This window comes from Gulosibacter sp. (genome assembly GCF_052090685.1).
Taxonomy (GTDB): Bacteria; Actinomycetota; Actinomycetes; order Actinomycetales; family Microbacteriaceae; genus Gulosibacter.
The window spans coordinates 57,672-149,369 of the sequence record NZ_JBQDBE010000009.1; the positions used below are offsets into that span (position 1 = coordinate 57,672).

The 91,698-nt window shown below is 61.1% G+C and carries 79 protein-coding genes, 1 tRNA gene and 1 pseudogene (1 of these 81 cut by a window edge); 28 read left to right on the plus strand and 53 right to left on the minus strand.

Features of this window, described 5'->3' with window-relative positions:
- On the minus strand, positions 1 to 535 hold the 5' portion of the coding sequence (locus tag ACTHXA_RS07605) for a lysophospholipid acyltransferase family protein (protein WP_441670987.1). It extends 161 nt beyond the left edge of the window; 535 of the gene's 696 nt are visible here — the first part of the coding sequence; it begins with the start codon at positions 533 to 535; its stop codon lies beyond the left edge, outside the window.
- Between the two features lie 222 nt (positions 536 to 757).
- Between ACTHXA_RS07605 and ACTHXA_RS07610 the strand changes: the two genes are divergently transcribed.
- Positions 758 to 2,614, plus strand: a complete 1,857-nt coding sequence (locus ACTHXA_RS07610) for an AMP-dependent synthetase/ligase (RefSeq protein ID WP_441670989.1) — start codon at positions 758 to 760, stop codon at positions 2,612 to 2,614.
- A gap of 97 nt (positions 2,615 to 2,711) precedes the next feature.
- On the opposite strand, the gene def is transcribed toward ACTHXA_RS07610, so the two are convergent.
- The 6 genes from def to ACTHXA_RS07640 form a co-directional block, all read right to left on the minus strand.
- Complete coding sequence (gene def, locus ACTHXA_RS07615; RefSeq protein WP_441670991.1) at positions 2,712 to 3,203, minus strand: peptide deformylase; 492 nt, start codon at positions 3,201 to 3,203, stop codon at positions 2,712 to 2,714.
- Positions 3,200 to 4,624 (minus strand): mycothione reductase, encoded by a 1,425-nt coding sequence (locus tag ACTHXA_RS07620; RefSeq protein ID WP_441670993.1) that lies wholly within the window; start codon positions 4,622 to 4,624, stop codon positions 3,200 to 3,202. Before ACTHXA_RS07620 ends, def begins: the two co-directional genes overlap by 4 nt.
- A gap of 42 nt (positions 4,625 to 4,666) precedes the next feature.
- Positions 4,667 to 8,095, minus strand: a complete 3,429-nt coding sequence (locus ACTHXA_RS07625) for a pyruvate carboxylase (protein WP_441670995.1) — start codon at positions 8,093 to 8,095, stop codon at positions 4,667 to 4,669.
- 109 nt (positions 8,096 to 8,204) lie between these two features.
- Positions 8,205 to 8,750 carry a MerR family transcriptional regulator gene (locus ACTHXA_RS07630; protein ID WP_441670996.1) on the minus strand — a complete coding sequence of 182 codons (546 nt, stop codon included), beginning with the start codon at positions 8,748 to 8,750 and terminating at the stop codon, positions 8,205 to 8,207.
- Between the two features lie 331 nt (positions 8,751 to 9,081).
- Positions 9,082 to 9,801, minus strand: coding sequence for a transcriptional regulator FtsR (gene ftsR / locus ACTHXA_RS07635; RefSeq protein ID WP_441670998.1), 720 nt, complete (start codon positions 9,799 to 9,801; stop codon positions 9,082 to 9,084).
- 5 nt (positions 9,802 to 9,806) lie between these two features.
- Positions 9,807 to 10,310, minus strand: coding sequence for an FHA domain-containing protein (locus tag ACTHXA_RS07640; RefSeq protein WP_441671145.1), 504 nt, complete (start codon positions 10,308 to 10,310; stop codon positions 9,807 to 9,809).
- 124 nt (positions 10,311 to 10,434) lie between these two features.
- On the opposite strand from ACTHXA_RS07640, the gene ACTHXA_RS07645 reads away from it, so the two are divergent.
- Genes ACTHXA_RS07645 through ACTHXA_RS07660 form a run of 4 tightly spaced genes read left to right on the plus strand, consistent with a single transcriptional unit; the run spans position 10,435 to position 16,098 of the window.
- Positions 10,435 to 11,280: a DUF3097 family protein gene (locus ACTHXA_RS07645; protein WP_441671000.1), complete on the plus strand. Its 846-nt coding sequence runs from the start codon at positions 10,435 to 10,437 to the stop codon at positions 11,278 to 11,280.
- A gap of 51 nt (positions 11,281 to 11,331) precedes the next feature.
- Positions 11,332 to 11,799, plus strand: a complete 468-nt coding sequence (locus tag ACTHXA_RS07650) for a hypothetical protein (protein ID WP_441671002.1) — start codon at positions 11,332 to 11,334, stop codon at positions 11,797 to 11,799.
- 28 nt (positions 11,800 to 11,827) lie between these two features.
- The gene (locus ACTHXA_RS07655) at positions 11,828 to 12,994 is read left to right on the plus strand and encodes an exonuclease SbcCD subunit D (protein WP_441671004.1); all 1,167 of its coding nucleotides are present in this window, start codon (positions 11,828 to 11,830) and stop codon (positions 12,992 to 12,994) included.
- Positions 12,991 to 16,098: an AAA family ATPase gene (locus ACTHXA_RS07660; RefSeq protein ID WP_441671006.1), complete on the plus strand. Its 3,108-nt coding sequence runs from the start codon at positions 12,991 to 12,993 to the stop codon at positions 16,096 to 16,098. The genes ACTHXA_RS07655 and ACTHXA_RS07660 overlap by 4 nt, the downstream gene beginning before the upstream one ends.
- Positions 16,099 to 16,115: 17 nt before the next feature.
- On the opposite strand, the gene ACTHXA_RS07665 is transcribed toward ACTHXA_RS07660, so the two are convergent.
- Complete coding sequence (locus tag ACTHXA_RS07665) at positions 16,116 to 16,757, minus strand: alpha/beta hydrolase (RefSeq protein ID WP_441671008.1); 642 nt, start codon at positions 16,755 to 16,757, stop codon at positions 16,116 to 16,118.
- Positions 16,758 to 16,865: 108 nt separating this feature from the next.
- Complete coding sequence (locus ACTHXA_RS07670) at positions 16,866 to 18,347, minus strand: SPFH domain-containing protein (protein ID WP_441671010.1); 1,482 nt, start codon at positions 18,345 to 18,347, stop codon at positions 16,866 to 16,868.
- Positions 18,348 to 18,466: 119 nt separating this feature from the next.
- Here ACTHXA_RS07670 and hrpB point away from each other — a divergent pair, with 119 nt between their 5' ends.
- From hrpB to ACTHXA_RS07685, 3 genes are all read left to right on the plus strand, one after another.
- Entirely contained in the window at positions 18,467 to 20,974 is a 2,508-nt protein-coding gene (gene hrpB, locus ACTHXA_RS07675; protein WP_441671012.1) for an ATP-dependent helicase HrpB, read from the plus strand.
- 89 nt (positions 20,975 to 21,063) lie between these two features.
- Positions 21,064 to 22,212, plus strand: a complete 1,149-nt coding sequence (locus ACTHXA_RS07680; protein ID WP_441671014.1) for a baeRF11 domain-containing protein — start codon at positions 21,064 to 21,066, stop codon at positions 22,210 to 22,212.
- A gap of 38 nt (positions 22,213 to 22,250) precedes the next feature.
- Positions 22,251 to 24,062, plus strand: coding sequence for a DEAD/DEAH box helicase (locus tag ACTHXA_RS07685; protein WP_441671016.1), 1,812 nt, complete (start codon positions 22,251 to 22,253; stop codon positions 24,060 to 24,062).
- Positions 24,063 to 24,269: 207 nt separating this feature from the next.
- Here the strand turns inward: ACTHXA_RS07685 and ACTHXA_RS07690 are convergent, their stop codons facing one another.
- From ACTHXA_RS07690 to ACTHXA_RS07700, 3 genes are all read right to left on the minus strand, one after another.
- A complete protein-coding gene (locus ACTHXA_RS07690; RefSeq protein WP_441671018.1) occupies positions 24,270 to 25,211 on the minus strand; it encodes a VOC family protein in 942 nt (313 codons plus the stop codon).
- A 112-nt stretch (positions 25,212 to 25,323) separates the two neighbouring features.
- Entirely contained in the window at positions 25,324 to 26,505 is a 1,182-nt protein-coding gene (locus ACTHXA_RS07695) for a heparan-alpha-glucosaminide N-acetyltransferase domain-containing protein (RefSeq protein WP_441671020.1), read from the minus strand.
- A 6-nt stretch (positions 26,506 to 26,511) separates the two neighbouring features.
- Positions 26,512 to 27,543, minus strand: coding sequence for a pirin family protein (locus tag ACTHXA_RS07700; protein WP_441671022.1), 1,032 nt, complete (start codon positions 27,541 to 27,543; stop codon positions 26,512 to 26,514).
- Between the two features lie 59 nt (positions 27,544 to 27,602).
- Here ACTHXA_RS07700 and ACTHXA_RS07705 point away from each other — a divergent pair, with 59 nt between their 5' ends.
- The 3 genes and pseudogenes from ACTHXA_RS07705 (at position 27,603) to ACTHXA_RS07715 (ending at position 32,396) form a co-directional block, all read left to right on the plus strand.
- Positions 27,603 to 28,790, plus strand: coding sequence for an MFS transporter (locus ACTHXA_RS07705; RefSeq protein ID WP_441671024.1), 1,188 nt, complete (start codon positions 27,603 to 27,605; stop codon positions 28,788 to 28,790).
- A 62-nt stretch (positions 28,791 to 28,852) separates the two neighbouring features.
- Positions 28,853 to 29,965 carry a hypothetical protein gene (locus ACTHXA_RS07710; RefSeq protein WP_441671026.1) on the plus strand — a complete coding sequence of 371 codons (1,113 nt, stop codon included), beginning with the start codon at positions 28,853 to 28,855 and terminating at the stop codon, positions 29,963 to 29,965.
- A 53-nt stretch (positions 29,966 to 30,018) separates the two neighbouring features.
- A pseudogene (locus ACTHXA_RS07715) lies at positions 30,019 to 32,396 on the plus strand (ATP-binding cassette domain-containing protein).
- Positions 32,397 to 32,422: 26 nt separating this feature from the next.
- On the opposite strand, the gene ACTHXA_RS07720 reads toward ACTHXA_RS07715, so the two are convergent.
- Together ACTHXA_RS07720 and ACTHXA_RS07725 are read right to left on the minus strand one after the other, a co-directional pair.
- On the minus strand, positions 32,423 to 32,830 hold the full coding sequence (locus ACTHXA_RS07720; protein WP_441671028.1) for a RidA family protein: 408 nt from the start codon (positions 32,828 to 32,830) through the stop codon (positions 32,423 to 32,425).
- 41 nt (positions 32,831 to 32,871) lie between these two features.
- Positions 32,872 to 33,798: a LysR family transcriptional regulator gene (locus ACTHXA_RS07725; RefSeq protein ID WP_441671030.1), complete on the minus strand. Its 927-nt coding sequence runs from the start codon at positions 33,796 to 33,798 to the stop codon at positions 32,872 to 32,874.
- Positions 33,799 to 33,931: 133 nt separating this feature from the next.
- Here ACTHXA_RS07725 and hpaD point away from each other — a divergent pair, with 133 nt between their 5' ends.
- Positions 33,932 to 34,927: a 3,4-dihydroxyphenylacetate 2,3-dioxygenase gene (gene hpaD / locus ACTHXA_RS07730; RefSeq protein ID WP_441671032.1), complete on the plus strand. Its 996-nt coding sequence runs from the start codon at positions 33,932 to 33,934 to the stop codon at positions 34,925 to 34,927.
- A 39-nt stretch (positions 34,928 to 34,966) separates the two neighbouring features.
- Here the strand turns inward: hpaD and ACTHXA_RS07735 are convergent, their stop codons facing one another.
- Positions 34,967 to 35,593, minus strand: coding sequence for a TetR/AcrR family transcriptional regulator (locus ACTHXA_RS07735; RefSeq protein WP_441671034.1), 627 nt, complete (start codon positions 35,591 to 35,593; stop codon positions 34,967 to 34,969).
- A 155-nt stretch (positions 35,594 to 35,748) separates the two neighbouring features.
- On the opposite strand from ACTHXA_RS07735, the gene ACTHXA_RS07740 reads away from it, so the two are divergent.
- From ACTHXA_RS07740 to ACTHXA_RS07750, 3 genes are read left to right on the plus strand one after another with little or no spacing between them, the layout of a single operon-like run.
- Positions 35,749 to 36,657, plus strand: coding sequence for a VOC family protein (locus tag ACTHXA_RS07740; RefSeq protein WP_441671036.1), 909 nt, complete (start codon positions 35,749 to 35,751; stop codon positions 36,655 to 36,657).
- Positions 36,654 to 37,268 carry a DNA-3-methyladenine glycosylase I gene (locus ACTHXA_RS07745; RefSeq protein ID WP_441671038.1) on the plus strand — a complete coding sequence of 205 codons (615 nt, stop codon included), beginning with the start codon at positions 36,654 to 36,656 and terminating at the stop codon, positions 37,266 to 37,268. The genes ACTHXA_RS07740 and ACTHXA_RS07745 overlap by 4 nt, the downstream gene beginning before the upstream one ends.
- A gap of 9 nt (positions 37,269 to 37,277) precedes the next feature.
- Entirely contained in the window at positions 37,278 to 38,042 is a 765-nt protein-coding gene (locus ACTHXA_RS07750; RefSeq protein WP_441671040.1) for an alpha/beta fold hydrolase, read from the plus strand.
- Positions 38,043 to 38,085: 43 nt separating this feature from the next.
- Here the strand turns inward: ACTHXA_RS07750 and ACTHXA_RS07755 are convergent, their stop codons facing one another.
- Positions 38,086 to 38,649: a dihydrofolate reductase family protein gene (locus ACTHXA_RS07755; RefSeq protein WP_441671042.1), complete on the minus strand. Its 564-nt coding sequence runs from the start codon at positions 38,647 to 38,649 to the stop codon at positions 38,086 to 38,088.
- A 150-nt stretch (positions 38,650 to 38,799) separates the two neighbouring features.
- On the opposite strand from ACTHXA_RS07755, the gene ACTHXA_RS07760 reads away from it, so the two are divergent.
- On the plus strand, positions 38,800 to 39,444 hold the full coding sequence (locus ACTHXA_RS07760) for an NAD(P)-dependent oxidoreductase (RefSeq protein WP_441671044.1): 645 nt from the start codon (positions 38,800 to 38,802) through the stop codon (positions 39,442 to 39,444).
- A gap of 61 nt (positions 39,445 to 39,505) precedes the next feature.
- Here ACTHXA_RS07760 and ACTHXA_RS07765 read toward each other — a convergent pair whose 3' ends face one another.
- The 5 genes from ACTHXA_RS07765 to ACTHXA_RS07785 form a co-directional block, all read right to left on the minus strand.
- Positions 39,506 to 40,075, minus strand: coding sequence for a CDP-alcohol phosphatidyltransferase family protein (locus tag ACTHXA_RS07765; RefSeq protein WP_441671046.1), 570 nt, complete (start codon positions 40,073 to 40,075; stop codon positions 39,506 to 39,508).
- 82 nt (positions 40,076 to 40,157) lie between these two features.
- Positions 40,158 to 41,138 (minus strand): SRPBCC family protein, encoded by a 981-nt coding sequence (locus ACTHXA_RS07770; protein WP_441671048.1) that lies wholly within the window; start codon positions 41,136 to 41,138, stop codon positions 40,158 to 40,160.
- 23 nt (positions 41,139 to 41,161) lie between these two features.
- Positions 41,162 to 41,530 (minus strand): ArsR/SmtB family transcription factor, encoded by a 369-nt coding sequence (locus ACTHXA_RS07775; RefSeq protein WP_441671147.1) that lies wholly within the window; start codon positions 41,528 to 41,530, stop codon positions 41,162 to 41,164.
- A gap of 136 nt (positions 41,531 to 41,666) precedes the next feature.
- Positions 41,667 to 43,190 carry a CYTH and CHAD domain-containing protein gene (locus tag ACTHXA_RS07780; protein WP_441671050.1) on the minus strand — a complete coding sequence of 508 codons (1,524 nt, stop codon included), beginning with the start codon at positions 43,188 to 43,190 and terminating at the stop codon, positions 41,667 to 41,669.
- 81 nt (positions 43,191 to 43,271) lie between these two features.
- Complete coding sequence (locus ACTHXA_RS07785; protein WP_441671052.1) at positions 43,272 to 43,697, minus strand: RNA-binding S4 domain-containing protein; 426 nt, start codon at positions 43,695 to 43,697, stop codon at positions 43,272 to 43,274.
- Between the two features lie 160 nt (positions 43,698 to 43,857).
- On the opposite strand from ACTHXA_RS07785, the gene ACTHXA_RS07790 reads away from it, so the two are divergent.
- Entirely contained in the window at positions 43,858 to 45,195 is a 1,338-nt protein-coding gene (locus ACTHXA_RS07790; protein ID WP_441671054.1) for an ammonium transporter, read from the plus strand.
- The gene (locus ACTHXA_RS07795; RefSeq protein ID WP_441671056.1) at positions 45,192 to 45,530 is read left to right on the plus strand and encodes a P-II family nitrogen regulator; all 339 of its coding nucleotides are present in this window, start codon (positions 45,192 to 45,194) and stop codon (positions 45,528 to 45,530) included. Before ACTHXA_RS07790 ends, ACTHXA_RS07795 begins: the two co-directional genes overlap by 4 nt.
- Positions 45,531 to 45,551: 21 nt before the next feature.
- On the opposite strand, the gene ACTHXA_RS07800 is transcribed toward ACTHXA_RS07795, so the two are convergent.
- The gene (locus tag ACTHXA_RS07800) at positions 45,552 to 46,235 is read right to left on the minus strand and encodes a helix-turn-helix domain-containing protein (protein ID WP_441671058.1); all 684 of its coding nucleotides are present in this window, start codon (positions 46,233 to 46,235) and stop codon (positions 45,552 to 45,554) included.
- Between the two features lie 209 nt (positions 46,236 to 46,444).
- Between ACTHXA_RS07800 and ACTHXA_RS07805 the strand changes: the two genes are divergently transcribed.
- Positions 46,445 to 46,951, plus strand: a complete 507-nt coding sequence (locus ACTHXA_RS07805; protein WP_441671060.1) for a bifunctional nuclease family protein — start codon at positions 46,445 to 46,447, stop codon at positions 46,949 to 46,951.
- A 48-nt stretch (positions 46,952 to 46,999) separates the two neighbouring features.
- Here the strand turns inward: ACTHXA_RS07805 and ACTHXA_RS07810 are convergent, their stop codons facing one another.
- Positions 47,000 to 48,379 (minus strand): RNA polymerase sigma factor, encoded by a 1,380-nt coding sequence (locus ACTHXA_RS07810; RefSeq protein WP_441671062.1) that lies wholly within the window; start codon positions 48,377 to 48,379, stop codon positions 47,000 to 47,002.
- A 34-nt stretch (positions 48,380 to 48,413) separates the two neighbouring features.
- Complete coding sequence (locus ACTHXA_RS07815) at positions 48,414 to 48,761, minus strand: YciI family protein (protein ID WP_441671064.1); 348 nt, start codon at positions 48,759 to 48,761, stop codon at positions 48,414 to 48,416.
- 115 nt (positions 48,762 to 48,876) lie between these two features.
- Here ACTHXA_RS07815 and ACTHXA_RS07820 point away from each other — a divergent pair, with 115 nt between their 5' ends.
- Positions 48,877 to 49,518 carry an FMN-dependent NADH-azoreductase gene (locus ACTHXA_RS07820; protein WP_441671066.1) on the plus strand — a complete coding sequence of 214 codons (642 nt, stop codon included), beginning with the start codon at positions 48,877 to 48,879 and terminating at the stop codon, positions 49,516 to 49,518.
- A 227-nt stretch (positions 49,519 to 49,745) separates the two neighbouring features.
- Here ACTHXA_RS07820 and argG read toward each other — a convergent pair whose 3' ends face one another.
- The 4 genes from argG to ACTHXA_RS07840 all read right to left on the minus strand — a co-directional run bounded on the left by argG (position 49,746) and on the right by ACTHXA_RS07840 (position 56,209).
- Positions 49,746 to 51,167: an argininosuccinate synthase gene (gene argG / locus ACTHXA_RS07825; protein ID WP_441671068.1), complete on the minus strand. Its 1,422-nt coding sequence runs from the start codon at positions 51,165 to 51,167 to the stop codon at positions 49,746 to 49,748.
- Between the two features lie 57 nt (positions 51,168 to 51,224).
- The gene (locus ACTHXA_RS07830; protein WP_441671070.1) at positions 51,225 to 53,447 is read right to left on the minus strand and encodes a hypothetical protein; all 2,223 of its coding nucleotides are present in this window, start codon (positions 53,445 to 53,447) and stop codon (positions 51,225 to 51,227) included.
- 37 nt (positions 53,448 to 53,484) lie between these two features.
- On the minus strand, positions 53,485 to 55,356 hold the full coding sequence (locus ACTHXA_RS07835; protein ID WP_441671072.1) for an HSP90 family protein: 1,872 nt from the start codon (positions 55,354 to 55,356) through the stop codon (positions 53,485 to 53,487).
- Between the two features lie 73 nt (positions 55,357 to 55,429).
- Positions 55,430 to 56,209 carry a helix-turn-helix domain-containing protein gene (locus tag ACTHXA_RS07840; RefSeq protein WP_441671074.1) on the minus strand — a complete coding sequence of 260 codons (780 nt, stop codon included), beginning with the start codon at positions 56,207 to 56,209 and terminating at the stop codon, positions 55,430 to 55,432.
- A 64-nt stretch (positions 56,210 to 56,273) separates the two neighbouring features.
- Between ACTHXA_RS07840 and ACTHXA_RS07845 the strand changes: the two genes are divergently transcribed.
- Positions 56,274 to 56,798, plus strand: a complete 525-nt coding sequence (locus ACTHXA_RS07845; RefSeq protein ID WP_441671076.1) for a VOC family protein — start codon at positions 56,274 to 56,276, stop codon at positions 56,796 to 56,798.
- A 49-nt stretch (positions 56,799 to 56,847) separates the two neighbouring features.
- On the opposite strand, the gene ACTHXA_RS07850 is transcribed toward ACTHXA_RS07845, so the two are convergent.
- The 5 genes from ACTHXA_RS07850 to ppk2 all read right to left on the minus strand — a co-directional run bounded on the left by ACTHXA_RS07850 (position 56,848) and on the right by ppk2 (position 63,575).
- A complete protein-coding gene (locus tag ACTHXA_RS07850; protein ID WP_441671078.1) occupies positions 56,848 to 58,323 on the minus strand; it encodes a peptide MFS transporter in 1,476 nt (491 codons plus the stop codon).
- Between the two features lie 5 nt (positions 58,324 to 58,328).
- Entirely contained in the window at positions 58,329 to 59,735 is a 1,407-nt protein-coding gene (locus tag ACTHXA_RS07855) for an NAD(P)/FAD-dependent oxidoreductase (RefSeq protein WP_441671080.1), read from the minus strand.
- A gap of 142 nt (positions 59,736 to 59,877) precedes the next feature.
- A complete protein-coding gene (locus ACTHXA_RS07860) occupies positions 59,878 to 60,291 on the minus strand; it encodes a DUF1622 domain-containing protein (RefSeq protein ID WP_441671082.1) in 414 nt (137 codons plus the stop codon).
- A 110-nt stretch (positions 60,292 to 60,401) separates the two neighbouring features.
- On the minus strand, positions 60,402 to 62,474 hold the full coding sequence (locus ACTHXA_RS07865) for a M28 family peptidase (RefSeq protein WP_441671084.1): 2,073 nt from the start codon (positions 62,472 to 62,474) through the stop codon (positions 60,402 to 60,404).
- A gap of 264 nt (positions 62,475 to 62,738) precedes the next feature.
- Positions 62,739 to 63,575 (minus strand): polyphosphate kinase 2, encoded by an 837-nt coding sequence (gene ppk2, locus ACTHXA_RS07870; RefSeq protein ID WP_441671086.1) that lies wholly within the window; start codon positions 63,573 to 63,575, stop codon positions 62,739 to 62,741.
- Positions 63,576 to 63,880: 305 nt separating this feature from the next.
- Here ppk2 and ACTHXA_RS07875 point away from each other — a divergent pair, with 305 nt between their 5' ends.
- Positions 63,881 to 65,185 (plus strand): MFS transporter, encoded by a 1,305-nt coding sequence (locus tag ACTHXA_RS07875; RefSeq protein ID WP_441671088.1) that lies wholly within the window; start codon positions 63,881 to 63,883, stop codon positions 65,183 to 65,185.
- Between the two features lie 196 nt (positions 65,186 to 65,381).
- Positions 65,382 to 65,660, plus strand: coding sequence for a hypothetical protein (locus ACTHXA_RS07880; protein WP_441671090.1), 279 nt, complete (start codon positions 65,382 to 65,384; stop codon positions 65,658 to 65,660).
- A 27-nt stretch (positions 65,661 to 65,687) separates the two neighbouring features.
- Here the strand turns inward: ACTHXA_RS07880 and ACTHXA_RS07885 are convergent.
- Positions 65,688 to 65,764: transfer RNA gene (locus ACTHXA_RS07885), tRNA-Pro, on the minus strand.
- A 182-nt stretch (positions 65,765 to 65,946) separates the two neighbouring features.
- Here ACTHXA_RS07885 and ACTHXA_RS07890 point away from each other — a divergent pair.
- Entirely contained in the window at positions 65,947 to 66,453 is a 507-nt protein-coding gene (locus ACTHXA_RS07890) for a SixA phosphatase family protein (RefSeq protein WP_441671092.1), read from the plus strand.
- 24 nt (positions 66,454 to 66,477) lie between these two features.
- Here the strand turns inward: ACTHXA_RS07890 and ACTHXA_RS07895 are convergent, their stop codons facing one another.
- Positions 66,478 to 67,023, minus strand: coding sequence for an NUDIX hydrolase (locus tag ACTHXA_RS07895; RefSeq protein ID WP_441671094.1), 546 nt, complete (start codon positions 67,021 to 67,023; stop codon positions 66,478 to 66,480).
- Positions 67,024 to 67,076: 53 nt separating this feature from the next.
- Here ACTHXA_RS07895 and ACTHXA_RS07900 point away from each other — a divergent pair, with 53 nt between their 5' ends.
- Both ACTHXA_RS07900 and ACTHXA_RS07905 read left to right on the plus strand, forming a co-directional pair.
- Positions 67,077 to 67,994: a 3-methyladenine DNA glycosylase gene (locus tag ACTHXA_RS07900; RefSeq protein WP_441671096.1), complete on the plus strand. Its 918-nt coding sequence runs from the start codon at positions 67,077 to 67,079 to the stop codon at positions 67,992 to 67,994.
- Positions 67,994 to 68,296, plus strand: coding sequence for a hypothetical protein (locus ACTHXA_RS07905; protein ID WP_441671098.1), 303 nt, complete (start codon positions 67,994 to 67,996; stop codon positions 68,294 to 68,296). Before ACTHXA_RS07900 ends, ACTHXA_RS07905 begins: the two co-directional genes overlap by 1 nt.
- A gap of 89 nt (positions 68,297 to 68,385) precedes the next feature.
- On the opposite strand, the gene ACTHXA_RS07910 is transcribed toward ACTHXA_RS07905, so the two are convergent.
- The 9 genes from ACTHXA_RS07910 to ACTHXA_RS07950 form a co-directional block, all read right to left on the minus strand.
- Complete coding sequence (locus ACTHXA_RS07910) at positions 68,386 to 70,398, minus strand: SulP family inorganic anion transporter (RefSeq protein ID WP_441671100.1); 2,013 nt, start codon at positions 70,396 to 70,398, stop codon at positions 68,386 to 68,388.
- Between the two features lie 430 nt (positions 70,399 to 70,828).
- Positions 70,829 to 72,286, minus strand: a complete 1,458-nt coding sequence (locus ACTHXA_RS07915) for a glyceraldehyde-3-phosphate dehydrogenase (RefSeq protein ID WP_441671102.1) — start codon at positions 72,284 to 72,286, stop codon at positions 70,829 to 70,831.
- A 96-nt stretch (positions 72,287 to 72,382) separates the two neighbouring features.
- A complete protein-coding gene (gene der, locus ACTHXA_RS07920; protein ID WP_441671104.1) occupies positions 72,383 to 73,942 on the minus strand; it encodes a ribosome biogenesis GTPase Der in 1,560 nt (519 codons plus the stop codon).
- On the minus strand, positions 73,939 to 74,649 hold the full coding sequence (gene cmk / locus ACTHXA_RS07925) for a (d)CMP kinase (RefSeq protein ID WP_441671106.1): 711 nt from the start codon (positions 74,647 to 74,649) through the stop codon (positions 73,939 to 73,941). The genes der and cmk overlap by 4 nt, the downstream gene beginning before the upstream one ends.
- On the minus strand, positions 74,646 to 75,752 hold the full coding sequence (locus ACTHXA_RS07930; RefSeq protein ID WP_441671108.1) for a prephenate dehydrogenase: 1,107 nt from the start codon (positions 75,750 to 75,752) through the stop codon (positions 74,646 to 74,648). Before ACTHXA_RS07930 ends, cmk begins: the two co-directional genes overlap by 4 nt.
- Positions 75,749 to 76,618 (minus strand): pseudouridine synthase, encoded by an 870-nt coding sequence (locus ACTHXA_RS07935; protein WP_441671149.1) that lies wholly within the window; start codon positions 76,616 to 76,618, stop codon positions 75,749 to 75,751. The genes ACTHXA_RS07930 and ACTHXA_RS07935 overlap by 4 nt, the downstream gene beginning before the upstream one ends.
- A gap of 721 nt (positions 76,619 to 77,339) precedes the next feature.
- A complete protein-coding gene (scpB, locus tag ACTHXA_RS07940; protein ID WP_441671110.1) occupies positions 77,340 to 77,897 on the minus strand; it encodes an SMC-Scp complex subunit ScpB in 558 nt (185 codons plus the stop codon).
- The gene (locus tag ACTHXA_RS07945) at positions 77,887 to 78,705 is read right to left on the minus strand and encodes a segregation and condensation protein A (protein WP_441671112.1); all 819 of its coding nucleotides are present in this window, start codon (positions 78,703 to 78,705) and stop codon (positions 77,887 to 77,889) included. Before ACTHXA_RS07945 ends, scpB begins: the two co-directional genes overlap by 11 nt.
- Positions 78,692 to 79,678: a ParA family protein gene (locus ACTHXA_RS07950; RefSeq protein ID WP_441671114.1), complete on the minus strand. Its 987-nt coding sequence runs from the start codon at positions 79,676 to 79,678 to the stop codon at positions 78,692 to 78,694. Before ACTHXA_RS07950 ends, ACTHXA_RS07945 begins: the two co-directional genes overlap by 14 nt.
- 196 nt (positions 79,679 to 79,874) lie before the next feature.
- Between ACTHXA_RS07950 and ACTHXA_RS07955 the strand changes: the two genes are divergently transcribed.
- Positions 79,875 to 81,170, plus strand: a complete 1,296-nt coding sequence (locus ACTHXA_RS07955; protein ID WP_441671116.1) for a hypothetical protein — start codon at positions 79,875 to 79,877, stop codon at positions 81,168 to 81,170.
- A gap of 33 nt (positions 81,171 to 81,203) precedes the next feature.
- On the opposite strand, the gene xerD is transcribed toward ACTHXA_RS07955, so the two are convergent.
- Genes xerD through ACTHXA_RS08000 form a run of 9 tightly spaced genes read right to left on the minus strand, consistent with a single transcriptional unit; the run spans position 81,204 to position 90,545 of the window.
- Positions 81,204 to 82,130, minus strand: coding sequence for a site-specific tyrosine recombinase XerD (gene xerD, locus ACTHXA_RS07960; RefSeq protein WP_441671118.1), 927 nt, complete (start codon positions 82,128 to 82,130; stop codon positions 81,204 to 81,206).
- A complete protein-coding gene (locus tag ACTHXA_RS07965; protein ID WP_441671120.1) occupies positions 82,127 to 82,792 on the minus strand; it encodes an NUDIX domain-containing protein in 666 nt (221 codons plus the stop codon). Before ACTHXA_RS07965 ends, xerD begins: the two co-directional genes overlap by 4 nt.
- 2 nt (positions 82,793 to 82,794) lie before the next feature.
- Entirely contained in the window at positions 82,795 to 84,507 is a 1,713-nt protein-coding gene (locus tag ACTHXA_RS07970) for a CTP synthase (protein WP_441671122.1), read from the minus strand.
- 16 nt (positions 84,508 to 84,523) lie between these two features.
- Complete coding sequence (recN, locus tag ACTHXA_RS07975) at positions 84,524 to 86,254, minus strand: DNA repair protein RecN (protein ID WP_441671123.1); 1,731 nt, start codon at positions 86,252 to 86,254, stop codon at positions 84,524 to 84,526.
- Complete coding sequence (locus ACTHXA_RS07980) at positions 86,254 to 87,183, minus strand: NAD kinase (protein ID WP_441671125.1); 930 nt, start codon at positions 87,181 to 87,183, stop codon at positions 86,254 to 86,256. Before ACTHXA_RS07980 ends, recN begins: the two co-directional genes overlap by 1 nt.
- Positions 87,180 to 88,010 carry a TlyA family RNA methyltransferase gene (locus ACTHXA_RS07985; RefSeq protein ID WP_441671127.1) on the minus strand — a complete coding sequence of 277 codons (831 nt, stop codon included), beginning with the start codon at positions 88,008 to 88,010 and terminating at the stop codon, positions 87,180 to 87,182. The genes ACTHXA_RS07980 and ACTHXA_RS07985 overlap by 4 nt, the downstream gene beginning before the upstream one ends.
- Positions 88,011 to 88,014: 4 nt before the next feature.
- Positions 88,015 to 88,158 carry a hypothetical protein gene (locus ACTHXA_RS07990; RefSeq protein WP_441671129.1) on the minus strand — a complete coding sequence of 48 codons (144 nt, stop codon included), beginning with the start codon at positions 88,156 to 88,158 and terminating at the stop codon, positions 88,015 to 88,017.
- Positions 88,155 to 89,198 (minus strand): HAD-IIA family hydrolase, encoded by a 1,044-nt coding sequence (locus ACTHXA_RS07995; RefSeq protein WP_441671131.1) that lies wholly within the window; start codon positions 89,196 to 89,198, stop codon positions 88,155 to 88,157. The genes ACTHXA_RS07990 and ACTHXA_RS07995 overlap by 4 nt, the downstream gene beginning before the upstream one ends.
- 9 nt (positions 89,199 to 89,207) lie before the next feature.
- A complete protein-coding gene (locus ACTHXA_RS08000; protein ID WP_441671133.1) occupies positions 89,208 to 90,545 on the minus strand; it encodes a hypothetical protein in 1,338 nt (445 codons plus the stop codon).
- Between the two features lie 93 nt (positions 90,546 to 90,638).
- Between ACTHXA_RS08000 and ACTHXA_RS08005 the strand changes: the two genes are divergently transcribed.
- Positions 90,639 to 91,295 (plus strand): hypothetical protein, encoded by a 657-nt coding sequence (locus tag ACTHXA_RS08005; protein ID WP_441671135.1) that lies wholly within the window; start codon positions 90,639 to 90,641, stop codon positions 91,293 to 91,295.
- The last annotated feature ends 403 nt before the right edge of the window (positions 91,296 to 91,698 follow it).

Sequence of the window (91,698 nt, forward strand, 5' to 3'; positions counted from 1 at the left end):
GTTCACCGAGTTTGATGCCGATCCGTCCAGCTTTGGGGCGCTTGGCACCAATTGGCATGATCTTTTCGGTGTCGACCATGACCACAGGAACCACAACCACGTTGGTGTCGGCTTCCAGAATCATTCGGGCAATACCGGTGCGACCGCGGTAGAGGCGGGCATCGGGGCTTCGGGTTCCTTCTGGATAGATTCCGAGGCATCCCTGTCGTTCGAGCACTTCAAGACCGGTTCGAAGTGAACTTTCGGAGGCCTTTCCGCCCGATCGGTCCATTGGGATCATCCCGGTGGAGGTAAAAAACCAGCGACTCAATAGCCCCTTGACACCCTTGCCGGTGAAATACTCGGACTTCGCGAGAAAGTTCACGCGGCGCTTGATGACGAGCGGCAGGATGAAGGAGTCAATCACCGAGAGGTGGTTAGAAGCGAGAATCACGGCGCCTTCATCCGGAATATTCTCAGCGCCCTCAACCACGGGGCGAAAAAGGCGTCGCGCAACCGGGCCAGCAACGAGGTGCTTTAGCAACCAATAAAACATGCGGTGACCCTCCAGTCGGACGACTCACATCATACCCACCGATTTCATCTGGACAGAACTGAAGAGGGGCGTGTGACACACTGCGTCGTTATCTGCGTGTAACCCTTCACTTTGACTAGCCTGACTAAGATAGAAAGATGGCGCGCCAACGTTGCCGCGATCGAACTCAGATGAGCAACGAAGCCGTCAGAGTGAGCCCACCGATGGAAGGTTTGAATTCCAATGACTGAATCGTCAACCCCCACAGTCGTATCTGGGAAGGTACGCGAATGGTCTACCCCCGCCGTAACCGAACCAACGCCCACCCTCAACGTCACGGACCTCCTCGAGTCGCGTGTCGAACGCACTCCCGAACGGGCGCTCTTTGCGGTGCCAGAGGGTGACGGCTGGCGCGATGTCTCGGTTCGATCATTCACGAATGATGTCCGCGCGATCGCGAAGGGATTCATCCAGGCCGGCGTCACCCCGGGCACCCGACTCGCATTCATTTGTTACACGAGCTATGAGTGGACCCTCGTGGACTTTGCACTTTGGTACGCGGGAGCGGTCATGGTGCCCGTGTATGAAACAAACTCTTCCTCGCAGTTGGAATGGATCCTCAATGATTCGGGTGCTGAGGGGCTCATCACACAATCAAACGAGTTCGCGGCCAAATACGAAGATATTGAAGGTGATAAACCACCCCTTCGCTGGCAGTGGACCCTGGAGCGCGGTGCGCTCGATGAACTGCGGCAAAAGGGTCAGGAAATCTCTGACGAACAGCTCGAACAGGCACGATCGCGAGCAAACGGAGATGACATCGCGACCCTGATCTACACCGCTGGAACAACCGGTCGACCAAAAGGGACGGTGCTCACGCACGCCAACTTCGTCGAACTCGCAAACAACATCGAAAAACCGCTCGCCAAGGTAGTTTCGAGTGAGGGCGCTTCGACACTCCTCTTTGTCACCCTCGCGCACGTCTTCGCCCGACTGATCTCCGTTATCGGTGTAGCCTACGGAATACGAGTTGGACACCAACACGACACAACCCAGCTCGTGCCTTCCCTGGGGTCATTCAAACCCTCGTTCCTGCTGGCAGTTCCCCGGGTGTTCGAAAAGGTCTACAACTCTGCCCTCCAGAAAGCCTCCGGAGACGGGAAGGAAAAAATCTTCCGACGCGCGGTACGGGTTGGCGTCGCACACTCACGGGCCGCCGAAAAGGGCAAGGTTCCGTTCGGACTCAAACTGCAATACAAGCTCTTTGATCGACTCGTGTTTGCCAAGCTCCGCACGACTTTGGGTGGACGTGTCCAGTATGCGATCTCCGGATCCGCACCGCTGGGACTATTCCTCGGTCACTTCTATAACGCAATCGGTGTGAAAGTGCTCGAGGGCTACGGGCTGACGGAAACCACCGCCCCGATCTCGGTGAATCTGCCCGACAACTTCAAGATCGGTACAGTCGGTCCGCCGCTACCCGGCTGTGCTGTTCGAATTGACGATGATGGCGAAATCCTCACCAAAGGCATCAATGTTTTCCGTGAATACTGGAACAACCCCGAAGCCACCGGCGAGTCATTCACCGACGATGGCTGGTTCCACACCGGTGACATCGGTGAGCTGGATCACGAGGGCTACATCAAGATCACGGGCCGAAAGAAGGACATTATTGTCACTGCCGGCGGCAAGAATATCGCGCCAGCAGCCTTCGAAGACCAAGTCCGCGCCGACGGCATCGTTGGTGAATGCCTCGTCGTTGGTGATCAGCGTCCGTTTATCTCCGCATTGATCACGCTCGACCCGGAAATGCTCCCGAAGTGGCTGGAACTCCAGGGTATTGATCAGTCACTTTCGATTCCCGACGCGGCAAAACACCCGCGCGTTCGTGAACACATCCAGAGCCTCATCGACCGGGCAAACAAGACCGTCTCACGTGCGGAATCGATCCGTAAATTTGAGATTCTCGACACCGTCTTTTCTATCGAAGATGGCACACTCACGCCGAAGCTTTCGCTCAAACGACATGTTGCGCTCGAACGCATGGCCCCCGTGATTGAGAAAATGTACGAGGGAACCAGTAGTACTCCGAAGGAGTAGCGCGGACGGTCGGCGACGACTCCTCACCGAGATGACAGAGTAATGGCCTGCGCCGTCAGTGTGACGGCGCAGGCCATTACTCTGTGTCGGAGTCTCCCTAGAACCAGTCCGACTCGCGGATCTGCCGCATGGCGTCACGACGCTGTTCCTTGGCAAGCGTGTCCACGTAGACGGTGCCCTTGAGGTGGTCGGTTTCGTGCTGCAGCATCTGTGCCATGAGCCCTTCGCCCTCGAGGACCACCTCTTCGCCGTCAAGGTCGGTCCCCCGCACGCGCGCGTAGGGGTAGCGCTTCGTTTTAAACCAGAGCCCGGGAACTGAGAGGCAGCCTTCGTCAATCTCCTGCGGTTCGCCGGAGACTTCTTCGAGTACCGGGTTGAGGATATAGCCGATCTTGCCGTCAATGTTCCAGCTAAATGCTTGCAGGCCGACGCCGATTTGCGGTGCCGCTACGCCGGCTCGCCCTTCCAGGGCCGTACTGTCGAGGAGGTCACGCACAAGTGCGCGAACGTGCTCATCGACCTTCGTAATCGGTTCTGCCGGAGTGCGCAAAACCGGGTCACCGTAATAGCGAATATCTCGAACGGTCACTTCTGGATTTCCTCCTCCGCCTGCAGGAGGGCGTTCTCAATGATTTCGGTTGCTGCCGGGTGAGGCCAGTACTGGCCTCGCGCGAGGCCGTGCACGGTCTGGCCAAAGCTTGCGGCCTGCACGAGCGGCTGCAGCAGAATCGGTGCATCCGGACCGATGATGTGCGCGCCGAGCAGCTTTCCAGTGTCGCGTTCGACGACGAGTTTGCAGAAGCTTTCTTCGTCTTCCAGCGCCCACCCCCATGCGGTACCGCCGTAGTCCTGACGCACTTCAAAAGCGTCGTGGCCGTCACGCTGCGCTTCCTCGAGGGTGCTGCCAAACACGCCAATTTCAGGCGCGCTGAAGACCGTGTACGGAACTGGACCGAGGGTATTTTCCGTGAGCGGCGCATCCTGCTCGAGCGCAAGCAGGTTACTTGCGACCACCCGCGCGTCCTGGTTGGCGACGTGCTTGAGCTGGTGCGGGGAGGAAATATCGCCGAGTGCAAAAACCCCTTCGACGGGCTCACCGTTCCGCAAGACTTGCTGATACGCGTCCACCTGGATGCGACCGTCGTCGTGGTGGTCGAATCCCGCTGCAGGTGTGTCGAGTCGATCCGAGTTGGGTTGGCGGCCAACCGCGACCAGCACGGCATCCACGTCGATGGTGGATGCGTCGCTCAGCGACAGCGTCCAGCCCGATTCACCGTGGCTTGCTTCGGTCACTTCGACGCCGGTGTGGATGCGCCAGTTGCGCGACCCGGCGCTGGTGAAGGTCGCGGCGATGTCATCGTCGAGGCCTCGGAACAGTGGCGAGCGGTTGAGCTGCGTCACTTCCGCACCAAAGCCGGAGTAGATTGCCGCAAACTCCGCTGCCACCACGCCACCGCCAATTACGGCGATGCGGTTCGGCAACGATTCGAGACGCATGGCATCGTCACTCGAAAAGACGGTGTCGCCGAAGGGCAACACCTCGAGTTCCCGAGCCCGGGAGCCACCGCCAATGACGATCTTGGCTGCGCGAAGCACCCGTCCCGATGCCGTTGTCAATTCGTGCGTGTCGGTGAAACGTACGGTCTCGCGCACGAGTGAGATATTCGGCTCACCGGATTCTCGGTACGCTTCGCCACTTGCTGAGATCGGGTCGATGCGACCGAATACCCGGTCCCGAACTGCTTCCCAGCTCACGTCGAGATCTCCGCTCGATACCCCGAGTCGCTGCGCTTCGCGAACGTTACGCACGACATCGGCGGGGCGAACGAACATCTTGGTGGGGATGCATCCCGCATTCAGGCACGTGCCACCAAACCAACGGCCGTCGTCGACGATCGCAATCTTAAGACCGCTCAGCGCGGGCGAGGGAATGGAGTTCCCCGAGCCCGCGCCGATGATGATGAGGTCGAATGTTTCGGCAGACTGTGTCTGCGTGGTGTTGCCGGTCATGGCCCTCGCATTCCTGTCGAAGGGCCATGACCGGCACGGAGACTACTCGGTGCCGGTGACCCCGCTGGTGTCATCGGGATGAATCACCACGAGCAGATCGCCGTGGTCGACTTCTTCGGGTGCGCTGAGCACCACTCGCTCAATAGTACCCGCGCAGGTAGCGGTGATAGATGCTTCCATCTTCATCGCTTCGATGGTTGCGACCTGGTCGCCCTGGGCCACACGCGCACCCTGTTCGGCTCGAACTGTGACGACGCCGGAGAACGGAGCTGCCACGTGACCGAGATTGCTCGAGTCGGCCTTTTCGCGGGAGACGGTGTCCACCTTCACGCTGCGGTCGCGAACCAGCACCGGACGCAGCTGGCCGTTGAGCGTGGACATGACCGTGCGCTTGCCCTCGTCATCGGGTTCGCCGATGGCTTCGAGCTGGACGAAAATATCGACACCCTTGCTGAGCCGAACTCGCTTCTCCTTGCCCGGTTCGAGACCGTAGAGGTACTCGATCGAGTCGAGGACCGACAGGTCGCCAAACAGCTCGCGCGTATCTTCGAAAATTGCGCTCGGCTGGGGAAAGAGGAACCGGTTGAGCGTTGATCGACGCGTTGCCGAATCGCCGTTCAGTCCCTCCTGTTCGGCCTCGGTGAGCGGCTTGATATCGACCGAGGTCTTCTTGCCCGCAAGTGCCTTGCTACGGAAGGGCTCCGGCCAACCACCGGGGATGTTTCCGAGTTCGCCGGCAAGGAAGCCAATGACCGAGTCGGGTACGTCGTAGCGATCGGGGTTTGCCTCAAAATCGGCGGGGTCGGCATCCACGGCAACCAGGTGGAGTGCCAAGTCGCCGACGACCTTCGAGGAGGGGGTCACCTTGGGGATACGGCCGAGGATGCTGTCCGCGGCGGCGTACATGTCTTCGATTTTCTCGAAGTGATCCGCAAGGCCCAGGGCGATGGCTTGCTGGCGCAGGTTGGACAGTTGGCCGCCTGGAATCTCGTGGCGGTAGACGCGACCGGTCGGACCGGGAAGACCCGACTCGAATGGGCGGTAGATATTGCGCACAGCCTCCCAGTAGGGCTCGAAATCGGTGACGTCATCGAGGTTGAGGCCCGTGTCACGATCGGTGCCCTCTAGCGCCGCCACGAGTGCACTCATCGACACTTGGCTGGTGGTGCCCGATACCGGTGCGGATGCGACATCAACCGCGTCGGCACCGGCGTGGCTGGCAGCAAGGAGGGTACCAAGCTGACCGCCTGCGGTGTCGTGGGTGTGCACGTGGATTGGCACGTCAAAGCGTTCACGCAGAGCCGTGACGAGCTTGGATGCCGCAGCCGGGCGTAGCAGTCCGGCCATGTCCTTGATGGCGAGTACGTGCGTACCGGCCTCGACGATTTCTTCCGCCAAGCGGAGGTAGTAGTCAAGCGTGTAGAGATCCTCGGCGGGATCCAGCAGATTGCCCGTGTAGCACATGGCGGTTTCAGCCACCGCGGTTCCGGTCTCGAGCACGGCTTCAATTGCCGGGCGCATCTGTTCGACGTCGTTGAGCGCGTCGAAAATGCGGAAGATGTCCACACCGGTCGAGGTTGCTTCACGCACGAACGCCTGGGTCACTTCGGTTGGCGAAGGCGTGTAGCCGACGGTGTTGCGGCCGCGGAGCAACATTTGAATCGGCACGTTTGGCATGGCTTCGCGAAGCTGCTCGAGTCGCCGCCACGGGTCCTCACCGAGGAATCGAAGGGCAACGTCATAGGTTGCGCCGCCCCAGGCTTCGACCGAGAGCAGCTGTGGCAGCCGCTTCGAAACATAGGGTGAGGCCAACAGCAAGTCCTTGGTCCGTACGCGCGTCGCCAAAAGCGACTGGTGCGCATCGCGGAAGGTGGTGTCGGTGACTCGCAGGCGGCTATCTGCACGCAGCTGATTCGCCCACTCTTTCGGTCCGAGTTCGCGCAGCAGATCGCGTTCGCCCTTGGGGGTTTCGATCTTGCTGAGGTCTGGCAGCTTGGTACGTGCCCGCACCGAGGTGGGGCGAGTACCGTTGGGCTGGTTTACCGTCACGTCGGCGAGCCAGTTGAGCATCTTCGTGGCGCTGTCGCCGGGCTTGCGGTAGTGGAAGAGCTCCGGGCGTTCCTCGATAAAGCCGGTCGAGACATCACCACGAAGGAAGTCTTCGTCGTTGAGTACCGCTTGCAGGAATGGGATGTTGGTGGCGATTCCGCGCACGCGGAACTCCGCGAGGGCGCGACGACCGCGCTGGACTGCCGTGGCGAAGTCCTTACCGTGTGAGATGAGCTTCAACAGCAGGGAGTCAAAGTACGGCAGCACTTCGGCACCGGTCGCGATCGTTCCACCGTCGATGCGGATGCCCGAACCACCGGCAGAGCGGTAGGTCGTGATGGTGCCGGAGTCCGGTCGGAAGTCCTGTGACGGATCTTCGGTGGTGATTCGGCACTGAATCGCCGAACCACGCATCTCAATCTTGTCCTGCGTCAACTCGAGCGCTTCGAGCGACTCCCCCGCGGCGACTCGCATTTGTGATTGCACGAGGTCGATCGCGGTAATCTCTTCCGTGATCGTGTGCTCGACCTGGATGCGCGGGTTCATCTCGATAAAGACGTGCTCGCCAGCGCGTTCTCCCGCAGTATCGATGAGGAATTCGACCGTACCGGCATTGACATAGTCAATTGACTTCGCGAAGGCAACGGCATCTCGATAGAGCTTTTGGGCGAGTTCCGGATCAAGATTCGGTGCTGGCGCGATTTCAACAACCTTCTGGTGACGACGCTGCACGGAACAGTCGCGCTCGAAGAGGTGCACGACCTCACCCTGGGTGTCAGCGAGAACCTGCACTTCGATGTGTCGAGGGCGAAGCACGCACTGTTCGATGAACATCGTGGCATCGCCAAAGGCCGCGGCAGCTTCCTTCATCGCTGATTCGAGTGCACCGCGAAGGTCTTCGGGGCGTTCAACTCGACGCATCCCGCGGCCGCCACCACCGGCAACTGCCTTCGCGAACACCGGAAAGCCGATCTCTTCAGCCGCAGCTGCAAGCGCGTCAATATCCGTCGATGGCTCAGAGGATTTGAGGACGGGAACACCGGCCTTCATCGCCTGTTCCTTGGCATGTACCTTGTTGCCAGCGTTCGCGAGCACCTCGGCAGACGGACCGATGAAGGCAATTCCGTTCTCGGCACATGCTCGTGCGAGGTCTGCGTTCTCGGAGAGGAAGCCGTAGCCCGGGTAAATCGCGTCGGCACCGCTCTCGCGTGCAACACGAATAATCTCCGCAATATTGAGATACGCCTGGACCGGCGAGCCCTCCGAACCAATCTCGTAGGCTTCATCAGCCTTTAAACGGTGCAGCGAGTTTCGATCTTCGAAGGGATACACCGCGACCGTGCGGGCACCCAACTCCACTGCAGCTCGGAATCCACGAATCGCAATTTCTCCACGATTCGCTACCAGGATCTTCCGGAACAAACCTGCCCCCTTTGGCCTTAATCACATTGTCGGAGTCGAATATATCCGAGAATGTGACAAGGTGCGAGGTTCAGATTTGTTTAAGACCAACAAATCTGTTGACTTGTACCTAGCTTGCGCGGTTTTTACGGCGAGCGGCAAGCTCATCCATGGGATCCACGGCGTCGGTTTCAATATCGACGAGGTTGTCTTCCACCTCGCGGAGCACCTGACCGACAAAGATCCCGAACACACCTTGGCCGCGCTGGACAAGGTCAATAACCTCATCATTCGAGGTGCACAGGTACACACTTGCACCGTCCGACATCAGTGTCGTCTGGGCGAGATCGGTGATGCCAGCATCGTGCAGTTGCTCAACTGCGATGCGAATCTGCTGCAGTGAAATACCCGTTTCAAGCAGTCGTTTGACAAGCTTGAGCACCAGAATGTCGCGGAAGGAATAGAGGCGCTTTGAACCCGAACCAGTGGCGTCCTGGATGCTCGGCTCCACGAGGTCCGTCCGTGCCCAGTAATCAAGCTGGCGGTAAGTGATGCCCGCGACTCGAGCCGCTACCGCGCCGCGATACCCAATATTGGGGTCGAGGTCAGGCAGACCGTCGGTAAACAGCAGCTCTTGCCGAAGCCCCTGCGAGCCTCCATCGTCTTGCGCGCTCATGACGTCACCTTTCTTGCCCGTCGCATTACCTGTTATTCACGCTAAACCCCGCCAGGGACACCCCCGGTTAGGCGCGCCCGCGGAAATTTCCGCATCCAGGCGAATTAATAGGCCACACACAGTCTAGGCGAGGCCACGTTATACCTCGAGTGTCGAAATACAACGATGTGATCGTGTCATCACTGTGGCGCTCACACGAGTGCCACGCCGCAATCTTAAGGTTCAACTTGAGCTTGAGACCAAACCGTAATCTGAGGATCGCGGATCATTCGCACTGGAGATCGCGATTCCCACGTGCCGAAGACCTCGAATCGTGGTCGGCGTCGGATGCTCAGCGTCCGCTATAGCGGTCGCGTAGTGACTGCCGCACGAGACCCCGACGGACCCGCTCGAGTGCTTCCGCGAGTTCCTCCGCCTTAGCCTCAGTCCGCGATCGAACCGTGGCCTCGGGCTTGCGCGACACCGCACCGAGAGCCTGCTCGATGAGCCCAACCTCATGCTGTGCGGCGGTGCGAAATGGCCGCAAGTGTCGTGGACCGATACCGCATTGTTCAAGTTCAACAAGTGCGGTGAGCATGAGGAGTTCTTCCTCATGAAAACTACTGGCACGTGGAATCAATCCGGCTGCCTGCGCTTGTTCCAGAAGTTCCTTCGACGCCGTGGAGCGTCGAAGGAGCTCATCGCGGCTGAGCTCCGCATCGTTGGTCAGGATGCTGCTGCCGGATGCAGACTTGTGTGTCGATGCCGTTCCTGGAACGTCGAGACGCTCCCCGCGGTCAAGCGCCTCGAGCTGTTCGGCTATTACCTTGAGCGGCAAGTAGTGATCCCGCTGGAGCGCAAGAATGGTCCGAATCCGTTCGACATCCGCATCCGAAAACTTTCGGTAGCCCGAGGAAGTACGCGCAGGATGCACAAGCCCCTGCTCTTCGAGAAAGCGGATCTTGGACGGTGTGAGTTCGGGGTGCTCTTTCCCTAACCGCTGTAAGACCTGTCCGATGGACAGCTTTGGAAGCGCCCCGGAACCTCGAGACGCTGCAGAACCTAACCCCATCAGGCTTACTCGGTTGCCAACGTCGGGGTGGCACCAGCATCAAGTGGCGAGGGGTAGAACGTCAGTCGGTACTTACCGATCTGCACTTCTCCACCATTGGTGAGCTGAACCTGATCGATGCGTTCGCCGTTGTAGTACGTCCCATTGAGCGAGCCCAAGTCTCGGACCTGGAAGTTTCGCCCCTGGCGCGTGAACTCAGCATGGCGACGCGACACGGTGACATCGTCCAAGAAGATCTCGGCGTTGGGGTGACGGCCGGCGATTTGGAGGTCAGTATCAAGCAAGAATCGGGCGCCGACGTTGTTCCCCCGGCGAACGATCAATAGTGCTGAACCTGAGGGTAATGCCCCGATCGAGTCCATTTCTTCTTTTGAGACACCGCCAGCGATTAGCGCGGCTAGCTGCGCGCTGAAATCCCCCGTGAACGACATCGTCGACGATGTGTCTGGCTCCGGGTTGGCGCCGGCGGTGGAGCCCTGCTCGGAGTCTCGCTCGTCGAACTGCGCCATGTATTCCTCCTGCTTGGTCAAGGTTCACCAGCCTAGCGCACAAGTGCGCAGGCAATCTCTCCAATACTGCCCTGACTTCCTGTGACAACTCTAAGTCATCCTGGCTCGCGCTACACTGCACGGCGTGAGTTTCGATGACCGTTACGACAGCGACCCCCTAGCGACCTTTCGCGAGAGCAAGAAACCTCGCAAGCCACGGGAAGTCACCGCGAAGCGCGGAATGTGGCTCGAGGACGCCAATACGCAGTTCTTCGGTCAGCTCGTCGCTGCGGATCGCGACACCGTCACCCTCGCTGACGCAGACGGGGCAAAGCGCTCATTTCCCCGTCACGCGGTCTTCCTCGATGACGACGGCGCAGTCACACTGGTGTTTCGGAAGCCCGCTTCGAAATCACGAGCCCGCAGCGCATCCGGTTCTTTTCTCGTCAAGGATGCACCGGCTCGAGTCGCGCGGGCCGGGCGCATTTTTGTTGAGGGTCGCCACGATGCTGAACTTGTCGAGCGCGTGTGGGGTCACGATCTGCGCGTCGAAGGTGTCGTCGTCGAGTATCTCGAGGGCGCGGATCATCTCGACAAGGTACTCGGTGACTTCGGTCCGACCCCCACGCGTCGCGTCGGGGTCTTGCTTGACCACCTCGTGCAGGGGTCAAAAGAGACACGGATTGCGCAGGGAATTACCCAGCAATTCGGCGCAGATTCCGTGCTCGTGGTTGGTCACCCCTATGTTGACGTGTGGCAAGCGGTCAAGCCACTGCGGCTTGGTCGGCAGTCTTGGCCGGTGATTCCACGAGGGCAGTCTTGGAAGCACGGCATTTGCGAAGCCCTCGGACTCCCCCACGAAGACCAAGCGGACATTGCCAACGCGTGGCGGCTTATCCTCGACCGCGTGCGCGACTGGGGCGATCTCGAACCGTCGGTAATCGGAAGAGTCGAGGAACTCATCGACTTCGTCACCGCTCCTGGCGAATAAACCCGGTCAAAACGATCGCACGACAACTCGCCGAGTCCTAAAGTGAGTGGCATGTCTACTCGCCTCTCACTTGCGCTTCGAATCATCCTGCCGGCGATCTGGATCGGTCTGATCATTGCGATCGACCTGATCGAAGCACCCCTCAAATTCCAAGCCCCGGGAATCACGATTCCGCTCGGGCTCGGAATCGGTCGACTCGTATTCCTCGCCATGAACATCACCGAGATCATCCTCGCGATTGTGCTCGCGATTGCCTTGTGGAAGCCACGCGCCGACCGCCGCACTTGGACGCTCTATTTTGGCCTCGCGTTGTTCCTTGCGATCAAGGTCCTCGTAATTCGTCCACTCCTCGCACAGCACACCAATGCGGTGCTCGACGGCACTTCTGATGGTGGCTCAACAACCCACTATTTCTATATTGCGGCTGACATGGTGATTGCGGTGCTGCTCGTGTGGTTCGTCATTGCTCAGGTTAGGCGGATCGTCCCCAACACTGTGGATGTGCTCGCCGCAAAGTGATGTCGGTGGGTGCGGATAGCCTTCGGGCATGAGGATTTTGCACACATCAGACTGGCATATCGGTCGCACCTTTTTCGGCGAACAGGTGGGCGAGCACCTGCGTACGGTGCTCGCCGCGCTCGTCGCCGCCGTTCGCGAAAATGACGTGGATGTGGTGGTCGTCGCGGGTGATGTCTTCGATACGACGATGCCCGCCGCGGCAGCCTACGATTTTTTGACCGAGACCCTGATCGCGCTGCACGATGCCGGTGCGACGGTGATCCTCACCAGCGGTAATCACGATTCTGCTGCGCGACTTCGTTTCCAGTCCAGCTGGGCTCGGCAATCGGGGATCCATGTCATTGCCAGACCCGAACAGGGTTTTGAACCGGTCGAAGTGGCCGATGAGCACGGCGACATTACGTTCTACGGCGTGCCGTACTTGGAACCGGCCTTGCTGCGACACGTCGAAGGCGCCCCAGAGACGCGCGCCCAAGCTGCCGTGATGCAGTGGGCAACGGACCTCGTTCGGAGGCACCAAGCCGAGAACCCGGGGCGTTCCATGCTGATCGCACACTGTTTCGCCGCGGGAGTCCCCGAGTCAGCCAATGCTGAAGACATCGAGCGCGATCTCACCGCTGGCGGTCTTGATGTGGTGCCGCTCACGACCTTTGCTGGGTTTGACTATGTCGCGCTTGGTCACATCCATGGCCGCGCCGAGTTGCAACCACATATTCGCTATTCGGGAGCACCGCTCCACTACTCATTTTCAGAGGCCAACTCGCCGCGTGGCGCGTGGCTGGTGGACTTCGATGCTTCGGGTTTTGCCGGAGCGCAATGGCTCTCACTCCCCGTGCCACGTCCACTTCGACGGCTGCGTGGCACCTTGGAGTCGCTCCTCCATGATGATGCACACGAAGGCGCGCAATCGGCATGGGTGGCGGCCTCGCTCACGGACCAGGCTCGACCAATCGATGCGATGGCGCGGTTGCGCACGCGTTACCCTCACGCCGTTCACGTGGAACACTCGCCAGAGACACGCTTGGAAAAACAGCAGGAGGGCTACGCGAGAAAACTTGCTGCAGCGCCCACCGATGAAGAGCGGATCGAGAGCTTTCTGGAGCACACGAGAAATGGGGTGGGTGCAAGTGAGGTTGAGCGAGAGATCCTCGCCGAAGTACTTGACCACCTGCGCATCGAGGAGGCCGCGCGATGAAACTCCTGACACTCACAGTTGAGGGCTTCGGGCCCTTCCGCCGCAAGCAGTGCATTGATTTCACGGACTTTGAAGAGGAGGGGCTCTTCCTCATCGGCGGGAAGACCGGTGCCGGCAAGTCCACCGTCCTCGACGCCATTATGTTCGCGCTGTACGGTTCCACGCCACGATACGAGGGCACGCCTCGTGGGGTGCGGAGCAACTTCTCGGGGCCCGACGAAGTGAGCGAAGTTCAACTCGAATTTGAACACGGCGGTGAACAGTATCGGGTCACCCGCTCACCCGAGTACGAGGCGCTGAAAAAGCGCGGCGAGGGCACCACAACGCGCCCGGGTAAGCAAGAAATTGCCCGACTTGAGGGCGACACCTGGGTGAGCCTCTTCACGCTCGGACGAAATGTCGCTGCGGAAATCAGTCGCATTTTCCCGCTGCAGGCCGAGGAGTTTCTCCAGGTCGTGATGCTTGCGCAGAATGAATTTCAGAAATTCTTGCACGCCGATTCTGCCGACCGCCAAAAGCTCTTACGCAAGCTCTTCCACACGGAGCGCTACCACGCAATCACCGAGCTGCTCGGTGACCGTGCCAGGGAATCCGGTCAGCGATACGAGCAGCTCAACGCCGAGGTCAATCAACTCGCCGACAGCTTGGCGAGGCGGCGTTCCGATCTCTCTTCCGCAAGTGACGAGGCTGCTGAGTCGGACCGCGAACGTACCGGCACTGCGGCGGCTGCCACCGACCAACCAGATAAGCCAACTTCCGAATCGAAGCCTCCGGAGGTATCCGCCGAGTGGATCGACGAGATCGTGGCACTGGCTGAACGCATCCGTGAAGAACGAGTCGCGACGCAGCGAGAACGAAGTGATGCAAGCACGCTGACGGCCAAGCGGCTCACTGACGCCCTGCGGATTCAGGGTCTGCAGCAACGACGGGCCAAAGCGATCGGTGACCGTACCGAATTGCTCGCCGACCAAGAACGGATCGACACGGAAGTCATTGCCCGTCTCGAGACTGACGACCGTGCCATCCCGTTAGTTCCAGCGGTGGAATCCTTTCGGAAAACGGAGTCCGCATTACAGAGCGCGGTCAAGGTGTTGAAGCAGGCGGGTGATTCACTGGCACAGGAGCTGCAAGCGGAGGTCGATGCCGAGCGCACTCCCCCGGCCTCGCCAACAGAGCGAGATATCGAGTCGATTCGTGCCGTCCAGCGCGAACTCACCGAACAGCTCGGGAGTTTGCGCGAGAACGCGAATATCGACTCGGCCGTGGTCGCCAAACAGAAATCACTTGAGAGCGCAAAATCTGAAGCCCGCGAACAGGAAGATCACCTGCAGGCAGTGCAGCAACGCGCTGAGGCGCGTCCCGCAGCGAGAACCGAACTGGCCTCGAACCTTGCGTCCTCCCGAGAACGGTCGCAGGGTCGCAAAGTAGCGGCAGACGCCCTGACGGAAGCCACCAACAAGCGAAAAGCCGCGCAGGAATTGCCAGCGCTGGAGGCCGAGAGGCTCGAGGCCGCAACTGAGCTTGATCAGGCCCTGACGGATTCCAATGCCAGACAGGAGAAGGAGCGTGCGCTGAATGCCCAGCGCTGGCTGGGCGCGGCCGCATCGTTGGCCGCAGATCTGGTCCCGGGTGCACCTTGCCAGGTATGTGGTTCGCTCGAGCATCCTGCCCCCGCAACCAGTGAGGTCGCCACGGTGACCGATGCCGACCTGAAGAGGGCAGAGCAAGCCACGACGCAGGCAGCGCAGCGAGTCGAGAAAGCACGCTCGAAGAAGGATGCTGCGGTCACCGCTGCGGAACAAACAAGGGCAGCAACCGCAGGGTTGAACCGAGAAGAAGCCGAGACACGAGAGGCTGAGGCGAAGGCAGCGTTGCGGCGCATCAAGGAAGCGGAGTCAGCGATCTCCCGGCTCGAAACAGAGCTGCAAGAACTCGACGAGGCTGCTGAGCGCGACTCGAAACTTACCGCCGAGCTGACCGCAGCACGCGATCATGCGCGCACCCTGGTGACCACAACAGAGACTGAACTCAATGAGCTCCTGCAGCGTCAAGCCAGTCTGCGCGGCCAGCACGAATCGGTGCGCGACAGGCTGAATCGCAGCAGCGCAATCGAACAGGTCTGTGGCAGGTTTGTCATCGCATTCGAAGCGCAAGCACGCGCCGAGGCGGAGGCAAAAGAAGCCAAAGCGCACCTGGCGGCGGCACTCGATCCCAGCCCCTTCGATTCTGCAACGGCAGTGCTCGAAGCGCGCCTCGACGCATCCACTCGGAAAACACTCGTACAAGAGCAAGACACCCACGCGAAGAAGCTGCACGCAGCCACGGAACTCCTCAACGATCCGGAACTTGCGCAACTGCCAGAGGCACCTGTGGATGTGGAACAGCCCACTGCCCTCGACGAGGAGGCTCGCGTCGCGCTGGAAACTGCGAACCGTGCCCTCGGGGAGGCAGACAGCATCCTCAAGGAAATTCGGACCACCTCGGTATCGGCGAAGTCTGCGCTCGACCGCCGCGCGGCCATCGGCGAACGAGCGCGAGCAGAAAAACAACTCGCCGCAGATCTCAGCGGCAAGAATGAACGGATGCAAAACCTCGAGGCATTCGTGCTCGCCGCGCACCTCGAACAGATTCTGGACGCCGCGAACTCGCGGCTGAAGGACATCACCGCAAACCGCTACGAGCTAGAACTCGATGACGAACTCGCCGGTCGCGGCCGACAATCCGGACTCGGATTGAAAATATTTGACGTCTACAACGGCAAGTCCCGAGCCCCTAAGTCGCTCTCGGGCGGCGAGACCTTCTTGGTATCCCTCGCACTCGCGCTCGGACTCGCCGACGTGGTCTCTTCGCAAGCGGGCGGCATCACCCTTGACACCCTGTTCATCGACGAGGGATTCGGCTCGCTAGACAGCGACACCCTCGAAATCGCGATGCGCACGCTCGATCAGTTACGTGAAGGCGGGCGCACCATCGGTGTGATCAGCCACGTCGGTACGATGCAGGAGCGCATCCCAGCACACCTCAATGTGATCGTGAGCCCCGACGGCTCGAGCGATATCAGCACCGACGTATTTGCCACGGATCCGGTGCCCGCCCCGCAGTAGTTCCGAGCGGCGGGCTGCTAGACGAGGCCCAACCCGGCAAGGAATTCGCGCAGGTCCTCGATTTCTTGCTGGTCGACCGCGTGTCCGAGTCCCTCATAGACCTTGATGCTCGCATCCGCGTGCTCGCGCAACCAAGTCTCGGTGTTGCCAAATATCGATTCCGAAAGCACCGCATCTTCGGTTCCGCGGCCGAAGAACACTCGAGGAGGCGCTTGTTTGAGCGCCGCGTCAGTGTCGCGAGGTGCGGGGTCAACGAAACCAGACAGTAGCGCTCCGGAGGTCACCGTTTCGGGACGGCTTCGGAACAACTCGGACACCATCAGTCCGCCCTGCGAAAAACCGATCGGTACGATCGGCTGGCCTGAGGTGTGCTCGTCCACAAATTCCCACAGTCCCGCGGTCGCCGCGTCAATCGCGCTGCGGTCGACGGGGCCGCCGTTCGCGAGTGGGAACCACGCGGCACCGCCGGTCTCGAGTGCGTACGGTGCCCGCACTGACAGCCAGTCCCAGCCCTCGCCGAGTCGCGTGACGAGTCCCGGCAAATCCCGTTCATGCGAGCCAAAACCGTGCAGCAACAGCAGCAGCGGTCGGCCGTCGGGGCCCGAATCACGAGGTCCAACAGCCGCGGGGATTGGTGCCGGAGTAATCGCTGCAGTCATACACAGTAGTGTCACACACCGCGGCAGTTCGTTCCCCGGAAACGAGAAACGGTCCCGGCACACCTGCCAAGACCGTCTCGTCGTATTCGTGGCGACTACCGCAACGGGTTATTCACCCGATTCCTGCGAGTCTCGCGTTTGGCTCGAGCGGAGCGCCTCGCCCAGTGCAGCACCGGTGCGGTCACCCTGGACACTGGACTGAATGATTGCGCCAAGATCGATTCCCGTTGCCGCCTGCACGGCATCGAAGGGAGCCTTGAGCGTTGCGGCGGACTGCGCGGCTGAGTGCTCCGCGGCGCCGTCGGTCGAGATTACGGTGTAGCCGCCGATCGCAGCCTGCGCGTTCGCGAACTCGGCAACCATCGGCACAAGCTGGTCGATGAGCTTCTGGGTCACGAGCACCTGCTCGTGCTTCTCGATCGCCTCACCCATTGCAAGCTGTGCGGAAGCCTCTGCCTCACCAGCTTGACGGATTGCTTCGGCCTCAGCTTCGGCCTGAACGCGACGTGCGTGTGCCTCGGCGTCGGCTTCGGCACGGCGGGCAGCCGCCTCAGCGTCGGCGTGCGTGGTGCGGGCGGTAGCGTCGGCGCGGGCAGCGGTGGTCCGTGCGTGAGCGTCAGCCTCAGCGACCTGCTTGCGCGTCTCGGCTTCCTTGGCCTCTTGGTAGGCGCGGGCATCGGCCTTACGCGACTCGTCGTAGAGGTTCGCATCCGCGACCTTCTTGACTTCTGCATCCAGCTGCGACTGCTTGTTGCTTGCTTCCTGGTCAAGCACGGCTTGCTGGAGCTCTGCGCGGCGCAGTGCTTCGGCCTGCTCGGCTTCGGCATTGGCGCGACCGACCTTGGCCTTGGCGTCGGCTTCCGATTCCTGGAATGCGGTGCGCTCGACAAGTGTTTCGGCGTTCGTTTCGATCTGACGCTTCGCAACGGCACGTTCGGCATCGATGCGAGCGGTGTCCGCCTCGCGGTGCACGCGCTGCAGTTCCTGCGCACCGAGTGCCTCGATGTAGCCGCCCTGGTCGGTAATTCCCAAGATCTGGAAGGAGTCGAGTTCGAGACCCTGTCGTTCGAGGTCGCCCTCAATACCCTCGGCAATTTGGGCCGCAAGCGCCTTGCGGTCCTTCATCAGGGTCTCAACGGTGAGTGTCGCGACCACACCGCGGAGTGCACCCTCAAGTACCTCGGTCGTGAAGGCTTCAATTGCGCGGTCCTGCGAAAGGAATCGCTCCGCCGCACGACGGATGAAGTGGGGGTTGGAACCGATTTTGACGAGCGCAATACCCTCAACGTCCACCGTCACACCGTTCGCTGCCTGAGCGGTTGGTTTAATCTCAATCGACCGCGAGCGCAGCGAGAGCTTCGAAGAGCGCTGCGTGAACGGGTTAACGAAGAGGCCCCCACCGGATACAACGTCAATCTTTGATGACTCAGCGCCGCGTTTCGCCTTACCGGTGATGACGAGCGCTTCGTCAGCTGCAGCGGTGCGATACCAAGTTCGCGTGATGATCGCGAACACAATCGCGAGCACCACCACCACAACGAGAACAATGATCCCGCCAACTATCAGTAGCGGCGTGGCAAAGAAATCCATAAAGCGATGACCTTTCATCAACTGTCGGCAGTTCCGACTTGAGAGCTCCACATCAGTATTCACTGAACGTGAGGTTCATCACATCCGACACTGGTCGCATCCCGTACCATCCTGTGCACATGTTCTCTCTTGATTCCATCGCACGGGGATTACCTGCCGCGGCGCTTATTCCGCAGCTGCAGGATGCGCTGGCTCAGCACGGTCGCGCGGTGGTCGAGGCACCGCCGGGGTCGGGAAAGACGACAATCGTTCCTCCGGTGGTCGCGAATACCTTCGGTCGAGTGATCGTGACGCAGCCGCGTCGGATCGCGGCCCGAGCCGCGGCAGCGCGCCTCGCATCCCTCACCGGCACCGCGCTCGGCAACGAGATCGGCTATTCCGTCCGAGGCGATTCGCGCACGAGCAAGCACACGAAGATTGAGTTTGTAACTGCGGGACTGTTGCTCCGTCGGCTCCTGACGAGTCCGGATCTGCCCGGAGTCGACGCGGTCGTGCTTGATGAGGTGCATGAGCGGGATCTCGATGCGGATCTCACCTTCGCAATGCTGTGTGAAATTGCCGAACTGCGCGAAGACCTCACGCTCGTCGCTATGTCGGCAACGATCGATGCGGAGCGTTGGGCCCAGTTGCTTGGTGATGCCACGCCCGTGGTCCGCGCTCCCGCCGTGCCGCATCCGCTCGAGATTCGCTGGGCGCCGGCTTCAGTGCCGAGGCTCGATCAGCGCGGTGTGAGTCGTGAGTTTCTTGCCCATATCGCGAGCACAACCGCCTCGGCTCTAGGCGATCTCACTGACGGCTCCGCGCTGGTATTCCTGCCCGGTGCCTGGGAAGTGGCTACGGTGGTGCGGCAACTCACCGATCTCGGGGTGACTGCCCTCCCGCTCACCGGGTCGCTCAGCTCTGCGGCACAGGATGCGGCGCTCTCCCCCGGTCCGCGGCGGGCGATTGTCGCGACCGCGGTGGCCGAGTCGTCGTTGACGGTGCCGGATGTGCGGCTCGTGATTGATTCGGGTCTTGCCCGCGTGCCACGGCTGGATGTGGAGCGCGGGATCTCGGGGCTCGTCACCGTGCCGGTCTCGCGGGCTTCGGGGGATCAACGCGCGGGGCGTGCGGCACGCACCGGACCGGGCCTTGCGATTCGCTGCGTGGCCGAGCACGAGTGGGCGGGGTTCCCGGCCCACACGCGCCCAGAAATTCTCAGCGCGGATCTCACCAGCGCTGCGCTCACCCTCGCGGTTTGGGGCGCTCCGGGCGGTGTGGGAATGTCGCTTCCAGATGCACCCGATCCCGCCGCACTCTCGCAGGCGCACTCGACACTCGCCGCGCTCGGCGCAATTACGGAGCAACGTGGCGGTCCGAATGATGCGAGGATCACGGTCACGGAGCGCGGGCACCGGATCGCAAGGATTCCCACGCACCCCCGGCTTGCCCGAGCGCTCCTTGACGGTGCGGCACTGCTCGGCAGTGAACGAGCTGCACAGTTGGTCGCTGCCGTGGATTCCGATGCCCGAGCACCCGGTGGTGATCTCGCGGCACTCTTGCGTGCGCTACGACAGGGTAACTCGCCCGATTCGAAGCGGTGGCGACAGGACGCGCAGCGGTTTGCCCGGCTCATCGACGTGGCACAGCCTCCAGCACACCGTATGAGCGATGACGAGGTACTCAGCACTGTGGTTGGCCTCGCCTATCCCGAACGACTCGCCCGTCAGCGCGGTCCCGGCGGCGACTATCTCATTGCCGGTGGTACCGGAGCATCACTGCCAAGAGACTCTCGACTCCGGGGAGAGCCCTGGCTGGCGGTTGCCGAGTTGCATCGCACGACGCGGGACACGCTGATTCGCAGCGCAGTGCCGATCAGCGCGGAGACCGCCGTCGAGGTTGCCGGTTCACTCGTGCAGGAACAGACTGAAACTCGCTGGCACAAGGATCGCATCACCGCGCGGAAGATCCGCTCGATCGGTGCGATTGCACTCCAAAGCGTGCCGGTTCCGGTGGCGCCCCAAGCCGCGCGAGCAGCCGTCATCGACATGCTTTACCGCGAGGGACTCAATGCACTCTCGTGGTCCGAGGAAGCGATTCAATTGCGGAATCGGCTGGCATTGCTTTCCCACACGCTTGGGGAACCATGGCCCGCAGTGACCGATGAGCGCTTACTTGCGCGCGTTGATGAGTGGTTCGCCCCCGAGCTGGACTTGATCACGGCCGGTACGAGACTGCCACGCATCCATTTGCTTGAGCCCATGAAGCGGCTCTTCCCCTGGCCCGAAGCAGCTCGCCTCGATGAGCTCGCGCCCGAACGACTCGAAGTGCCCAGCGGTTCGAAGATCCGCATCGACTATCCGAATTTTGATGAGCCGGATTCCCCACCGCTCTTGCGCGTCAAGCTGCAAGAGGTGTTCGGCTGGCTTGAGACCCCTCGGCTCGTTGACGGGCGCGTCCCGGTGCTGCTGCATCTGCTGTCGCCTGCCCAGCGACCACTCGCCGTCACCGAAGACCTCGCATCCTTTTGGAACAACGCCTACGGGCAAGTACGTGCGGAAATGCGCGGCCGCTACCCGAAGCATCCCTGGCCCGAAGACCCGTTGACCGCACCCGCGAAGCGAGGCACAAAGAAATCCGGACGGTAGCGAAGCACCGTCGCGAATCGCGAACCAAGCCGGCTTCGGGCACCACCCGCGTTGAGTGAGTTCCAATGGTCGGTGCGTAACATGCCCAGATGAGCATTGATATTCCTTCCGCAGAAGATTTTGCCGATCTCACGAAGCACCGCAACGTCGCGAGTGTCTCGATCTATGTGAGCGCCGCGGCAAATGGCAACGGGGGCGACCGACCGGCAATAGCCCACGACACCGAGGCCGCACGCCTCGCACTTCGCACATCCACGAGTCAGGCGCTGAGTGACCTGGCACAAATCGATGTGTCAAAGACCGATCAGGATGCGATCGCCGCGCACGTACGTGAGCTCGAGAATGACCGCGACTTCTGGGCGACTTCCGCTCGCAGTGTTGCGGTATTCGTGTCGCCCGAGGGCATCCAGTCATTCCGTCTCATGAACAAGCTGTCACCGCTGACCGCCGTTGGTGACCGCTTCGATGTCGGCCCACTCGTACGTGCCATCAGTTTCCGCCACATTGGCTACGTCTTGGCACTTACCGAGGGCGAGGTGCGGCTCCTCTTCCTCGATTCCACCGCCACCACGCGACAAATTGAACTCACGACCCTGCCCGATGACGCCGCCGACGTGCTCGGTCAGTCGACCTCGGGCGGACGGCTGGACCGGCACAAGGCGGATGGCACGCTCGGGCCAAAAGTCGAACTTCGCCGGTATTGCTCCATCGTGCAGGATGCGGTGCTTCATGAAATCGGTGACGATTCAGTTCCGCTTGTCCTCGCCGCGGCAGCGGACCTGGACCCGGCGTATCGACAGGTGAATACCTACTCTTCGCTCGTCGAAGAGTCCATCGACGCCAACCCGGCGTCGCTCTCGGTGAGCGACCTCGAAACGCGAGGCCGTGTCATCCTCGACAAAATGTATGCCGCCGCGGTCGCTGACTGGTGTGAGAACTTCGGGAATCGAAAGCCGCAAAAGCGGGCGAGTTCCAATCTCGAAGTCGTCGCCCAAGCCGCAACCGCGGGCCAAGTCGAATCCTTCCTTTTCGACATTGAGTCGAATGACGAGGGCATCATCAACGACTTTGGTGAGGTCATTCCCGTGCCGGAACCGGGACCAACGACTTACCGACTGGTGGATGAGGTTGCGGCGCGAGTATTGCGTACCGGTGGCCGGGTCTTTGCCGTGCGACGTGATGATCTTCCCGATGATTCGCCGCTGGCCGCGGTTTTCCGTGGCGCTCTGAGCGACTAGGGACACATCTGGCCATTTGAGCGAGTAGCCTTAAGCCTATGACGCCTCAATCGAATGGCCCAGAATCAGAGGCGCAAGACGCCACCCCCACGTTCGACGAACTCGGACTCAGCGCACCGGTACTCGATGCAATCACCTCGATCGGTTACGAGCGCCCTTCCCCCATCCAGGCCGCCACCATCCCGATCCTCCTCGAGGGTCGGGATGTGGTGGGCCTCGCACAAACCGGTACCGGTAAGACGGCAGCCTTCGCGCTGCCGATTTTGTCGCGCATCGAACCCGGAGCACGCACGCCACAGGCGCTCGTGCTCTCCCCCACGCGCGAGCTCGCGCTGCAGGTCGCGGAAGCCTTCGAGAGTTTCGCTTCCAAGCTGCCGGAGCTGCGCATGCTGCCGATCTACGGTGGTCAGGCCTACGGCGGACAACTCTCGGCGCTGCGCCGCGGTGTTGATGTCGTGGTGGGTACCCCCGGCCGCATCATGGATCACCTCAAGCGCGGCACGCTGGATCTCACCGAGCTGAAGTACCTCGTGCTCGATGAGGCCGACGAAATGCTCAAGATGGGTTTTGCGGAAGATGTGGAAACCATCCTCGCCGACACCCCGAGCGACAAGCAGGTGGCCCTGTTCTCGGCCACGATGCCGCCGCAGATTCGCCGCATTTCGCAGAAGTACCTCAACGACGCTGCCGAAATCACGGTGAAGTCGAAGACCACCACTTCTGCGAATATTTCGCAGCGCTACCTCGTGGTTTCGTACCCGCAGAAGGTGGATGCGCTGACGCGCATCTTCGAGGTCGAAGAGTTCGAGGGCATGATCGTCTTCGTTCGCACGAAGAGTGAGACTGATCAGCTCGCCGAGAAACTGCGCGCGCGTGGCTTCTCGGCTGGCTCGCTCAATGGCGATGTGCCGCAGACACAGCGTGAGCGACTCGTGGACAACCTGAAGTCCGGCAAACTCGACATCCTCGTCGCTACCGATGTTGCCGCTCGCGGCCTCGACGTGGATCGCATCACCCACGTCGTGAACTTCGATATCCCAACCGACCCGGAGTCCTACGTGCACCGGATTGGTCGCACGGGTCGCGCGGGCCGAACCGGTGCCGCGATCAGCTTTGTTACCCCGCGTGAACGCCGCCTGCTCAACCACATCGAGCGCACGACGCGCCAGCCGATGGAAGAAATGCAGTTGCCCAGCGCCGCCGATGTGAACGAGACCCGTCTCGCGCGCTTCGATGATGAGATCACCAAGGCGCTACAGCAGACCGAACGCATCACTGCTTTCCGCGACATCATTGATCACTATGTTCGCCACCACGATGTGCCGGAATCCGATGTTGCTGCGGCCCTTGCCGTCGTGCAGCAGGGTGACACGCCACTGCTACTCGACCCCAATGACGACGCGCTGCTGAAGCGTTCACACAGTGACCGCGATCGCGGGCGGGATGATCGTGGGCGCGACCGCGAAGACCGTGGGCCCCGACGACGCTCGTCAGAAGGGCTCTCGGCGTATCGCATTGAGGTAGGTAAGCGCGATGGCGCACTGCCCGGACGCATCGTCGGCGCGATCGCGAACGAGGGTGGCCTCTCACGCGATGAGATTGGCGCGATCAACATCTTCCCGAGCTTCTCGATTGTGGAGCTGCCGGAGAACCTCGACCCCGGGGTACTTGAGAAGCTCAAGAACACCCGAGTCGGTGGTCGACCCATCGATATCAAGCCCGACCGCGGCGGCAAGCGCAGCGGTGGCGGCGACCGCGGCGGATTCCGTGGCGACCGCGGAGGTCGCGGCCACGGCGGCGGCTGGAACAACTCAGACCGCGGCTCGCGGAAGCCCTTCAAGCGCTACTAGCGGCCTCCCCACCGCAACATAGAGTGGTCACTGCTTGTTGGTATTTCCGTTCTTTCCAACAAGCAGTGACCACTCTTTAGGCGGCGGCGCCTGCAGAGTGACCACTCTGCGGGGGTGGCGCTTGCCGAGTGACCACTCTGCGTGAAGAATGCGCGAACTCCAGGCAACAGCGGACAAAAGTAATCGAGCGAGCGCCGCGGAAACGCGCTAGCGGGCGAGGAGGGTCTCAGCGGTCGCGTTCGGCAGTGCGAGCGTGACCTCGGTCCCCCAAGGGTCGTTCGTGACGACTTCGTTGCCCTTATCGGCAAACTGAATCTTCTGTTCGGTCAGGCGCGCGACCAGTGCATCCAGGTCTTCACGACCGGGGACAGTGACTGCCACGTTTCCGAGTCCCAACGTGGCTGCGCGCGGTCCGGCTCCGGCACTGTTCCAAATGTTCATCGCCACGTGGTGGTGGTAGCCACCGGCGGAGGCGAAGAGCGCGCCGGAGTAGCTGGCGAGCGTTGCTTCGAAACCAAGCGCATCCACGTAGAACTTGCGCGCGGTTGCGACGTCGCCAACCTGCAGGTGTACGTGTCCGACCTTGCCCGCGAGCTTCGGGGCGTTCTCGAGCACGTCTTCCTGCAGGTGGTCACGCAGGAACTGGTTTGGGTCGAGGAAAGTGGTGTCCATCAGAATCTCGCCAGCGGCATTCTTGACCCACTGGTCACGGGGACGGTCAATGTAGAGCTCGATGCCGTTGTTCTCAGGGTCAGAGAAGTAGAACGCCTCGCTCACCATGTGATCGCTCGAACCCGCGAAGCGGCTGCGCGTGTCTTGAGCTGCGCGGTACACCGTCGCGGCGAGCGAAGCCTGGTCCTCAAAAAGAAATGCAGTGTGGAAGAGTCCAGCTGCCCGCGGGCTTGCTGCTGGCAGATCCGTGGTCTCGACGAGGCGGACCAGCGGAACATTGCCACGACCGAGCACGCGCTGCACTCCCTCACGGTCGGCTCGTTCCTCGATTGGCTCGAGCGCGAGGGCATTCGCGTAGTAGCTGGACATGTTCTCCAGGTCACCGACGTGCAGGGTCACGGCGTCCATTCCGGTCGCGGCGCTGAGGATGCGGTCGGTCACCGAAGCCTGGTCCTGGACGATAGTTGATTCAGACATGGTGCCTCCAAAGCTTCACGTACAACCCGATCAGATTCTTAGTTTAGTTGTACCTACAAGTAAAAGTGTAGATGGAAGTGTCTGAGGACGCAATACCCTACGGCGCGGACCCCTAAGTGCGGTCTGGTGTGGACTCTTCAGCGCGATCCTTCGCCGCCGCATCCGACACCCATTTCAACCCGCGCTCAAGCGGCCCTCGCCCAAAGAACACCATGTAGAGGGTGCAGCCAACAACGAGACCGAGACTCGTCCACCCCCATGCGGCATAGCTATCAGGCAGCGCACCCGGCCCCCAACCGATTACGATAACGACGAGGTGCGCGCTGTACGCAGTCAGCGGCATTGACCCAAGTGCTGCAAGCGGAATCAGCGGCCACCGCAGGGGTTTCGCGATGAGGAGGCACAACCCGATCACCGCAACGGCAAATCCTCCCGAGCCAAAGAATTCGAGCATCCCGCCCGAATGCGGGTAGCTCGCAACCAGACTCCCCCAGATCCAGGGCCAGAAGACGCCCCGATCATCACCGTCGTAATAGGCCTCGATCGCCAGGGGCCCGTCGTGACCTTCGGCGCCGCCCGCCGCGGCCGAGAGGCTATAAGCAATCACCGACACACCCGCACCAATCGCGAACAAGGCGCCTGAGACCCGGTTGTCGAGGAGCGGTAACCGGCCGATTGCGAGCCCCACCAGCATCAGCGGTACCCAGATGCTCAGTGGATAGGCATCGGTGGATAAGAACTCCGCGCTGAACGCCCACACGTCGTAAAACACCAGGGCGAATGCCATGGTGACCATTGAACCGACCACGGCAATCACACACGCCACGAGTAGCAGCGTGCCCACGCGCATCCGCAAGAACGGCATCACGATGATGTACAACAGTCCGTAGAGCATCAAAATAATCGCTACCGGTACGCCGAGTTGTTCGAGCAGCAGACCGATGATGAAAATGAGGATGCCCCGCACGAACAGTTTGGAGCGCAGGTAGCCGAGCTCCGCTCGCTCCGGAATGCGTTGGCGCCCCGTCATGATGGCGACCGAAATCCCCGCAAGCACCGCAAAAAGGATCGATGACCGACCGTGGACCACACCAAAATAGGTCTCCGGATACCAAATGTTGATCTCGCCGATTCCGCCCATGTGGGCACCGGCCATCCCGATGACCGCGAGCGCTCGCGCCAGATCGAGGCCCATCACCCGCGGCGGCAAACCGAAGTCGCGCAGTCGTTGCCAGGGCGATGGCCCGGGGTTCCGTTGCCCGGATAATTCACGGGTCTGAGTATTTGCTCCCATACGCGGCTATGACTTCGAGGGCTGCGTGCGAGGTTTCATTCTGGTGATCGGCAGCTCCGGAGCTGGCAGCGGATCGGGTTGCCGGGGCGGGAATGTTCCGAATCGAAGTGAGTCCACATCCTCGTCCTCGAAGCCCATCTCGGTCTGATATTCAGCTCGATAGCGCACGATCTCATCGTGATCGCGGCCGACAAAGTTCCACCACATCACAATGGGTTCGTTCAGTGGTTCACCTCCGATGAGCAGCGCTAGGACCTGTTCATCCCCCGCTGCAATGCGCAGCTGCGTTGCCCCCATATCGAGCACGGCGAGGTGGTCAGCCGGAACCGCTTCGCCTTCGAAACGCACGGCTCCGTGCACCGGAAGCAGCGCATGCTCATGCCCGGCCGGGACAGTGACTTCCAGCACGGTGCCCGGTTCCAGGCGGATCTCCGCACCGGATATCGGAGCGTACGTGCGAAGCGGAGAAGTCACGCCCAGCAGATCACCGGCGAAGACCCGAGCCTCCCAGCCGTCGCCCGATACGGGCACCGGACGATGCGTGTCCAGGGACGGTTCGACGAAACGATGCGCTTCCGGGAAGGCGTACCAGAGCTGTGCGCCGTGCAACACGGTTGTCTCATCGGTCGAGAATTCAGAATGAGTAATGCCGTTGCCCGCGTTCATAAACACGGCGTCGCCGGGAGCCACCGTGGCCCAATTCCCAGCTGAATCGATGTGGTCAACAGCACCATCGAACAACCACGAGACCGTAGCAAGCCCGGTGTGCGGATGTCGCGGGACGCGCATCCCGCCGGTACTCCCAACATCATCCGGCCCGTAAAAGTCAAGGAAGCACCAGGCGCCCACGAGCGATCGCGCCCGTTGCGGCAGCAATCGCTTAACCGTCATCGCACGCGGCCCGCCCAGCGGTACCAGCCTGGGTTCGAGGAATGACACACCCGAGCTAGCCTCGATTACGCCGGTGCTGAGGCCCGCGGTCGAGTAAGTGCGGTTCTCGCACACCTGCTCCTCAGGATTATGCTCCGTATTGCTCATCGAAACTCACTTCCTTCGGTGTTCGCCGGGGCGCCACGCGTTCATGATTACATTCAACCGTGTTTTCTTCTTCCCAGCGTGCACGGCTGCTTCGAGCGCGCGCCGCAGTCATGGTTGCGTTTGCGGTGAACGGTGCGATGCCCGCGACCCTGCTCGCGCGCTATGCCGAGGTGAAGGAGTCCCTCGAGTTGATCACGGGGATCTTCGGCATCGTGGTCGCCGCCATCACGGTCGGGGCGGCCACCACCTTCCACGTGCCGGGCATCCTCTTGCGAAGATTTGGTACACGCACGGTTGCGGTCTTGGGGACCGTCGGCGTCACCCTCGCCTTTACCCTGGCCGGAGTTGCGGTGTTGAGCGGTCATGCGTGGCTCTTTGCGCTGGCACTCTTTGCCGCTGGATATTGTGATTCCACGGTCGACGTCGCCCAAAACGCGCAGGGTCTCAGAGTTCAGGATGCGCTGGGCAAGTCGGCTTTAACGTCAATGCATGCGGGGTGGAGCGTGGGGGCCGCACTCGGCGGCGGTGTTGGCACCCTCGCGGCTTCGGTGGGTGTGCCCCTTGTGGTGCACCTCAGCTCCTGGGCGGTGGTGTGCACGGCCGCGATGGCGATCGCGGGCTCGCAGTTTCTGCGCGTGGATCGCGTGGATCGCGTGGAGGAGGAAGAGGCACCCGGGCGTATCCCCCGCTCCGCATGGAAAATTCTGATCCCGGTCGCACTCGTAGCGATCGCGGGCGTGGCGGTCGAGGACATCGGTAATAACTGGTCGGCCGTGCTGCTCAATACGGAACGCGGCGTGGACGCCGCGGCGGCAGGCGCCGCGCTCACGACGCTTCTTGCCGCGCAGTTCCTCGGCAGACTGATGGGTGACCGGATTATCGATCACTTTGGGCGGCGACCAACCCTGATCGTGAGCCTCATCGGTATCGTCCTGAGTCTCAATCTCATTGCCTGGACACCAAATGCGTGGGTCACTCTCGCCGGGTTCGCGTTAGCCGGTTTATTTTGCGCGGTGACGGTTCCGATTGCGTTCACCCAGGCGGATGCGGTCCCCGGCTTGCGTGCGCATGCGGGCGTTACGCTTCTCGCCTGGATTCTTCGTGCCGCAACGGTCGGACTGACACCGACGATTGGCGGGCTGAGCTCCCTGTCCTCACTGCCGATCGCGATCTCAGTGATTTCGCTGATCGCGGTGGCCGCGCTGTCAACGCAGCTGCGTGTACCCCGCGCGATTGCCGGAGACTGACGGCGACGAACTCGATTAGCACCCCGACAAGGTCGGCTACCTGTGTTCACTACGATGCCGCCATGCATCGCATTTTGACCATCAGCGGCGCCGCGCTTGCACTCGGCGGAATCCTGAGCTTTGTCGCGGAGGCGATCGGCGCCGTCCAGGTCGAAATATGGCCGGGTCTGCGCATCCCGCTTTGGATTTTTATTGCGGTGCTCGGCATTGTGATGTTCACGATCGGCACCCGTATGCGGCATCGTCGGGCAGTGCTCCTTGATCCGTCGCTGAGCGCGCCAGCGACGGTGATCGGCGTCACACTCGCACGTAAGGGTGATGAAGATAGTAATGACTCGTACAACATTGATCTTGTGGTGCAGCCTGAGAACGAACCGAGCTTCCCCTATCGCCACCATCGAGGGCTCAATAAGGCCGAGGTCAATGACTGGTATGTGGGAAAGGTCGTCGCCGTTCGACGTCGCCACCACGGCGCCTACGAAGTGCAAATTGACCGGCACCCGAGCGAAGAAACCAAGCAGCGCATCCTGCTCGAGAAGTCGCTCGCGAGCGTCCGTGAGGCGGACCTAGGCTACGACCAACTCCGAGTCACCCCGTCGCCACCGAAGCGGTCGGGCGCGAGTCGGCTCGACGGAACCGTTTCCTTGCTCGGTGGACTCCTCATATTCGTGCTCGCATTTCCCACCTTTATTCCGATGCTCGCCAACTCATCGATCGCTGCCTTCGACGCGTCAACGCGGAATCATCACGGGCTGCTCGCCCCGGGCGCACTTGATGCTGCCGTCGAGCGGCTCGACGGGATCGTTGCAGACGAGGTCATTCGCGTCTCGCTGGAGAGCAATTACACGCTCGAAGTGCTGGATGTGGCTGATCCGGGCACCTCCAAGATCGACCGCAGCGCCGTCCGCGGTGATCGCGTCTATGGCACGGCCCCCTTGGCCTATCGAATGGAAGTGGATGAGGACACCGATCTTTTCTCGCTGGCGGATGTGAATTGGGCGGTGCTTCCCGAATCACTCGACGCCTGCGAGGCATACTACGAGGACCCGAGCGCCGAACGCATCAGCGTCACCGGCGAGAAGTCACTCGGTACCTTCAGGTGGACCGCCACGTACTACGGCGACTACGGCTCATTTAGCTGCATATTCGATGCCGCCGGAACAATGCTCGAGTAGTTTCAAGTTCCACATCGTTGCCGCACTGAACAATGTCAATTCACGCATAGACTATGCCGTCTGACCTACCCGAGGAGCACGCCGTGAACGCACATCTCGCCGATAGCCACAACGTCATCCAAGTCCAGGGTGCCAACGAAAATAACCTCAAGAACATCAGTGTCTCGATTCCCAAACGTCGACTCACGGTGTTTACCGGTGTCTCTGGTTCCGGGAAGAGCTCGCTCGTATTCGGCACCATCGCGGCGGAATCGCAGCGGATGATTAATGAGACCTATAGCGCGTTTCTGCAGGGCTTCATGCCCTCGCTCGCCCGCCCCGAGGTGGATCGCCTCGAAGGCCTCACCACCGCAGTCATTGTCGATCAGGAACGTCTCGGTGCGAACCCCCGGTCGACACTCGGCACCGCGACCGACGCAAATGCGCTGTTGCGCATTCTCTTTAGCCGTCTCGGGGACCCCCACATCGGCGGGCCGCAGGCCTTTGCCTTCAACGTTCCCTCGGCGAGCGGCAGCGGCGCGCTCACCGTGAAGAAGGGCAATAAAATTGCCGAGAAGGCAACGTTCAACATCACCGGCGGGATGTGCCCAAAGTGCGAGGGAATGGGCGTAGTCAACGACATTGACCTCAGTGAGATATACGACGAAAACCTCGCGATTACCGAGGGCGCGATCAAGGTTCCCGGCTACACGGCCGACGGCTGGTACGTGAAGCTCTTTGCGAATGCCGGCTTCTTTGACCCCAATAAGCCCGTCAAGAAATTCAATAAGCGCGAACTTCACGACTTCCTCTATAAGGACCCGGTCAAGGTCAAGATGGAGGGCGCGAATATGACTTATGAGGGGCTCATCCCCAAGATTCAAAAGTCGATGCTTTCCAAAGACAAGGATGCGATGCAGTCGCATATCCGTGCGTTCGTCGATCGCGCGGTGACCTTCCAAACTTGCCCCGACTGCGAGGGTACCCGACTCGCAGAAGGCGCCCGCAGCTCCAAGATCAACGGAATCAGCATTGCCGACGCCTGCGCCATGCAGATCTCTGACCTCGCGGCATGGGTGCGCAGCATCCAGGATTCCGGTTACGCACCGCTGCTCAATACCCTTTCCGATACGCTCGATTCGTTCGTGGACATTGGCCTCGGCTACCTCTCACTTGATCGCCCCGCGGGCACGCTTTCGGGCGGTGAGGCGCAGCGCACCAAGCTCATCCGGCACCTCGGTTCGGCACTCACCGATGTGACCTACGTCTTCGACGAACCAACCATTGGCCTGCATCCGCATGACATCCAGCGGATGAATGAGCTCCTGCTGCAGCTTCGCGACAAGGGCAATACCGTGCTTGTGGTTGAGCACAAGCCCGAGACCATTGCGATCGCGGATCACGTGGTCGACCTTGGCCCGCTTGCGGGATCCAAGGGTGGCGAAATCACGTTCGAGGGCACGGTGGCGCAGCTTCGCAAGAGCGCTACCCTCACCGGCAAGCACCTCGACTATCGTGCCCGTCTCAAAGGCTCGGTTCGAGAACCCTCCGGCCAGATCGAAATCCGCGACGCCCACACGCACAACCTCCAACACGTCGATGTGGCGGTGCCGCTCGGCGTCCTCTGTGTCGTCACCGGTGTTGCCGGGTCGGGTAAGAGTTCCCTGATCGAGGGATCCATGCCCAAAGACGGTGTTGTTCACATTGACCAGAGTGCAATTCGAGGGTCCCGTCGCAGCAACCCCGCCACGTACACGGGTGTGCTCGAGCCAATACGGAAGGCGTTTGCGAAGGCGAACGGAGTGAAACCAGCGCTGTTCAGTTCGAACTCCGAGGGCGCCTGCCCGACCTGCAAGGGCATCGGGCTCGTGTTCACGGAACTCGGGTTTATGGCGACGGTGTCAAGCGTCTGCGAAGACTGTGAGGGCAAGCGTTTCTTGGCAGAAGTCCTTGAGTACAAGCTCGGTGGCCGCGATATTAGCGAGGTGCTCGCCATGCCGGTCGCGGAAGCACGCGAGTTTTCGCCGAGGGTGCGGCGAAAACCCCGGCAGCAGCGAAAACGCTCGGGCACCTCGAGGATGTTGGGCTCGGCTACCTGACGCTCGGACAGCCCCTCTCGACTCTCTCGGGTGGCGAGCGACAGCGCATCAAGCTTGCGACCCGGCTCGGCGAAAAGGGTGGCATTTATGTGCTGGACGAACCCACCACCGGACTTCACCTCGCCGATGTCGAGAACCTGCTGGGCTTACTTGATCGACTCGTGGATGCTGGGAAATCGGTAATTGTGATCGAGCATCACCAGGCAGTTATGGCACACGCGGACTGGATCATTGACCTCGGACCGGGTGCCGGATCCGACGGTGGTCGGGTGGTCTTCGAAGGAACTCCCGAAGCACTCGTGAAGGATGCCACCACACTCACTGGCCGGCACCTCGCCGAATACGTTTCGTAGTTTCCAGCTCGCCGCCTCACTCCGGCCTAGTTCGAATCCGCGGGTGGGGCGTCCTCAAGCACCGCGACGATATCGATTTGGATGAGCGCGCCACCATCTAACTGCGCTGCCATGACCTGCCGGGCGGGCCGGCTTGCCGGATCGGGAAACATTTCGAGCCATTGCTCGTTCAGTGCGGCACGATCTCGATAGTCAATGAGTGACACATTCATCTTGACGATGCGATCGACGGAGCTTCCCGCTGCGGCCATGAGAGTACGCACGTGGGTGAAAGCGTTCTCGCACTGGGTAGCGAGATCCTCCCCCATCTCGCGGGTATCGGGGTCACGTCCGGTGAGCACGCCGGAAAACATGAACGGACCGATTCTGCTCGCTCCAGGAATCGGATTCTGGTGGTCGAATCCCGGTGCGTTGATACTGATTCTTGTGGTCAAGATAACTGCTTTCTCTGGTCAGGTGGTCGGGTGGTATGAGATCACGACCATTCGCTGATGGCCTGGAGGAACCGGTCGCGAGCCGGATTTTCGCCCGCATCTCGACGAGTCAACACGAGTGCCTTGAGCGGCGGTGGTGACGGCTCAAGTGGCCGGACGTCCACGTCGAACTTCGCGAGGCTCGCTCGGTCGGGATCCGGCAAGATCGCTGCGGCAATTCCCGCTTCGATCAGCGGCAATATGGTCTGAATCGTATCCACCGTGCGCAGTGTTCGCGGCCGAATCTCGTGTGTTCGCAGCGTCTCTTCGACGGCTTCGGGGAGGCTCGGGACCGCGGCCGTACGCCGCGGCAGTAAGAGGTCAGCATCGTTAAGCGCTGAGAGGGGCAGGGATGCATCCTCATGTGGCTCGATGCCTTCCCACGCCTCTTCTCCGCGAGGACGGACCGCCACCAGCGGGATCTCGCCCCAGTCCAGAATCTCGTGGCTAGCGCGATGTCGATTGATGAAGTGTTCGGGTTCGGTCACCATGACCGCTGCGAGGTCAACGGTGCCTCGCTCGAGCATCTCCAGTGCGGTCCACGGTGGCGGATCCACCAGCGAGACTTCGACTTCGGGCACCGCTTCTGAAAATGTCCGCAAGAGCACCGGCAAGCGGTGCCACATGAGTACCGGCACCGCGGCAACGCGGAGTGAACCAGCCACCCCGGAGCCGAATCGCCCCAGGGTCTCGAGCACTTCATCCACCTCGCCCAGCACTCGCGAGGCCGCATCAAGCAGGTATCGTCCGGCGCTGGTCGGCGCCACCCCGCGATGTGTGCGGGCAAGCAATGGCACACCAACTTCGTGTTCGAGCTTACCGATGGCAACGCTGAGCGGCGGTTGAGAAATATGCAATTGGGCCGCCGCCGCGGTGAATGATCCCGCTTCCACCACGGCAGTGAAGTAACGCAGGTGTCGAAGCTCCATACGGTCAAACATATCGGATTCGGAGTGATATAGCTTTGAGATATGGCAGTGCAAGCAAGTTAATAGTTCTCAGGCAGTCGATCCACTGCGAAGCTGAAGGCATTCATCGCTTCTATTCGACTTGGAGTCCTCAATGTTGCCGACAACCAATCACAATCCCGCCTTCAACCTGACTCGCGCAAGCCACGTCTCCCTCTCCGTCACCGATCTCGAGCGAAGTCGCGATTTCTATCGCGACGTTGCAGGCCTCGTTGTCACGCGGGAAACCGACAACGCCATTTACCTCCGAGGCCTTGAGGAGGCATCCCACCACAGCCTCGTGCTCGAACTCGCGAAAGAAGCCAAAGCCCTGTACATCGGGCTGCGCGTCCGCACCGATGACGACATCACGGCCGCTGAAAAGTTCTTCAAAGAGAACAATATTGAGCACCGTCGTGTTGAGAAGGATTATCAGGGTCCGACGCTGCAGTTCCGTGATCCGGTCGGCACCTGGATGGAGCTCACCTCCTCGATGGACGTGGTTGACCGCAAAATGCAGCAGTTCAATGAGTTTGTCGCCGGTGCTCCCCAGCGCCTCGACCACTACCAGGTGGTCACCTACGACGTGCAAACCGCCACAGACTTCTGGACCGGGCTCGGGATGCGGATGTCGGAGTACACCGCCAAGGACGGTACCGATGAGTTGTGGGGCACGTGGATGGAGGTCAAGGGAAACACCCACGACCTCGTGTTCACGAATGGTCGCGGGCCTCGACTTCACCACTTTGCCTATGCGGTCCCGGATGGCGCCTCGCTAATCCACGCAGCAGACGTGGCCGGAGCGCTCGGATTCGGTGATGAGATTGACCGTGGCCCGGGTCGCCACGGGATTAGCAACGCGCTGTTCCTCTATCTCCGCGACCCAGATCAGCACCGCATTGAACTGTTCAATACGCACTACCAGTTCATTGACCTTGAGACCCCACCGATCCGCTGGGATGTGAGCAACCCCCGTCGCGCGCAGCTCTGGGGAATGCCCGCGTCACGCCGCTGGTTCTTCGAAGCGAGCGAATTTCCAGGCGAAGAAGTCCACGAGCCACTGTTGCAAGCGAACCCGGATACCCTCGAGGACTATCTCGGTATTCACTAAGCCGCTGAGTTGTGACTAAACCGCTGAGTTGTGTTCGGGCTAGGTGTCTTCCACCCTTGGAATGCGATTGACGTGTTCGTTCAGTCCCGTGAACACGGGCGTCAGACTTTTCTCTAGCTCGGGCATAACTTGGTCTGCAGTAAAATCCTGCCCAATAACACGCTTGCGAATGAACGCCATGAATGCGCCACGGACGGTTCCTGCGATCGATTCTGGAATCAGGCTGTCGTTCGGTGCGCCGGTGCGGTCCCGAACGAATCGCGCGACGAGCGCTTCCCACTCGGCCCAGTGCACTGAGCCGAGTGGGCGCTGCTCTTCGGTGTTCTGAAACTTGAAGCGTCGAAGCCACGCTTCCGCCTGCTCAACCTCAACCTGCACTGCTTCGAAGAGCGACTCCTGAATTGCCGTCATTACACGCTTGTCCGGCGCCTGGTTGTACAGGGTTTCTTCGAATCGAGCAATGTGCGCTTCAAACGGTCCCCAAAGGATTTCGTTCTTTGATGAGAAATAGCGAAAGAAGCTCGTCTTACTCATTTCGCACGCTTCAGCAATATCAACAACAGTCGTGTTCTCAATTCCACGCTGCTCAAATAACGTCATAGCGACGTCTTCAACCGCTTCACGCGTCGTAACGGGTGGCCGTCCGCGACCTCTAGGCTTTTCCATGCCCTGATCATAGTCAGGCTAAACCTGTATAGATGCCAAATCTGGCACATTCTGACAACGTCTCCCAGGGTTCTCGACCTGTTCACACATGCGCGGTTCCTACACTGGCGCCAGTCCTGCGCAATGAACAAACTTCAATCCGGGAGCACCCACTCATGCAATTCATCACTCCGAGCCTTTGGTTTAATGGCGATGCGGAAGAGGCAGTTCAGTTTTATCTCAATGCATTCCCAGAATCCCTGGTCACCGCGACACACTATTACCCCTCGGAAGGACTACCTGAATTTCAGCTGGAAATGGCAGGGAAAGTTCTCACCATTGAATTCCAACTTGCCGATCTCGAGTTTATTGCGATAAATGCTGGCGGTGAATTTCGTCCCAATCCAGCAATCTCGTTCATGGTTAATTTTGATCCCACGATCAAAGCAAATGCTGCCGATCAACTCGATTCGCTTTGGAACAAACTGATCGATGGCGGCAGTATTCTGATGCCCCTCGATGCCTACCCGTTTAGTGAACGCTATGGCTGGGTCGAAGATCGATTTGGTGTCAATTGGCAACTCATTCTCACCAACCCCGAAGGCGAGCCGCGGCCCCAGATCATGCCGAGTTTCATGTTCGGTGGTCCAGTTGTCAATCAAGCTCGCACTGCGATCGATCGCTGGACGACGACATTCCCCAACTCCGAACTCGCTAATGTTGCCGAATACCCCGAACCCACCGGGCCAGCACAGACTGGCTCGATTATGTTTAGCGACTTTACCCTGGGAGGCCAGTGGTTCGTCGCCATGGATAGCGGCACCGAGCAGGACTTCACCTTCACGGAGGGCGTCTCGCTACAGGTGAATTGCGGTGACCAGCAACAAATCGATGACTACTGGACGACACTTTCCCGTGTCCCCGAGTCGGAGGTATGCGGCTGGTGCAAGGATGAGTTTGGGGTGAGTTGGCAAATCGTGCCAGCATCAATGAATGAGCTCCTGACTAAGCCGCGGTCCTATGAACGCTTAATGGCGATGAAAAAGATCGAAATTGCCAAGTTTGACGATCCGGAGTCGGTGTGACAGCGAGTGAAAATCGCGAAGCTGCGCCTAATTCTGAAGCGCCCGACCTGGTGCGCTGCGGCTGGACCGGCAATTCCACCGAATACATGCGTTATCACGATGAAGAGTGGGGCCTCCCACTCCACGGCGACCGCGAACTCTTCGAAAAGCTGTCACTTGAGGGATTTCAAGCGGGTTTATCCTGGTTGACCATCCTGCTTAAGCGTCCTCGATTTCGAGAAGTATTCGCCAATTTTGAGCCAGCAACTGTCGCGTCATTTACCGAGACTGACGTGGAGCGATTACTCACCGATACCGGAATCATTCGCAATCGACAGAAAATCCTTGCAACGATTGCCAATGCCACAATTGTCAGGGATATGCACGATGGCGAATTTGACACCCTGATGTGGTCATTTGCACCGAAGACACACACTCGACCCGAGAGTTTGGCAGACATACCGGCCACGTCAACCGAATCAATCGCGCTCAGTAAAGAACTACGCCGCCGCGGATTCAAGTTCGTTGGACCTACCACAATGTATGCACTCATGCAATCCGCGGGTATGGTTGACGACCATGTGCCGGAATGCTGGCGTGCGCAAGAAGCCACCAACGCAATAATGTCCTAGCGTATTGCTGTGGGCAATAATGAAACACATCGATTCCGGTACGCGGGCGCTGAGGTCGCCTACTGGATATCCGGTACGCCCAGTGATGTCGAATTCGTGCTCGTTCACGGCATCGGGATGGGCCGACGCGTATTTGACCAGATCGCCGAGGCTCTTGAACCGCACGGTGTAGTGTTTGCTCTCGATTTGCCAGGGTTCGGCGAATCGCCGGAGCCCGAGACCGCGCTCAGCATGGAGGCAAGTGGTGATTTTCTCGCGGCCTTTGTCCGATCGGTGTCCGCGAGTAATCCGGTACTCGTGGGCCACTCGATGGGAACACAAGTTGTCGCAGAAGCGATCGCGCAGCAGCCGGACATCTCGACACGTGCGGTATTGATTGCTCCGGTGGTCAACCCCGCCGAAAAAACCGCGATTCGCCAGGGGCTTCGACTCGTGCAGGATCTCGCGGATGAACGCCTGCGAGTACTCGTCATTGGGCTCTATTACTACCTCAAAGCAGGACCGCGATGGTTCGTGAAGAAGCTTCGTCAAATGCTCGATCATGACATCGAAGCGGTGCTGCCGAATATCAATGCCCATACGCTGGTGCTTCGCGGCGTTGTCGACAAGGTCTGCCCGCATTATTGGGTGCAACAAGTTGCCGACCTCATTCCCCATTCCCGATTCGAAGAAATCGAAGGATGCGGTCATGAAGCGATGCTGCGACGACCCGATCCGATCACGGCGCTCATCCTCGAGCATGCGGCGCAACAGCCTGGTGAGGCTTCCCCTTAGTAATGTCGAAAGTGCTGCCGAGGCTGTATCGAATTCTCGCGCGTCACTGCCGTGGAATGACCTGGTAGACAAGCCGAGCGAATTGTCCCACCGCTCGCGCTTCCACGAGTCGCAGCCGGTCAGATTCGATCCGCCGGGGCAATACGGGTGCACCGCCGTCCAAAAATACCGGTGCGGCCGAGAGCGCAATAACATCGAGCGCGTCCGCGTCATAGAACTGGCCCACGAGCTCTCCCCCGCCCATCAGCCAAATGTCGCCACCGCGAGCCGCGCTGCGGATGCTGGGAAGCGCATCCTGGACGGGCCCCGAAACCATCCGCACCTCGGCACCTTCCGGCACTGGTAATTGGCGTGTCGTGAAGACGAACACAATCTTGTCGCCATAGGCATCGCGCCAGCGCTCGGGATGCTCGAGCAGATTCTCCTGCGCGAGCACCCACTCATAGGTGGTCGAACCTTCAACGATCACGGCCGCGTCTTCGGGTAACCCAAAATCATCCGATGGTTCCGAACCGCCCGCCACCTCAAACAGCCACTGCAGCGAGTTCTCGGAATCCGCGATCCAACCGTTGATGGTCACCGCGCTGTCGTAGATTATCTGACCCATGCCAGGACACTAACGGTGCCGACTGGTATTCGGCCGCGTGCACCGCTGCCCGCTCCCTGCCACCCGCCGCACTCCAACTCTTTGAATATTCGGCGCATACGGTGTTGGTCATCGGTGCCGATCGGTACCGGAGTAGAGGAGGAACGACACATGGCACGAATCACCGTCGTCGGTGGCAGCGGCTACGCGGGCAGCAATATTGTGAAAGAGGCAGCTTCACGTGGCCACCAAGTCACCGCCATTTCACGCAACCTTCCCCAATCGAAGGTGAGCGGGGTGACCTATATCGCAGGCGACATCTTGGAGCGATCCATCATCAACCAGGCAGTGTCGGGCAGCGACGTGGTCGTGAGCGCGCTCTCGCCGCGGGAGGATATGGCGGGCAAGGTCGTCGATGTCGTTCGTGACCTCGCCAATGCCGCTAAGGATGCTGGTGTCCGGCTCGGGGTTGTGGGTGGCGCAGGTTCATTGCTGGTCAGCCCAGACGGACCAAAACTCCTCGATACCCCTGATTTCCCCGAGGAATTCAAGACGGAACCCGCTGAAATGGGGCGTGTGCTCGACAATCTCCACACTGCCGATGAAACGCTCGACTGGTTCTTCTTGAGCCCAGCAGGCGGCTTCGGTGCCTTCGCACCCGGGGAACGGACCGGTGAGTACCGTCTCGGCGGCGATGTGTTGCTCACCGACGAGGAAGGCAACTCAAATCTCTCCGGCGAAGACCTCGGCGTTGTCATCGTGGACGAAATCGAAACGCCGGCGCACCGACGTCAACGATTTACCGCGGCATACTAGCCAATGCGAAGAATGCGGTGCCGGGTCATTGCAACCTGGCACCGCATTCTTTGTTCTGCCCTCAGCCCCGGCGTGCGCGCTTCCGGCGCCGCGGTCGCGTTCGAAATGCCTCAATGAGGTACTGGGCGCCCGAGAACACGTGCATCCCGAGACCGATCGCGGTCGCTGCTCGACCAAAGGTCCCGAACCGCGCGTAGCCGCTGCGTTCGGCAACCAGTGCGGTCATCCCCACAAACATCACGAGGCTACGGAGTTTGCCGATTCTGCTGACGTGGATCCGTCCCTCCAGGGCGGCTTTCCCGGCACCGAGTGCGACCACGGCATCGGTCCCCGCAATCGTGGCCAACGCCACCGCGGGCAGTGATCCCGAGGCGGTGAGGCTCGCGGCCACCGCGGTAATGCCGGTTCGATCTGCAATCGGGTCGATAATTTCACCGACACGAGATTGCTGATCGAATTTGCGCGCGAACCAGCCATCAATCCAGTCGGTTGATGCCCAGAGCGCCGTCAGTGCGAATGTCTCCCGTTGGGGTCTGGGCGAGAGTATTCCTCGGCAGACCGGGACAAGCAGCGCCATACGTGACACCGTGATCAGATTTGGGATGGTCACGACACGGTTGCGCTTGCTCATTCGGCTCCTCCAGGTTAAGTTCCGAGCATCCTAATACCGGTAATACCGCATCGTATCGGTCACACCCGCCGCGCAATTCAGGTTAGGCGGCCTTCAGCACTTGCTGTTCGAGTCTCGCATAGCTCGCTTCCATGCCCTCGGTCATTCCGGTATTGATCACCATCTCGCGCACTTCTGCACTCGGATACTCAATGACAAGAGTCAGGAGGGTCCCGCCCGCTGCAGGAATCAGCGTGAGTTCATTTCGTGCCGGTGGGCCGTCCATCCCGATCATCTGTTCCGTGGTGACTTCACGAAATGGTGCGTGAGATTCGAGCACTTCGCCCGTAAAGCCAAAGGCCTCACCTTCGGCGGTGGTGGGTGCCCATTCATAGCGGTATGACTCCCCCACTTCCGTAGCTACCTCGCATTCGACGAGCGCCCACCCGTCTGGACCGAGTTGCCATTGCTTGAGCAATTCCGGCTCATGGTGTGCGGCCCACACCTGCTCGACCGAGCCTCGGATCAAGCGACTCACCCGCAGCTTGGTGTCGCCAAGCGGTTCAGCCGCCACCGGTAGGTCTGCCGAGTAAGCACGCAGGTCGGCAAGGACGCCGTCGATCTGGCTCATCGCGGAGAGCGTGCCTTCTTCCATACCCATCTCGAACAGTGACTCAAATTCAGCCAGCGAGTTGAAGTACGTGGTCATATCGAGACGAGAGCCCTCAGCCGTTTCGAGGAAGTTGAAGACCATCCGCATCGAGGGCATGTCGCGATTCGGTTCACCGTCCTCCCTCGCAAATCCATCGAGCACTTCGAAAGAGTGCGGTGCATCCACGTTGAGAAACTCCCAGTAGCCACGGGATACGTCGCCTCCTGGGCCGTACATCGCATATCTGGAGATCCCACCGGGATACATATCGTGTCGTGTGAAACGAGCGGGGTACTCAACGGGTCCCCAGAATTTTTCGATCTGTCGAGGATCGGCGTAGGCATCCCAGAGGCGGGCTACCGGCACCGGGAAGTCGGCGACGATTTGCATCGTGAGTGCTTGAGTGTCTTTATTGACGTGTGTGACGGGCATGATGTATCCAATCGGAATCTCGCTCAGTCGTCAGCGAACAGCGCATCGAGCCGATCGATTCGGCCGCGCCAGAGTTGCTCGTATTGATCCAGGAGCGACTGCGCTTGTTGAATGGTCTCTGGATTACCGCGAACCAAGCGTTCGCGGCCCTGCTGTTGTTTGGTCACGAGCCCCGCAGTAGCGAGCACCGCAACGTGTTTCTGGACCGCCGCAAACGACATCTCGTAATCAGCGGCGAGGGTGGAGACCGTGATGGCCTCTGTCAAAGTTCGACGCACAATATCGCGTCGAGTCGCGTCGGCCAGCGCCCGGAAAATCCGGTCAACCTCGGCATCGCTCAACGCACTCGCGGCATCACGAGGAGTGTCGAACCCTGAAGAATATGCAACCATTTGGTTGTACATTACTCCGGTCAATCTGCCGAGTCAACGCATGAGTGACTGCGATTGCCCGATCACAGCAATCGATCAGTTTTGGGCGACTTTGGCCTGCGGCCACCCCAGAAGTGACCGCAGGCCGCGTCAGCCTTTACTTCGAGGCCGCTATCGAATCCTTGACGAGATCGCGTGCTCGCTGCAGGGCAGCCTCGCGGGATTCGGCGAGCCTTGTCCGCAGCAGAACGTAGGTGTCGGTCGGTTCGCCGGCGGCACTCGCATCTGCTTCGAATGCGCTGAGCTGCTCTTCAAGAATCACGCTGTCCTGCACCTCGCCGAAGGCGGTCGCGACCTTTTTCCAACCCGATCGCTCGCGTTCGGCATCCTTCGAGCCAAGTCTGGCGAGTACTTCGTGGGCGTAGCGGGCACCCTTTGCCCCTTTTCGCACTTCGTGCCAGCCTTCAAGATCCTCGGGCCGCTTTCTTGCGACCTTGTCACGCTCCGCGACCCGCTCGACCGATTCGCCAGCCAGTCGACCGAGCGTTTTCCCCGCCGGACGACGTCCGCGGTTCGAGGCCGGCGATTCAGTGATGAACTCGGTGGCTTGCGCATACACCGAGTCCCAACGCGGCGAGGCCATCGCCAACGTGAGCTTGGCGAACTCGCGTTCGTGGCGCGCCTCGAGCGTGGATTCGATTCGCTCCCGAACCGGCCCGACAATTTCGCTCGGATCGAGCTTGTCGAGCACCTCGGTGAACTCTTCCCGGATCACCTCGCTATCGCGAGGGCCGCCGAGCTTTTCGCCAGCCCAGCGCAGCTCGTCACGAAGCCGTTTGGCATCACCGCGGTCAAACACCTTCTTATAAATCTGCAGGATGCTCCGCATCCGGCGTAGCGAGATTCTCGCCTGGTGCACCGCGTCGGGCGCATCAACGGCCACTTCACCTTCGAGTGCCTGGAATCGGCCAAAGTGATCCGCGAGCGCCGCGACCGCGACTTCGATCGCGGTGTCATGCTCGCCCGGTTGTCGAAGTGGCGGCACATCAGTAAGGATGTGGGCGAGTTTCGAAGGCGAGTCCGACCTGCTGATCCCAGCCTCGCTCAACATCACTTCGATCTCTTCGAAGGTCGCTTCAGTCTCTTTCGACGCGAGCTCCACTTCAATCTCAGCCCACCGCTCGTGCACACTCACGTCGTCACGGAGCACCGTCGCATCCACCACATCCGACACGATCTCGGCGCGCGAGGCACCATCCTCACCAAATAGGTCAGTGGTCGTTCGCTCAGTCCGGATGCGCACGACCGGCAACAGCGGACGATCCTCGACAATATGCGCGATTTCCGCCCGAAGCGCCGAGGGGATGCGTCGGCCACGTTTCAGCGGCATGCGCACTTCGTTGCGAAGATCACCAATACCGGGAGTCTTGAGGTGCCAGCCCGCGTCATCACCGCCGGTGCGTCGGCGTAACGTGATTTGTGAGTTGAGGAGCGCAAAATCGGGGGTGTCGTAGTAGTCGGCGACGAGAATGTCGAGCCGCTCGGGCGATATCGACCCAAGGGTGCTGAAATCGGGAATTGCCGTCCCCTCAGGCACGGCGTACTTGCGCTCGACCTCGATCTCGCGATCGATATCCTCGTCGAGCAAGTGGTCACCAGCAGGTTCGTGTTGCGCCATCATGCTCTCAAGCTACGCGTTCACTCTGCGGGATCGCTCAAGCCGGAAGCGGGCGATCATCGACCCGGCCGGCTGCTGAAGTCGCTACTTGTCGCGATCCTCGAGCTGCTCGAGGCCCGGCCAATCGTCGCGGCCATCACGCTCTTTGCGGCCGAGGAGTCGATCGATTTCCCGCCGGTCACGCTTGGTGGGTCTACCCAGACCCCGCTCACGCCGGACGATCGGCATCGTGAATTCCCGGGGCGGCTTCGGCGGTGACTTATCTTCATAGGCTTCCGCGGCAAGCGGTGCACCGACGCGCTTTCGAAGGAGCTGTTTCACGACCAGAATGCGGTCGAACCCGTCGATGCGAATACGAACCTCGTCACCAACCTTCACCCCGTAGGAGGCCTTGTGGTGATTGCCATTGACCCGTACTTTGCCGCCGCGAATGGCAGTGGTCGACATTGAGCGGGTCTTATACACGCGCACCGACCACAGCCACAGATCAAGACGCACGGATTCGCTCATAGTGAGCCCATCATAGTTGCGAACGCGGTGCGCTCCTATCAATTTACAACGTCTCGCAGCAGTTGACAGCAATATCCACTAGTAGTTACCTTTAACTCACGTTAGGTGACAGGCGGCGGTAACCGACCGCCGCCCGCACCCGGCTCTAGAGGAGGATGAAATGACCGCTGCCAATGTCTCGACCGGCGATACGGCGTGGGTGCTCATCAGCGCTGCGCTGGTGTTATTAATGACCCCCGGACTGGCTTTGTTTTATGGAGGAATGGTGCGCGCCAAGAGCGTGCTCAACATGGTGATGATGTCGATCGTCACCATGGGACTGATCGGCGTGCTTTGGGTACTTGTCGGCTTCTCGCTCGTCTTCGGTGACTCGATCGGTGGTGTGATTGGGAATCCGTTTGATTACGCGGGGATGATCGCAATCCTCGGTGAGGATTCCGTGGTCGGCACGATTCCGGTGTTGATCTTCGCGGGTTTCCAGGCCGCGTTTGCGATCATTGCGGTCGCGCTGGTGAGCGGCGCTGTTGCCGACCGCATGAAGTTCTCTGCCTGGATAGTGTTCTCAGTGGTGTGGGCACTGCTGGTGTACTTCCCCGCCGCCCACTGGGTGTTTGCCTTCGATGATTCGGTCTCCGCAAATGGCGGCTTTATCGCCAATGTCTTTGGCGCGATTGACTTCGCGGGTGGTACCGCCATCCACATCAATGCCGGTGCCGCGGCGCTCGCGGTCTGCCTGGTCCTCGGCAAACGAATCGGCTTTGGCAAGACCCCCATGCGACCCCACAACCTCCCGATGGTCATGCTCGGCGCAGCGTTGTTGTGGATCGGCTGGTTTGGGTTCAACGCGGGCTCTGCGCTCGGGGCAAATCACACCGCCGCATTTGCGTGGGTCAATACCCTCGTCGCACCCGCCGCGGCGCTGCTTGCCTGGCTCGTCGTCGAACGCATCCGTGACGGTAAACCGACCTCACTCGGCGCAGCCTCCGGAATCGTCGCTGGCCTGGTTGGCATCACTCCCGCAGCGGCCGCGGTCAGCCCCCTCGGCGCAATCGCGATCGGTGTCCTTGCCGGTGTCGGTTCGGCGCTTGCCATTGGGCTCAAGAACAAGCTTGGCTATGACGACTCACTCGATGTCGTCGGTGTCCACCTCGTCGCGGGGCTTATCGGCACCATCGCCATTGGTTTCCTTGCCGACCCGGCCTCTCCTACCGGGGAAGCAGGCTTATTCTTCGGTGGCGGTGCGGAGCTGCTCGGGATCCAGACCGTGAGCGCCCTGGTGGTCTTGCTCTACAGCTTCATCGTCACGCTCATTATTGCGCTCGTCATCAAGCGCACCATGGGCATCCGAGTCAGCACCCAGGATGAATCCACCGGTGTGGACGTCACCGAGCACGCCGAGTCCGGTTACGACTTCTCGCAAGTTCCCTACTCGGCACAAAACGTAAAGAGCACGATTGTGATTCCAGTCAAGGTCAAGGAAGAAGAGGGCACCAAATGAGACTCATCACCGCCATCCTGCAACCCGCAATCCTGACCGATGTCCAAGTCGCACTCGCCCAGCACGGCGTCAGCGGTATGTCCGTGAGCGAATGTGCCGGCTATGGCCGACAGCTTGGCCACCGCGAGGTGTATCGCGGTGCCGAGTACACGATTGATTTCATCGCCAAAGTTCGCCTCGAAATTCTCATCAATGAGGCGGAGGTTGACGGGGTGATCGAGGTCATTCGCGCCACAGCCCACACGGGTGGGGTCGGTGACGGCAAGATCTGGTCAACGCCTGCCGATGACGTGGTGCGAATCCGTACAGGCGAACGCGGAGTCGCCGCGCTCTAAACACCTCGCGAGGCGAACCCCCTAATTCGCGTGTGGATGCGGTTCCTTGAAGCTATCGAGCACTCGATCGTGGCTCGCAAAGACAGAGAGGAACCGCACCGGTGTTTCAATTAGCTTGGCAGGACCGTGCACACCTTCACCGTCGAAGAGGATGCTGTCCCCCGCCTCCAGCCGATAGGCGCGCTCCTGGTGCTGGTATTCCATGACGCCTTCGAGGATGTAGACAAACTCGGTCCCGGTGTGCTGGAACAGTGGGAACGCCTGACTGTCCTCGGTCAGCGTGACCAGCAGCGGCTCGAGATTGCCGTGGCGACCGGTGAGGGCGCCGAGCAGTTCGTATTTGTGGCCGAGGTTACTGCCTCGGCGGATGGTTTCTGGTGCCTTCCCTTTTCGGACCACGACCGCCTGGGTCTCGAAATCAGCCGCACGGAAGAGGCTCGTAACCGGGACCTCGAGGCCCTTGGCCAATGCATCCACTGTCGCCAGACTCGATGAAGTTTGCGCGTTCTCGATTTTGGAAAGCATTTGACGACTGATCCCCACCTTCGCGGCAAGCTCAGCGAGGGTCAGACCTCGGGCAAGTCGCATTTGGCGAGTGCTTTCTGCAATCGACTGCTCGAGGGTCTTTGGCGGCGAAGTGAGCTGACGTCCGCCGTCAACGGGCGGACTCATTTCTCCGCCGGGTAGGTCCATCGCTGATCCCATTTGGTCACCTCGTTCAGTTCTCACTCGATTGAGCGACTTGCTGCGTGATACTCGCACCGCAGCGGCTCGAAGACTCAACTCTAATCGGAAGTGCTGCCAAATCGACCCTTGATCTGCAGTTCATGCTCGCGATTCGCCAATTCACGGGGTGGCACGCACTCGCGCTCGTTACGATGGGCAGCCAGTCAACTATTCGCGGGAGGACAATCATGATTCGCGTAGAAGTGCTCGGCCTCGCAATCGATGTCCAACAGCGACCGGTTATCTTGCTCAAGCCCAGCGACGATGCGCTGCGGATGCACAAGGCAATGCCGGTATGGATCGGGTCCCAAGAAACCACGTCGATTCTCGCGGCGGTGCAGGGCACCGACGTCGGGCGTCCACTCTCCCACGACCTAATGGCCACGCTGCTGCGGGAAACCGACAGCACCATCGAACGCGTCACGATCCCGCAGCTCGTTGACGGCACGTTTTTCGCGGAGATTGATTTGGTCACGCCCAAGGGCAAAAAGACCCTGGATGCGCGACCCTCGGATGCGATTGCGGTGGCGGTGCGGGTCGGTGCTTCGGTCTGGGTGGCGGATGACGTATTCGACGAAGTCGCGGTGGACACCGAAGTGGATCCGGAATCGACCGAGGAAGAGGAAATCGCCGAGTTCCGCGATTTTATGGACCACGTGGACCCCGACGATTTCAAGAGCGAGGACGAGTCATAACAGCGCCTCGGCACTCTCGGTCGGAGCGACGCGGCGCCCCGCGACGGCTCAGGGATCCGCTTGTGCTTGCGGATCGAGCCCGGCAAGCGTCGAGGTAATAAAAGCATCCTCAGCCACATTCCCCGGCAACGAGAGCGCCAGCCGATAGGCTTCCGCAGCTTCGGCCCTGCGATCAAGCTCGCTGAGGGTCACCGCCCGCGCGGTATGGAAGGACCGATAGCTTGCGAGCACCGGATCCGCCGCCAACGCATCGATGCGTTTCAGCCCCTCAATGGGGCCAAGAAATCGACCGAGTGCCACGGCCCGACCGAGCCGGACGATCGGGCCGGGCTCGCGCTCCTCCAGTAGTCGGTAGAGCACCGCAATTTGCTCCCAATCGGTGGTTTCCATGGTTGGGCCCTCCGCATGCACCGCGGCGATTGCGGCCTGGATGGCGTAGGTGTCCGCGCCGGGGCTACCAGCGGCACTCTCCGCAAGCGCGAGTCCTTCGGTCAGTTGTTCCCGGTCCCAACGGCATCGGTCTTGGTCGGCCAAAGGAACGGGGTGACCTTCCGCATCCAAACGTGCCGGCCGGCGAGCCTCGGTGAGCAGCAATAAGGCCAGCAGCCCGGTCGCCTCGGCGGAGCCCGGCAGGAAACTGCGCAGCACCCGCGCAAGTCGCAGCGCTTCCGCAGTGAGGTCATCCCGAACATGCACGTCACCGGTGAGCCGGGCGAAGCCCTCCGCGTAGAGCAGATAAATCACGCGCAATACCCCCGTGAGACGGGAGGGAACCTCACTGCCGCGCGGCACTTCAAATGGGATACCAATGGTGCGGATGCGTTTCTTGGCGCGCACAATTCGCTGCTGCATCGTCGGGACCGGCACCAGCAGCGCGTGAGCGACCTCGGCGCTCGAGAGCCCCGCAACGAATCGCAAGGTGAGCGCGACCCGGTCTTCGAGACTGAGGGTGGGGTGAGCACAGACGAAGAACAGCTCGAGGCGATCATCCGGCAGTTGTGGACGCTCGGCGTCAACAACTGCATTCGCGGGGTCGCGAAGGGATGCGGGAATCGGCGCCCGCTCCTCTTCAATCCGCAGATCGGCAAGTTTCCGTGCGAGCGTTGCTTCCCGCCGCACGATATCGAGTGCCTTGCGTTTTGCGGTGGTTTTGAGCCACGCTTCTGGTGAATCCGGCACACCGGTGTGTGGCCAGGTTTTGAGCGCCTGAATATAGGCCTCTTGAGTGACGTCTTCGGCCAGATCGAGGTCACCGAACCGTCGCGCGAGCATTGCCAGAATTCGGCCCCAAGTGTCCCGGTCGAGCGCTGCCAGGGCGAGCTTCGCATCCCGATTCGGCGGCAGCAGCGCCGCCTTTTTCTCGTCGGTGCTGCGCCGCAGCCCGGAGGAGTCGTGCGCCCCCGGGCTGCGAGCGTTGTTGCTGTTCATGATTCATCGCCTCGATGCGCGAATCGACTCCGAATCAATACGGTGCGAGTGGGCGAATTTCCACGTGTCCACCCGGTGCGGATCCTGGCGATTTCCGGGCCCATTCAATTGCTTCATCGACGTTCGCGACCTCAATGATGTAGGCACCGCCGACAAATTCCTGTACCTCGGCAAAGGGACCGTTGGAGACGATGCGTTCGCCGGAGGCATCGCTGCCGACGTAGACGCCCTGTTCGGGATCTTCCAGTGCGAAAGAACTCACGACAACGCCGGCGTCAGTTATTTCTTTGTCGAAAGCGAAGAACTCTTCGGGGTCAGCGCCGCCTTCTTCGCCACAGTTTGGATCGTCGATGTGGCCCATGAGCAGTAGTACGTATTTCATGATTACTCCTTGGTGATCGTTGCCGAACCAGGTGGCCCGACATAATGATGACGTACGGGCATGTGCGAGATCGACAGGTCGCTCAAAATTCTTGGCATCGACATAGTCTGGATGCATGCCACAGTTACTTCGCCTTGATTCTTCAATCTCGCAGCCCTCACGCACTCGCCAGATTTCGGATGCTTTCGAGGAAGCCTGGTCTCATCGTGGATCCGAGTACACCGTTGTCACTCGCGATCTCGTTGCGCAGCCGCTTCCGCACTTCAGTTCGGTTGCGCTGCACTGGCCCGAACGCCTCCGCGACGGGCTCGCCGCAACGCCAGAACTCGAACAACAGCAGCGTGAGATCCTCGACGAGCTCGAAGCCGCTGACGTCCTGCTCATTGGTGCACCGATGTATAACTTCTCGATGCCCTCGCAGCTCAAAGCCTGGCTCGATCTCGTGCACGTCCCCGGTCTAACCGCACCTTTCGACATTGAGGTGCAGCCGTTCAAGGGCAAAGTTGCCTATGTGGTGTCGGCGCAGGGAGCCGCTTACGATGCCGGGACGCCCGAGGAAACACTCGACCACGTTATCCCACCGCTTAAGATCGTGCTCGAGGCAAACCTCGGCATCACGGTGGTGCCGATTGTGACCAGCCGGACGCTCGCCGATCGGGTGCCTGCACTTGATCCCGAACGCGCGAAGGCAGAGTTCGAGGAGGCGGTCGCGCAGGCACGGACGCTCGCAACCTCGTATGTCGCGCGCACGGTCTAGCAGGCGCGGCCTAGCAGGCGCGGCCTAGCAGGCGCGGCCTAGCAGGCGCGGTCTAGCATCCACGGCCTTGCAGGCGCGAACCGCCTAGCGAATGCAGGTGATCGACCCCACAACGAGCCCACCCCAATTGAAAAAGTGCCACGAGATGGACTGCACCCGGCGTGTCGCCGCGTGTCAAGCCATCCTGTGGCACTTTTTCAGTGAGTCGCGCCGATCATCGGCTGCGCTTAGTCGGTACCTGCTTCGAATGCCGCAAGGTTCGAGATCTCGTTGAGTTCATCGAGGTCGCGATCATTGCCCGAGACGATGGCCTCAGCGCCGCCGGATTCGAGCTCGCCCACGAGCGCAGCGGTCTCACCCGCGACGATGCCCTGCACCGCATACTGTTCGAGGCGTGCACGCGAGTCGGCGATGTCGAGATTGCGCATGGTGAGCTGGCCGATGCGCTCATCGGGGCCGAATGCGGCATCGCCGACGCGCTCCATCGACAGCTTCTCTGGGTGGTAGGACAGGTTCGGGCCCTCGGTGTTCATGATCGAGTAGTCGTCGCCGCGACGAAGGCGAAGTGTCACCGAACCGGTCACTGCTGATGACACCCAGCGAATGATCGCCTCGCGCTGCATGAGCGCCTGCGGGTCGAGCCAACGGCCTTCGTACATGAGGCGACCGAGCTTGCGACCCTCATTGTGATAGGTCGCGATGGTGTCCTCATTGTGGATCGCGTTGACCAGACGCTCGTACGCTGCGTGCAGCAGCGCCATACCCGGTGCTTCGTAGATACCCCGAGATTTTGCCTCGATAATGCGGTTTTCGATCTGGTCGGAGATACCAAGGCCGTGGCGGCCGCCGATCGTGTTTGCTTCGCGCACGAGCGCCACCGCATCGGTGTATTCCACACCGTTGATCGCGACGGGCTGGCCCGCGTCAAAGGTAATCGTGACGTCTTCGGTCTTAATGTCGATCGATTCATCCCACGGCGCGACGCCCATGATGGGTTCAACGATGGTGACGCCCGCGTTGAGATACTCAAGGTCCTTCGCTTCGTGCGTTGCGCCCCAAATATTTGCGTCGGTTGAGTAAGCCTTCTCAGCCGAGTCGCGGTACGGGTAACCACGCTCCACGAGCCACTCCGACATCTCCTGTCGGCCGCCGAGTTCCTCAACGAATTGTGCATCGAGCCAGGGCTTGTAGATACGCAGGTTTGGGTTGGCCATCAGGCCGTAGCGGTAGAACCGCTCAATGTCATTGCCCTTATAGGTGGAGCCGTCGCCCCAGATGTCGACGCCATCTTCCTTCATCGCGCGCACGAGCATCGTGCCGGTCACGGCACGACCGATTGGCGTCGTGTTGAAGTAGGTCTTGCCGCCCGAACGGATGTGGAATGCGCCGGTCTGCAGCGCCGCGATCCCTTCCTGCACGAGCAGTTCCTGCACGTCGATAAGGCGAGCGATCTCCGCGCCGTACTCCTTGGCGCGGCCCGGAACTGCGTCGATGTCGGGCTCGTCAGGTTGACCGATATTTGCGGTGTAGGTGCAAGGAATGGCGCCCTTTTCGCGCATCCAAGCAACGGCCACCGAGGTATCGAGACCACCGGAGAAAGCGATGCCGACGCGTTCGCCGACGGGAAGATGAGAAAGAACCTTGGACATAGGGGTAAGCCTATCGCGACCTGAGGATGCTTAATGCCGCTTTGCGCTCCCGAAGTGCTAAGCCTCGGGGAACCAACGTTGACGGACAATGGACGACTGGAATGTGTTGCCGTCGCGTGCATCCAGTTCCCCGGCAATCTGCAGCGCGAGATCCCGCAGTTGCGGTCCGCGAGCGTCCTCGGGATTCCGCTCCAGCAGTACTTTGCCGATCGCCGCGAACGTGTCGTAGTCGGGGTCCTCCCCCGGCACCGTGTCACGCAACATCGCATCGATAATCCACGGCAGCGCATCCGGTCGGTCGGCCACGGCCTCGACGAGTACCGAGTTCGGGACCGCGCCGAAGTCCTCGATCTCGCGGTCCACCGACTCGAGGGCGGTGATGACCTCATCCGCCCGGGATTCGCCACGCAGTCGCTTCGCAAACCACGACGTCCAGGCGAGTGCCGGTCGCTGCAGCGCCGGGTCGGGAGATTCAGTCAGCACCCAGTTCGCCATCGACTCGGCATACGCCGCATCGTATGGCCACACCATGCGGACCAAATTGAGGCACACCTGGAAACGATCCACAGATTCCTGCTCCGCCTCACTTTGGCGGGCGATCTCACCCACGAGGCGATGGAGTGCCGCACCATCCCCGAAGTGCGCGGCCTTTTCGGCTTCGGCCTGCAGCTGATGCGTGGACGTGAGTCCAATGAAATCAGCAATTTCCTGCGCCTTGTCGATGACCCGGTCGAGCTCCTCGAGCGAGGTCTTCGGGTCGCGAAATCCGGCTTCAATGATCGGCGGAAACAGCGAACTCATCACCATGCGCATGCCCTCATCCAGCGCTTCGCCGAACCGGGCCACATCCTGCTGCGCGAGCGCGTACTCCGATACGCAACGCGCTATGTCATCACTCTGCGCCGCATACGCGGCGCGCATGAGCCGCGCACCGAACCTGGCCGTTGGCACCCGAAAGGACTCGCTCTGGACGAGGATTGCTTCCGCCATCGCATCCGCCTCTTCGGAACTCTCCGCCGAGAGAATGTCAAACGCGCTGGTCGCGAGTTCCATGAAACGGTGTTTGAGGCCAATCGGCGGATTGTCCATCGCGATCGGCGCTTTCCGTCTCGCGAACCAGCCGGCGGTGAGGATGCGCTCGGCTCGCGCCTGCGTATCGCCCCAGGTCGCCGGGTCATCGAGCACCGCCGGACGCGGCCCCGCGGGCAGGCCCGCAAACCAGAACTCGTTGAGTTGGCGGACATGCCAGTCAGTGCGGCCGCGTTCGTCGGCGAGCTTCGCGTTCTCGTAGGCGAGCTGCTGCAGCATTCGGCCTTCCTCGCCTTGTGGATCGGCAAGGATTCGGCTGCGCGCAACACCGGCAACCAGTCGCCAATCGGAAGTCCCGAACACCATCTGGCTCAACGCATAGTCGGTCAGGGCCAATACATCTTCCGGTCGGTGCTCGAGCGCGACGATTGCTTCCTCAAGAATCACATTGCGGGTGAGCCACTCGGCACCGAACTGCTCACTGATCTCGTTGCCGATGATTGCCGCAATGTCACGCTGCCCATTGCGCGCAAAGAGCATGGCGAGGTATACGCGAAGCATTGCAAGCAGCTCGAGCTTTGGGTGATCTGGATCGAGGGGTCCCGGTGGCACACCGAGCGAACCGAAGCGCTGTTCGACCAGGCTGATCGCTTCCGGCACAGAGAACGGATCGATCAGGGTAGATTCCTGCACCGTCGTATCGGGGTTGTCGAGTGTCCACTGTTCGGAACCCTGCGCGAGCCAGCGGTGTCGCCACTCATTCATGGCATCGGCTTCGCCGAACTCACTCGCGAGCGCCGCGCGCGCGAGGAACAGGTTGGCCGGGTCAATGCCACGCTTACGCGTTTCCTCTTCGACGAGATCGACCACCATTTCAATGCGGTCCCGGGGCACCGAAGCGTCATCAATCAGCGAGGAAACAACGACTGGAATCGAACCGAGAAAGTTCTGAATATTTCCCGGCGCGATGTACTCGCCATAGCGCGTGACCAGCTGCATCACTCGGGCATAGGCATCCAGCGCTTCGTTCGCCATGCCGCCAAACATGTATGCGCTGTACTGCCCGAAACGAGCACTCGCGGCGTAGTGCACGAGTCCTTCGGCCTCGCAGTCGGCAGCCTGCTTCTCCCAGGCGTCCACCTGCCCCAGGTCTTCCGGCATCTCCCAAATTTCCTCTCCGCGTTGAATCAATGCGGAGACACGGTCGGCCTGCTCACCTTCGAGCGTGGGAATTTCGTCATAGCGAATCATGTGCGGTGTGGTTCCTTTGCGGGTGCGGGTTGAGGATCTAGGCGCTCGGCGGTTGGGATGCGGCGAGCAGCAGGGTCTGAAGCGCGCGGGCGAGCGCGGCTTGTTCTTCGGCATTCAAGCGCTGGCCAGCTTGCAAGAGGCCAAGCAAGTGCAGGGCTCGGATCGCGTCGTTTCGAGTGGCTGTCGTGAGCGGATTCGTCAGCGCTCGCACTGCGGCCGATTTCACGTTCAGCACGAGCCTCGGGCGAGTATCTCTCTCGTTCTCGCCGGCGCTCAGACCATCTGGAGAGAGCAAAGATGCCCAGGGATCGTCCTCCGCGTCCTCGAAGTGAAAGGGCGTACTCCTCGCCGGTACGTGCAGCACCATGAGCGATTCCGGACTGAACGAACGCAGTTCGGTGGCGACCCCAATGTCGCTGAGCACTGGTTCGACGAGGTGCCGGATGCGGTCGGCGAGTTCGCGTTCTTCCTCGCGCGGCGCAGGTAAGTCCTCGATCACCTGCTGAAGTTCGAACGCACTCAGGCTGAGCCGCTGTTGGGCCCGGTCGTAGCCACGTAACACCCTCGTGCCGTAGACATATGAACCGTTTACGAGCATCCCACCCCGCGCGGCAACGAGTGGCGCATAGGTGCTGAAGTCGCCCCGTGATTCGGCGTAGAGCACCCGAGACGGCATCTCGACGAGCCGCAGGTTTCCTCCGCTGGTCTCCCACGTGAGGTGCCGCGCAACAAAATCAAGCATCTGTTCGTCATCTGCCGCCATCCCCAGCAAGCTCGTGCCGTGCGCATTGACAAACACTTCAAACTCGGCGGGCGATTGCGAGACCATGCGTTCAATACCGGCGCGAAGCTGCCGCCCAACTTCGATCCGAACGTGTTCCACCGCCCCCGTATCCTGCAGCGCCTCTCTCGACGCGGTGAGGCTCAGCGACCCCGCTTCGAGCACGACACGAGCAAAGGTCGCCCAGTCGGGAACGACCTGGGTGTTGTCGGGTGCCACGAGCATCCCGTTTGAGACAAGAAAATCGCCGCCGCGGTTTCGAGAGTCGCCGTCGACGCCACTGATGAACGCGATGCCACGCACGCCGTGTGTGGGGATATTGATCGGGATGCTCGTCAACGGCGCGAAGCCGAATTCCTGTGCGCACCATTCTGCGGCCGCAATGGGCTTGAGTTCCCAAGGCGGGGTGTGCATGCTCACGAGCTTTGGCTGTGCTGGCGACCGGAGCCCGGCATCCGCTGCAGATACCCCGGGACCGGCACCGGCACCGACCCCGGAATCATCGGTACTGCGACCGGGCTCACGCACCACGATCGGGAACCCGAGGAGTCCGGCAAACTGCCGCGCGAGCAGTTCGACCCGATCAATGGTGACCCATTCGGATTCGTCGGGTCGTGCGATAACGCGAATCTCGGTGCCGGGTTCGGCGAGCGATGTTTCGGCCGTGGTTACCGAATAGGTGCCGTCGCCGTACCCGACCCACCGCATCGTTGGGCTGTTCGGTTCGCGAGCGCTGCGGGAGCGCACTTCGATTTCATCGGCCACGAGAAAGCAGGAGAGCAAGCCGATCCCGAACTGTCCGAGATAGTCGCGCCGGGCTGCGGTGAATTCCTGCTTCTTACTCGAGGCACCGATGGTCGCAAGCAGATTGCGTGCATCCGTCTCGGTCAGGCCGATGCCGTGGTCGCGAATCGTGACCGAACGGGATGCACCATCTACGGTGATCTCGATCGGTGCGCGGTTGCCGAGTCGAGCGGGCAGTGAGGGGTCGATTTTGAGTCGCGCGACCACCGCATCCCGAGCATTCTGGATGAGCTCGCGCACGTAGACGCGCGGGCTCGAGTAGAGGTGGTGCGAGAGAATCTCGACGATGCCGCGCAGGTCGACTTGGAAGTTTTCCTTGGTCACCCAAACAGCCTAAAGATGGTCGGCCGAGCGCAAACGAAATCTCGGCAGAATCCCGCTACAGATGTACCCGCCGCTACGACTCGTCTCGCCGATACCGGTCCGGTGTCAGGCCAAGGACCTTGCGAAAGTCGGTCGTGAGGTGCGCGTGATCCGCATAGCCGAGTTCGGCCGCGAGATCCGCGATCTTCAGCGAAGCATCCTCTCGCAACCGCCCGGCCGCCTCTTGGAGCCGATAGCGTCGAATGATCGCAATCGGCGACACTCCGATGTGGCGGGAGGCGAGCCGCTGCACCGTGCGGACCGTGAGGTTGAGCCGCTCGGCAACCTGTTCGACCCGCTGGATGCTGCGATCGGTCGCGATCACGTCTTCCATTTGGTTCGCAAGTAGGCCGGTCGCATCCGGTTCTGCGAGCGTCTGCGTCAGCCACGACTCGTACGCTTCGACGGCCTTCGCCACATCCTTGCTGCCAGCCATCGCGAGCGCGACATCACGATGCAGCGCGGGAGCCTCAATGCGCACCGAGGAGTCACGAATCTCCGCCAGATTGGTGTGCAGCTGTACCGCACCCGCGGGACGCAGCAAGGCGCCGACAGCCCATCCCTCACCCACCAAATCGCGATGTGTAATGCCAGTCGTCGGGCCGTAGAGGTCGATGCCTTCGGGCATCACCACGAGGTTGGATGCGGGGAACGGCAGCACCTGTTGGCGCGAGATCCGCCCCGGAGCAATCTGCCAGCGCGGAATCCAGAACCAGCGCACGAGCGCCTCGAGATGTGCGGGCGCGGGAACTCGCTGGAAGGAAGGGAGCCGCGACGGGTAGAGAATGCCGCGTCGATCAGAAGCATCAGGCACCGGCACTCCTCACGTTGTCGCAAATCTTCAAGCGGTCGAGCGCTCATCAAAATACTGTCGAAGCATGAATGATTCCAATGCCCAATCCATCGACAACGCCGTCCCAACCACCGCGGCCACCGGTGAACACACCACCGACGGCATCCCACACGGCTCGACCAGTCTGACTCCGTTTCTCGCGCTTGCCAACGCCGCCGACGCAATCGAGTTCTATCGCACGGTATTTGGTGCCCGCGTCGTCGATGTCACGGAGATGCACGGCATCGTTGTGCACGCCGAACTCGATTTCGGGACCGGTCGCCTGCAGCTTGGCGAGCCGAACCCCGAGTACGGTCTTGTGCCCGCTCCGTCAGGGGATGCCGACTGCTATTCGCTCGGGTTGTATTGCTCGAGTGTCGACGAGATTGTGGCAAAAGCAGCGGATGCTGGTGCCACGATTCGCGAGCCGATCACCAATTTCGTCTCCGGCGACCGCTTCGCGTCGATTCGCGACCCTTTCGGTGTGCGCTGGTCGGTCATGACGCGAGTCGAAGACCTCTCCGAGGAGGAGTCCGCGAAACGCGTCGCGGAGTGGGCGGCGGCGCAGTAAACACGCATCCAACGCCAGGGCTGCTGCGGGCGGGTGCTTAGGCTGGTGCTTAGAGACCCCGGTAGAGCGAACGCTGCAGCGGCTTGCGGAAGAGCCACAGGGCGATTCCGATCCCGACACCGAGCGCGATGATGACACCGAAGTACGGCACCGGTTCCATCGCTTCGAAGAGCTGACCGAGTAGTCCCGAGAACGAAGAACCGAGGGCGAGTGTCAGTGCGTTGAGTCCGATGAGTTCCGAACGGAACGCTTTCGGCCCAATGCGCGTCGCGAGTGACAAACCAATTGGCCCGACAAATACTTCAGAAGAGCCCGCGACAATCATCACCACGATCACGATCAGCAGTGGAATCTGCACACCGGCGTTTTCGGGGAACAGGATAAGCGCCACCATCATGAGCACGTATGCGAGGCCCATTTGCACGAGGCCCACCGCGAACTTGGATGGGGCTCCCGGACCTTCGTTCCCGCTGCGAGCCCAAACCCGCGCGATCACCGGCGTGATGAGCACGGCCGAAAGCTGACTGATCAGCGTGATCCACGGCACCGGCATGCTCCAGTCACCGATGCCGAGGTCCACTCGCTCGGTGATGAGGAACGTAATTGCGGTGAACTGCTGGAAGAGCAGACCGAAATACACTCCGGCGGCGAGGAAGAGCGGGAGGAATGCGCCAACGCGGTGCTTCTCGTCGGTGGTCACCTTCTTCGAGGTCAGAATCATCACGAAGTACCAGGCAGCGGCAATGAGGATGAGCACGGTAGTGATCGATGCCAGCTGCTCGGCGCGCAGGGTCCCGGTGGCGATGAGGATGCCCACCAGGGTGCCGACGATGATCGCTCCGAGGACGATCAGGATGAGCCTCGGCGCCGCGATCGGTCGCGAAACGACGTTCGTGCGTTCCGGGAGCTTGCGCATCGATACGAGATACTGCACGAGTGCACCCGCCATCCCGACTGCGGCGAGACCGAAGCCGAGGTGGAAGCCCCATTCGTTTTGGACAAATCCGGTAGCAGCCGGGCCGAGCACCGCGCCCGCGTTGATCGCGAGGTAGAAGTAGGCGAACCCGACGTCACGCTGACCGGCGTCGCGACCGTCAAGCACAATTCCGACGATATTGGTGATGTTGGTCTTGAGCGCTCCGGTACCGAAGATGATCAGGACGAGTCCAATCACCACACCTTCGATTCCAGGCACGATTGCGAGGGCGATGTGTCCGGCGGTGATGACCGTACCGCCCCAGAACACTGCCCACTTCGGGCTCATGACGCGTTCGCCGAGCCAGGCGCCGAGCAGCTGCGCGAGATAGACCGAACCGCCGTAGGCACCGACGATTCCGGCTGCGGCGGATTTGGGCAGTTCGAGGCCGCCTTCGATGACCGTAAAGTACAGGTACATCGTGAGGATGCCGTTGAGACCGTAGAAGGAGAAGCGCTCCCACAGCTCAGTGAAGGCAAGGCCACCAATTGTCCCCGGCAGCTTGCGCTTCGACGTGTCCGTTACTGGTGCGGTGTTGAGTGTCGTCATCTTCATTACCGCCCGCTGATGAGGTTGGCCATACGCGCGGTCCAGTGCGTCTTGGGCTGGTTGAGGCTGTACTCGCAGTTGTCGGCGTAGCCGTAGACCTTGTAGAGCACGCTCGCACCGAGCCAGCGAATGGGCTCGATTTCCCAGTTGCGGGGATTTCGACCGATCCACGGCAAGCGGGTCAGCTCGGTATCTTCGTCGAGGATGAGGTCACGAACCGTACGCGCCGCGAGGTTCGTGCCGGACAGTCCGTGTCCGACATAGCCGCCAGCAGTGAGTACGCCGCTCTCGCGGTCATAGTTGACGGCTGCGCTCCAGTCGCGGGGTACCCCGAGGACACCCGACCATGACTGCTCAAGTTTGACGTCGGCGAGCATGGGGAAGAGCTCGCCCAGGCGCTTCTTCAGTTGCAGGACGGCGCTGTCGGCGGTGCGACCACGGCGGTCGTAGCTGTTGTTGAAGTTATAGGGAACACCTCGTCCACCGATCGCGATGCGACCATCTTCGGTGCGGTGCATATAGGTGAAACTGTGTGCCATGTCGCCTACCAGTTCGGCACCGTGCCAACCCACTTGCTCGAGTTGCGCATCCGTGAGGCGCTCGGTGATGACCATGCTGCTGTTCATCGGCAGAAACTTGCGCTTCTTACCCTTGAGCGTGTGCGTGTACCCCTCGAGGGCCTGTACGACATATTGCGCGCGCACAACACCGCGGTTGGTGGCGACGCGGTGCGGCTCAATACTCAGCGCGGTGGTGCCCTCGTAAATCGTGGCGCCAAGCTTCTCGACGACCTCGGCGAGGCCGCGCGTGTACTTTGCGGGGTGCACCCGGGCGCAGTGCTGGGTCCAGTATCCGCCTTGGGCGCCTTCGATGTGCACGCGCTCGGCAAGTTCACTCGGTGAGAGCTCGGTCACGTCGTTGCTGGCCCAGCCCTGTTCCTTCATTTCCGCCATGTGCGCCCGAGCCCGAGCGAGCTGTGCGGCGTTTGTTGCGGCGTGCACGAGCCCGTCATGGACGAGGTCTTCGTCAAACCCTTCGGCACGAGCGACGTCGACCGATTCCTGCACAGCGCCGAACATCTCACGCTGGAGATTGCGGGCGGCATCGATGCCACCTGTTTTGGCGTAGCGGCCGAACTGTCCCGCCGGTTCGGCACTCATCCATCCGCCGTTACGACCGGATGCACCGAATCCCGCGAATTCGCGCTCGATCAGTGCGATTTCGAGTTCTGGCTTGGCTTTCTTCAAGTAGTAGGCGGTCCAAAGACCGGTGAGTCCCGCGCCGACAATCGCAACGTCCACCGCGGTGTTGCCGGAAAGCGATGCACGTCGAGTCGGCTCGCCGATACTGCGCATCCAAAACGAAACGTCACCATTCACGAAGCCGGGTGCCGTGGAGAGCTGCTGCGTCATTCGAAATCCATATCCTCTTTGAAACGGGAGTTGATTCCACGACCTTAACGCGCGGGCAGCCTTTTTCAGATCGTACGTAAGTACAAATTATCGAGTAAATACTGACTCTGTAAGGAACCGATCAGTATTTTCGGTGCCGCGGTCACGCCCGTTCTGATGACTGCTGTCGATTGATTTCTTCGGCCATCACTTGCCCACCACTCGTGAGCAGCGCGCGTTTCCAGGGCAGGACGCCCTCAATCTCGATCTGGATCGACACACTCAGCACGGTTCGGATGACCACAATGAGGCCCAGGATCAAGGCTTCTTCAATCGATGGCGTCGTAATGGTGCGGATGAGATCTGCCGCAACAAGGATTTCGAGACCGAGCAGAATGGCCGATCCGATCATCCGGCGAAGTATCTGGAACGCTGCTGCGCCGCTTTGCCCCTTGCCAAGCGCACGGATTGAATACACAGCGGCCAAGATGATGCCAAGTGCCATTGCGGCAACACCGAGCGCTTCAAATACGGCAACGACTACGTGAACCAGTTCATGAAGCACATCGGTGGACATGCGATCAGCGTAGCCCAGGCAGTCGCGACAGAAGGCCTGGTCTTGGATGGCATCCAAGCCCAGGCCTTCTTTCACTGTATTTCCGTCAGCTATTCAGCGGATACGAGGAGTTAGTCGCGAGCGATATCCGCGCGATTCCGTTTAGTGACGAGATAGACGCCGGCACCGGCGAGCGCGGCGGCTAGGAGCACACCGGCCATCACCGAGGCACCGGTTTGCGCGAGGCCGTCGTCAGGCTTCGTGCCCGAGTCGTCGCCATCGGCACCGCCGCCGTTGGCGCCACCAGAATCACTCCCGCCATTGGAACCACCGTTGCCGGAGGTCGGCGCGGTGGTGTCACTTGGACCGGTGGTATCGGTCGGAACCGCAGTCGTGGTCGGCTCCGTGGTGTCCGTCGGATCCGTCGTGTCCGTCGGCTCAGCGGTGTCAGTCGGCTCAGCGGTGTCAGTCGGCTCAGCGGTGTCAGTCGGCGTGCCGGTGTCGGTCGGCGGCGTAGTCTCGGTTGCAAGTTCGATGCTGACTTCGGTGGCACCAGCAATCTGCTGATCGAGGGCGCTCCCCACCGTGCCGTCTTCCGCGAGCGCCGCAAAGTCACACTCGATGTGTGGCGCGAGGGTGCTCACGGTACCGTCTTCGGCGGTCTGACCCACTTCACGCCAGCCTTCATCGCCCTCACAGGACATCGCGACCGGCACACCAGACGCGACCTCGCCATCCTCACCGAGGACCGAAACGGTCACCTCGTTGAGGGCCGCTCGGAATACCGAGCCACCAATGTACTGGGCGGCGATGCCGAGGCGTTCTTCGGAGATGTTGTCGATGGTGTCTGAGGGACGGTGGTACGTGGGCTCCAGCACGATGGAGGTTTCTGCGGACCAGAACATCCAGCTAAATACTGCTGCATCGATACCCACATCGTGGAAGGACTGGTGGTCACTGCGCCCGACGTAACCGCGGTTGAGCTCCCCTGCGCCGCTGTGCTGCGTGACTTCGCTGGCAAGGTTCAACACGGCGTTGTCTTCGTTATCCGGGTTGACCGACAGCCCCCAGAAGTCTGTGGGCTGTTCATCGGTACCGAGGAAGGATGTTCCCGCCATATCCATGTTCCACGCACCGATTGTGCGATCGATCTCATCCTGGGTGAGGTTATTGGCGTGGAATGCGGAACCGATGATTCCGCGCTCTTCCGCACCCCAGGCACCAATGCGCACTTCAACGTCGAGATCGTATTGCGCAATGATTCGAGCAGATTCAAGCATGATCGCGACGCCGGATGCGTTGTCACTTGCGCCCGGGCTGCCGACCACCGAGTCAATGTGCGAGCCGATGTACACGATCGGTGCAGTTCCCTCGGTGTCGCCCACCGCCGGCAAGACGCCGATCACGTTGGTGCTTTCCGTGGTGGACTGCTGCGTGGTGATGCTCAGTGAGAGTGGCCCCGTCGCGAGCAGCGCACGGATACGTTCCCCCTGAACGGTGCCGACCGTGGTGATCATCTCACCGGTAGCAGCTTCCGGAACGGTTGCGAGATTCGGGATCGATCCATTCGGAGTGGTCTGCGTGAAAATGATGCTGGCGGGATCAGCCGCCGCAAGGTCGGTGATGAGCGTATTGCGAGCGCTAGCATCACTGACCCAATTCACGAGGACATGCTTGTCCGCGAGGTCGGTGGCGACGAAGCTGCTGCCGTCGCCGATGTCGATCACTTCGGCATCCACCGGAGCATCGGTGCCGGTAAACAGGGCGTTTCCAGCGGGCCGGAACTGCCAGCTCGGTGTTCCGTCCACGTCATCGCGGCTCGGCACGACGTCGGCGAAGTTCGAGACCGGGACGTCGAAGGTCTCAATTTCAGTTTCGTAGCCATAGGAGTCGAGGAGGTCCTGCACGTACGCGTTCCCCTCCACTTCCGAGTCCGCACCGGCAATTCGAGGTCCAATGTCGACAGAAAGATATTCGACGTGACCAAATACATCGGCAGAGACAGGCTGGTCGAGGTACTCATCCTGATATCCAGGGATGTAGGTACCCGACTCAATTGCGGCAATACCGTCTGCTGGTGCGAGTGGGGCGGCGAGTGCCACACCGGTTGCCATCACGAGCGGTGCTACCGCGACGGCGGCACCGAACGTTACGATCCTCTTTCTCGTTTTGCTCCGTTTTGGACGTACGACTTGCTGATTCATTACTTGGGTGTCCTCTCTGACATCCGTGTTGCTGAATTCCATCCCGACTCACAATCGGCGTCGTTGCCGATTGCAGTATCCGCACCACGGTGCCGACACATTCCCCTCATCAACGGTGGTTTTAAGACGAAGAAACGGGATAAGGATGCGTCAGTGTTCCCTGGTTGGGAAACACCATTTCGAGCGTAGCGGATCTGAGAGTTTGCTGTGCGATTCGTGCAGATTCAACTTTGGGAATCTTACAAACTGTTAAGGATTCTGCGGCTAGCGCTCCAGCTCCGTTGCGACATCCTCCGCGTATTCGTACTGCGAGGGATCCGGGCGCTGATAGTCCGTGTTTTTCTCTTCGGGTCGCGATGGAATTTCGATCTCGCGCGGCTCCACAGACTCCCACGGGATGCGCTTGAGGATGTCGTGAATCACATTAATGCGCGAACGCTTCTTATCTTCGCTCTCCACCGTGATCCAGCGCGACCCCGGTAGGTCGGTCGCAGCGAACATCGCATCCTTGGCCCGGGAGTATTCTTCCCAACGATTGATCGATTCGACGTCCATGGGCGACAGCTTCCAGCGTCGCATTGGGTCTTCCGCGCGGGAGCGGAACCGCTGTTCTTGTTCGTCATCGGACACCGAGAACCAGTACTTGATGAGCCGAATGCCGTCGTCGACGAGCATCCGCTCAAAGTCCGGAGCCTGCCGCAAGAACCGGTGGTACTGCTGATCGGTGCAGAACCCCATGACCCGTTCCACACCGGCACGGTTATACCAAGACCGATCGAAGATGACGATTTCGCCCGCTGCAGGGAGATGCTCGGCGTAGCGCTGAAAATACCACTGCGTCTTCTCGCGCTCGGTGGGCGCAGGCAACGCCACGATGCGAGCATGCCGTGGGTTGAGGTACTGGGTGATTCGCTTGATCGCGGACCCCTTGCCCGCAGCATCCCGCCCTTCAAAGAGGATGCAGATCCGTTCACCGTTCTCGATTACCCACTGCTGCATTTCGACGAGCTGTGACTGTAAGCGCTTGAGTTCTTCCTCATACGCCGACTTGTCGAGCTTTGCAGGTTTGGTTCCAACGGTAACGCGATCGTATTTTGACATGTTCTGAAGCCTAGATGCCCGGCGGTGCTGCCGAAAGTCTCCAATTGCGGAATGGGCAGCCACAGTGCGCGACTCGGGCTGCGCAAATGCCACCTCGTGGAGCGGCTTGCGTTCGTTCCTTGCGGTGGGGTACCTTCGCGTCATGCATTTGTACTTCCTATAACGGTCAAGTAGGCCTACCGCGCTCGTTGAGTTCTTCCGAGTTCGCGGCGGCTGCTTGTTCCGACCCCATCGGGGTCACCGTTATTTTGCGCGCCCATCTGCCTGTCTGCAGGTCCTCGGTGCGCCTGATTCAAGGAATCACAGTGCAAAACAAGAAACGCCTCAATTTGTTGCGTGCCCTTCGCCCGCTGGCGACGCGTGACTACCGCCTGCTCTTCGCCGCCGTTGGCATCGAAGTATTTGGCACCGGTGTGTGGACCATCGTCATGGTCTTCCAAGTCATTGCCCTGGATGACAGTCCGCTCGCGCTTTCCGCCGTCGCAACTGGAATGAGCTTGGGACTATTCGTCTTCTCCATTTTCGGTGGCGTGGTTGCGGACCGCTTCTCGAAACGTCAGATCATCATTACCGTTCAGGGCACCACTGCGGCAGTCATGACAGTGGTCGCTGTGCTGTCACTCACCGGCGCCGTGGAACTATGGCACGTCGCCCTTGCATCCTTTGCGATGGGAGCGGGGAGCGCCTTTTTCTATCCGGCATACAGCGCATACCTACCGCAGGTGCTGCCGCTTGAACAGCTGCTTGCCGCGAATGGACTCGAGGGCGCGCTGCGACCGACGCTCGGACAAGGACTCGGCCCAGCAGTCGGCGGAATCGTGGTGGGCCTGTTCTATCCCGCCGCCGGTGCAGTGATCGTGGCGGCGGCGTATGCAATTGCGTTCGTCATCACGCTGTTCTTGAGCCGCCCTGAACGTGCTTCAGCACCAATTGAGCCGGGCACCGACTCGAGTGGCGGATCCAGCATCTGGGGCGACCTTCGTGCTGGCGTGCGCTACGTTGCCGGCACGCGCTGGCTGTTGTGGACGCTCCTGTTCGGGTCTTCGCTCGCGCTCATCATTCAGGGCCCCATCGAGGTGCTGCTGCCGTTCCTCACTCGCGAGCGCTTCGGAGAGGCTGAGGCGACTTTCGGATTCCTCTTGGCTGCGTACGGCGTCGGTGGTGCCATCGGTTCGCTGGCGGTCTCTTCAATGCGACTCCCCCGCCACTATTTGACGTTCATGATCGCCTGTTGGGGCGGTGGCACACTTCCGTTGGTCGCGGTTGGGCTCATCGACAACTTGCCCGTGATGCTCACAGCGCTATTTTTCGTTGGTGCGGCCACTGGCGGTGGCGTGGTGATCTGGGGAACGCTGCTGCAGCGACTCGTGCCGCTCGACATGATTGGCCGCGTCGCGAGTCTGGACTTCTTCGTGTCGATCGCGTTTTTGCCCGTGTCGATTGCGCTGGCAGGGCCGCTGTCGCTGCTCGTCCCGATTCCGGTGATCTTTGTGATCGCAGGGATGCTCCCGCCGGTGTTGGCGACCGTCGCGATCCTCGCTGGGCGGATGCGCGAGACTGAGATCGCGCATCCTCTCGATACTGCTGATGAGGCAAGTGAGGACACCTGAAGTCAGGCTCGCTTCGAACGCATCGCTTTGAGCTGCTTCACCGAAGAGTCATTGGCGAGCGATTGGTAGTCCTCGGCAACTTGGATGAACGTACCGGTGTAATTTGTGCTTCCCATGCTTCCAATTTCGCAGGGATGCGGGTCTCGAGATAGCAAAAAGCGACAGGTCGGTGTGCCTGGCTACGAGAATCAGGACCATGAACATCACTGGTGATGCGCGGGAGCGACCCATCGCCGCCTCAGAGCGCTCCGGCGTGCTCTACCCGGATCGGTTGGCGCGGTTCGCGGCAGGATGGATCGCCCCTGACGCCGCGTTCTCGGCGGTGGTTGATCAGTATTGGCATGTGTCCTGGCAGCTGGATGCAGTGGAACGGTTGGATCAACCGATCATCGATCTGCCGGCGCTGAGCGTTTCTGTGGAAGACGGAGACGTACCGGCTCCGCTCGTGGTCACAGGATCCGACTACGACCGGTAGGTTTGGTCGCCCTCAGCGACCCCACAATGGTCGGGCTGACAGGATTTGAACCTGCGACCCCTACACCCCCAGTGTAGTGCGCTACCAAACTGCGCCACAGCCCGAAACCGGTTGTACCGGCCATTGCCTAAGCAACCTCACCATACTAACGCAAAATCGAGCAACCCCAAACACGATCTCGACTGGGTCAATATCTGGCCGCAACAACGCCCCAAAACTCGACCACCGCATCCTTCACCGTGCCCAACCCCCAGGAATTCACCCGCACCCTCGTACGCTGGGAAGCATGCAACGAACTCTTCACGTCATGCGTCATGCCAAATCCGACTGGGGCGCGGGACAGCCCGACCACGAGCGTCCACTCAATGACCGCGGGTGGCGCGACGCCGACGCCGCCGGTGAGCACCTCACATCCCTGCCCGAGTCGATCGAGTTGGTGCTCTGCTCGACGTCGACGCGAACTCGGCAAACGCTGGACCGCGCCGTCGAGGGCGGTCTCGAGGTATCTGACGTGCAATTCAGTGAGCAGATCTATGAGTCGTCGCTCTCCCACATCCTGCCGCTACTACGTGAGGTTGAGCCGACCTGCGCATCCGTGCTGCTGCTCGGCCACTTCCCCACCGTGCACGATCTTGTGCTGACGCTCGCGACTGAGGACGAGCATCCTGGCTGGGAAGAAATGGAATTGAAGTTTCCGACCAGCGCGATTGCGACCATCACCTTCGAGCATGAGTGGGAAGCGCTTGGCGAACCGACGGGCACGCTGCGCGACTTCGTCATCCCTCGCGGCTGACCCCACGACCTGCGAGCTCGTGAGCTACCACTCGACGATCTCGCGCAGCGCTTCCTGAATTTGATCGAGTCGTCGATTCCAGGGCCGAGTAAACGCAACCGATCGCGGATGGTCGATCGCCTCGGTCAGTTCAACCCAGCGATAGGCATCCACCTCACCCGGTTGCGGAATCACCTCGGCAACCTCAGGAATCTGCACCGCATAAATATCAAATAGCGCAACCGGCTCGAACAACCTACCGACGGGCATGAATTCCTCGAGCGCGAACTCGAGCCCGGTCTCTTCCGCAAGCTCTCGCTGCGCAGCTTCCACACTCGACTCTCCCGCACAGGCGCTCCCTGCCGAGAACTCCCACTCCCCCGGATGCGTTTTCTCGGGCGAGCGCCGAGTCACGAGCACTTCTCCGAGCGGCGTGTAGACGCAGGTTCCCACGACGACGTGGAATTCGCCCGGCTTGAAATCCGGCGCCGCGCGACGAGTGGTCCGACCGACGGGGTTCCCATTGACATCGACGACGTCCCACAACTCTTCGGTCGTGTTGTCGTGCTCGCATGCCGGTGGTGTTGTCATGCGCTTAAGCATTGTGGCGAACCGGATGTCGCGCAAATTAGGCTTGCGTCATCATGCCTCACGCCACCTCGACTCACGACACCGCGACCGCACTCTCCGCGCATGATTGGCAGCGGCTCGAGTCGCAGCATCGGGACCGCGCCGACCGGTTGAGCCAGGCCTATCGCGAACACCACGCGCGCGGCGAAAAGCACGCGATCGACGATTTTCTCTTCACCTATTACTCCTACAAACCGGCGGTCTTGCGGCGCTGGCATCCCGGTATCGACCGGTCGCTCGAGCAGGCGGATGCGTGGCTTGAGAAGCGCTGGTATCAGCAGGATGCCGCTGGTCGGGTGACGGTGGATGCGGCGGGTTTTCTCGTGGCAAAGGCCGACCTCGTACGCAATATTGAAGAACTTACCGATGCGGTACTCAACCGGCCGCCGCGATTCGGCTGCTTCGGACTGCACGAGTGGGCGATGGTGTACAAACAGGACGAGCGCCGGCATCCGATTCCACTGCGGCTCGGGCAGCGAGGTACCGACGACGTCGTGGAATCGCACGAGATTAGTTGCAGTCATTACGACGCGTTTCGGTTCTTCACCCCCGAGGCACGACCACGCAATAGCCTGCAACCGACGCGGGCGACGCAGTGCGCGCTTGATCAAGCGGGTTGCCTGCACGCGAATATGGACATATATAAGTGGTGCATCAAGCTCGGTCCGCTCGTGCCCGGCGAGCTGTTGTTGGATGCCTTCGAACTCTCGCGGGAGATCCGCTGGGTGGACATGCAGGCGTCGCCATATGACGTGAGCGAGTACGGCGTTCCGGCGATCGAGATTGAGACCGCCGCGGGCAAGGCGGAGTATGTGCGCTTGCAACGTGGTTTCGCGACGCGCGGCCAGGCGCTTCGACAGCGGATGCTCGAGGTCATTCGGGCTGCTCGTGACGCCGTGCTCGAGGTGCAACAGATCGAATCGCGAGCATAGTGCCGTCCTACCGCGTCACCCTCACTATTGGGCAGATCACCGGGAGCATTCCACCGACGCAGGTGCAACCTTTCGTGCGCGATGCCTGTGCCGAGGTGGCGAATGTGGAGGCGTGTGATATCCGTTTGGAGCGCGGTGTCCCGGTGATCGTGACCCGATTCACCGCGCTCAACGACGCCGAGGCGGCGACCTTCGCCACGCACACCCGCGATCGCGTCGCGGCGGTCGCCGAGGTGCAGCGAGCGAAGGTGACCAAGCGCGTCAAGAACCATTGGCCGCCGATCGACGTCGGATCGTTGTGAGCGACCGATCGCTGCGGTGATCCGAGCAGCCTCACGGCTCCGCTCGGTTCGCATTGAGTCAAAAGACTACAAGCCCCACCGTGTGATTTTCAGGTTCCACTGGCTGGCGGTGCGCCTTCCGCTGCGTCCGCGTCGCCGTCGACGCGCTTTGCGTCACCGGCCGCGCTGCCCGCCGCATCACCCGCGTCGCCATCGGAACCTGCATCACCATTGATACCCACGTCACCATCGATACCCGCGTCACCATCGGACCCCGCATCAGCATCGATACCCGCGTCGCCGTCGGTACCCGCGTCAGCATCGATACCCGCGTCACCATCGGTACCCGTGTCACCATCGGTACCGACAATGTCCGTGCGCAGTTGACCCGTGACCTCATCCACGGCGGCGCCCACCGTCGGTGCGAATCGCTCGCTCGGGAAGTGCTTGTTCAACTCGTAGCTCGCGAAATGATCCCAAACCGGGCTCTTCATTTCGGCAAAGATCAACGTGATGCCCCGGGACACGAAGTAGGAGTCAAGGTTGAGCAGCTCATCCATCGCGGTCGAATCGATGTCGGTGATCGGTTCCGAGGCGAGAATGACAGTCTCGATAGGCTGCAGCCCTTCGGCCTCCGCTTCGGCCCGCGCTTCACGCACGGTAGCCCGCATGAACTCTGCGAACAGGCTCGCGTTGGCGAAGAAAAGCGGTGCGTCGAAACGAACGATCACGACGCCGTCAATGCGTTCCGCATCCTCATAGCGCGAGATGTCATGGTAGCCGCGCAGTCCCGGCACGTACCCGAGTTCGGCGCGGTAGGGCCGGCTCACCCGCCAGGCCATCGCGACGAAGGACAGCGCAATCGCCACCAGGATCCCCTCGAGCACCCCGACGAGGAACACGCCGAAAAACGCGAATGTCGACAGTACGGCCTCTGGCGGGTCCATTTTCCAAAGACGGACATAGGCCGGAATGTTGATGAGACTCGAGGCCGCGACAATAACGACCGCCGCGAGCGCCGCATCCGGCAGGTAGGCGGTCACGCCGGGCACCACCAGCATGAACAGCAGCACCACCAGCGCGCCGACAACGCCCGTCAGCTGGGTCTGCGCGCCCGCCTGCTCCCCCACAGGCGTTCTCGAAGTCGATGCCGAAACAGGGAAACCGCCGAAGGCTCCCCCGGCGACATTCGCAATACCGAGACCAATCATTTCGCGGCTGCCATCCACCGACTCACCGCGTCTGGACGCGAGCGTTCGGGACAGCACTGCCGTGTCGGTGAACGCGATCAACGCCAGGCCGAATGCGGGGCCGATGAGCATGAGAACATCACCCCAGGTGAGACCGCCAAGCGCAGGGGCTGGCAGGCCGCCGGGCATGGCGCCGACTACCGGGAGTTCATCACCTCGCTGCAATACGAAGGCGGCGATGCTCGCGAGCACCACCGCGACCAGTAGTCCGATTCCGGGCTGCCGAATGACGTACTTGAAGAGCAGCATTACGGCAATCGCGCCGAGCCCGATCAACGACGGGATCGGTTGAATCGCACCGCCACCGATGGCATCGACAAGTCCGAGTATTCGTTCGGTCGGCGCGGATCCTGAAGACGAGAAGCCGAGCAGTGCGGGCACCTGCGAGACGATGACGATGAGCGCGATCGCGTTGAGATAGCCAACCTGAATCGGCTTCGAGAGCAGGCTCGTGAGGAACCCGAGGCGGGCGAGGCCGCCGACGAAGAGCAGCACGCCGACCATGATGCCGAGGAGACCCGCGAGCGCCACCGCCCGTGCTTCGTCACCGGCCGCGAGCGGGATGATCGCGGCCGCGATGATCGGTGCAAGTGCCGAGTCCGGGCCAAGCACGAGGATGCGCGAAGGCCCGAAGATGGCGTAGGCGATAAGCGGAACGATGGTTGCGAAGAGACCCGTATAGGCAGGCAAACCGGATGCGACCGCGTAGCCCATCCCCGCGGGAATGAGCAGCGTCGAGAGCACCACGCCGGCACGAATATCGGGCCAGATCCACGAGCGGTCGTAGTGCGCGGCGGTGTGGAGTCCGGGCACTACGGCCCGCAACAGTCTCTGTCGTCCGGCCTCGTTGCCACCGGAGTTCGCTCCGTTCACAACTACCACGATAGGCGCGCGACCCTGGACTCAGCCGACCCCGTGGGCGGACGCAGCTGCCCCGGTCTAGCCCGCCGACCCCGCCGACCCAGTCAACACAGCCGTCCCAGTCGAGCCCGCCAACCCAGCCGTTCCCGCCGTCCCAGCCGTCCCAGTCGTCCCAGTCGAGCCCGCCGACCCAGCCGTTCCCGCCGTCCCAGCCGTCCCAGTCGTCCCAGTCGAGCCCGCCGACCCAGTCGGATACCACCCGAAACGCGGTTTACTACCGTCCAGAAAGTGGTATGCCACGTTTTCGGTGGTATCGGGGCGACAGCGACTGGCGGGCCAACAACCACCGACCCACACGACCCGCACAACGCAGAGCGGTGGGGCTCCCAATCGGAAGCCCCACCGCTAGCGATTCAGCAGCGCAACTGCACCAAGCGCCGAGCTACACCTCGACGACGTCGCGACGAACCGGCACAACGAGCGGGTGCACGCCGCCGATGTGCTCGATCGTGCGCACGACCTGCTTCGAGTAGCCGTACTCGTTGTCGTACCAGACGTAGAGCACGATGCGGTTGCCGGTTGCGATGGTGGCCAAACCGTCTACAACACCGGCGCGGTCGTTGCCGACGAAGTCGGTCGAGACCACATCGGGTGAGTCAACGAAGTCCACCTGCTGGCGGAGGTTCGAGTGCAGCGAGACGTTCCGGAGGTAGTCGTTGAGGTCTTCTTTGGTGACTTCCTGCTCGAGTTCAAGGTTGAGCACCGCCATCGACACATCCGGGGTCGGAACGCGAATCGCGTTGCCCGTGAGCTTGCCCGCGAACTGTGGCAGCGCCTTCGCAACGGCTTTCGCCGCACCGGTCTCGGTGAGCACCATGTTGAGGGTCGCGGCACGACCGCGACGCTCACCCTTGTGGAAGTTGTCAATCAGGTTCTGGTCGTTCGTGAATGAGTGCACGGTCTCGACGTGGCCGTGCTTCACTCCGTACTTGCGGTCCAGCGCGGCGAGAACCGGAGTGATGCCGTTCGTGGTGCAAGATGCGGCCGAGAGAATCGTGTCCTCATCCGTAATGCCCTGGTGGTTGATGCCAAACACAATGTTGGGAATCGAGCCTTTACCAGGAGCGGTGAGGAGCACACGCTTCACGCCCTTGGCCTGGAGGTGCTGACCGAGGCCAGCTTCGTCACGCCAGCGGCCCGTGTTGTCCACAACGATGGCGTCGTCGATGCCGTATTCGGTGTAGTCAACGCTCGTGGGGTCATTCGAGTAAATGATCTGAATGAGCGTGCCGTTGGCAAGGATTGTGTTGTTTTCCTTGTCCACTTTAATGGTGCCGTTGAACGGTCCGTGAACCGAGTCGCGGCGCAGCAGCGACGCACGCTTTTCCAAGTCGTTGTCACCGTTCTTACGCACGACAATCGCGCGAAGACGCAGGCCCGGTCCCGTCGAAGCCTGTTCAATCATGATGCGCGCAAGCAGTCGGCCAATGCGACCGAAGCCGTAGAGCACCACATTGGCGATGTTCTGCGACCCGTCAGATGGGCCAACTTCCTTGAGCTGCTCCTTGATGAAGGTAGCGAGGTCGGTGCCTTCGGGCTCCTGCTGGTACAGATGTGCCAGAGTCGCGATATCGACCGATGCAGTTTCAATGCTCAGGTTGCTCAGCGCTTCAAGGATCGCGGTGGAGAGCTCGAGCTGCAGTTCCTGGCCGTGGTTACGACGCGCTGCACGGTGAGCCTTAATCACCTCGATGGCGGAGCGATTGATGAGTCGACGGCCGTGGATCGAAGTAACGACGTTTCGCTCGCGGTAGAGCTTCGAAACGAGCGGCATCATCTTTTCCGCTGCGGCAACACGGTCAAACCAGTCGGCCTGCGCTTGAATGTGCAAATCGGTCATAGGGGTTTCCCTCCGTCGGGTAAGGGTGGGCGCGAATCGCAGTTGTAAATGCGTCGAACCAGCTTACCCAACGGGGGTGACAAAGGATGATTCGTGTTACTTCTTCGATCTACGCTCACGCACGCGCATGTTCACCCGAATGGGACTGCCTTCGAAACCAAAGGTTTCCCGAAGTCGACGCGTGATGAAGCGTCGGTAGCCGGGCTCCAAGAATCCGGTGGTGAACAATACGAACGTGGGCGGACGAGTCTGCGCCTGCGTCGCGAAGAGCACTCGCGGCTGCTTCCCGCCGCGGAGCGGGTGTGGGAAGCCCTGCGCGAGTTCGGTAAGAAAGGCATTGAGCTTGCCGGTCGGGATGCGAGTGTCCCAGGACGACAGTGCGACCTCGAGTCGAGGCACAAGTTTGTCCAGGTGCCGACCGGTTTTTGCGGACATGTTAATGCGCGGTGCCCAGCTGACGTGACCGAGGTCCTGCTCAATTTCCCGTTCGAGTTGCCAGTGACGCTCCTCGTCCATCTCGTCCCATTTATTGAATGCGAGCACGAGTGCGCGGCCCGACTCGAGCACCATCTCGACGATGTGCACATCCTGCACACCTATCGGTTCGGTGGCGTCGAACATCACGACGGCCACTTCCGCACGGTCCACGGCGGTGGCGGTACGGAGCGAGGCGTAGAAGTCAGCACCTTGCTGCAAATGCACACGGCGTCGAATACCCGCGGTATCGATAAAGCGCCAAGTCCGACCGCCGATTTCAACGAGTTCGTCAACCGGATCACGCGTAGTGCCCGCGAGTTCGTTCACCACAACGCGAGTCTCCCCTGCCGCCTTATTGAGCAGACTCGACTTCCCCACATTCGGTCGACCCACAATCGCGACGCGACGAGGACCGCCCACTTCTTCCTTCGCCACCGCAGAGGTCAGCGGCAAGATCGCCATTGCCGCATCGAGCATGTCAGCCACCCCTCGGCCGTGCAGCGCCGACACCGCGTGCGGTTCACCAAGACCGAGGCTCCACAGTGCCGCGGCATTGGGTTCCTGCACAATGTCATCAACCTTGTTTGCGGCAAGCAATACCGGCCGATCACTCCGGCGAAGCAGTCGCACGACTTCCTCATCGGTCGAGGTCGGACCAACATTCGCATCCACCACGAACACCACCGCGTCGGCGAGTTCAATTGCGATCTCAGCCTGCTGCGCCACCGAACGATCAATGCCCTTCGCGTCGGGTTCCCAGCCGCCGGTATCCACCAGGGTGAAGTGGCGGTCGAGCCACTGCGCGCGGTACGAGACCCGGTCACGAGTCACGCCCGGAACATCCTCAACCACAGCCTCGCGACGACCCAGGATGCGATTGACGAGTGCGGATTTACCGACGTTCGGTCGTCCCACAATCGCGAGCACCGGCAGTGCCGGCATCAGGAAGGTGCCGTCCTCGGCGAATCGACCTTCGAGAACCTCATGGTCCTCGGCATCGAGATCGTATTCCTGCAGCGAACGGCGGAGCATCTCGGCCCGCAGCTCCGCGGTTTCGTCATCAATCCCGTCGATACGTTCTTGGAATGACTCAGCCTTTGCTTCGTAGGCCGATTCGAATGAGGCGTCGTCGCTCACAAATTCGGGTTCGTAGGCGGAAGAATTCGTTGCGTCAGTCATTGGGCGCTCCTGGATTCGATCACGTCAATGGCGGCGTCAATCGTCGCCTCAAGTCCGAGATCTGTTGAGTCAAGCACGACAACCCCTTCGGCTGCCGCAGTGAAGTTCGCGACCCGCGAGTCTTTGGCGTCGCGGGCACTCACCGTGGCCGCAACCGTATTGGGGTCCTCGCCCGTTTTCTCCGCGAGGCGTCGGGCGATCCGAACCTGTTCGTCGGCGGTGAGCAGGATGCGCACGGGAGCATCCGGGGCGACGACCGTGGTGATATCGCGGCCCTCGGCGATGATTCCTTCGGCGCTGGCTGCCGCGAGGATGTCGCGGAAGCGCTGATTCACCGCATCCCGAACCGGCTGGATACCGGCGACCTTAGAAACTTCAGCAGAAATCTCCGTCGCCCGGATGCGCTCGGTGACATCGGTCTCACCCACTCGAACCCAGCGTTCTTCGGGTGAGAGCGAGAGTCGCCAGACGCTCAAGAATGCCGGTACGGCGTCGATTACCGCCGCCGGATCCGCAAGGTCGATCCCGCGGTCAAGGGCGAACCAGGTCAGTGCTCGATAGACCGAACCGGTGTCGAGGAGTTGCCAGCCAAGACGCTGCGCGAGTGCCTTCGACACGGTCGATTTGCCAGACCCCGAGGGGCCGTCGATAGCCACGACGATGGCGTCGCCGCGGGCCGTGCTCGATTGCGAGGGTGCCGGGGTCACTGGGCCACCTTCCAACCGCGCTCTTCGAGTTCGTCCAGCAGTTTCTGTCGAACCTCGGGAAGCACCGCAATGGTCGCCAACCCGAGGTTTGCACCGGGCGAGTGTTCGAGTTCGAGTTCCTCGACGTTGATGTCAGCCTCACCAATCTCCGCAAAGAGCCGCGCGAGCTGCCCGGGCCGGTCATCAATCATCACCGTGACGTTCGAGAAGGTCTGCCGCGAACCGTGCTTACCCGGAATCCGCGCGACGCCTTCATTTCCAGCGAGCATGTGCTCGGCAATGGTTCGACGTGCGCCCGGGGCATTCATGTCGTCGAGGGCATCGGCGAGATCGACCAGATCGGTTGCGATCAGGCGCAGGATGCGTGCGACGCGCGGCCCGTTTGCGGCCAGGATCTGGCTCCACAGGGTCGGGTCGGATGCGGCGATCCGGGTGACATCCCGCAACCCGCCGCCCGCGAGCGCGGAGGCATCGTCATTGTCTGCGAGCAGTCGCTCTGCCATCGCGGTGGACAGTAGTTGTGGCACATGCGAAATCAGTGCCACGGCGTCGTCGTGTTCTTCCGCGGTCATGCTGACCACGCTGGAGCCAAGATCGAGCGCGAGGCCTTCCACTTCCTGGAGACCAAACACAGTGGTCTTCTCGTGCGAGGCGACCACCCACGGGCGACCGGTGAACAGATCGGCCCGACCTGCGAGCGGGCCGCCCGTTTCCCGACCCGACATGGGGTGCGATCCGACATAGCGGCTCAGATCGGCGTTTGCTTCGCGAACGTGCGCCAGAGGCGACACCTTGACGCTCGTCACATCGGTGACAATCGCATCCGGCCAGGCGTTCAGCTGCGCGACGGTCACTTCTCCGGCGACGTCTGGTGGCACGCAGACGACAACAAGCTGTGGCGTGTCTTCCGGTCCGGCGGTGGCCGCCGAGCTCGCTGGCGCAATCCGGCCAGCGCCGTAGTCTGCGGCCAGTCCGAGGGCGACCGGGGATGCGTCCGTAAGCAGGACGTCCACGCCGAGTCGGCGGAGTCCGAGTCCGACGGAGCTGCCGAGGAGCCCGGTGCCGACTACGAGCACGGGTGAATTAGTGCGAGTGGGTGTCATCGACGGGGTTTTCCTTGATTGTTCGGGCGGCGGTCATTGCGCTGCTGACTGTCTCGCGGCGTACTGGCCCGCGCATCACGTCGCGGGGTGCCGCCGCGCTGATTCCGTTTGTATGCCTGGGTGGCTTCCGCTTTGCGCGCCATGCGCAGGAGCCGCCCGAGTTCATCCGGGGTCAGTTCACGAGTCTCCCCCGCAAGCAGCGTGCCCAGTTGCAAAGTGCCGAAGCTTCGTCGGACAAGCTCTTGCACCGGGAAGCCGATGTGATCGAACATGCGGCGCACGATCCGGTTTTTCCCCGAGTGCAGGGTCACTTCGGCGAGTGTCTCTCGATTCGAGGAACCCCGCTGGATGATGTGCGCCGAATCGGCCTTAATGAAGCCGTCCTCAAGCTTCACCCCGTCGAGCAGTTGCTTGATGTCGCCGGGCGCGAGCTTCCCCTTGACCATCACGACATAGGTCTTCGTGACCTCGTAGGAGGGGTGCGACAGGATGTGCGCCAAGTCACCGTCATTGGTCAGGATGAGCAGCCCCGAGCTATCGGAGTCGAGCCGACCGACGTTGTAGATTCGCTCGCGGAATTCGCGTGTGAACTGCTGCAGGTCAGGCCTACCCTCTTCGTCGCGCATCGTAGACACCACACCGACGGGTTTATTGAGCAGCACGTAACGCTTCGTTTGGTCGAATTGCACCGGTGTGCCGTCCACTACGACCTTGTCGCGCTCGGGGTCAACTCGGCTACCGAGTTCGGTGACCACCTTGCCGTTGACCTCGACACGGCCCTCCGTGATCAGGTTTTCGCACACGCGTCGCGATGCGACACCCGCGTTTGCGAGTGCCTTCTGCAGGCGGACGCCCGAGGTATCCAACTCCTTTGCGGGCGCTGCCCCCTCTGGGCGATGATCGGGATTGAAAGGAATGTCGTCGAAGTCCTCGAGCGAGTAACCGCCCTCGGGGCGCTGTGCTGCGGCCTTTCGGAGCGCGGCCTGCGCCTGCGCATCCTCTTTTTGTGCTTCGCGGCGCTCTTGTTGACACTCTTCGTAGGCGCGGTCGTCCGCATCCCGGTACCCTCGGCGATCATCCCGATCGCGACGGACCCGGTCATCACGGCCCTGGTAGCCACGACGGTCGTCACGACCCCCACGAAATCCCTGGCGGTCACGCTGCGGACGACGCTCGCCCCGGTCGCTGCGCTCCGTGCGCTCAAATTGCTCACGACGCTCGTAGCCGCCGCGTCGATCATCATCGCGACGTGGCTGGCCGCCGTACCCGCGTCGCTCGCCATCTCGGTAGCGAGGACCGTCGTCCTGGTACCGACGCTCGCCGTCCTCGCGGCGACGACCTTCGCTACCCGAGCCGCGTCGCTCGCGTTGATCATCCCAACGCGAATGCTTCGATCCGGTAGCGTCCTGGCGACGTCCACCGGTCCGCGAACCACCACCGGCCCGGGTGCCACCACCCGCACCGCGACGCCCCCGCGGCTCCGACTCCGGACGGTCGCGCTGGTCATCCCAGCGCGAGTTCCGCGAGCGCGACGCACCCTGCGATTTGCCGCGCGAAGGTCCTCCGCGCCGCGATCTAGGCTGCTCGTTACTCATCAAATCCATCCCGTCCATCCTCGAGAAGCGGCGAAATTTTCGGCAGTTCGTCGAGTGAATTAATTCCTAAGTGCTGCAGGAGCAGCTCCGTCGTCTCATAAAGTGTGGCGCCGGTGACCTCTTCTGTTCCCGCTTCGGTCACGAGCCCGCGGGCCAGTAGCGTCCGCACCACCGAGTCCACGTTCACCGCGCGCACTTGCGCGACCTGTGACCGCGAGACCGGCTGGCGATACGCGATCACCGTGAGGGTCTCGAGTGCCGCTTGCGAAAGTTTCGAGGGCTGCCGTACCGATACGTAGTCACCCACGATGTCGTCGAACGAATCACGCACATACATGCGCCATCCCCCACCGACTTCGCGAAGTTGAAATCCGCGTACCGGGCCGTCAACCTTCCCATCATAGTCGTCTACGAGCCTCGACACAGCCTCGCGAACCTGACGAACCGGCGCCGACACCGCCGCCGCGAGCGACACCAGCGACACCGGCTCATCACTCACGAACAAAATCGCTTCCAACGCACGCTCAAGATCTACCGGCTCAGCGGTCATAATCGGCTCCCAATGTGCTCAGTTCGTCGTCGTTCCAGTCTTCAGCGTCCCAGGTCACGGTCAATTCCCCGAGTGGTGATTCTTGCTGCAGATCCACGGCGGCCCGGCGAAATAACTCGAGCACGGCCAAGAATCGTGCCACGAGCACTCCTTTACCCTCTGCATCCACCACCAATTCGCGAAAGGTCATTGGTCCGGTTGCACGTAACCGCTCGACCAGGATGCTCGCCTGTTCACGAATCGAGACGAGCGGTGCGTGCAGGTGATCGAGGCCGACCGTGGGGATGGACTTTGGTGCGAGGGCGAGGGCCGCGAGGGCCGCGAAGTCCTCGAGCGAGGTGGTCCAGATCAGGTCAGGGATGCGTTCGCGAAATTTCGGTTCCAAAGGCACGCTGCGGGGGTGTCGCAGTTCCTCGACAGCCATGTGATCACGGAACCAGAGACCTGCCTCTTTATAGGCGCGGTATTGCAGCAGCCTCGCAAACAGCAGGTCGCGCGCCTCGAGGATCGCCACATCCTCGGCATCGACATAGTCACCCTGCGGCAAGAGGCTCACGAGTTTCATATCGAGCAGCGTTGCCGCAACCACGATAAATTCGGTGGCCTGGTTGAGGTCCTCGCCCGAGTCGATCTGCGCCACGTAGGCGATGAACTCGTCGGTGATCTCTGAGAGCGACACCTCGGTGATGTCCAGCTCTCGCCGTGAAATCAGCTGCAGCAGCAGATCAAACGGACCCTTGAAGATGTCGAGATCGACGCGAAAATCATCGGGATGCTCGGCCGGAGTCCCCTCGTCAGGCGGCTGCACCGCGCGCCACCAGCTCGCGAGCTAGCTGCCGGTATGCCTCAGCTGCGGGGTGAGTCGGCGCGAACTCAACGATCGGCACACCCGCGATGGATGCATCCGGGAATTTGACCGTGCGGCCGATGATGGTGTCGAAAACCTTGTCGCCAAAGACCTCAAAGACGCGATCGAGCACTTCACGGGCGTGCAGGGTACGACCGTCGAACATCGTCGGCAAAATGCCGTCGAGTTCGAGTGCGGGGTTGAGCCGGGAACGCACCTTCTCGATCGTTTCGATGAGCAGTGCGACGCCGCGCAGCGCGAAGTATTCGCATTCGAGCGGAATCATGACGCCGTGGCTCGCGGTGAGCGCGTTGACGGTGAGCAGGCCGAGCGAGGGCTGGCAGTCAATAATAATGACGTCGTAATCGTCGCTTACTTTGCGCAGGATCGAGGCAAGAATCTGCTCGCGCGCCACTTCGGTGACGAGGTGTACTTCCGCCGCCGAAAGATCGATATTCGCAGCGATAAGGTCCAGGCCGTCGAACTCGGTCTGCTGAATCGCCTCACGGGGGTCACTCACCTGCCCAATGAGCAAGTCATAAATCGTGGGGATGTTGTGAGTGGAGACCCCGAGGCCGGCGGAAAGCGCTCCCTGGGGGTCGAAGTCCACGCAGAGCACCCGGCGGCCGTATCCGGCGAGGGATGCCGCGAGGTTGATCGATGTCGTGGTCTTGCCGACGCCACCCTTCTGATTACACATCGCGACGACGCGTGCCGGCCCGTGGCTCGGTAGCGGTTCCGGAACCGGGAACTTGTTATACAGCCGCGTTGAGACGGCTTCCGCCGATCGCGGTGCACCGGGTTCGGCACCCGCAGCGGGTTCAGGAGTGAAGTCTTCCTTCACTGCCCGCACCGTTTTCTTTGTTGGCGTAAGCAATTCCTTGGGAACTTCGAGGCCCGGCAATTCGGGCAGGTCGGCTTCCGAAATGGCCATTGGTAACCGCCTCCTCTTCCTAGTAATTCGCGCGTGACCCGATGGTATCCCCGAGAACCAGCGCTTTCTGATGGTGTTGGGCGGGTGTCGTTAAGGGACTTCAAGGGCTACTTGAGGGTTTAAGCCGCGATAAATGTGGGTAAATTACGGCCGCACTCGTTGCTCCTTTGCTGTATTGCCAAGTAATCTGGTCAATATGCCTGTCGCAGAGAACTCTCGAGCGCGCCGTATGCGGCTCAGTGGAGCGATCGCGATCGCCGTAATCGTATGTGTGGTGGTCGCCTGGATCGTCCTGCATTTCTCGACCGCAAACGGTAATGCGCAGGCGCAAGAAGATCTGATCCGAAAGACGGTAGACGAGTCCGGTGTGGCTGCAGATTTTCAACTCACCAAGGTGTCTGAGGGCCAAGCGGGTTACCAGCTCGATGTCACGCTCCTCAAGGAAGCCGACCCTACCGACACGGGCGAACTGTTGCACACGCTCTACGGCGATATCGAGTCAGTCACCAAGGTGGATCTGGGCTTTGCCGAGAACCACGAGCTCGATACCTCCCGCATCGAGCGCAGTACCGAGGAATGGTCGGAGCTCGTCACCCACGTGGATGGCATTGGTCCGGTGGTTGCGTCGTTCAGCCAGGTTGGCCCCACCGGAGCGGCAACCTACTGGCTTGATCTGCAGAGTTTTGCGGCTGATCCCGCCACTGAGTATGAACGTTTGCAAGCGGTTCAGCGCCCCGAATGGCTCACGTACGGCAATGTCGAGCTCACCACCGCGCCCGATTCCTGGCCTTCGCTGATTATTCAAGCAGGCCGAGACGTCACGGCGGATGAACTGAGCACATTCCGCGCACTTGATGACGAGCTCGCGGCCACTGTGAAGGCCGGAGAGCATTACGAACTGAAGATGCTTGTTGAACTCGGTGCGGACGCTGCCGAGTTTGAGATGCGGATTGTTACCGAGCCGCTCCACCACACCTCCGAGTCACCGGCTCCGGAAGAATCTACCGATTCCGCGCAGCCGCCCGCCGACGACAGCAGGCCGAAGGACTCGGGCGACAGCGACTCGAGTAGTGGCTCGAGCGATGGCAGCAGTGAAGAGGAACACCAGTCGGCCCCCGACTCGTCGACCGGTGGGTCGGACGGGGATGTTGAAGAACCGGGTGCTCCCGCGGAGCCCGCACCTGAACCGACAACGCCGCCGCAAGAAACGACTCAGCCGGCGCCCTCCGATCCGAATGGTGAGCGTCCAACCGATACGCCCACGGACCCCGAGAACAAGCCCGACACCGGCCCCAATAACGAACTTCGGCCAAATAATCCGGACGGTTCGAACTCGACCACGCCCGATGTGGCCGACCCGAGCACGCGCACGGATGCGATATCGCATACGCTGTCGGAACGCTCAGAGCTCATTCTCGATGAGAGTGGGCTCTCCGCCTTTGTGCTCACAATCAAGATCGACGACGCCGATCCGCTGCGCATCACCGGCTAACGAGCGCATCACCGGCTCAGCGCACCGCGTGCACTATCGCGCTCGAGGATGAGAAGTCGCGTACATTTCGCGCAGCGCATCCGCGGTCACCTTCGTATAAATCTGGGTCGTGGACACGGATGAGTGCCCCAGCAACTCCTGCACCACACGCACATCCGCACCGCCCTGCATGAGGTGGGTCGCGAATGAGTGTCGAAGCGTGTGCGGAGATACCGACGTGGTGAGTTCGGCCTTGCGGGCAATTTCTTGCAGGATGAGCCCCGCAGACTGTCTCGACAGCGGACCACCGCGCACGCCAAGAAAGAGCTTCGGGCTCCCCGAACCTTTGCTCGCAAAGCCCGGCCGGGCCCGCACCCGATACGCATCGAGCGCCTCCTGCGCATAGGATCCAAGCGGCACAATGCGCTGTTTGTCACCCTTGCCGCGCACCCGCACAAAGTCCTGGTCAATCACATCATCCACGTCGAGCGATACTGCTTCGCTTACGCGCGCACCCGTGGCGTAGAGAAGTTCGAGCAGTGCCTTGTCACGCAGCTGCGCAGGGGTGTCTCCCCCGGCCGCATCCAAGAGTCGTTGCACTTCGGCGACGGTCAGTGCTTTCGGGAGTCGACTCGGCAGTTTTGGTGACCGAAGATCCCGCGCGATATCCTCCACGACCTCGCCCTCATCATCCATAAATCGATGCAAGCTCCGCACGCTCGAAGCCGCCCGACTCGCCGACGATACGGCCAACGCGAGGCCGCCCTCCGCGACTGGAGTGCGCATCCAGGCAACAAATTCTCGAGGATGCTCTGGCGTGATCTCGCGCGGTTCGGTCACCCCGCGAGTCGCCAGGAAATCGGCATAGCGTTCGAGGTCGCGCTCATAGGCACCGATCGAGTTTTTGGCGAGCCCGCGTTCAATCGTGAGATGCCGCAGGAAGCGGTCAATGACGTGACGCAGGTGGGAATCGCCGCTCACGCCCGGGCGCCACCCGTGAGGGCTCGCGGCAGGACTTCCGGTGCGACCGAGCGCGTTGGCCACGCGGAGTCGGCGGGGCGCAGCGTCGCCCAGTGCTGGCGACGCGACTCATTCGCAGCGAGCACACCAAGGGTCACAGCAGGGTTGTGCAAATCACCACGCAGCACCGCGGCAACCGCGTCATCAAGCGAAACCCAAGCGATCTCGATATCCGCTTCTTCGTGTTCGCGGTCGAAGACCTCTTCGGTTGGAGACAGGCCACGGGCCACGTAAATGCGAATCGACTCGCTTGAACCACCGGGGCTGGTCCAAAAATCGACGAGCACGGACCATTCGACAGCCTGAAAATCGGCTTCCTCGGCAAGTTCGCGCTGTGCCGTGACCAGTGCGGATTCGCTCGGGTCGTCGAGTAGTCCGCCCGGTAGCTCCCAGTCACGCGCGCGGACCGGGTGGCGATACTGCCGGATGAACAGGATACGGTCCTGGTCGTCGAGCGCGAGGATCTGCACCGCACTCGTGTGCTCGATGTACTCCCGCTGCAGTTCCTGGTCGCCATAGCGGAAGGTTTCGGAGCGAAGATTCCACACCCAGCCGTGATGCGGCATGGTGCTCTCGAGGATCTCGTGATGCTCGGGAACGTCCTTGAACTCGGGCGCGCTCATCGTTATGCCTCGACCGTGTCTTCCTCGTCAACCTCCACGAGTCGGCTCGCAGCCTGACGGTCCAGAGCCGCACCGACCAAGCCACGAAAGAGTGGATGCGCGTGGTTGGGCCGTGATTTCAACTCCGGGTGGGCTTGGGTCCCGACATAGAACGGATGCTGGTCCGCTGGCAGCTCCACGAACTCCACGAGGGTACCGTCGGGGGAAGTACCCGAGAAATCGAGCCCCGCAGCTGCGATCTGTGCGCGATACTCGTTGTTCACTTCATAGCGGTGACGGTGGCGCTCGGACACCGTTTCGGTCCCGTACGTCTTTGCTGCGACCGAACCTGCAGCAAGCTTCGCCGGGTAAGCGCCAAGCCGCATCGTGCCGCCGAGTTGACCGCTTTCGACAATGTCAACCTGCTCGGCCATGGTCGCAATGACCGGGTTCGGCGTGCGCTCGTCAAACTCCGAAGACGAAGCGTCTGCGATTCCGGCAAGATTCCGGGCCGCCTCAATCACCATGCACTGCATGCCGAGGCAGATCCCGAGCACGGGAAGTCGATTCTCGCGGGCAAAGCGCAGCGCACCGAGTTTGCCCTCAATTCCGCGGATCCCGAATCCGCCCGGCACGACAATGCCGTCCACGTCTGCGAGGTTTGCCGCTGCGCCTTCCGGGGTCTCGCAGTCGTCCGAGGGGATCCAGCGAATACTCGCTCGTGAACCGTGTGCGAAGGCTCCGGCGCGGATCGCTTCGGTCACCGAAAGGTACGCGTCCGGAAGATCCACGTATTTGCCCACCAGCGCAATGGTCACCGTCTTCTTCGGTTCGTGCACCACGTTCAGCAGGCGCTCCCAATCGGCGAAATCGAAACCGTCAACCGGGAGGCGAAGCTGTTCAATGATGTAGGAGTCGAGGCCCTGCTCCTGCAGTGTGCGCGGGATCTCATAGATCGACGGGAGGTCGGGCGTATTGACAACCGCTTCCGATTCCACGTCACACATGAGCGCGATTTTGGATCGATTCGATTCGGTCACGGGACGATCGCTGCGAAGGACCAGCGCATCCGGTTGAATTCCTGCCGAGCGAAGTGCCGCAACCGAGTGCTGCGTCGGCTTGGTCTTCTGCTCCCCCGACGCTCCCATGAACGGCACGAGCGACACGTGCACAAAGAAGACGTTATTGCGACCGAGCTCGTGTCGAAGTTGGCGTGCCGATTCGATGAACGGCTGCGATTCAATATCGCCGATCGTGCCACCGACTTCGGTGATAATCACGTCAGGGCGAGGTTCCTCGGTGGCTTGCAACCGCATCCGACGTTTGATCTCGTCGGTGATGTGCGGAATCACCTGCACCGTCTCACCGAGGTATTCGCCAGCGCGTTCTTTTGCAATGACCTTTGAGTAGATCTGACCGGTTGTCACGTTGGCGGCTTGGGTGAGATTGACGTTGAGGAACCGCTCGTAGTGCCCAATATCGAGGTCGGTCTCGGCGCCATCTTCGGTGACGAACACCTCTCCGTGTTGGAACGGGTTCATTGTGCCCGGGTCCACGTTGAGGTACGGGTCGAGCTTTTGCATCACAACCCGAAGTCCACGCGCGGTGAGTAGATTCCCGAGGCTGGCGGCAGTGAGGCCTTTGCCGAGTGAAGAGACGACACCACCCGTGACGAAGATTTGTTTGACCGGTGTTTCGGTCGACGTGGATAGGGCTGGTGCGGTTGCGTCATTCACGGATTTCAATCCTATCTCACCGATTGACCGGCGCGGCCGTTTCTTCGGCTCGCCGCAATAATTCCTGTGCGTGTGCCTGGCCAGACTCGGAATCAGCGAGTCCACTCAAGAGGCGTGTCATCTCTTCCACGCGCTCTTCGCTATCGAGTTCCCGAATTGAAGAGCTTGTGACGCTTCCCGAGGTGAGCTTTTCAATCCGCACGTGGTGATCGGCGAAGGCGGCGACCTGTGCGAGGTGGGTGACGACTATCACCTGACTCGATCGTGCGAGCCGCTGCAGCCGCGCCCCGATTTCCAAGGCGGCGGCGCCACCGACACCGGCATCCACTTCATCAAACACGAGGGTCGGTACTGGGTTCGCTCCCGCAAGGACCACTTCAAGCGCGAGCATCACTCGGCTCAGTTCACCACCCGAGGCGCCCGAACGTAACGGCGTCGGGTCGCTTCCCGGATGCGGCTCCAAGAGAAATTCGATTCGGTCGCGACCGTGCCGACGGATGTTCGGTTCGGGCTTCACGGTCACGATCAGTCGGGCATTCGGCATTGCGAGTGCCCGCAGTTCCTCGGTCGCCTCCGCCTGCAGGTCTGCCGCCTTGCGTTCACGCACCGCGGTGAGGGCCGCTGCCGCTTCTTCGAGTTGTTCCTGTGCTTCGGCGACCTCTGCTTCAAGTTGCGGAAGTCGCGTGTCATCGCCGGCGAGTTTGAGCAGTCGGATCCCCGCGTCTTCGTATTCAGTGCGAATCTGCGCGAGGTCTTTGCCGTAGTCCCGTTTCAGGTGCTCAATTGCCGCAAGTCGCTCGTTGAGCGATTCGAGCTCTCCCACACCGTCGGTATCGAGGTCCGCAAGGTAACTGGCCAGGGTTTCTGAAAGTTCGTCAATTGCGTATTCCAGATCGGCCGCATGCTCGCTGGCGAGATCCAGCGAGCCATCGGATCGTAGGCCTCGGTCGATACTCGTGCGCACTTCACGCACGCGTTCTCGAAGCGACCCACCGGGGACCTCACCTGCGAGGAGGGCGTGTGCCCCGCCGATGTCTCCGCGAAGTTGTTCTCGATTGCTGAGCCGTTCGATCCTCCGCAAGAGGGCCTCGTCCTCGTCGTCTTGTGGGTCGACCGTTTCCACAGCGTCAATGAGCATCCGGAGTTGTGCTCGTTCGGTCTCGCGCTCGCTCGCGTTGGCTCGGAGCTCGTCGTATTCCGATCGCAGTCCGTCAAGGAGTTCATAGCGCTGCGTCAGTGTTGCCAGTGCGGCAGCGGCTTCCTCGCCACCGTATTGGTCCAGGGCTTGGCGCTGCGCTGCTTCCTGTGTGAGCCGCAGTTGTTCTGACTGCCCGTGAATCGCGACGAGCATCTCGCCGCCATCCGCGAGCGTGCTCGCGGGCACGGATTGGCCGCCAAGCCATGCCCGTGAGCGACCGTTTTTCGCGATTTGCCGCGAAATGACGACCGCACCTCGAGTGTGGCTATCGGCATCCGTAAATGTTTCGACTTCGCCACCGGCATCGTCGACGAAGGCGGCATAGGCGCTTTCGGCGTCGACGATGACGTGACCTTCGACCTTCGCGCGTTCGGCGTCCTTACGCACGACACTCGCAGAGGAGCGACCGCCGAGCAGCAATCCGAGTGCCGTGACGACCATCGTTTTTCCGGCTCCGGTTTCACCCGTGATTGCCGTAAACCCTCTGCCGAGTGGTAGTCGGGCTTGGTCGATCACGCCAAGACCGCGAATATCGATGTCTTCGAGCATTACTGTGCCTTGCCCCGCCAACCGACGACCGGCAACTGAAACTTATTCACCAACCGAGTGGTGAAGGGTGACTGGTGGAGTCGCGCGAGTTTCACGGACTGCGGTGACCGCGTCGCGGTGACTTGTGCGCCAGCCGGCAGTTCGATCGACCGGCGGCCATCGAGCCACAACACGGCATTGCCGCCGTCTCGAGGTTGTACCTCCACGCCGAGCACCGAGTCGGGACCCACGACAAGTGGTTTCGCGAACAGCGCGTGTGCTGACACCGGGACAAGCAGAATCGCCTCGACCTGTGGCCACACCACCGGGCCACCGGCTGAGAACGAGTAGGCGGTCGAGCCGGTGGGGGTCGAAAACAGCACGCCATCGCAGCCAAAGCTCGAGAGCGGTTCACCGTCCACCCAAATCATGACATCGAGCATCCGTTCCCGATTGCCTTTTTCGAGCGCCGCATCGTTGAGCGCCCATTCCCGGCTGACGTTGCCCGCTTCATCTTCGACGTCGATCTGCAGCGCGAGCCGCTCTTCGACCTCGTAACTGCGGTTGATGATGCCGCGGACCACGTCGGGCAGCGCTTCCTTTTCGCTTTCGGCCAGGAAGCCAACGTGTCCAAGGTTCACGCCCAGCACTGGTACGTCACCTGGGCGGGCCACTTCAACAGCGCGCAAGATCGTGCCGTCACCGCCGAGTACAACGACGAGTTCGCAGTCTTCGACGTCACAGTTTTCACCGAGTCGCTCGACAGTGTCGGGCAGGTGTTGGCCGATTCTGGCGTAAAGCTCCTGCGCGGTTTGTGCTTCGAGGACCGAAATAATGCCGGCATTGTCCAGTCGTCGAATCACGTTGAGGCTCGTGTCGATCGCTTCTTGGCGCGCAAAATGACTCACGACCAGAATGCGCCGGGTCGGTTCCTGCTGCGTCGAAGTCATTCCGCCCCTTTCCTCATGATCGAAAGAATTCGATCCTCCCATTCTGCTGCATCTTCACCGTCACGACAGAGCCAGAGCAGATACTCGTGGTTTCCATGGGTGCCGGTGATCGGCGATGCGCGGAAGCCACGCGGATGCCATCCCTCGTCGACCGCTTCACGAACGATATCAATGGCCACCTCCGCAGCGACTTTATGGTCCGTGACGATACCGTTGCGGACGTACTGCCGCCCCACTTCGAATTGCGGTTTAATTAGCAACACCGCGTCCCGCAGCCCTGGCGCCGTGGGCAGCAACGCAGGCAGGATGTGTCGCAATGAAATGAACGACAGGTCCGCAACGACGGCATCAATTTCATTCGCTCGCAGTGATGGTCGATCCGGACGGTGTTGCCGCAGCAATTCGTTCAGGCGGTTTTCTGAGAGATAGCGGGCGTTTTCTCCCTCGATGACGGTGACTCGAGCATCGGAGCGGATAAGTGCGTTGAGCTGATCGTGACCGACGTCGAGCGCGATGACTTCACGCGCACCTCGTTCGAGCGACACTTGAGTGAATCCCCCGGTGGATGCGCCGAGGTCAAGCACAATACGATCGCGCATTTCGATGCGAAATCCGTCGAGTGCCGCGACGAGCTTATAGGCAGCACGTGACACATAGTGCTCGGGTTCTCCGACTTCGAGGTGATCCGTAGGCTGGATCAACTGCGACACTTTGGCGGCAACCTGACCGTTGACCCGCACGGTGCCAGCCTCGACAAGTCGTGCCGCTGCGGTCCGACTTCGAGCAAGGCCCCGGTGTGTCAGTTCGCGATCGAGTCGCTTGGGCATGGAGCTATGCCCCAAGGTCAAGCTCGTCGTCGGTACCTTCGAGTGCGTTCCGGAGTCGTTCGAGCTCGGAGTCGTAGGCTGCCGCACGCTCGCCGAGTGGCAGTTCCTCGATGTGGTGTGCCTGTTCTGCCGGGGCGTCTTCGGTCATGATTGTGCGTCCCACTGCTGGTAAAGGTGCTCGGGGATGCGGAGCGCGTAAATGAGCTTGTCAGAGTTCCAGATCGCGGCGCAGGCGGCCCGCAGGAGGTTGAGTCGGTCCTTCCCTTTGGAGCGGATACGAAGATCGACCCCGTTGAGCACACAGTGCTCGCCCCCGACTTTGGCTTCTACCACCTCCGGTTGCGGATGCGTCACCGTCACCTTCGGATACGGCAATCGCAGTCCACGCAAGTCAGAGAGGATGAAGTCGGGGCGCTCGAGCGGGCTCGCCGCAATGAGCTGTTTCGGCCCGTCGATACCGGTGAGTACGAGTGCCGAGCGTATTCCTGCCGCCCGAGCACCTTTGATATCGGTATCGAGGCGGTCACCGATCATGATCGGGTTCTTCGCTGCAAAGCGTTCCACGGCCGCTTCAAATAGCGGCGTTTCCGGCTTGCCCGCGACGAGCGGCAGCTTTGCGACGGCGGTGTGCACCGCCGACACAAGTGTGCCATTACCCGGTGCAATGCCCCGCTCGAGAGGGATCGTCCAGTCTTGATTGGTGGCGACCCACGGAATGTCACGAGCGAGTGCGAAAGAGGCTTCCGCAAGCTGCGCCCAACCGACATCCGGAGCGAACCCCTGCACCACCGCATCCGGCATATCGTCAGCAGACCGGGTAACACGAAAGCCCGCTTTCGTGAGCTCGTCGACGAGGCCGTCGCCTCCGACCACAAGGACGAGTGCACCGGCCTCGACCTGCTCTCGAAGCATGTGCACCGCGGCTTGCGGACTCGTCACAATATCGGCCGCTTGTGTCTGCAAGCCGAGGTCGCGAAGGTGCGTGGCGACGCTCTCATCGGTCCTCGATGCATTATTCGTGATGTACCCGACTCGCACCCCGTCTTGTGCATAGGAGTTAAGCGATTCCACCGCGTTATCGACGGGTGCGGGACCCCGATACACAACGCCATCGAGGTCGGCGAGAATTACATCCACACCCTCAATGGGTGCGGGATCCATTCCTGTACTGCTGCGAAACAGTCCCAATGGGGCTCCTTAAATGTCGAAAAGCGAGGGCTGCGAGTCATCGTCGTTGGGTTCAGAGTCAGGGTCGTCTCCCGAGTCATTCTTGACGGTATCCCCATCCTCCGACACTTCCGCTGATACCGCCGGTGCGTTGAGCGGCTCGATGGGTTCGAGCGTGTCTTCGCTGAGTACCGACAGCTCGAAGGGTTCCTCGGCGAACGGATCGACTTCTGGGCTCTCGTCAGCAATAGGCTCGTGCGCTTGGATGGCGGCAGGTTCGTCTTCAGCCGCTGTGTCTTCAGCCACTGTGTCTTCAGCCACTTCATCGACAATCGTTTCTTCTTCGATCGCAGCGGTGTCCGATTCCGTGTCTGAGCCTGTGTCCGCTTCCGCGGCGGCAGCATCTGCGGCTGCTTCCACTTCGGCGAGAATCTCCTCATACTCCGACTTGATTTGCTCATCGATGGACTCGGAACTGTTTTCAGCCTGGATGTTGTCAGTTGCGGTCGGAAGCAACGTCGCTGCGGTCACTGCCGCGGCGGTCTCTGTCACGTTGCGTTTCTCGTCGCGCTCCGCGTCCTCATCCTCGGCAAAATCGGAGCGTTCCTCCTTGATCTCGCTCTCGACGAGTTCGCCCTCAACAGGATCACCGTCGATGATCTCGTCTTCGTCGAGCTCCACGTCTTCAGTCACGATCTCGATGGTTTCGAATTCGTTGTGGGAGACGGCCTGAAGCGCTGCTTCGGCCCGCTTGGCTGCGGAATGCCAGAGTGCCGCTTCTTCCTTCTGACCGAGATCATCCAAAACCGTTGCGTACGCAGTAAACAGGGCGGGGCTGTAATCGAACGCACGAGTGCGATCGAGCTGAGGAATCTCGAGTTCGGCGAGTGCGAGCTCCGTCTGACCTTGATCCAGTCGGGCTCCCGACATCGCAATGGCAAGTTGCACGCGTTGATCGGTGGGCAGTTTCTCGCGATCAATCGAACGCCCCAGCTCGAGTGCACGATCCGGGCGTCCGAGCCCGCGTTCACAATCGACCATGAGTGGCAATTGGTCATCGCGACCTGAGATTCGACGGTAGGTCCGCAACTCACGGAGGGCGAGGGCGTAGTCACCGGTGGTGTACGCAGTGATCGCGAGCGACTCGCGGACCATCGCAATGCGGCCACCTCGGCGGGATGCGCTCAGCGCGTGCTGGTGGGCAAGTTCCGGGTCTGAATCGATGAGGATTGATGCCATTGCGAGATGCTTCGCAACGAACTCGGAGTTGTCCTTGGACAGTGTCTTGAGTTCGAAACGCGCCTTCTGGTCCAGATCCCGCTCGGTGATCTCCTCGGGAATTGGTGGGTCAACGTGTTCGGCGCGCACCGCGCGAAGCTCTGCGGGCCGTGAGGGAACGAGCCGTACATCGTTCTCTTCCCGCTGGCCGCGACCTCCTCGGTCACTGCGACGTTCGAACCGTTGGTCGTCACGTCGAGAGCCACGCCCACCACGGTTATCGCGGTCGCGGTTGTCACCACCGCGGAAGTCACGCCGATCATTGTCACGGCCATAGGATTTCCGCCGATCATCATCGCGACCGTAGCTCTTGCGCTCACCATCACGGTTGTACGGCTTCCGGTCACCATCACGACCACGATTGTCATCACCACGGTACGAACGACGCTCACCGTCGCGGTCATAGGACCTCCGGCGATCATCGTCGCGACCGTACGACTTCCGCCGATCATCATCGCGACCGTAGCTCTTGCGCTCACCATTACGGTTGTACGGCTTCCGGTCACCGTCACGACCACGATTATCATCACCACGGTACGAACGACGCTCATTGTCACGGCCATAAGACTTCCGGCGGTCGTCTTCCCGACCGTAGCTCTTGCGCTCACCATCACGGTTGTACGGCTTCCGGTCACCGTCGCGTCCGCGGTGGGCGCCACCTTGGCTGCCACGGCGGTCGTCGTCGCGACCGTACGACTTCCGACGGTCATCGTCACGACCGTACGACTTCCGACGATCGTCGTCGCGACCGTACGACTTCCGACGATCGTCGTCGCGACCGTAGCTCTTGCGCTCACCATCACGGTTGTATGGCTTACGCTCGCCGTCTCGGGCGCGTGAATTTCGCCGGTCATTGTCGCCGCGATAGGTCTTGCGTTCACCATCCTGACGATACGGCTTTCGCTCTCCGTCACGACCCGAGTCCCGACGGTCCCGGTCGTCGCGTGAACGAGAGGAATTGTCTCGCTTCCGATTCCCTCCATCACGCGAATCGTTGTAGCGCGCACCGTCGCGGGAACTCCGGCTGTCGGATCGACCTCGACCCTGGTTATTTCGGCTACCGCGACCTGCTTCGTCTCGGTCTCCGCGCTTGTCTCGGCGTTCTTCAGCCATTTCTAGTTCCCTTCATCGGTGCGCTGTGGAGTTATCTCGCAATAGTCTACGCGGCTGCGTATCTCACCGCTGCGTTCCGCGTTGACTCATAAGAAACCTCCGCGTAGCTCGATACGTTGCCTCATTTGAA

What these genes read in the sequence shown, in the direction of transcription:
- ACTHXA_RS07610 (WP_441670989.1), top strand. Translation starts at nt 758, where the DNA reads ATGACTGAATCGTCAACCCCCACAGTCGTATCTGGGAAGGTACGCGAA.
- ACTHXA_RS07620 (WP_441670993.1), bottom strand. Translation starts at nt 4,624, where the DNA reads ATGACCGGCAACACCACGCAGACACAGTCTGCCGAAACATTCGACCTC.
- ACTHXA_RS07630 (WP_441670996.1), bottom strand. Translation starts at nt 8,750, where the DNA reads ATGAGCGCGCAAGACGATGGAGGCTCGCAGGGGCTTCGGCAAGAGCTG.
- ftsR (WP_441670998.1), bottom strand. Translation starts at nt 9,801, where the DNA reads ATGGGGTTAGGTTCTGCAGCGTCTCGAGGTTCCGGGGCGCTTCCAAAG.
- ACTHXA_RS07640 (WP_441671145.1), bottom strand. Translation starts at nt 10,310, where the DNA reads ATGGCGCAGTTCGACGAGCGAGACTCCGAGCAGGGCTCCACCGCCGGC.
- ACTHXA_RS07650 (WP_441671002.1), top strand. Translation starts at nt 11,332, where the DNA reads ATGTCTACTCGCCTCTCACTTGCGCTTCGAATCATCCTGCCGGCGATC.
- ACTHXA_RS07655 (WP_441671004.1), top strand. Translation starts at nt 11,828, where the DNA reads ATGAGGATTTTGCACACATCAGACTGGCATATCGGTCGCACCTTTTTC.
- ACTHXA_RS07660 (WP_441671006.1), top strand. Translation starts at nt 12,991, where the DNA reads ATGAAACTCCTGACACTCACAGTTGAGGGCTTCGGGCCCTTCCGCCGC.
- ACTHXA_RS07665 (WP_441671008.1), bottom strand. Translation starts at nt 16,757, where the DNA reads ATGACTGCAGCGATTACTCCGGCACCAATCCCCGCGGCTGTTGGACCT.
- ACTHXA_RS07670 (WP_441671010.1), bottom strand. Translation starts at nt 18,347, where the DNA reads ATGGATTTCTTTGCCACGCCGCTACTGATAGTTGGCGGGATCATTGTT.
- hrpB (WP_441671012.1), top strand. Translation starts at nt 18,467, where the DNA reads ATGTTCTCTCTTGATTCCATCGCACGGGGATTACCTGCCGCGGCGCTT.
- ACTHXA_RS07680 (WP_441671014.1), top strand. Translation starts at nt 21,064, where the DNA reads ATGAGCATTGATATTCCTTCCGCAGAAGATTTTGCCGATCTCACGAAG.
- ACTHXA_RS07685 (WP_441671016.1), top strand. Translation starts at nt 22,251, where the DNA reads ATGACGCCTCAATCGAATGGCCCAGAATCAGAGGCGCAAGACGCCACC.
- ACTHXA_RS07690 (WP_441671018.1), bottom strand. Translation starts at nt 25,211, where the DNA reads ATGTCTGAATCAACTATCGTCCAGGACCAGGCTTCGGTGACCGACCGC.
- ACTHXA_RS07695 (WP_441671020.1), bottom strand. Translation starts at nt 26,505, where the DNA reads ATGGGAGCAAATACTCAGACCCGTGAATTATCCGGGCAACGGAACCCC.
- ACTHXA_RS07700 (WP_441671022.1), bottom strand. Translation starts at nt 27,543, where the DNA reads ATGAGCAATACGGAGCATAATCCTGAGGAGCAGGTGTGCGAGAACCGC.
- ACTHXA_RS07710 (WP_441671026.1), top strand. Translation starts at nt 28,853, where the DNA reads ATGCATCGCATTTTGACCATCAGCGGCGCCGCGCTTGCACTCGGCGGA.
- ACTHXA_RS07725 (WP_441671030.1), bottom strand. Translation starts at nt 33,798, where the DNA reads ATGGAGCTTCGACACCTGCGTTACTTCACTGCCGTGGTGGAAGCGGGA.
- hpaD (WP_441671032.1), top strand. Translation starts at nt 33,932, where the DNA reads ATGTTGCCGACAACCAATCACAATCCCGCCTTCAACCTGACTCGCGCA.
- ACTHXA_RS07735 (WP_441671034.1), bottom strand. Translation starts at nt 35,593, where the DNA reads ATGGAAAAGCCTAGAGGTCGCGGACGGCCACCCGTTACGACGCGTGAA.
- ACTHXA_RS07740 (WP_441671036.1), top strand. Translation starts at nt 35,749, where the DNA reads ATGCAATTCATCACTCCGAGCCTTTGGTTTAATGGCGATGCGGAAGAG.
- ACTHXA_RS07755 (WP_441671042.1), bottom strand. Translation starts at nt 38,649, where the DNA reads ATGGGTCAGATAATCTACGACAGCGCGGTGACCATCAACGGTTGGATC.
- ACTHXA_RS07760 (WP_441671044.1), top strand. Translation starts at nt 38,800, where the DNA reads ATGGCACGAATCACCGTCGTCGGTGGCAGCGGCTACGCGGGCAGCAAT.
- ACTHXA_RS07765 (WP_441671046.1), bottom strand. Translation starts at nt 40,075, where the DNA reads ATGAGCAAGCGCAACCGTGTCGTGACCATCCCAAATCTGATCACGGTG.
- ACTHXA_RS07770 (WP_441671048.1), bottom strand. Translation starts at nt 41,138, where the DNA reads ATGCCCGTCACACACGTCAATAAAGACACTCAAGCACTCACGATGCAA.
- ACTHXA_RS07775 (WP_441671147.1), bottom strand. Translation starts at nt 41,530, where the DNA reads ATGGTTGCATATTCTTCAGGGTTCGACACTCCTCGTGATGCCGCGAGT.
- ACTHXA_RS07780 (WP_441671050.1), bottom strand. Translation starts at nt 43,190, where the DNA reads ATGATGGCGCAACACGAACCTGCTGGTGACCACTTGCTCGACGAGGAT.
- ACTHXA_RS07785 (WP_441671052.1), bottom strand. Translation starts at nt 43,697, where the DNA reads ATGAGCGAATCCGTGCGTCTTGATCTGTGGCTGTGGTCGGTGCGCGTG.
- ACTHXA_RS07790 (WP_441671054.1), top strand. Translation starts at nt 43,858, where the DNA reads ATGACCGCTGCCAATGTCTCGACCGGCGATACGGCGTGGGTGCTCATC.
- ACTHXA_RS07795 (WP_441671056.1), top strand. Translation starts at nt 45,192, where the DNA reads ATGAGACTCATCACCGCCATCCTGCAACCCGCAATCCTGACCGATGTC.
- ACTHXA_RS07800 (WP_441671058.1), bottom strand. Translation starts at nt 46,235, where the DNA reads ATGGGATCAGCGATGGACCTACCCGGCGGAGAAATGAGTCCGCCCGTT.
- ACTHXA_RS07805 (WP_441671060.1), top strand. Translation starts at nt 46,445, where the DNA reads ATGATTCGCGTAGAAGTGCTCGGCCTCGCAATCGATGTCCAACAGCGA.
- ACTHXA_RS07810 (WP_441671062.1), bottom strand. Translation starts at nt 48,379, where the DNA reads ATGAACAGCAACAACGCTCGCAGCCCGGGGGCGCACGACTCCTCCGGG.
- ACTHXA_RS07815 (WP_441671064.1), bottom strand. Translation starts at nt 48,761, where the DNA reads ATGAAATACGTACTACTGCTCATGGGCCACATCGACGATCCAAACTGT.
- ACTHXA_RS07820 (WP_441671066.1), top strand. Translation starts at nt 48,877, where the DNA reads ATGCCACAGTTACTTCGCCTTGATTCTTCAATCTCGCAGCCCTCACGC.
- argG (WP_441671068.1), bottom strand. Translation starts at nt 51,167, where the DNA reads ATGTCCAAGGTTCTTTCTCATCTTCCCGTCGGCGAACGCGTCGGCATC.
- ACTHXA_RS07830 (WP_441671070.1), bottom strand. Translation starts at nt 53,447, where the DNA reads ATGATTCGCTATGACGAAATTCCCACGCTCGAAGGTGAGCAGGCCGAC.
- ACTHXA_RS07845 (WP_441671076.1), top strand. Translation starts at nt 56,274, where the DNA reads ATGAATGATTCCAATGCCCAATCCATCGACAACGCCGTCCCAACCACC.
- ACTHXA_RS07850 (WP_441671078.1), bottom strand. Translation starts at nt 58,323, where the DNA reads ATGACGACACTCAACACCGCACCAGTAACGGACACGTCGAAGCGCAAG.
- ACTHXA_RS07855 (WP_441671080.1), bottom strand. Translation starts at nt 59,735, where the DNA reads ATGACGCAGCAGCTCTCCACGGCACCCGGCTTCGTGAATGGTGACGTT.
- ACTHXA_RS07860 (WP_441671082.1), bottom strand. Translation starts at nt 60,291, where the DNA reads ATGTCCACCGATGTGCTTCATGAACTGGTTCACGTAGTCGTTGCCGTA.
- ACTHXA_RS07865 (WP_441671084.1), bottom strand. Translation starts at nt 62,474, where the DNA reads ATGAATCAGCAAGTCGTACGTCCAAAACGGAGCAAAACGAGAAAGAGG.
- ppk2 (WP_441671086.1), bottom strand. Translation starts at nt 63,575, where the DNA reads ATGTCAAAATACGATCGCGTTACCGTTGGAACCAAACCTGCAAAGCTC.
- ACTHXA_RS07880 (WP_441671090.1), top strand. Translation starts at nt 65,382, where the DNA reads ATGAACATCACTGGTGATGCGCGGGAGCGACCCATCGCCGCCTCAGAG.
- ACTHXA_RS07890 (WP_441671092.1), top strand. Translation starts at nt 65,947, where the DNA reads ATGCAACGAACTCTTCACGTCATGCGTCATGCCAAATCCGACTGGGGC.
- ACTHXA_RS07895 (WP_441671094.1), bottom strand. Translation starts at nt 67,023, where the DNA reads ATGACAACACCACCGGCATGCGAGCACGACAACACGACCGAAGAGTTG.
- ACTHXA_RS07900 (WP_441671096.1), top strand. Translation starts at nt 67,077, where the DNA reads ATGCCTCACGCCACCTCGACTCACGACACCGCGACCGCACTCTCCGCG.
- ACTHXA_RS07915 (WP_441671102.1), bottom strand. Translation starts at nt 72,286, where the DNA reads ATGACCGATTTGCACATTCAAGCGCAGGCCGACTGGTTTGACCGTGTT.
- der (WP_441671104.1), bottom strand. Translation starts at nt 73,942, where the DNA reads ATGACTGACGCAACGAATTCTTCCGCCTACGAACCCGAATTTGTGAGC.
- ACTHXA_RS07930 (WP_441671108.1), bottom strand. Translation starts at nt 75,752, where the DNA reads ATGACACCCACTCGCACTAATTCACCCGTGCTCGTAGTCGGCACCGGG.
- scpB (WP_441671110.1), bottom strand. Translation starts at nt 77,897, where the DNA reads ATGACCGCTGAGCCGGTAGATCTTGAGCGTGCGTTGGAAGCGATTTTG.
- ACTHXA_RS07950 (WP_441671114.1), bottom strand. Translation starts at nt 79,678, where the DNA reads ATGGCCATTTCGGAAGCCGACCTGCCCGAATTGCCGGGCCTCGAAGTT.
- ACTHXA_RS07955 (WP_441671116.1), top strand. Translation starts at nt 79,875, where the DNA reads ATGCCTGTCGCAGAGAACTCTCGAGCGCGCCGTATGCGGCTCAGTGGA.
- ACTHXA_RS07965 (WP_441671120.1), bottom strand. Translation starts at nt 82,792, where the DNA reads ATGAGCGCGCCCGAGTTCAAGGACGTTCCCGAGCATCACGAGATCCTC.
- recN (WP_441671123.1), bottom strand. Translation starts at nt 86,254, where the DNA reads ATGCTCGAAGACATCGATATTCGCGGTCTTGGCGTGATCGACCAAGCC.
- ACTHXA_RS07980 (WP_441671125.1), bottom strand. Translation starts at nt 87,183, where the DNA reads ATGACTTCGACGCAGCAGGAACCGACCCGGCGCATTCTGGTCGTGAGT.
- ACTHXA_RS07985 (WP_441671127.1), bottom strand. Translation starts at nt 88,010, where the DNA reads ATGCCCAAGCGACTCGATCGCGAACTGACACACCGGGGCCTTGCTCGA.
- ACTHXA_RS07990 (WP_441671129.1), bottom strand. Translation starts at nt 88,158, where the DNA reads ATGACCGAAGACGCCCCGGCAGAACAGGCACACCACATCGAGGAACTG.